At 60.7% G+C, this 114,822-nt stretch carries 103 protein-coding genes, 1 tRNA gene, 1 other RNA gene, 2 pseudogenes and 1 riboswitch (2 of these 108 running past the window's edge); of the genes and pseudogenes, 50 read left to right on the forward strand and 57 right to left on the reverse strand.

The genetic code is table 11. The features are described from left to right. The 17 genes from QA644_RS15390 to QA644_RS15470 form a co-directional block, all read left to right on the forward strand. A protein-coding gene (locus QA644_RS15390) for a hypothetical protein (protein ID WP_074069548.1) crosses the window boundary here: on the forward strand, positions 1 to 302 show its 3' portion. It extends 37 nt beyond the left edge of the window; the window shows 302 of its 339 coding nt (coding positions 38-339); its start codon lies beyond the left edge, outside the window; it ends in the stop codon at positions 300 to 302. A 146-nt stretch (positions 303 to 448) separates the two neighbouring features. After that, the gene (locus QA644_RS15395; protein ID WP_022719384.1) at positions 449 to 655 is read left to right on the forward strand and encodes a hypothetical protein; all 207 of its coding nucleotides are present in this window, start codon (positions 449 to 451) and stop codon (positions 653 to 655) included. Positions 656 to 832: 177 nt separating this feature from the next. Beyond that, positions 833 to 1,639: a pseudouridine synthase gene (locus QA644_RS15400; protein WP_074069549.1), complete on the forward strand. Its 807-nt coding sequence runs from the start codon at positions 833 to 835 to the stop codon at positions 1,637 to 1,639. Positions 1,640 to 1,653: 14 nt separating this feature from the next. Then, positions 1,654 to 2,340: a phosphoribosyltransferase gene (locus QA644_RS15405; RefSeq protein ID WP_283072400.1), complete on the forward strand. Its 687-nt coding sequence runs from the start codon at positions 1,654 to 1,656 to the stop codon at positions 2,338 to 2,340. 102 nt (positions 2,341 to 2,442) lie between these two features. Further along, on the forward strand, positions 2,443 to 4,188 hold the full coding sequence (locus QA644_RS15410; protein WP_283069375.1) for an SLC13 family permease: 1,746 nt from the start codon (positions 2,443 to 2,445) through the stop codon (positions 4,186 to 4,188). Positions 4,189 to 4,262: 74 nt separating this feature from the next. Then, positions 4,263 to 5,207: a phosphoribosylaminoimidazolesuccinocarboxamide synthase gene (locus QA644_RS15415; protein WP_283069377.1), complete on the forward strand. Its 945-nt coding sequence runs from the start codon at positions 4,263 to 4,265 to the stop codon at positions 5,205 to 5,207. Between the two features lie 110 nt (positions 5,208 to 5,317). Further along, positions 5,318 to 5,920, forward strand: coding sequence for a TetR family transcriptional regulator (locus tag QA644_RS15420; protein ID WP_239597149.1), 603 nt, complete (start codon positions 5,318 to 5,320; stop codon positions 5,918 to 5,920). 157 nt (positions 5,921 to 6,077) lie between these two features. After that, the gene (locus tag QA644_RS15425; RefSeq protein WP_283069378.1) at positions 6,078 to 7,295 is read left to right on the forward strand and encodes an efflux RND transporter periplasmic adaptor subunit; all 1,218 of its coding nucleotides are present in this window, start codon (positions 6,078 to 6,080) and stop codon (positions 7,293 to 7,295) included. Positions 7,296 to 7,342: 47 nt separating this feature from the next. Next, positions 7,343 to 10,447 (forward strand): efflux RND transporter permease subunit, encoded by a 3,105-nt coding sequence (locus QA644_RS15430; RefSeq protein WP_283069380.1) that lies wholly within the window; start codon positions 7,343 to 7,345, stop codon positions 10,445 to 10,447. Positions 10,448 to 10,605: 158 nt separating this feature from the next. Next, on the forward strand, positions 10,606 to 12,048 hold the full coding sequence (locus tag QA644_RS15435) for an efflux transporter outer membrane subunit (RefSeq protein ID WP_283069382.1): 1,443 nt from the start codon (positions 10,606 to 10,608) through the stop codon (positions 12,046 to 12,048). Between the two features lie 164 nt (positions 12,049 to 12,212). Continuing rightward, complete coding sequence (locus tag QA644_RS15440; protein WP_283069383.1) at positions 12,213 to 13,256, forward strand: LacI family DNA-binding transcriptional regulator; 1,044 nt, start codon at positions 12,213 to 12,215, stop codon at positions 13,254 to 13,256. 1 nt (position 13,257) lies between these two features. Further along, complete coding sequence (locus tag QA644_RS15445) at positions 13,258 to 14,280, forward strand: polyamine ABC transporter substrate-binding protein (RefSeq protein WP_283069385.1); 1,023 nt, start codon at positions 13,258 to 13,260, stop codon at positions 14,278 to 14,280. A gap of 66 nt (positions 14,281 to 14,346) precedes the next feature. Then, positions 14,347 to 15,174 (forward strand): ABC transporter permease, encoded by an 828-nt coding sequence (locus QA644_RS15450; RefSeq protein ID WP_039845949.1) that lies wholly within the window; start codon positions 14,347 to 14,349, stop codon positions 15,172 to 15,174. Then, positions 15,171 to 15,950: an ABC transporter permease gene (locus QA644_RS15455; protein ID WP_283069389.1), complete on the forward strand. Its 780-nt coding sequence runs from the start codon at positions 15,171 to 15,173 to the stop codon at positions 15,948 to 15,950. The genes QA644_RS15450 and QA644_RS15455 overlap by 4 nt, the downstream gene beginning before the upstream one ends. Further along, entirely contained in the window at positions 15,943 to 16,965 is a 1,023-nt protein-coding gene (locus QA644_RS15460; protein ID WP_283069390.1) for an ABC transporter ATP-binding protein, read from the forward strand. The genes QA644_RS15455 and QA644_RS15460 overlap by 8 nt, the downstream gene beginning before the upstream one ends. A 4-nt stretch (positions 16,966 to 16,969) precedes the next feature. Further along, positions 16,970 to 17,890, forward strand: a complete 921-nt coding sequence (locus QA644_RS15465; protein ID WP_283069391.1) for a nucleoside hydrolase — start codon at positions 16,970 to 16,972, stop codon at positions 17,888 to 17,890. Beyond that, positions 17,887 to 19,674: an adenine deaminase C-terminal domain-containing protein gene (locus QA644_RS15470; RefSeq protein WP_283069392.1), complete on the forward strand. Its 1,788-nt coding sequence runs from the start codon at positions 17,887 to 17,889 to the stop codon at positions 19,672 to 19,674. The genes QA644_RS15465 and QA644_RS15470 overlap by 4 nt, the downstream gene beginning before the upstream one ends. 140 nt (positions 19,675 to 19,814) lie before the next feature. On the opposite strand, the gene QA644_RS15475 is transcribed toward QA644_RS15470, so the two are convergent. From QA644_RS15475 to QA644_RS15500, 6 genes are all read right to left on the reverse strand, one after another. Beyond that, positions 19,815 to 20,990, reverse strand: coding sequence for a M20 aminoacylase family protein (locus QA644_RS15475; protein WP_283069393.1), 1,176 nt, complete (start codon positions 20,988 to 20,990; stop codon positions 19,815 to 19,817). An 85-nt stretch (positions 20,991 to 21,075) separates the two neighbouring features. Further along, the gene (locus tag QA644_RS15480) at positions 21,076 to 22,581 is read right to left on the reverse strand and encodes a tripartite tricarboxylate transporter permease (RefSeq protein WP_283069394.1); all 1,506 of its coding nucleotides are present in this window, start codon (positions 22,579 to 22,581) and stop codon (positions 21,076 to 21,078) included. A gap of 9 nt (positions 22,582 to 22,590) precedes the next feature. Further along, a complete protein-coding gene (locus QA644_RS15485) occupies positions 22,591 to 23,052 on the reverse strand; it encodes a tripartite tricarboxylate transporter TctB family protein (protein WP_283069395.1) in 462 nt (153 codons plus the stop codon). 150 nt (positions 23,053 to 23,202) lie between these two features. Continuing rightward, a complete protein-coding gene (locus QA644_RS15490; RefSeq protein WP_194728112.1) occupies positions 23,203 to 24,186 on the reverse strand; it encodes a tripartite tricarboxylate transporter substrate-binding protein in 984 nt (327 codons plus the stop codon). A 199-nt stretch (positions 24,187 to 24,385) separates the two neighbouring features. Further along, a complete protein-coding gene (locus QA644_RS15495; RefSeq protein WP_283069396.1) occupies positions 24,386 to 25,714 on the reverse strand; it encodes a sigma-54 dependent transcriptional regulator in 1,329 nt (442 codons plus the stop codon). Next, positions 25,711 to 27,462, reverse strand: a complete 1,752-nt coding sequence (locus QA644_RS15500; protein WP_349254119.1) for a sensor histidine kinase — start codon at positions 27,460 to 27,462, stop codon at positions 25,711 to 25,713. Before QA644_RS15500 ends, QA644_RS15495 begins: the two co-directional genes overlap by 4 nt. Positions 27,463 to 27,695: 233 nt before the next feature. Here QA644_RS15500 and QA644_RS15505 point away from each other — a divergent pair, with 233 nt between their 5' ends. Further along, positions 27,696 to 28,358, forward strand: coding sequence for a sulfite oxidase-like oxidoreductase (locus QA644_RS15505; RefSeq protein ID WP_283069398.1), 663 nt, complete (start codon positions 27,696 to 27,698; stop codon positions 28,356 to 28,358). On the opposite strand, the gene QA644_RS15510 is transcribed toward QA644_RS15505, so the two are convergent. The 3 genes from QA644_RS15510 to QA644_RS15520 all read right to left on the reverse strand — a co-directional run bounded on the left by QA644_RS15510 (position 28,343) and on the right by QA644_RS15520 (position 30,006). Continuing rightward, on the reverse strand, positions 28,343 to 28,981 hold the full coding sequence (locus tag QA644_RS15510; RefSeq protein ID WP_283069399.1) for a hypothetical protein: 639 nt from the start codon (positions 28,979 to 28,981) through the stop codon (positions 28,343 to 28,345). The genes QA644_RS15505 and QA644_RS15510 overlap by 16 nt on opposite strands. Before the next feature lie 86 nt (positions 28,982 to 29,067). Further along, positions 29,068 to 29,784: a CbtA family protein gene (locus tag QA644_RS15515; protein WP_239597113.1), complete on the reverse strand. Its 717-nt coding sequence runs from the start codon at positions 29,782 to 29,784 to the stop codon at positions 29,068 to 29,070. A gap of 12 nt (positions 29,785 to 29,796) precedes the next feature. After that, a complete protein-coding gene (locus tag QA644_RS15520; RefSeq protein ID WP_239597110.1) occupies positions 29,797 to 30,006 on the reverse strand; it encodes a CbtB-domain containing protein in 210 nt (69 codons plus the stop codon). Positions 30,007 to 30,055: 49 nt separating this feature from the next. After that, positions 30,056 to 30,125, reverse strand: a riboswitch (cobalamin riboswitch). A 92-nt stretch (positions 30,126 to 30,217) separates the two neighbouring features. On the opposite strand from QA644_RS15520, the gene QA644_RS15525 reads away from it, so the two are divergent. After that, complete coding sequence (locus QA644_RS15525) at positions 30,218 to 30,775, forward strand: histidine phosphatase family protein (RefSeq protein ID WP_283069402.1); 558 nt, start codon at positions 30,218 to 30,220, stop codon at positions 30,773 to 30,775. A gap of 364 nt (positions 30,776 to 31,139) precedes the next feature. Here the strand turns inward: QA644_RS15525 and QA644_RS15530 are convergent, their stop codons facing one another. Next, positions 31,140 to 31,475, reverse strand: a complete 336-nt coding sequence (locus QA644_RS15530; protein ID WP_074069568.1) for a hypothetical protein — start codon at positions 31,473 to 31,475, stop codon at positions 31,140 to 31,142. 986 nt (positions 31,476 to 32,461) lie between these two features. Between QA644_RS15530 and QA644_RS35175 the strand changes: the two genes are divergently transcribed. After that, the gene (locus QA644_RS35175) at positions 32,462 to 32,683 is read left to right on the forward strand and encodes a hypothetical protein (protein WP_349254103.1); all 222 of its coding nucleotides are present in this window, start codon (positions 32,462 to 32,464) and stop codon (positions 32,681 to 32,683) included. 238 nt (positions 32,684 to 32,921) lie between these two features. On the opposite strand, the gene QA644_RS15540 is transcribed toward QA644_RS35175, so the two are convergent. Further along, complete coding sequence (locus QA644_RS15540; RefSeq protein WP_022715719.1) at positions 32,922 to 33,119, reverse strand: hypothetical protein; 198 nt, start codon at positions 33,117 to 33,119, stop codon at positions 32,922 to 32,924. A 277-nt stretch (positions 33,120 to 33,396) separates the two neighbouring features. Here QA644_RS15540 and QA644_RS15545 point away from each other — a divergent pair, with 277 nt between their 5' ends. Further along, a complete protein-coding gene (locus tag QA644_RS15545; RefSeq protein ID WP_283069405.1) occupies positions 33,397 to 34,755 on the forward strand; it encodes an IS5 family transposase in 1,359 nt (452 codons plus the stop codon). 151 nt (positions 34,756 to 34,906) lie between these two features. On the opposite strand, the gene QA644_RS15550 is transcribed toward QA644_RS15545, so the two are convergent. Both QA644_RS15550 and QA644_RS15555 read right to left on the reverse strand, forming a co-directional pair. Further along, entirely contained in the window at positions 34,907 to 35,125 is a 219-nt protein-coding gene (locus QA644_RS15550) for a hypothetical protein (RefSeq protein ID WP_156886475.1), read from the reverse strand. Between the two features lie 507 nt (positions 35,126 to 35,632). Next, positions 35,633 to 35,893, reverse strand: coding sequence for a hypothetical protein (locus QA644_RS15555; protein ID WP_283069407.1), 261 nt, complete (start codon positions 35,891 to 35,893; stop codon positions 35,633 to 35,635). 427 nt (positions 35,894 to 36,320) lie between these two features. On the opposite strand from QA644_RS15555, the gene ligD reads away from it, so the two are divergent. Next, positions 36,321 to 37,364, forward strand: a complete 1,044-nt coding sequence (gene ligD / locus QA644_RS15560; RefSeq protein ID WP_283069409.1) for a non-homologous end-joining DNA ligase — start codon at positions 36,321 to 36,323, stop codon at positions 37,362 to 37,364. A 220-nt stretch (positions 37,365 to 37,584) separates the two neighbouring features. Here the strand turns inward: ligD and QA644_RS15565 are convergent, their stop codons facing one another. From QA644_RS15565 to QA644_RS15610, 10 genes and pseudogenes are all read right to left on the reverse strand, one after another. Then, a complete protein-coding gene (locus tag QA644_RS15565) occupies positions 37,585 to 40,125 on the reverse strand; it encodes an NAD-dependent epimerase/dehydratase family protein (RefSeq protein ID WP_283069411.1) in 2,541 nt (846 codons plus the stop codon). A gap of 352 nt (positions 40,126 to 40,477) precedes the next feature. Then, positions 40,478 to 40,651: pseudogene (locus tag QA644_RS15570) on the reverse strand (ATP-binding protein); the annotation flags it as partial. Between the two features lie 361 nt (positions 40,652 to 41,012). Then, positions 41,013 to 41,231, reverse strand: coding sequence for a hypothetical protein (locus QA644_RS15575; protein WP_246763239.1), 219 nt, complete (start codon positions 41,229 to 41,231; stop codon positions 41,013 to 41,015). 64 nt (positions 41,232 to 41,295) lie between these two features. After that, on the reverse strand, positions 41,296 to 41,625 hold the full coding sequence (locus QA644_RS15580; protein ID WP_283069414.1) for a hypothetical protein: 330 nt from the start codon (positions 41,623 to 41,625) through the stop codon (positions 41,296 to 41,298). Between the two features lie 1,067 nt (positions 41,626 to 42,692). Further along, positions 42,693 to 43,523: a polyphosphate kinase 2 gene (ppk2, locus tag QA644_RS15585; RefSeq protein WP_283069416.1), complete on the reverse strand. Its 831-nt coding sequence runs from the start codon at positions 43,521 to 43,523 to the stop codon at positions 42,693 to 42,695. Between the two features lie 48 nt (positions 43,524 to 43,571). Beyond that, positions 43,572 to 45,293, reverse strand: coding sequence for a SulP family inorganic anion transporter (locus tag QA644_RS15590; protein WP_194728123.1), 1,722 nt, complete (start codon positions 45,291 to 45,293; stop codon positions 43,572 to 43,574). Positions 45,294 to 45,472: 179 nt separating this feature from the next. Next, positions 45,473 to 45,943, reverse strand: coding sequence for a hypothetical protein (locus QA644_RS15595; protein WP_194728124.1), 471 nt, complete (start codon positions 45,941 to 45,943; stop codon positions 45,473 to 45,475). Between the two features lie 410 nt (positions 45,944 to 46,353). Further along, positions 46,354 to 46,430 (reverse strand) — tRNA-Met (locus tag QA644_RS15600). Positions 46,431 to 46,562: 132 nt separating this feature from the next. Further along, on the reverse strand, positions 46,563 to 47,762 hold the full coding sequence (gene mnmA / locus QA644_RS15605; protein ID WP_283069419.1) for a tRNA 2-thiouridine(34) synthase MnmA: 1,200 nt from the start codon (positions 47,760 to 47,762) through the stop codon (positions 46,563 to 46,565). A gap of 161 nt (positions 47,763 to 47,923) precedes the next feature. Continuing rightward, complete coding sequence (locus QA644_RS15610) at positions 47,924 to 49,024, reverse strand: mechanosensitive ion channel family protein (protein WP_283069420.1); 1,101 nt, start codon at positions 49,022 to 49,024, stop codon at positions 47,924 to 47,926. Positions 49,025 to 49,653: 629 nt separating this feature from the next. On the opposite strand from QA644_RS15610, the gene QA644_RS15615 reads away from it, so the two are divergent. Both QA644_RS15615 and QA644_RS15620 read left to right on the forward strand, forming a co-directional pair. Next, entirely contained in the window at positions 49,654 to 50,985 is a 1,332-nt protein-coding gene (locus QA644_RS15615; RefSeq protein WP_283069421.1) for an erythromycin esterase family protein, read from the forward strand. Between the two features lie 2 nt (positions 50,986 to 50,987). Then, positions 50,988 to 51,656: a phosphoribosyltransferase gene (locus tag QA644_RS15620; RefSeq protein WP_239597085.1), complete on the forward strand. Its 669-nt coding sequence runs from the start codon at positions 50,988 to 50,990 to the stop codon at positions 51,654 to 51,656. Positions 51,657 to 51,770: 114 nt separating this feature from the next. Here QA644_RS15620 and QA644_RS15625 read toward each other — a convergent pair whose 3' ends face one another. Further along, on the reverse strand, positions 51,771 to 52,193 hold the full coding sequence (locus QA644_RS15625) for a helix-turn-helix domain-containing protein (protein ID WP_283069423.1): 423 nt from the start codon (positions 52,191 to 52,193) through the stop codon (positions 51,771 to 51,773). A 71-nt stretch (positions 52,194 to 52,264) separates the two neighbouring features. Here QA644_RS15625 and QA644_RS15630 point away from each other — a divergent pair, with 71 nt between their 5' ends. Together QA644_RS15630 and QA644_RS15635 are read left to right on the forward strand one after the other, a co-directional pair. Then, on the forward strand, positions 52,265 to 54,475 hold the full coding sequence (locus QA644_RS15630) for a heavy metal translocating P-type ATPase (RefSeq protein WP_283069425.1): 2,211 nt from the start codon (positions 52,265 to 52,267) through the stop codon (positions 54,473 to 54,475). Positions 54,476 to 54,601: 126 nt separating this feature from the next. Next, on the forward strand, positions 54,602 to 55,117 hold the full coding sequence (locus QA644_RS15635) for a YidB family protein (protein ID WP_283069427.1): 516 nt from the start codon (positions 54,602 to 54,604) through the stop codon (positions 55,115 to 55,117). A 64-nt stretch (positions 55,118 to 55,181) separates the two neighbouring features. On the opposite strand, the gene serA is transcribed toward QA644_RS15635, so the two are convergent. The 19 genes from serA to ybgC form a co-directional block, all read right to left on the reverse strand. After that, positions 55,182 to 56,777: a phosphoglycerate dehydrogenase gene (serA, locus tag QA644_RS15640; protein WP_283069429.1), complete on the reverse strand. Its 1,596-nt coding sequence runs from the start codon at positions 56,775 to 56,777 to the stop codon at positions 55,182 to 55,184. A gap of 82 nt (positions 56,778 to 56,859) precedes the next feature. After that, positions 56,860 to 58,038, reverse strand: coding sequence for a phosphoserine transaminase (locus QA644_RS15645; protein WP_194728129.1), 1,179 nt, complete (start codon positions 58,036 to 58,038; stop codon positions 56,860 to 56,862). Positions 58,039 to 58,406: 368 nt separating this feature from the next. Beyond that, positions 58,407 to 59,243, reverse strand: coding sequence for an outer membrane protein (locus QA644_RS15650; RefSeq protein ID WP_239597078.1), 837 nt, complete (start codon positions 59,241 to 59,243; stop codon positions 58,407 to 58,409). A gap of 218 nt (positions 59,244 to 59,461) precedes the next feature. After that, positions 59,462 to 59,794 carry a cytochrome C oxidase subunit IV family protein gene (locus QA644_RS15655; protein WP_283069432.1) on the reverse strand — a complete coding sequence of 111 codons (333 nt, stop codon included), beginning with the start codon at positions 59,792 to 59,794 and terminating at the stop codon, positions 59,462 to 59,464. 8 nt (positions 59,795 to 59,802) lie between these two features. Next, positions 59,803 to 60,525 carry a heme-copper oxidase subunit III family protein gene (locus QA644_RS15660; RefSeq protein WP_283069434.1) on the reverse strand — a complete coding sequence of 241 codons (723 nt, stop codon included), beginning with the start codon at positions 60,523 to 60,525 and terminating at the stop codon, positions 59,803 to 59,805. A gap of 10 nt (positions 60,526 to 60,535) precedes the next feature. Next, positions 60,536 to 61,243 (reverse strand): cytochrome c oxidase subunit 3, encoded by a 708-nt coding sequence (locus tag QA644_RS15665; RefSeq protein ID WP_239597073.1) that lies wholly within the window; start codon positions 61,241 to 61,243, stop codon positions 60,536 to 60,538. After that, the gene (gene ctaD / locus QA644_RS15670) at positions 61,240 to 63,018 is read right to left on the reverse strand and encodes a cytochrome c oxidase subunit I (protein WP_239597071.1); all 1,779 of its coding nucleotides are present in this window, start codon (positions 63,016 to 63,018) and stop codon (positions 61,240 to 61,242) included. Before ctaD ends, QA644_RS15665 begins: the two co-directional genes overlap by 4 nt. A gap of 32 nt (positions 63,019 to 63,050) precedes the next feature. After that, the gene (locus QA644_RS15675; RefSeq protein WP_283069436.1) at positions 63,051 to 63,875 is read right to left on the reverse strand and encodes a cytochrome c oxidase subunit II; all 825 of its coding nucleotides are present in this window, start codon (positions 63,873 to 63,875) and stop codon (positions 63,051 to 63,053) included. Between the two features lie 145 nt (positions 63,876 to 64,020). Further along, a complete protein-coding gene (locus tag QA644_RS15680) occupies positions 64,021 to 64,407 on the reverse strand; it encodes a cytochrome c family protein (protein ID WP_283069437.1) in 387 nt (128 codons plus the stop codon). A gap of 236 nt (positions 64,408 to 64,643) precedes the next feature. After that, positions 64,644 to 65,996 (reverse strand): phosphoglucosamine mutase, encoded by a 1,353-nt coding sequence (glmM, locus tag QA644_RS15685; protein ID WP_283069439.1) that lies wholly within the window; start codon positions 65,994 to 65,996, stop codon positions 64,644 to 64,646. 242 nt (positions 65,997 to 66,238) lie between these two features. Beyond that, complete coding sequence (ftsH, locus tag QA644_RS15690) at positions 66,239 to 68,170, reverse strand: ATP-dependent zinc metalloprotease FtsH (RefSeq protein WP_283069441.1); 1,932 nt, start codon at positions 68,168 to 68,170, stop codon at positions 66,239 to 66,241. A gap of 98 nt (positions 68,171 to 68,268) precedes the next feature. Then, positions 68,269 to 69,630: a tRNA lysidine(34) synthetase TilS gene (gene tilS, locus QA644_RS15695; protein ID WP_283069443.1), complete on the reverse strand. Its 1,362-nt coding sequence runs from the start codon at positions 69,628 to 69,630 to the stop codon at positions 68,269 to 68,271. Between the two features lie 10 nt (positions 69,631 to 69,640). After that, a complete protein-coding gene (ybgF, locus tag QA644_RS15700; RefSeq protein WP_283069445.1) occupies positions 69,641 to 70,660 on the reverse strand; it encodes a tol-pal system protein YbgF in 1,020 nt (339 codons plus the stop codon). Positions 70,661 to 70,822: 162 nt separating this feature from the next. Further along, positions 70,823 to 71,350, reverse strand: coding sequence for a peptidoglycan-associated lipoprotein Pal (pal, locus tag QA644_RS15705; protein ID WP_074069591.1), 528 nt, complete (start codon positions 71,348 to 71,350; stop codon positions 70,823 to 70,825). A 155-nt stretch (positions 71,351 to 71,505) separates the two neighbouring features. Beyond that, positions 71,506 to 72,816: a Tol-Pal system beta propeller repeat protein TolB gene (tolB, locus tag QA644_RS15710; RefSeq protein WP_028739716.1), complete on the reverse strand. Its 1,311-nt coding sequence runs from the start codon at positions 72,814 to 72,816 to the stop codon at positions 71,506 to 71,508. A 21-nt stretch (positions 72,817 to 72,837) separates the two neighbouring features. Continuing rightward, positions 72,838 to 73,965: a hypothetical protein gene (locus QA644_RS15715; RefSeq protein WP_283069448.1), complete on the reverse strand. Its 1,128-nt coding sequence runs from the start codon at positions 73,963 to 73,965 to the stop codon at positions 72,838 to 72,840. Positions 73,966 to 73,973: 8 nt separating this feature from the next. Further along, positions 73,974 to 74,429, reverse strand: a complete 456-nt coding sequence (gene tolR, locus QA644_RS15720; protein ID WP_022715756.1) for a protein TolR — start codon at positions 74,427 to 74,429, stop codon at positions 73,974 to 73,976. 19 nt (positions 74,430 to 74,448) lie between these two features. Next, a complete protein-coding gene (gene tolQ, locus QA644_RS15725; RefSeq protein ID WP_022715757.1) occupies positions 74,449 to 75,168 on the reverse strand; it encodes a protein TolQ in 720 nt (239 codons plus the stop codon). 392 nt (positions 75,169 to 75,560) lie between these two features. Next, positions 75,561 to 76,016, reverse strand: coding sequence for a tol-pal system-associated acyl-CoA thioesterase (gene ybgC / locus QA644_RS15730; RefSeq protein WP_239597059.1), 456 nt, complete (start codon positions 76,014 to 76,016; stop codon positions 75,561 to 75,563). A gap of 115 nt (positions 76,017 to 76,131) precedes the next feature. On the opposite strand from ybgC, the gene QA644_RS15735 reads away from it, so the two are divergent. The 6 genes from QA644_RS15735 (at position 76,132) to QA644_RS15760 (ending at position 81,538) form a co-directional block, all read left to right on the forward strand. Further along, the gene (locus QA644_RS15735; RefSeq protein ID WP_239597056.1) at positions 76,132 to 77,352 is read left to right on the forward strand and encodes an NAD-dependent epimerase/dehydratase family protein; all 1,221 of its coding nucleotides are present in this window, start codon (positions 76,132 to 76,134) and stop codon (positions 77,350 to 77,352) included. A 2-nt stretch (positions 77,353 to 77,354) separates the two neighbouring features. Beyond that, positions 77,355 to 78,212 (forward strand): glycosyltransferase, encoded by an 858-nt coding sequence (locus tag QA644_RS15740; RefSeq protein ID WP_074070416.1) that lies wholly within the window; start codon positions 77,355 to 77,357, stop codon positions 78,210 to 78,212. Then, positions 78,209 to 79,108 (forward strand): NAD(P)-dependent oxidoreductase, encoded by a 900-nt coding sequence (locus tag QA644_RS15745; protein WP_283069452.1) that lies wholly within the window; start codon positions 78,209 to 78,211, stop codon positions 79,106 to 79,108. The genes QA644_RS15740 and QA644_RS15745 overlap by 4 nt, the downstream gene beginning before the upstream one ends. A 56-nt stretch (positions 79,109 to 79,164) precedes the next feature. After that, positions 79,165 to 79,761, forward strand: coding sequence for a 5-formyltetrahydrofolate cyclo-ligase (locus QA644_RS15750; protein ID WP_074070417.1), 597 nt, complete (start codon positions 79,165 to 79,167; stop codon positions 79,759 to 79,761). Positions 79,762 to 79,764: 3 nt separating this feature from the next. Beyond that, positions 79,765 to 80,589 (forward strand): TIGR00282 family metallophosphoesterase, encoded by an 825-nt coding sequence (locus QA644_RS15755; protein ID WP_074069596.1) that lies wholly within the window; start codon positions 79,765 to 79,767, stop codon positions 80,587 to 80,589. A gap of 109 nt (positions 80,590 to 80,698) precedes the next feature. Further along, positions 80,699 to 81,538: an MBL fold metallo-hydrolase gene (locus QA644_RS15760; protein WP_283069454.1), complete on the forward strand. Its 840-nt coding sequence runs from the start codon at positions 80,699 to 80,701 to the stop codon at positions 81,536 to 81,538. 40 nt (positions 81,539 to 81,578) lie between these two features. On the opposite strand, the gene QA644_RS15765 is transcribed toward QA644_RS15760, so the two are convergent. Next, positions 81,579 to 82,082 carry a pyridoxamine 5'-phosphate oxidase family protein gene (locus tag QA644_RS15765; RefSeq protein ID WP_074069598.1) on the reverse strand — a complete coding sequence of 168 codons (504 nt, stop codon included), beginning with the start codon at positions 82,080 to 82,082 and terminating at the stop codon, positions 81,579 to 81,581. 175 nt (positions 82,083 to 82,257) lie between these two features. Here QA644_RS15765 and QA644_RS15770 point away from each other — a divergent pair, with 175 nt between their 5' ends. Then, a complete protein-coding gene (locus QA644_RS15770) occupies positions 82,258 to 83,004 on the forward strand; it encodes a YebC/PmpR family DNA-binding transcriptional regulator (RefSeq protein ID WP_039846027.1) in 747 nt (248 codons plus the stop codon). A 229-nt stretch (positions 83,005 to 83,233) separates the two neighbouring features. Here the strand turns inward: QA644_RS15770 and QA644_RS15775 are convergent, their stop codons facing one another. Both QA644_RS15775 and QA644_RS15780 read right to left on the reverse strand, forming a co-directional pair. Next, complete coding sequence (locus tag QA644_RS15775) at positions 83,234 to 84,235, reverse strand: LLM class flavin-dependent oxidoreductase (RefSeq protein WP_283072401.1); 1,002 nt, start codon at positions 84,233 to 84,235, stop codon at positions 83,234 to 83,236. 125 nt (positions 84,236 to 84,360) lie between these two features. Next, entirely contained in the window at positions 84,361 to 86,679 is a 2,319-nt protein-coding gene (locus QA644_RS15780) for a methyl-accepting chemotaxis protein (protein WP_283069456.1), read from the reverse strand. A gap of 234 nt (positions 86,680 to 86,913) precedes the next feature. On the opposite strand from QA644_RS15780, the gene ruvC reads away from it, so the two are divergent. From ruvC to QA644_RS15820, 8 genes and pseudogenes are all read left to right on the forward strand, one after another. Beyond that, a complete protein-coding gene (ruvC, locus tag QA644_RS15785; protein WP_283069458.1) occupies positions 86,914 to 87,426 on the forward strand; it encodes a crossover junction endodeoxyribonuclease RuvC in 513 nt (170 codons plus the stop codon). Between the two features lie 57 nt (positions 87,427 to 87,483). Then, entirely contained in the window at positions 87,484 to 87,747 is a 264-nt protein-coding gene (locus QA644_RS15790) for an AbrB/MazE/SpoVT family DNA-binding domain-containing protein (RefSeq protein ID WP_283069459.1), read from the forward strand. Beyond that, complete coding sequence (locus tag QA644_RS15795) at positions 87,725 to 88,144, forward strand: type II toxin-antitoxin system VapC family toxin (RefSeq protein ID WP_074069604.1); 420 nt, start codon at positions 87,725 to 87,727, stop codon at positions 88,142 to 88,144. Before QA644_RS15790 ends, QA644_RS15795 begins: the two co-directional genes overlap by 23 nt. Before the next feature lie 11 nt (positions 88,145 to 88,155). Beyond that, the gene (ruvA, locus tag QA644_RS15800; RefSeq protein ID WP_074069605.1) at positions 88,156 to 88,770 is read left to right on the forward strand and encodes a Holliday junction branch migration protein RuvA; all 615 of its coding nucleotides are present in this window, start codon (positions 88,156 to 88,158) and stop codon (positions 88,768 to 88,770) included. 76 nt (positions 88,771 to 88,846) lie between these two features. Further along, positions 88,847 to 89,887, forward strand: coding sequence for a Holliday junction branch migration DNA helicase RuvB (gene ruvB, locus QA644_RS15805; RefSeq protein ID WP_074069606.1), 1,041 nt, complete (start codon positions 88,847 to 88,849; stop codon positions 89,885 to 89,887). Then, entirely contained in the window at positions 89,888 to 90,790 is a 903-nt protein-coding gene (locus QA644_RS15810) for a metallophosphoesterase (protein WP_283069460.1), read from the forward strand. It abuts the gene before it with no gap. A 23-nt stretch (positions 90,791 to 90,813) separates the two neighbouring features. After that, positions 90,814 to 91,164, forward strand: a pseudogene (locus QA644_RS15815) (DNA mismatch repair protein MutT); the annotation flags it as partial. A gap of 74 nt (positions 91,165 to 91,238) precedes the next feature. Beyond that, positions 91,239 to 91,802 (forward strand): DinB family protein, encoded by a 564-nt coding sequence (locus QA644_RS15820; protein WP_283069462.1) that lies wholly within the window; start codon positions 91,239 to 91,241, stop codon positions 91,800 to 91,802. Here the strand turns inward: QA644_RS15820 and QA644_RS15825 are convergent. The 5 genes from QA644_RS15825 to QA644_RS15845 all read right to left on the reverse strand — a co-directional run bounded on the left by QA644_RS15825 (position 91,799) and on the right by QA644_RS15845 (position 99,935). Next, positions 91,799 to 93,178, reverse strand: coding sequence for an AcvB/VirJ family lysyl-phosphatidylglycerol hydrolase (locus tag QA644_RS15825; RefSeq protein ID WP_283069464.1), 1,380 nt, complete (start codon positions 93,176 to 93,178; stop codon positions 91,799 to 91,801). The genes QA644_RS15820 and QA644_RS15825 overlap by 4 nt on opposite strands. After that, positions 93,175 to 95,778, reverse strand: coding sequence for a bifunctional lysylphosphatidylglycerol flippase/synthetase MprF (gene mprF, locus QA644_RS15830; RefSeq protein ID WP_283072402.1), 2,604 nt, complete (start codon positions 95,776 to 95,778; stop codon positions 93,175 to 93,177). The genes QA644_RS15825 and mprF overlap by 4 nt, the downstream gene beginning before the upstream one ends. Before the next feature lie 251 nt (positions 95,779 to 96,029). Then, a complete protein-coding gene (locus tag QA644_RS15835; protein WP_283069465.1) occupies positions 96,030 to 98,156 on the reverse strand; it encodes a mechanosensitive ion channel family protein in 2,127 nt (708 codons plus the stop codon). 145 nt (positions 98,157 to 98,301) lie between these two features. After that, positions 98,302 to 99,321, reverse strand: a complete 1,020-nt coding sequence (gene gnd / locus QA644_RS15840; RefSeq protein ID WP_283069466.1) for a phosphogluconate dehydrogenase (NAD(+)-dependent, decarboxylating) — start codon at positions 99,319 to 99,321, stop codon at positions 98,302 to 98,304. 119 nt (positions 99,322 to 99,440) lie between these two features. Beyond that, positions 99,441 to 99,935: an SRPBCC domain-containing protein gene (locus tag QA644_RS15845; RefSeq protein WP_283069467.1), complete on the reverse strand. Its 495-nt coding sequence runs from the start codon at positions 99,933 to 99,935 to the stop codon at positions 99,441 to 99,443. A gap of 56 nt (positions 99,936 to 99,991) precedes the next feature. On the opposite strand from QA644_RS15845, the gene QA644_RS15850 reads away from it, so the two are divergent. Further along, positions 99,992 to 100,315, forward strand: a complete 324-nt coding sequence (locus tag QA644_RS15850; RefSeq protein WP_283069468.1) for a helix-turn-helix domain-containing protein — start codon at positions 99,992 to 99,994, stop codon at positions 100,313 to 100,315. Positions 100,316 to 100,362: 47 nt separating this feature from the next. Here the strand turns inward: QA644_RS15850 and QA644_RS15855 are convergent, their stop codons facing one another. From QA644_RS15855 to QA644_RS15875, 5 genes are all read right to left on the reverse strand, one after another. After that, on the reverse strand, positions 100,363 to 101,556 hold the full coding sequence (locus QA644_RS15855) for an MFS transporter (RefSeq protein WP_239597034.1): 1,194 nt from the start codon (positions 101,554 to 101,556) through the stop codon (positions 100,363 to 100,365). A 136-nt stretch (positions 101,557 to 101,692) separates the two neighbouring features. Continuing rightward, positions 101,693 to 102,604, reverse strand: a complete 912-nt coding sequence (locus QA644_RS15860) for a LysR substrate-binding domain-containing protein (RefSeq protein ID WP_283069470.1) — start codon at positions 102,602 to 102,604, stop codon at positions 101,693 to 101,695. 256 nt (positions 102,605 to 102,860) lie between these two features. Further along, positions 102,861 to 103,019, reverse strand: a non-coding RNA gene (gene ssrS, locus QA644_RS15865) — 6S RNA. Between the two features lie 59 nt (positions 103,020 to 103,078). Then, positions 103,079 to 103,456 carry a cell division protein ZapA gene (locus QA644_RS15870; RefSeq protein ID WP_039846043.1) on the reverse strand — a complete coding sequence of 126 codons (378 nt, stop codon included), beginning with the start codon at positions 103,454 to 103,456 and terminating at the stop codon, positions 103,079 to 103,081. A gap of 15 nt (positions 103,457 to 103,471) precedes the next feature. Then, positions 103,472 to 103,747, reverse strand: coding sequence for a DUF4164 domain-containing protein (locus tag QA644_RS15875; RefSeq protein WP_022715786.1), 276 nt, complete (start codon positions 103,745 to 103,747; stop codon positions 103,472 to 103,474). Between the two features lie 339 nt (positions 103,748 to 104,086). On the opposite strand from QA644_RS15875, the gene tkt reads away from it, so the two are divergent. From tkt to QA644_RS15910, 7 genes are all read left to right on the forward strand, one after another. Then, positions 104,087 to 106,060: a transketolase gene (gene tkt / locus QA644_RS15880; RefSeq protein WP_283069473.1), complete on the forward strand. Its 1,974-nt coding sequence runs from the start codon at positions 104,087 to 104,089 to the stop codon at positions 106,058 to 106,060. A gap of 62 nt (positions 106,061 to 106,122) precedes the next feature. Further along, positions 106,123 to 107,133, forward strand: coding sequence for a type I glyceraldehyde-3-phosphate dehydrogenase (gene gap / locus QA644_RS15885; protein WP_194728154.1), 1,011 nt, complete (start codon positions 106,123 to 106,125; stop codon positions 107,131 to 107,133). A gap of 125 nt (positions 107,134 to 107,258) precedes the next feature. Further along, positions 107,259 to 107,777 (forward strand): GNAT family N-acetyltransferase, encoded by a 519-nt coding sequence (locus QA644_RS15890; protein ID WP_283069475.1) that lies wholly within the window; start codon positions 107,259 to 107,261, stop codon positions 107,775 to 107,777. A gap of 283 nt (positions 107,778 to 108,060) precedes the next feature. Further along, positions 108,061 to 109,923 (forward strand): potassium/proton antiporter, encoded by a 1,863-nt coding sequence (locus QA644_RS15895; RefSeq protein ID WP_283069476.1) that lies wholly within the window; start codon positions 108,061 to 108,063, stop codon positions 109,921 to 109,923. Between the two features lie 71 nt (positions 109,924 to 109,994). Next, entirely contained in the window at positions 109,995 to 111,194 is a 1,200-nt protein-coding gene (locus tag QA644_RS15900; RefSeq protein ID WP_074069619.1) for a phosphoglycerate kinase, read from the forward strand. Between the two features lie 223 nt (positions 111,195 to 111,417). Next, a complete protein-coding gene (locus QA644_RS15905) occupies positions 111,418 to 112,443 on the forward strand; it encodes a class I fructose-bisphosphate aldolase (protein ID WP_194728156.1) in 1,026 nt (341 codons plus the stop codon). Between the two features lie 272 nt (positions 112,444 to 112,715). Next, on the forward strand, positions 112,716 to 113,633 hold the full coding sequence (locus QA644_RS15910; protein WP_283069479.1) for a PhzF family phenazine biosynthesis protein: 918 nt from the start codon (positions 112,716 to 112,718) through the stop codon (positions 113,631 to 113,633). On the opposite strand, the gene QA644_RS15915 is transcribed toward QA644_RS15910, so the two are convergent. Next, positions 113,630 to 113,794, reverse strand: a complete 165-nt coding sequence (locus QA644_RS15915) for a hypothetical protein (RefSeq protein ID WP_022715794.1) — start codon at positions 113,792 to 113,794, stop codon at positions 113,630 to 113,632. The two genes, QA644_RS15910 and QA644_RS15915, sit on opposite strands and share 4 nt — an antisense overlap. A gap of 171 nt (positions 113,795 to 113,965) precedes the next feature. On the opposite strand from QA644_RS15915, the gene QA644_RS15920 reads away from it, so the two are divergent. After that, positions 113,966 to 114,822 carry the 5' portion of an MFS transporter gene (locus QA644_RS15920; protein ID WP_074069622.1) on the forward strand. The gene runs 424 nt beyond the window's last position, so 857 of the gene's 1,281 nt are visible here — the first part of the coding sequence; its start codon is at positions 113,966 to 113,968; the stop codon falls past the right edge of the window.

Consider the following 114,822-nt stretch of genomic DNA (forward strand, 5'->3'; position numbering starts at 1 on the left):
GCAAGGACATTGCCGCGCTTCAGCAGGAAGTGTCGCGCCTGCAGAAGATGATTTCCGCTCAGGGCGCCGAAGCCTATTACGAAGTGCGCGACCGCGCCGGCAAGGCCATTGATGAATCGCTCCCTCGCGCCAAGAACGCCGTTGCCCAGATCCGCGCGGAGGGTGTAGCCGCAGCCGGTGCTGCCCGCGAACATGCGGCGGCAACGACAACCGCCCTCGTCCTCGCCGGTGCATTGGGCTTCCTTGCCGGCTACCTGCTAAGTGGTTACCAACAGTCGCAGCCGCAACATTGGTGGCGTTAGGCAGCTTACTACCGCAGCGCACAATAAGAATGATTATTTGGGACCCCGCCGATCGGAAATTCGGTAGGGTCCATAAATACTTATGTCTTAGAAAAACCAATTTTTAATGGCAGGTAGGCGAGCATAATAATGAGGGAGGACAAACCATGGAAAACAAGAAAGCGAATTGCATCGTCGAGGTCAGCGTAGACAGCGCGACCGGCCGCCGTGCAGTTGGCATCATGAATATGCGCCAGGCGCTCGAACTGCCCGAAATGCTGAGCCTGACCTATACCCATCCTGACCCGGTGAAGGCCGCTGCCGGCATCGTCGTCAATCGTCAGGAACTGGCAGGCTTCCTCGCCTGCCACTAAGTCCGGCAGGGTTTTACAATATCAGTAACGGAGCCGCCGGCGGACGATCCTGTTCGGCTGCCATTCAGCGCGCGCTCCCCTGCCCTCATTATTCCTTTGAGTTGTCGCCGCCTTCGCTGGCGTCCGTCTGCCGTTCATGCAAAGAATGCGGCATTGCAACCAGGCAAGGACGGCTGAGTGGGAGAGCGGCGCCAACCGCAGAAATTGCGTGAACGCGAGAAAGCCGGCGCGGATACCGGCGGCAAGCGGGTCACCCTGCCGCGTGCTCTTTCGAAGCTCGGCTATTGTTCCCGCACCCAGGCCGAACGCCTGATCGCCGACGGCCGTGTTGCGGTCGATGGGCGGATCATCCGGAATCTCGACGCCTGGGTCGATCTCCAATCAGCAAAGCTTGCAGTCGACGGCGCAACGATCGCCGCCGAGGCGAAAATCTACCTGATGTTGAATAAGCCGCGCGGGCTGCTGACGACCCGGCACGATCCGGAAGAGCGTCCGACGGTCTATGATTGTCTCAAGGAATTCGACATTCCGCATCTTTCACCGGTCGGCCGGCTCGACAAGGCAAGCGAAGGCCTGCTGCTGTTTACCAACGATACCGAGTTCGCGCAGGCCCTGCTCGATCCGATCACCCATGTGACCAAGACCTATCATGTGCAAGTCAACCGCATCATGGATGCGGAATCGCTGGCCGAAATGACATACGGGATCCGGCACGACGGCGAAGTGCTGACAGCGACGGCTGCACGGCTCCTGCGAAGCGGCGACCGCAACTCCTGGATCGAGGTGGAACTTGACGAGGGCCGTAACCGGCAGATCCGCCGCATGCTCGAAGCCACCGGTGCGGAGTGCCTGCGGCTGGTGCGGGTTGCAATCGGCGGGCTTAAGCTTGGAGAGCTGCCGAAAGGCTCGGTGCGCGCACTGACAGAGGCGGAGCTACGCGACCTGAAGCGGCGGACGGGCATGGAAAGGACCGGGCGGAATTGATGCAGAACGACGATATCGCGCCGCATGACTTCTGGCAGGAGCTCCATCCCCCGGGCAGCTTTCCGGCAGATGGCGATTTTACCTCGTTCTATGTCGCGGAACTGCACGACCGCCGCCAGCTTCGTCTGCCAATCCGGGTGCTTGCCGACAGCGACCACGCTCTCGCCTCGCTGATCGTCAACCAGGCGAGCTTCGCCGTGCTCGATGCGCTTGCCGGGCAACTGGCGGCAACGATCAGGCACTTTGACATCGATATCGTCGCAGGCCTGCCGACGCTCGGGTTGACGCTTGCTGCAGCAGTCGCCCAGAAGCTCGGACACGCGCGCTACGTACCCTTGGGCACCTCCCGGAAATTCTGGTACCGCACCGACCTTTCCGTAGCCCTGTCGTCGATCACGACGCCGGAACAGCAGAAGCGTCTTTATATAGACCCGCGCATGCTGCCGCTGCTTCGGGGCCGCCGTGTCGCGCTGATCGACGATGTCATTTCGAGCGGCAGTTCCATCGTCGCGGGCCTGCAATTGATGATGGCCTGCGATATCGAGCCTGTCGTCGTCGCCGCGGCGATGCTGCAATCCGAACGCTGGAAGGAAAAGCTCGCCGCTGAAGGCGCCCAATGGCCCGACCGCACCGTTGGCGTCTTCGCGACACCGATACTCGAAAGGACGGCAGAAGGCCGTTGGCGCGCGCCCACTGCCTGACCTCGCACAATATGAGGATTGTTCGATCTTTCCGCGCGCCCTCCCTATACAGCCCTGTCCGGATGGCTACATTCCGCTGACGGTTGAAACGCGAGCCCGCCCATGACGTTCGAGCAAGCATCCCTGCTGATCCTTCTCTCGGCAATGCTCGTTCTGTTCTCCCTGAACCGTATCCGCATCGAGGTCGTGGCGATCGGGGGCCTGCTTGCCGGGTATCTCTTCCGACTTTATCCAGCCGATCAGGTCTTTGCCGGCTTCGCGAGTCCCGTCGTCATCACCGTGGTCGAGATTCTACTGATCGTCCAGGTGCTCGCCCGCGCGAAACTCTTTGACAGCCTCGCCGCACGTTTTGCAGCCGCCGGACTGTCCGGCTTCACGGTCATCGCCAGTCTTTCGGCGGTCACCGGGCTCATCTCGATCTTCATGAACAATATCGGCGCCTTCGCGATCATGCTGCCTGCAACGCTGCGCATCAGCAGCGTCATGGATATCCCCCGGCGCCAGCTCGTCATGCCGATTTCCTTCGCGGCACTTCTCGGCGGTCTCGTCTCGCTGATCGGAACGCCGGCCAATCTGCTTGTCAGCGATGCATTGACCAAGGCAACGGGCTCCGGCTTTCATTTTTTCGATTTCGCCTATGTCGGCCTTCCTGTCGCCATCGCCGGAATTCTGCTGATGGCCGCTCTCGTTCCGCACCTATTTCCCGAAACGGACGACGAACCTGCCGCTGCGGCGCCAGCCCGACGGCGCATCGTGACGGAACGGCGCATTCCTGAGGGTTCGCCGCTCGCCGGCGTACGCCTTCTCGATTGCTCCAGCCTCTTTGAAATCCAGCCGCACGCATTGATCCGCAACGGCCGATTCGTCTTTGGCCCGCTCGATCAGTCGACGATCGAGGCAGGCGATAGCTTGCTTGCCGAAGGCGCCGATGCAGTTTTTGCCGGTCTCGCCGCCTCGGCTGCGCTCGTTCCAGAAGCTCATCCGAATGGGCTGCAGGCGGATTTCACCCGCATCGAGGCCGTCGTCATGCCGGAGAGCACGCTGGTCGGCTCGCGAATCCGCTCGTTGGAGGTTTTTAAGAGCCGGAGCGTCAGGGTTGCCGCTCTCTCCATGCGGTCACCACGGATCGAAGGCCGCTTCGAGGATTTGCAGCTCTCGATCGGCGATATCCTCCTGCTCGAAGGCCCACGCGAGGCGGTCGCTGAAGCGCTTGAGGAATGCGAATGCCTGCCGCTCGCCTCCCAGCCTGCAGACGAGGCGACGTCGAATGCGTGGCGGCCCTTCCTGATCTTCGCTGCTGGCGTGACGCTTTCCGCTGTCGGGCCGATCCGCCCGGAGATCGCATTTGCGGCTGTCGTGCTCGTTCTTGCGCTGATGGGCTATCTCAACATCCGCCAGGCCATGGCGGACATAAACTGGCCGATCATCATCATGCTGGCCGCGATGATCCCAATCGGCTCGGCTGTTGCCGCAACAGGCACGGCCCAGCTGGTCGCCGATTGGCTGAGCCTGCTCGTGCCGATAACCATGCCGCTTGCCGGCATCGCACTCCTGCTCTTCATCGCCATGGCGCTTACGCCTTTCGTCAACAACGCGACAGTGGCAATTGTGCTCAGTCCCGTTGCGCTGGAATTCGCGGAAGCGGCACACCAAGCCCCGGCCGCCTATCTGATTGCCGTTGCCGCCGGCGCGTCGCTCGATTTCCTGACGCCGTTCGGCCACCACAACAATACGCTGGCGATGAGCATCGGCAGCTACCGCGTCTCCGACTTCCTGCGCGCCGGCAGTCCGCTGGCGTTTGCTTCCTATTTTCTGACCGTTCTTCTAGTCGCCCTGATCTGGCTTTGAAAGCCATTTGCTTGACATCCCCTGCAATGGAACTAGAGCAAGGTGAAACCCCGCGACAAAGGACTATCGAGCCCGTGCGAATTCTTTCCGAAGCCCATTTCCCCGAACTGCCGAACTATTACCGCGGCAAGGTGCGCGAGAATTACGACCTTCCGGATGGCAGCCGCATCATCATCAGCACCGACCGCCTCAGCGCTTTCGACCGCATCCTGACCTGCATCCCATATAAGGGCCAGGTGCTGACGCAGACGGCACGCTACTGGTTCGAAGCAACCAAGGATATCTGCCCAAACCACGTCATTGTCTATCCGGACCCGAATGTGGTCATCGGCAAGCGGCTCGACATTCTGCCCGTCGAGGTCGTCGTCCGGGGCTATCTCGCCGGCACCACCGGCACGTCGATCCTCACTCTTTATAAGAAGGGCGAGCGCGAAATGTACGGCATGCGCCTGCCGGACGGCATGCGCGACAACCAGCGCCTGCCCGAGCCGGTGATCACGCCGACCAGCAAGGAATTCGACGGCGGCCATGACGAGCCGCTGACGCCTGACGAGATCGTCAGCCGCGGGTTGCTCACAGCGAAACAGTGGGCAACGCTTTCGAGATACGCGCTCGCGCTTTTCGCACGCGGCCAGGAAATGGCTGCAAAACGCGGCCTCATCCTTGTCGACACCAAATACGAATTCGGAACCGACAAGGACGGCAATATTATTCTCGCCGACGAAATCCACACGCCGGACAGCAGCCGTTACTGGCTCGCGGACAGCTATCAGCAGGCCTTCGAAGCCGGCACGCGCCCCGCAAGCTTCGACAAGGACTTCGTCCGTGCCTGGGTCGCCGAGCGTTGCGACCCGTACAAGGACGCGATCCCCGAGATCCCGGTCGAATTGGTCGAGCAGACATCGAAGGTTTACATCAAGGCCTATGAGGCGATTACCGCCCAGTCTTTCGTGCCGGATGACAGCGGCGAAACCCCGGTTGCCCGTGTGCGAAGCAACCTTGCGCGCTATTTCCCTTAAAAATCCGGAACGAACCGCCCGAAAGCCGCCTGTGCGCTTGCGGGATTTCGCCGGAAGGCGTTAGCATGTGCAAGGAAGGGGTGCCGGTCGGAAGGCCGGCTTGGGAACGAATGGCACGAAGGCCGCGGCGCAAGGCCGAGGAAACGCGGGAAGACATTCTGTCGATGGCCGAATTGCTGTTTCGCCAGCGCGGTTTCGTCGCCGTATCGATCGCCGACATCGCCTCCTCCCTCGGCATGTCGCCGGCCAATGTCTTCAAGCATTTTCATTCGAAAGTGGCGCTCGTCGATGCCATTGCCGAACGGCATCTCGGCAATGCCACCGAGCGCTTTGGCTCTTTCGACCGAAACCTCCCGCCGAAAGAGCAACTGCTGCGTTTCGTGCTTCGGCTTCTCGAAAGCCACCTCAAGGACATTCAGGAAAATCCCTACATCTTCGAAATGGTGCTGACGACAGTTCAGGCGAAGCTCGAAGCGGGTAATCGCTACCGCGAGCGAATCGAGCAGCAACTCGAAGAAATCATCCGCGAGGGGGTTAGCGCAGATCATTATAAATGTTCCGATCCGCGCCGCGCCGCTCATACCGTTGCCGATGTCCTTGCATCGGTGCTGCACCCCGTGCTGATCGCCCGTGACGATAAGGATACACTTGTGCACAGGGCTGAGGAGATCGTCTGTTTTGTAGATACTGCACTGCAAAATAGCGCTTGCTAAGTGACGATCATTGAATTACGTCACTTCGTAAATCTTTTCTTAAGTTCGGATCGAAGGGTATTTGAATCCCGCTAATCACGCTCCTTATATGGATGCAGCGCTCCGTCGCCGGGGCTGGTGATCCGATCCGCAAATGCCAACCGCAAGGGAATTCAGCATGATACGGCGTGGCTTCATCATCTCTTCAGCTTTGGTGCTGGGCGGATTGCTTACTGCCTGCAGCGACAGCAACAACCAGGCCGGCGGCGCAGGTGCGCCTGGAGCGGCGGCTCAGCAGCCCGCCCCGGTCGGTGTCGTGGCGCTGAAGAAGGATACGTTCCCGGTCACGACGATCCTTCCGGGCCGGGCCGAGGCCTATCAGACGGCCGATATCCGTCCGCAGGTCAGCGGCATCATCCGTGAAATCGCCTTCAGAGACGGCAGCGAGGTGAAAAAGGGCGACCTCCTCTATCAGATCGAAGACGCGCCTTATGTTGCAACCGTCGAACAGGCTAAGGCGGCAATCGCCAAGGCCGAAGCCAGCGTGCCGAGCGCGCAGAGTAATTTCGACCGCTACCAGCGCCTCGTCGGCAGCGGCGCGACACAGATCGAATTCGAAACGGCAAAGACCACCCTTCTCCAGGCTCACGCTGAGGTCGAATCGGCCAAGGCCACCCTTGCCTCCGCGCAAATCGATCTCGACCACACGAAGATCGTCGCGCCGTTCGACGGCGTCATCGACGAGACGGCCTACAACGTGGGCAACGTGGTGGCCGCCAATCAGACAGCGGCGCTGACGACGATCCGCCAGCTTGACCCGATCTATGTTTCGCTGACCGAATCGAGCACCAATCTCCTCAGGCTCCGTGATGCCTTGGCATCTGGCACCGTTCGGGGTGAAGGCGCCGATGTCGCATTCCGGCTCATCCTGGAAAACGGCAAGGAATACGCCCAGAAGGGCAAGCTGGATATGTCGAAGCAGATCGTCAGCGAGACGACCGGCACCTTCATCATCCGCGTGCTCTTCCCGAATCCGGATCTCGTCATTTTGCCGGGCATGTATGTGCGCGCGACCGTCGAACTTGGCGCCGAGGTCGGCTATGCGCTGCCGCAACTGGCCACCAGCCGCGACGCGACCGGGCGTCTGACGGCGCAGTTCATCTCCGCTGATGGCAAAGTCGAGACACGTGTCTTCGAAAACGCCTCGCCCTCCAACAATTCCTGGCTCGTGACCGACGGCGTGAAGGATGGCGATCAGCTGATCGTCAGCGGTCTGCAGTCGATCGCGCCCGGCATGCCGGTTACGCCCGTCCCCATGAAGATCAATGAAAGCGGTGTGGTCGTGGCTGCCGAGCAGGCAGCGGCCGGTGACGCCCAGAAGCCGGCCGCGCAGTAGGACGCGCCCGCCTCTAACATTGATCCAAGCCGCACAGGAATAATTTGATGGCCAAGTTTTTCATCCGACGCCCGATTTTTGCCTGGGTCATTGCGATTTCCATCATGCTCGCAGGCTTGCTCGGCATCTTCACTCTGTCGATCTCGCAGTATCCGGACATCGCACCCACCACGGTGCGTATCAACGCCACCTATCGCGGCGCGAGCGCTGAAACCGTCGAGAAATCGGTGACGACGATCATCGAAGACGGCATGACCGGCCTTGATGACCTCACCTACATGACTTCGACCTCGTCGACCGGTTCGGCCAGCATCTCGCTGACGTTCGGAACAAGCGTCGACCCGGACATCGCCCAGGTGCAGGTCCAGAACAAGCTGCAGCTCGTTCAATCGCAGCTTCCCGATGACGTCATCGATGCCGGCATCAGCGTCACGCGATCGACCTCCAGTATCCTTTTGGTCGGCTCGCTGGTTTCGACCGACGGCAAGCGGAATTCCGTCGACCTCGGCAACATCCTGTCTAATCAGATCGAAGATCAGATCCAGCGTCTCGAAGGCGTCGGCAGCATCAATATATTCGGTTCGGGTTACGCCATGCGCGTCTGGCTCGATCCCTTCAAGCTGCAGAAGTATCAGCTGACGCCAAGCGACGTAACCTCGGCTATCGAGGCTCAGAACACCCAGGTCTCCGTTGGCTCGCTCGGCGCACAACCGCTCGTCGAAGGCCAGCAGCTGAACGTCACGATCACCGCGCAGAGCCAGCTGACGACGGTCGCGGACTTCGAGCGGATCATTCTGAAAGTGGAAAAGGACGGCTCGACGGTCCGCCTCAGCGATGTCTCGCGCATCGAAATCGGCCAGGAAAGCTACGGCGGCTCTTCGCGCTACAATGGTCAGCCCTCGAGCGGCTTTGCCGTCAACCTCGCGATCGGCGCCAACGCCATCGATACCGCGGAGCGCGTTCGCTCGGCGCTCGACACGATCGGACGCGGCCTGCCGGAAGGCGTGGAGATCACCTATCCTTACGACACGACGCCCTTCGTCGAGCTGTCGATCGAGAAGGTCGTCCATACCCTCATCGAAGCGATCGTTCTCGTCTTCGTGGTTCTTCTTGTCTTCCTGCAGAACCTGCGCGCGACGCTGATCCCGACCATCGCCGTGCCGGTGGTGCTGCTTGGAACCTTCGGCATTCTCGCGGCAACGGGATATTCGATCAACACGCTGACCATGTTCGCCATGGTTCTCGCAATCGGCCTCCTCGTCGACGACGCTATCGTCGTTGTCGAGAACGTCGAGCGCATCATGTCGGAGGAAAAGCTGTCGCCGCTTGAGGCGACCGAGAAGTCGATGGGCGAAATCACCGGCGCCATCGTCGGCATCGCGCTGGTTCTGACCGCCGTCTTCATTCCGATGGCCTTTTTCGGCGGTTCGACCGGCATCATCTACCGTCAGTTCTCGATCACCATCGTTTCGGCCATGCTGCTTTCGGCCCTCGTCGCCATCGTGCTGACGCCGGCACTCTGCGCGAGCATGCTGAAACCGGTCGGCGAACACAGGAAGCACCGCGTCGGCGACTGGTTCAACCGCAACTTCACGCGCTCGACCAATGGCTACGTCCGCACCATCGGCTATCTGTTGAAGCGTCCGATCCGGGTCATGCTGGTGTTCCTGCTCGTCGGCGCCGGTTGCGCCTATCTGTTCACGCGCCTGCCGAGCTCGTTCCTGCCGCAGGAAGATCAGGGCGTTCTGCTGACGATCGTCACCACGCCGCCCGGATCGACCACGCAACAGACCCAGGCCGTCGTCGAGAAGGTCGAAAAATACTATCGCGAAAACGAGAAGGACTCCGTCGAGTCGGTTTTCGGCGCCCTTGGCTTCAGCTTCAACGGCTCCGGCCAGAACAGCGCGATCGTCTTCACCAAGCTCAAGGACTTCTCGCTTCGTACCGATCCCAATCAGCACGCGCAGGCGATCGTGACGCGGGCGCTCAAGACCTTCTTCACCTTCCGCGAAGCGCAGGTCTTCGCATTGCTTCCGCCGGCGATACAGGGTCTCGGCGTGTCCAGCGGCTTCTCGATGTACCTCGTCGATACCGGCGGACACGGCACAGCTGCGCTCGACACCGCCTCCAAGCGGCTGATCCAGATGGCCAATGCCAGCGGCAAGGTGGTCGCCCTCCGCAATAACAACAAGGAGGTCGAGCCGCAGATGCGGATCGTCATCGACCAGGAGAAGATCGGCGCCATGGGCGTCGATATATCTGCGGTCAATGCGATGCTCTCTGTCATCTTCACCGGCCGCGACGTCAATGACTTCACGCTGAACGGCGAGATCAAGCCGGTCTACGTGCAGGGCGATGCGCCCTTCCGAATGCAGCCGACTGACCTCGACCACTGGTATGCCCGCAACTCTTCCGGCGAAATGGTTCCCTTCTCCGCCTTCACCTCGACGGAATGGGTAAAGGGTGCCCCGACGCTCGCCCGCTTCAACGCGGTCAGCGCGATCCCGCTCGACGGCGCTTCGGCACCGGGCGTCAGCTCCGGCGACGCCATGAACGAGATGGAGGCCCTGACTGCACAGCTCGGCGGCGGCTATACGGTCGCCTGGCAGGGCATTTCCTATCAGGAGCGGCTCTCGGGTTCGCAGGCGCCGATGCTTTATGCAATTTCGGTGCTCGTCGTCTTCCTTTGCCTCGCCGCACTCTACGAAAGCTGGTCGATCCCGTTCTCGGTGATCATGGCGGTGCCTGTCGGCGTGCTCGGCGCGCTTATGGCTGCGACCCTCTTCGGACAAGCGAACGACGTCTACTTCAAGGTCGGTCTTCTGACGACGATCGGTCTCGCAGCGAAGAACGCGATTCTGATCGTCGAATTCGCCAAGGACCGGATGGAGACCGGAATGGGGCTCTTCGAGGCGACTCTGGAAGCGGCAAGGCTGCGTTTGCGCCCGATCATCATGACATCACTTGCCTTCATTCTGGGCGTCGTGCCTCTTGCCGTCGCCACCGGCGCGGGCTCCGCAGCCCAGAACGCAATCGGCATCGGTGTCCTCGGCGGCATGCTCGCGGCGACTGCGCTCGGGATTTTCTTCGTGCCGTCCTTCTTCGTCGTCATCCGACGCGTATTCTCCCGCCGCAAGAAAATTGTGGCGTGAGTGTGATAAAAATGCACTGCCAGAATGAATGACTCATTGATACATTGCCCGCGGACTGCTTCGGCATGGTGTACCTCGTTGGGACGAAGCGCGGCCGAAGGCAAAGCATGATGCTTTTGGCAAGAATTTAGACTTGGTCGAGTTACAGGAAGAAATGAATGATATCTCTTCGTTTTGCTACACCGGCACTATTGCTGTTGCTGGCGGGCTGCGTGAGCGGACCGGACCACACGCCTCCGGAGATGCCGCTGCCGGCGAAATTCGATGAGGGCAGCACCAAGAATATCGGTGATGTTGCGACGGTGGCCTGGTGGTCGGCCTATCGCGACAGGCAGCTCGACAGCCTGGTGGCGCGCGGCATCGACCAGAACCTCGACGTGCTGCAGGCGATGGAGCGCATCAATTCGGCGTCCTCGAATGTGACGGTCGCCGGGGCCGGTTCGCTGCCGAGCCTGGTGGTCGGCGCCTCGCACACGGTGTCGGGCCAGATGGGCTCGGAGCGCACCCGGGTGGGTGCTACCAACACCACTGGCGGCGAGGCCAATGTCTCCTGGCTGCTCGATCTCTTCGGCCAGTACCGCCGCTCCAAGGAAAGCGCGCTTGCCTCGCTCGATTCGGCCTATGCCAGCGCCGACGTGGCCCGGCTTGCCTTCCTGCAGGATCTCGTCTCGACCTATATCGACGCCCGCTTCTTCCAGGAGCGCATTGCGCTGTCGAAGGCCAACCTGCAATCGCGCCGGGAGACCTACGACCTCACCAAGTTCCAGCTGGAAGCCGGGGCCGCCTCCAGGCTCGACGTCGTCCAGGCCGAGGGCCTGGTGCAGTCGACGCAGGCCGAAATCCCCGGTCTGGAAACCAACTTCCGCGTCTCGGCGCATCACATCGCCACGCTGCTCGGCCTGCCGGCCTCCTCGCTGATGGCCGAACTGCAGAGGGGCGCCGCCCAGCCGGTCTACCGTGCCGGCATCATCTCCGGCATCCCGGCCGACCTGATCCGCAACCGTCCCGACATCCGCGTGGCCGAGCGCAATCTGGCAGCGGCGACCGCCAATATCGGCGTTGCCCAATCGCAGCTTTATCCGTCGATCGCGCTGTCCGGCTCGATCTCGCCGACCTGGGTCAACCCGGCCAGTGGCCGCGGCGGCGGCCTGACCACCTGGTCCTTCGGCCCGACGCTCAACCTGCCGATCTTCGACGGCGGCCGCCTGCGCGCCAATGTCGACATTGCCAAGTCGGACGCCAAGACCGCCTATCTCGCCTGGAAGGCAGCGGTGCTCAACGCCGTCGAGGAAGTGGAGAACGCGCTGTCGGCGGTGCGCCGCGACGCCCAGACGGTGGAAGCGCTGCGCGCCCAGGTCAAGACGACGCAGGAATCGCTGGAACTGTCGACGGCAAGCTACAAGGACGGCGCCTCCTCGCTGCTCGACGTGCTCGACGCCCAGCGCCAGGTGTCGCTGGCCCAGGCGAGCCTGGCGGCGGCCGTGCAGCAGATGGCCAAGGACTACGTCTCCCTCAACGTCGCCATCGGCGGCGGCTATGCCCCGGGCGGCAAGGTCAACTCTGTCTCCGCCACCGTGGCAAAGGGCCCCACAAAGAGCTGATAGAGCCATTTCTATGAATGACAAAAGCCCCGGCAACGGGGCTTTTTTTATTGCTTCTCGAAAAATCCCGTGTGCAACACGCCCTATCCCACAAAATGGATTCGACAAGCCGGTGCGCTTCAGGTACGCGTGATTAAACGATTAATCAAACGCATTATGAAACCATGGCTCAGCTGCGCCCGGGACCGAACCTCAGCAGGATTGCGACGTCGCTAGGCGTGTCGGTCGCAACGGTGTCGAACGCGCTTTCGGGCAAGGGGCGCGTCTCGGAGCAGCTCGTCGGAAAGATCAGGGAACATGCCGCGGAGCTCGGATATGTTCCAAGCCAGGCGGGTCGGGCGCTTCGCACCGGCCGAAGCGGCGTGCTCGGCCTCGTTCTTCCCGACATCGCAAATCCCCTCTTTCCCAAGATTGCGCAGGCGATCGAATTCGCCGCCGCCTCTGCCGGTTACGGCGTACTGATCGCCGACTCGCGCGGCAATGTCTCGGCGCAGACCGAAGCAATCAACCGGCTGGTCGAACGCGGCGTCGACGGTATGGTGATCGTGCCCCGCCGCGCAACGCGAATATCCGCGGCAAGCTGCCCAGTCGCCGTCATCGACACCGCATCAACCCCCGGCAACACGGTTGCAGCCGATCATTGGCAGGGTGGCGAACTGATTGCCGCTCACCTCGCTGATCTCGGCCACAAGCGAATCCTCATCATCGGCAACAATCCGGAATCGAACGTGCAGAACGATCGGGCGGGTGGCATCCGTTCGGGTCTTTGTGCGGGCATGAGCGCCGAAACGCTCTGGATCGAAAAGCTTGAACATCAGGCCGGCAGCGGCTGCCCGCTCGGACTTGCAAGAAAGGTCGAGGAGGGCTTCAGCGCCTTTGCCGCCCTGTCCGATCTTCAGGCGCTGCGGGTGCTCACGGAGCTGCAGCGCGACGGCATCGATGTGCCTGCAGAGGCCAGCGTCACCGGTTTTGACGACCTCATCTGGTCTGCGGTCGTGACACCCGCACTTACCACGGTGAAGATGGACATGGACGCCATTGCCGAGATCGCCGTATCGGCCTTGCTTAACAGCATAAACACAGGCCGCACGCGGGAGGGCGCACTCGTGACCGCGCAGAATGATCGCGTGCCCATGCAACTGATCGTCCGCCAATCATCCGGGCCGGCGAAGCCGGTTCAAGAAAACCTGCAGATGGAGAACTCATGACATGAAGACATCCCTCATCGCATCGACAGCGCTGCTCGCGCTTATCCCGCTCGGCGCCGTGGCGCAGGATCGCACTCTGACTATTTCCGTCTATGCCTTTGCGCAGGACGACTTCAAGACGCTGGTCTATGATCCCTTCGAAAAGCAATGTGGTTGCAAGCTCGTCGTCGAGACGGGCAACAGCGTCGAACGCCTCGCCAAGATGGAGGCGAACAAGGCAAACCCGGTTGTCGATATGGCTGTCGTCTCGATGGCGGATGCGCTGTCGGCCTCCCGCAAGGGCCTGGTGGAAAAGATCGATCCGTCCAAGCTTACCAACTTCGGCAAGCTCTACGATCTCGCCAAGGACCCGAACGGCGACGGCATGAGCGTCGGCTACACGTTCTATGCCACGTCTATCGCCTACCGCTCGGACAAGATGAAGATCGAGTCCTGGGCCGATCTCCTCAAGCCGGAATATGTCGGCCACGTCGCCTTTCCGAACGTGACCACCAACCAGGGGCCGCCGGCGCTCTATATGCTCGGCCTCGCGCTCGGCAAGGATACGCCCGACCTCAAGGGACCGATCGAAGCCGTCGGCGAAAAGAAGGATGACATCGTCACCTTCTATGAGAAGTCCTCGCAGCTGATACAGCTCATGCAGCAGGAGGAAATCTGGGCCGCCCCGATCGGCCGTTTCTCCTGGGCGGGCTTCACCAAGCTCGACCTTCCGGTCGCCTGGGCGACACCGAAGGAAGGCCAGACCGGCGGTATGAATGTCATGGTCGTCACCAAAGGCTCGAAGAATCAGGATCTGGCGCTGCAGTTCATGGATTTCTGGCTCTCGACCGACATCCAGACGAAACTCGCCGAAAAGCTGATCGATAGTCCCGCAAACAAGGACGTGAAGGTTTCCGAGGCCGCCGCCAACAACCTCACTTACGGCGAGGACACAGCCAAGAGCCTCAAGCTCATTCCGTCCGCAGCAGCGCTCGACAATCGCGACGCATGGCTCAAGGAATGGAACGACAAGGTCGGCCAGTAAAGCGCCCATCACCCGGTTCCGGCTTGCCGGGACCGCCCATTCCGCCGCCGTTCCGAAAGGCGCATCATGTTTCAGAACCGAGCAGAAGCCCTGGCGCTCGCCCTGCCCGCAGCGGTCTTTGCCGCGGTGGTTTTTCTGCTGCCCGTCGCCATCCTGCTTTCGGAAGGCTTTCGCCTGGAAGGCGCCTGGACGCTTTCCGCCTATGGTGACTTCTTCTCCGGGACGCTGAACCGCACCGTCTTCATCCGCACCTTCAAGCTTGGTCTTGAGGTGACGGCCGTTTCGGCGATCATCGGCTATGCCGCAGCTTTCGCCATCGTCAACCTGCCGCCCAAGGGCAAGGGCCGGATGATCGGCCTCGTTACCCTGCCGCTGATGATCTCGCCCGTTGCCCGTACCTATGCCTGGATCGTCATCCTCGGCCGCACCGGCATCGTCAACCAGGCGCTGACCGGCATGGGCCTCAGCGACGGACCACTACGCCTTCTCTTTACTGAAACGGCCGTGTTCATCGGCCTGCTGCAGCTCTTCTTGCCTCTGATGATCCTTTCGCTGATCAGCGCGCTCGAAAATATGCCGAAGGATGCGATCCCGGCGGCCCGCGTCCTCGGCGCCAACTGGTTCCAGGTTTTCTGGAAGGTCATCCTGCCGCTCACCCGCGAAGGCCTCGTCGTCGGCGGCACGCTCGTCTTCACCGGCTCGCTGACGGCCTATATCACGCCCGCCGTGCTTGGCGGTTCCAAGGTGCTGATGCTCGAAACATTGCTCTACCAGCAGGTCTCCGTCGCCAATAACTTCGTTTCCGCAAGCGTCATCGCCTTCATGCTGATCGTTATGAGCTTCGCCGCGAACATTCTGCTGAAGCGCCTGGCAACTGCAAGGAACAAGCGATGACCGCCCGTCTGTTCTCACCGATCGTGCTTTTCCTCGTGCTGGCGTTCCTGATCGGGCCATTTCTGATCATCATCGCCGCATCGCTTTCGGCCGGGGATACGCTCGCCTTTCCGCCGCAAGGCCTCTCGCTTCGCTGGGTGATCAAGGTCTTCACCATCGAGAGCTTCCGCGACAGCTTTTCGACGTCGATGTTCCTTGCAGTCTTCGGAACGCTCGCCGCCCTCGTGCTCGGCATTCCGGCCGCCTACGCTCTGTCGCGCTATTGGCTGCCCTTCGGTGAAACGGTCCGAACCGTTGTCTCGCTGCCGATCATCGTCCCGGGCATCATCGTCGGCCTCGCATTGTTGCGTTACATCGTCGTGCCCTTCGGCTTCAACATCACGCTGGCGCTCTTCTTCGCCCACACGGCGCTCGTCCTGCCCTATGCCGTGCGCGTCGTCTCCGCAAGCCTCAATAATTTGCGCTCAGACATCGAGGAAGCCGCCGTGCTGCTCGGCTCGTCGCGCCTCGGCGCCTTCTTCCGTGTCGTGATGCCGAATATCCGCGGCGGCATTCTTGCCGCCTTCATCCTCGGCTTCGTCACCAGCTTCAACCAGGTGCCGGTCTCGCTTTTCCTGTCCGGCCCCGGCGTCCGCACGCTGCCAATCGATATGCTGGGCTACATGGAAACCACTTACGACCCCTCGATCGCCGCGCTCTCCTCGCTGCTCGCCTTCCTTTCCATCGGCATCGTCTTCCTCGCCGAACGCTTCCTGGGACTGTCTCGTTATGTCTGATACCTATCTTCAACTCGACAAGCTGACGCTGGCCTACGGCGATACGGTCGCCGTGAAGGATCTCGACCTGTCGATCGCCAAGGGCGAACTCGTCGCCCTGCTCGGCCCTTCAGGCTGCGGCAAGACGACGACGATGCGCTCCATTGCAGGTCTGCTCGCACCCGCCTCCGGCCGCATCAATCTCGATGGCGCCGACATCACGCGCGTTTCGGCCAACAAACGCGCCGTCGGCCTCGTCTTCCAGTCCTACGCGCTCTTCCCGCACCTGACGGTCTATGAGAACGTCGCCTTCGGCCTCCGCCTCAAGGGTATCAACGGACAGACGCTCGATACCCGTGTCAACGCCGGCATCAAGTCAGTCGGCCTCTCCAGTTTCGCCTCACGCAAACCCGCAGAACTCTCCGGCGGCCAGCAGCAGCGCGTGGCGCTTGCCCGTTCCATGGTCATGGAGCCGAAGGTGCTGCTGCTTGACGAGCCGCTCTCCAACCTCGACGCGCGCCTGCGCCTCGAAATGCGGGCAGAACTGCAGCGCGTGCAAAAGGAAACCGGCGTTACTATGATCTTCGTCACCCACGACCAGGCGGAGGCCCTGGCCCTTGCCGACCGTATCGTGGTCATGCTGAACGGCGGCATAGAGCAGATCGGCACGCCGGAAGAAATCTACAACAAACCGGTCTCCGCCTTCGTTGCCGATTTCGTCGGCTTCGAGAATGTCTTCAAGCTGCAGAACGGCAGGCTTGTCACGCCGAACGGCGCCATTGAACTTTCCCTTCCCGCTCTGCAGGCAGCAGGGCTGGCCTGGCGGCCCAGCTCGGTCGCGCTTGGTTCCGGTCCTTTCCAGGGCGCCGTGCGCGGCACCTCCTTTGCCGGCAACACGCGCGAATATCTGCTTGATACGCCGCTCGGGCCGATCAAGGCCGAGGTGGATGCAAGCCTGCCACCGCACGAAATCGGCGCGGCACTTTCCTTCGACCTACCGCTTGCGGCGGCTGCAACTCTTACGCGGTTCGGGTGACATCATGGGCGTTTGGATCGATACCGATATGGGCTTTGACGACATCGCCGCCATTCTGGTGGTTGATCAGTCTGAGCTCGAGATTGACGGCGTCTCGCTCGTCTTCGGCAACACGCCGCTGACCCAGGTGCAGGCAAACTCCGCTGGTGCCATGCAAACCTTCGGCTGGACATTCCCCATCCATACCGGCCGCGCCCAACCAGTCCTGGGCAAGTTCGAGACCGCTCAGGCGATCCTCGGCGATACCGGCATCCCGACGATCGGAAGAGGCCTGCCCGCAGCGGCGGCGCTTGCAATGAGCGACGCCTTCACTGCTCTTTGCCGCTGGCTTGAGGCTGACGGTCCGCGCCGTATCCTGGCGCTTGGCCCGCTGACGAATATCGCGGCGGTGGCGCTCGCGCGTCCGGATCTTGCCGCCCGCATCACCGAACTCACCTGGATGGGCGGCAGCGTCACTGCCGGCAATCATACGGCCTCGGCGGAATTCAACGCCTTTGCCGATCCCGAAGCGCTGGCGATCGTCCTCGCCCATGGCATGCCGCTGCGTATGGTCGATCTCGACCTCTGCCGCAAGGTGCTCGCCAGACCGGAAGACGCTGAACCCGTGCGCAGCGCGGGCGGCACGAGGGCCGAACTGCTGGCCGACATGTTTGCCGGTTACATCCGCATCGGCACCAGCCGCGGCCGCCCCGCCATGGCGATCTACGATCCGTGCGCCGCCGTGGCCTTCGTGGCGCCGGATGCTGTGAAGTTTCATCCCGCCCGTATCGATGTCGAGCTGGGGGGCCGGTTGACCCGCGGCCGCACGGTGGTCGAGACGCGCGACACGCATGCCACGTTTAACGCCCAGTTCGCCGCCGATATCGACGCCGAGACGGCGCGCACCATCATCCTCGCAGCCCTGGTCAACGAGGCCCGCACATGAACGCACAGCTTGGGCGGGAACCCGCAGACATCAATGATCCGTCGCTGCGCGCCCGCGCCGTTGCCGCCGCAAGGGGTGCTGCCCCGTTCGACGCGCTGATCACCAGCGGCAAACTGCTCGACGTGGTCACCGGCCGCTTCCGCGATGCGGATATCGGCCTCGTCGGGGCGCTGATCGCCAGCGTGCATGCGCCGGGCACCCGCACCGACGCGACCGAACGCATCGATGCCGGCGGCACGTTCGTCACGCCCGGCCTGATCGATACGCACATGCATATCGAAAGCTCGATGGTGACGCCTGCCGAATATACCGCGGCCGTCCTGCCGCGCGGCGTGACGACGATCCTCTGGGATCCGCACGAATTCGCCAATGTGCACGGCCTTGACGGCGTGCGCTGGGCGATCGAGGCTTCCCACGCTCTGCCTTTGCACATGATCCTGCTCGCCCCGTCTTGCGTTCCTTCGGCACCCGGCCTGGAAATGGCAGGCGCCGACTTTGACGCTTCGGTCATTGCCGGAATGCTGCGCTTGCCGGCGCTCGGCGGCGTTGCCGAAGTCATGAACATGCGCGGCGTCATCGACGGCGATCCGCGCATGAACGCCATCGTTCAAGCGGGGCTCGCCTCGGGCAAGCTCGTCTGCGGCCACGCTCGCGGGCTGGAAGGCGCCGATCTCAACGCCTTCATGGCGGCCGGCGTCACCTCCGATCACGAGCTGACCTCCGGCGCCGACCTTCTCTCGAAGCTTACCGCCGGAATGACGATCGAGCTCCGCGGCTCGCATGATCACCTCCTTGAGGAATTCGTCCAGACGCTGAACGGCATCGGCCATATGCCGCCAACTGTGACGCTTTGCACCGACGACGTCTTTCCGGATGAACTCGAAAGGGATGGTGCCCTCGACGACGTCATCCGGCGTCTGGTCCGCTACGGCATGAAGCCGGAATGGGCACTCCGTGCTGCGACGTTCAACGCCGCCGAACGCCTGAAACGCAACGACCTCGGCCTGATTGCCGCCGGACGACGCGCAGATATCGTCCTCTTCGAAGACCTGCAGGACTTCAAAGCCCGCACGGTCATCGCCAATGGCCACGTGACGGCGCAGAACGGCAAGCTTACGTCGCCGGTCCATTCGCTCGACTCCGCGCCGCTTACCAATTCCGTCAAGCTTTCGCCGCTAACCGAGGACGACTTCAAAGTGCCGTCGAAGGGCAATCGCGTCCGCATCGCCACGATCGACCGGCCGCGCTTTACGCAATGGGGCAAAGCCGATGCCGAGGTTAAGGACGGTTTCGTCGTTCCGCCGCCGGACTGCGCCATGATTGCCGTCGCCCATCGTCACGGCAGGGCGGATGGCCGCCCGCGCACCGGCTTCCTGAAGGGCTGGGGAAAATGGCGCGGCGCTTTCTGCACCACGGTATCGCATGACAGCCATAACCTCACCGTCTTCGGCGGCAATGCACGCGACATGGCGCTCGCTGCGAACGCCGTCATCGCGGCCGGCGGCGGCATGGCCGTTGCCAGGGATGGTCAGATCGAAGCGTTGCTGCCCCTGCCGCTTTCCGGCCTCGTCACCGAAATTTCGCTGAAGGACACCGCCTCCGCCTTCCGCAATATTCGCAAGGCAATGGAAAAGATCGTCGACTGGCAACCGCCCTACCTTGTCTTCAAGGCCTGCTTCGGCGCGACACTCGCCTGCAACACCGGCCCGCATCAGACGGACCGAGGGATTGCGGATGTCGTGACGGGAAAGGTGCTGGAAAGTCCGGTGCTGGAGATTTTGTAGCGGACGGGGGAGCTTGCCGCTTCCCCGTCCGACCTTCGGGCGAAGTTATGCCGCTGACGAGAAGAGGAAGGTTGGGGCATCGCCGCGAGCCCCTTCTCCCTCGGTTCCGGCAGGCGGATGGAGGAGAAGGCCGCGAGCTCTTATGCCGGGGACGTCAACGCCTGCTCCACCAGCTTCACCCAATAAGCCACGCCATAGCCGATCGCCGCATCGTTGAAGTCATAGGCGGTATTATGGTGCAGGGCACCGTCGACGGCAGGGCCATTGCCGAGCCACACGTAGCAGCCCGGCGCATTCTGTGCGAAGAACGCAAAGTCATCGCCGGCCGTCGAAGGCGGAAAACTGGTGCGCACCTTCTCCCCCAACACCGCCCGTGCAGCAGCCAGGGCCTGTTGCGTTGCATTGGCATCGTTGACGACCGGCGGAATGCGCCGCTCGAATTGATAATCCACGGCAATGCCGTACATCGCCGCCGTGCCCTGCGCGAGGCGGCCGATCTCCGCTTCGAGCTGATCGCGCACCTTGGCGCAATAGGCCCGCGCCGTCCCGCCGACCTCGACCGTGTCCGGGATGACGTTGAGCGCCTTCGGGTCACCCGCGTGCAGCGAACAGGCGCTCACGACGGCGGGCTGCAGCGGATCGACGACGCGGCCGACGATCGTCTGCAGCGAGGCTAGGAAGGTGCCCGCGGCGGTGATTGGGTCGCGCCCGAGATGCGGTTTTGCGCCATGCGTGCCCGTCCCGCGAAAGGTTATGCGCCAGCTATCGGAAGAAGCAAGCTGCGGCCCTTCGACCACTGCAATCTCGTCGACGGCAAGTCCCGGCATATTGTGCAGGCCATAGACGGCATCGCAGGGAAAGAGCTCGAAGAGCCCCTCTTCCACCATCCGCTTCGCGCCGCCTCGCCCTTCCTCCGCCGGCTGGAAGATGAAATGCACGGTGCCCGAAAAGCCCTTGACCGCCGCCAGATGACGTGCCGCGCCGAGCAGCATGGCGGTATGACCGTCATGCCCGCAGGCATGCATCTTGCCGGCCACGGTCGATTTGTACGACCGCTCGGCAATCTCCGGCATCGCCAGCGCATCCATATCCGCACGAAGCCCGATCACTCGCGTGCCGCTGCCGGCCTGCAGCGTGCCGACGACGCCCGTGCCGCCAAGCCCGCGATGCACCTTGATGCCCGCCTCCTCGAGCAGCTCCGCCACGATGCCGCTCGTGCGCTCCTCCTCGAAGCCAAGCTCAGGATGGGCGTGCAGGTCACGGCGCAGCGATGTGAGAAAAGCCAGATCGTCCTTGATCCGCACGGGGATGTTCATGGGCCTGGATGTCCTGTCATACGAAGCGGGCGCCAAAACGGCGCCCGCGCCAGGTTATCCTTTGTTCAACAAAGCGCGGCGAACTTCAACCCTCCTCGACGAAGACCTCTTCGCGCTTCTTCTTCACGCTCGGCAGGAAGACGACGATGAGGACTGCCGCGGCGATCGCAAGAAGGATCGCGCTGATCGGCCGGGTGACGAAGGTCGTCGGATCGCCGCGCGAAAGGATCATCGCCCGCCGCAGGTTTTCTTCGAGCAGCGGACCCAGCACGAAACCGAGCAGCAGCGGCGCCGGCTCGCATCTAAGCTTGGCAAGCAAGTAGCCGATAAAGCCGAAGAAGGCGACGGAATAGAGATCGTAGACGTTGGAATTGACGCTGTAGACCCCGATCGAGCAGAAGGCCATGATGATCGGGAAGAGCACGTAATACGGCACTGTCAGCAGCTTCACCCAGAGCCCGATCAGCGGCAGGTTCAGGACGACGAGCATCAGATTGCCGATCCACATCGAGGCGATGATGCCCCAGAAGAGCGCCGGCTGCTCGGTCGCAACGTTTGGCCCTGGCACGATCCCCTGAATGATCATCGCGCCGATCATCAGCGCCATCACCGGATTGGCCGGAATGCCAAGGGTGAGAAGCGGAATGAACGAGGTCTGCGCACCAGCATTGTTCGCCGACTCCGGGCCTGCGACGCCGGCAACGGCACCCTGGCCGAATTCCTTCGGCTTGTTTGAGATACGCTTTTCAACAGTGTAGGAGGCAAAGGACGCGAGGATCGCACCTCCGCCCGGCAGGATGCCGAGAGCCGAGCCGATCGCCGTGCCGCGAAGCACCGGCGCGATCATCTCCTTGAATTCTTCGCGTGACGGCAGCAGGCCGGAGACCTTTGCTATCAGCACCGTCCGGGTCCTTTCCCCTTCCAGGTTGCGCAGAATTTCGGCGATACCGAAGACCCCGACAGCAAGTGCCACGAAATTCAAGCCATCCGCATATTCGCGGATGCCGAGCGTGAAGCGTGGGGTGCCTGTATAGATATCCGTTCCGACGAGGCCAAGCAGCAGCCCGAGCACGACCATCGCCAGCGCCTTGACCACGGAACCATGGGCAAGCGCGATCGACGACACCAGGCCGACGACCATCAGCGAGAAATATTCCGCAGCACCGAAGCGCAGGGCGATATCGGTCAGCGGCGGCGCGAAGATCGCGACGAGGAAGGTCGAGACCGTTCCGGCGAAGAAGGAACCGAGTGCTGCGATCGCAAGCGCCGGCCCTGCCCTGCCGCGCCGCGCCATTTGGTAGCCGTCGATGGCCGTCACCGCCGAAGAGGATTCGCCCGGCATGTTGATCAGGATCGCCGTCGTCGAACCGCCGTACTGCGCGCCGTAGTAGATGCCGGCGAGCATGATGAGCGAAGACACCGGCTCAAGCTGGAAAGTGATCGGCAAAAGCATGGCGATTGTCGCCGTGGCGCCAATGCCGGGCAGCACGCCGATCAGCGTACCGAGCAGAACGCCGATCAGACAGAAGAAAAGGTTGGCAGGCGTTGCTGCCGTCGCGAAACCGAGTGCCAGATTGCTGAAAAGTTCCATCGCGGCCTCCTAGAACCGGACCCAGGGGCCAAAACGCTCGAACGGCAATCCGAGGCCATAGCTGAACACGCCAACCGAAAAGGCCGTCAGCAGAACCGAGAGCAAAATCGCGTGGAGCACCGTCATCCGATGCGAGGCAAAGCATGCAATGAAAGCGGTCAGGAAGATCGAAGGCACAAATCCCAACCCCCGAACCGTCAGCCCAAAAAAGATCGGCGCAGGCAGGATGAACAGCATGCCACGCCAGGCAAGCGGCCCCATCGGCTCGCCCTGCACGCGGATCGCTTGAACAAAGACGACCGCGCCGAGAATGATCAGCACCGCTGAAAGCACAAGCGGGAAGTAACCCGGCCCCATGCGAAGCGTGGTCCCCAGGTCGAGACTGTAGGATTGGATGGCGAAAAATGCGCCGGTCGCGACAAGCAGCGCGCCGCAGATCACATTGGTGGTATCGAAACTAACCGATTTCATGGTGTCTCCGTGAGTTGGAGATGGTTCCTCAGCGCAAGTGGTTTTCCCTCATCCGGCTGCCGCCACGCTCTCCCCGGCGGGGAGATGATGCCAGAATTCCCTCCCCCCAGTGGGGAGAGGGTTAGGGTGAGGGGCCAGAGGCACTACACCTCAATCCGCATATTCGCCGGCAGCGTCGATCACCGGCTTCCAGCGGGCGATTTCGCTTTCAAGCTTCGCCTTCAGGGCAGCAGGCGTAGCGTCGGCCTCCGGCGATGGCGCGGTGCCCAGTTCTGCAAAGCGAGCCGCGACGTTCTGGTCCTTCAGCGCAACTTGCAGCGACTTCGACAGGCGCTCGTTGACCTCTGCCGGAGTGCCCTTCGGCGTGTAGATGCCGTGCCAGATGCCGACTTCAAAACCGGGCAGACCGGCTTCGACCGCCGTCGGGATATCCTTCATGATGTCGAGGCGCTTCGGCGAGGTCACGGCATAAGCCTTGATCGTGCCGCCCTTGATCTGCTTCGTCGTGTTGGTCGTCTGGTCGCACATGACGTCGACCTGACCGCCGAGAAGATCGGTCATCGCCGGGCCGGTGCCCTTGTAGGGAACAGTCGTCAACGGCGTCTGGATAGCGCTCATGAACATCATGCCGCAAAGATGCGAGGCTGCGCCGATACCGGCGTTCGCGACCGTCACGCTGTCCTTGTTGGCCTTCACATATTCAATAAGGCTCTTGAGGTCGGCCGGTTCGAAATCCTTGCGGGCAACGATCGTCATCGGGACTTCGGTGACGAGACCGACATATTCGAAGGCGCCGAGCGTGTCATAGGCGAGCTTGCGGTAAAGCGTGGCGCTGGTGGCCATGCCGATGTGGTGCAGCAGGATGGTGTAGCCATCCGGGCTGGCTGAAGCCACCCGTCCCGCGCCGAGCGTACCGCCCGCACCGCCGACATTTTCGACGACGATCTGCTGGCCGAGGTCCTTCGACATGGATTCGGCAACGAGGCGGGCAACCGTATCGGTCGGGCCGCCGGCCGAGAAAGGAACGACCATGGTGATGGTGCGCTCGGGATAGGTCTGCGCGGATGCGCCGCTTGCGAGAAGCGAAACGGCAACTGCCGCCGTCATGCCAAGCATGGCCTTCAGAATTTTCATCTTTTTCCTCCCTGATGAAAACAAAATACCACCGACGCTTCCCACGCGCCAATGGAGATAGGGCCATTAGCACGCCCCGAACCGGCTACGGCAATCAGCCCCGCTCCGCCCTTTGCCCGAATTCCGCATGGGTGCAGCGCAGCATGGGTCGATTCGGACACAAACGGGTTTAGCGATGTGTGGAAATCCACCCATCGAACTACTCGGAAACGAGCAGTTTCTTATCGAGGCCGTATTTCTGCATCTTTTCGTACAATGTCTTGCGGGAAATCTGCAGCGACTCGTAGACCGGTTTGAGGCTGCCGCCATGTGCAACAAGGGCGCTCGCGATCACGCTGCGCTCGAACTCCGCAACCCGATCGGCAAGGCCGCTCACCTCGCCAAGCTGCCGCTCGCCGTCGAGGCCGAGCACGAAGCGGTCCGCTGCATTGCGCAATTCGCGCACATTGCCAGGCCAATCCCGCTGGGCGATGTCGGAAATCACCTCGGGCGGCACTGCCATCTCGTCGCGGCCGTAGCGTGCCGCTGCCTCGCGGACGAGCTGGAGGAACAGCAGCGGGACATCCGGCCGCCGCTGCGCCAACGCCGGTACGTGCAGTGTTGCGACATTCAGCCTGTAGAGGAGATCGGCGCGGAAACGTCCCGCAGCGACTTCGGCTTCGAGATCGACCTTGCTGGTCGCAATGAAGCGCACGTCGAGCGGCACGACCTCGTTCGAGCCGAGGCGGGAAATGACCCGCTCCTGCAGCACTCGAAGAAACTTTGCTTGGAGGTCAAACGGCATCGATCCGATTTCATCGAGCAGGATCGTGCCGCCGCGCCCGTGCTCGAACTTGCCGTAACGCGGCCGCACCGCACCGGGAAAAGCACCTGCCTCATGGCCGAAGAGCTCGCTCTCGATGAGGTTCGCAGGCAGCGCCGCGCAGTTGATCGCGATGAACGGCCGGCTCGCACGGGCACTGATGTCATGCAGCGCCCGGGCAACGACCTCCTTGCCCGCGCCGGTCTCGCCAACAATCAGTGTGTCGGCGTCGCTCGCCCCGATTGCCCGGATACGGTAGCGTAATTCCACCATCACCTGCGTGCGGCCCGGCAAACGCGCCTCGATATCGTCGCGCTTTCCGGCGACGGCCTTGAGCAGCCGGTTTTCCAGCACCAGGCTACGGCGTTCTATGGCCCGCCTTATCACTCCGGCCAGCATCTGCGGCGTGAACGGCTTTTCGATGAAATCATAGGCGCCTTCGCGCATCGCCTTCACTGCCAGCTGCACGTCGCCATGGCCCGTAACGAGGATGACAGGCACTTCCGCATCGATCTCGCGGATCTTCTGCATCAAAGTCATGCCATCGGTGCCCGGCATGCGGATATCGCTGACGACGACCCCGGCGAAGCTATAGCCGATCAACTCCAGCACATGGTCGGCATGGGAAAACGTCTCGACGTTGAAACCCGAAAGCTCCAGCGCCTGCGCCGTCGACCGGCGCAGCTCTTCCTCATCGTCCACCAGCAGGATCTTCTGTTCGCTCACTCGGCCGCCTCCGGCATTATGCCCGTCGCCGATTGCAGATCGATGCGGAACACGGCGCCTCCCTCCGGATGATTGGAGGCCGCCAGGCTGCCGCCGAAATCCTTGATGATGTTGTAGGAGATCGAAAGCCCGAGCCCCAGTCCCTTGCCGACGCCCTTGGTCGTGAAGAAGGGATCGAAGATGCGCTCGGCAATCGCCGCCGGCACGCCCGGTCCATGATCGCGTACCGTCAGCACCACCTTGCCCTTTTCTTCGCAGGCCGTCACCTCAATCCGCCGGTCCTCGATCCCTTCGACGGCATCGGCCGCGTTCGAAATCACGTTGACCAGCACCTGCTGCAAGCGGACGGACCCGGCGCGGACGACGGGCGGGCGGATGCCAAGATCGACCCGCAGGTCGGCATCCGCCGCCTTCAGCCGCCAGGCGATGATCTCCAGCGTATCGCGGATCGCCTCGTCGAGCGGCACCGGGCCGAGCTTCTCGTTCGGCTTGCGCGCGAAGTTGCGCAGATGCTTGCTGATGGATGCCATGCGGTCGATAAGCCCGCCGATGCGCTGGATATTGTCCTGCGCTTCTGCAGTCCGCCCGCGGTCCAGGAGCACGGCGGCGCTGTCCGTATAGGTCTTTGCGGCGGCAAGCGGCTGGTTGAACTCGTGGGACAGTGCCGCCGACATCTGGCCGAGACCGGCAAGCTTGCCTGCCTGGATGAGATCGGCCTGCGTCTGGCGAAGCTGTTGTTCGGTCAGCCGCCGCTCGGCGATTTCCTCTTCGATGCGGCTGTTGACGCGGGCAAGGTCGGCCGTGCGCTCCTCGACGCGCCGCTCCAGCTCGTTGCGCGCTTCCGCCTGCAGATGCATGCGCTCGTTGAGGCGCATCCGCCGCTGCCGGAGAATCGCGATCGCCAGCCCGGCGATGCAGAGAATGAGGAAGACGGCGCCAAGCGCGGTGCGCGCCTGCGTGCGAATGGAACCGGTGTCCATCAGCACGTTCACGGTCCAATCCTCGGCCGGCATATAGTGCGAGAGCACCAGATATTCCTTTTGCACACCTTCTTCGGCAAGCGACATCAACTCATGCTCGTCGAAATGGCTGCGCGTGATCGGCAGCGCGGTCAGCCTCGCATTCGCGTAGCGGCGGGACGCTCCGGTACGCGCGATGCGGTCTGAGGTCAGGGGCAGAATGCCGTTATAGAGCCAATCCGGCTTGCCCGACATGAAGATGATGCCCTCGGGGTCCGATACGAAGATGCGGTATTCCCCGCCGCTCCACGAAGCCTCGATCATGTCGATATCGACCTTGAAGACGATGACGCCGCGGATTTCCTCGCCTGCATAGATCGGCGAGGCAAAATAATATCCGCGTTTCAGCGAGGTGGTTCCGAGCGCGTAGAACCGGGACTGGCGCCCGGCAACGGCATCCTGGAAATAGGGGCGATAACTGAAATTCTCGCCGACGAAGCTGCCCGGAAGGTCGAAATTGCTTGCCGCAATCGTCTCGCCATCCGGCTTGATCACATAGATATCGGAGGATTTCAGAAGCCCGTTGATTTCCTTGAGATAGAGATTCGCCGCATCGCGCAGCGCCTGGTCCTGCGGGCGGCTGACCAGTTCCTTGATGTTGTCGTGATCGGCAATCAGCGCCGGCAGCGCCTCGTAGCGGTTCAGGTGGCCACTGAGCGCGGAAACCGCGAGCCGCAGCGCAGTCCCCGCCTGCGATGACGCCTCGCTCATATAGGCGCGTGTTGCCATCGCCCCGCCATAATAGAAGAACGCGAAGACGACGAACGGCACCGAAAACAGTGCGGCTATCAGCCTGTATCTGGACGACAGGTCCGCCTCCTCCCCTTCCTGCCTCCTCTCCTGGGAGGCATACCCGACGCTACAAGTCTAATGACCGGATAACGGATTTCCAAGAGGCGCCTTGCCTTGACTCCCCCTGAGCCCGGATGTCCTATTGCGCCAACGCGATGAAGACACCCCGCATGAGCGACGAGCAAACCCCCGCCGACAGCAAACTCACCACGTCGAAGCGCCGCTGGGCCGCCGAAGGCAAGTTCCTGACAGGTCGCATCAGCCGTCCGGAAACCGAGCGCCTGCCGCCCGGCCAGCATCTCGTCAAGAACTGGCCCGTCCTCGATCTCGGCCAGCAGCCGGTCATCTCGCTGGACACATGGCGTCTGGAAGTGCGCGGTCTCGTCGAGACACCGTTGGACCTCACCTGGACGGCCTTTCAGGCGCAGGAGCAGAGCACCAAGGTTAGCGACATTCACTGCGTCACCACATGGTCGCGCTATAACAACAAATGGAAAGGCGTTTCGACACGCGATCTTCTCGATCTCGTAATGCCGAAGCCGGAAGCCAATTACGTCATGCTGACGAGCTATGACGGCTATACGACCAACCTGCCGCTTTCCGATTTCGCGGCCGAGGATGCGATCCTCGCGACATCATGGGAAGGCCTGCCGCTGACGCGCGATCACGGTGGCCCCATGCGCCTGGTCGTGCCGCATCTCTACTTCTGGAAAAGCGCCAAGTGGCTTCGCCGCATCGACCTCATCCCGGCCGACGAGGCCGGCTTCTGGGAAAAGAACGGCTACCACATGTACGGCGACCCATGGCGCGAGCAGCGCTATACGGATGACTGACCGCGAAGCAGGCGCATGGCCGCGAAGTACACGCCGAAGAGAATGCCCACAAGCGCCGATAGCGACGCCATGCTTGCCGCGTGGATCGGGATTTCGCTCCAGCGCGGGCGCACGATATCCGCCGTGTTGAACGCCTCGCCGCTGAAACGGCAGGTGATCAGCGAAAGCCCGCGCCGCACCATCTCGGCATCGGCATCCGCAATGATCGCCGATGCGGCCTCCGCTTCCTGCGGCATGGCGCGCATGGCGATCAGCACGGCCTTGGCCGCCGCCAGATAAGCATGGGCGCATTCGTTGAACGGGCTCCGCTCATCGGTGACGCTGCCGGGCATCAGCCCCCAGAAGCAGTAGGAATACTGGATCTGCGCATAGTTCAGCACGCGCCTGAACGGTTCGTTTGTATCAGTCGCCTGCGAGGCGAGATCGATGATCCGGTTCCGATAGCCGGCGATGACCGCCATCTCGCCAAGCGAAATTTCGGGGATGGGGATGCCGGCATGGCTGCCAGCGGAACTGCTGCTGTGCGCTGAAGCGTTTCCGGCGGCGGAAAAAAGAAGTGCTGCCAGACCTAGTTTCGCCAGCCCTCGCTTCGCGCAATTTCGATAATGAGATTGCCTAAACATTGCCAAGCTTTCCCTCATCCCTGTGACACACGGGAATGAGGAGTTCTCTTTTAACGAGCCACGACGAGGCAACGACCAAGCCCGGATTACCGGAATGCCGGACGCAGTCGCTTTTCCGCCAGCACGCCGAAGACAATCCCAAGCGCCGCCCACAGAATGACATGCATGCCGAGCGAGGCCGTGCGAAAACGCCAGAGCACCATGGCCGAATAATTTTCCGGCACCTCGTTGATCGGCGGCAGCAGGTACTGAACCAGGCCGATGAAGACGAGATAGGCGGCACCTGCGAGGATCGCCGCATTCCAAATGCCGAAGCGGGCAGAGAGATTGCGCGCCAGCGCCACTGCGGCAATCAGCGAGGCAACGGAAACGACGATCATCAGGAAGAACACCTCGGTGCGCACGCCGATCGTATCGGGATTGCCGACCGCAGGCGGGTTGGCGGGGTACTTGATCGCCGGAACGAGAACGATCGCAACAAAGGCGGCAAGCGCGATCACTGCGGCCGTGCCGCGAGCGTCGAGCCGGCTGAAACGCCCATGAACGAAGGCGAAGGCAAGAGCAAAGAGGCCGCCAACCGCAATCGCATAGGTCATGACGCCGGTGAAGAGGCCGAGACCGGCCTGTGTGGCGCGACTGACGAGTTCCGGTTCAGCCGTTTCACCTGCGGCCTGGGCAGCGGCTTCTTCGAAGGCAATCGCCTGATCGACCAGCGGCTCACCGAATGTATAGGCAAAGACAAAAACCAGGATGCCAGCGATCACCCCCGCGAGCATGCCACGGAGCAAAAGATTTCCAACCATGTCTGTCGTCCTTTAGTGGCAGGGGAAGCCGAGAAGGTGGCGGCCGTCATGCACGAATTCGTGGACGTAGCCGCCGGAAAACAGCGCCGTGGCGCCCTCTTCCGTGCCGACGAAATAGATGGCGATGATCATCAGCAAGCCCCCGAAGATCGCCCAGGGCAGGATTTCTCCTACCGGGATCGGCGCGGGTGCTGCGATGGGCTGAAGAGCGGTGTCAGACATGTTTTCCTCCTGGAAGACGCGTTCAGTCGAAAGAGCGTTGTACGGTAGGGTCTGACTTCCAGCCTGCTTTCGCATCCTGGTCACAGTGGCGCGACCGCGCCGGATTTTCACCGGCTTCCAAACCCGCAACATGATCGTTATATCTGCGCGCGGAGAACTGTCAACGAGACTTGATCTCGCTCCCCATCGCATTTCCGGAGATCGAAGGAACGTGCATACCCGGCTCACCTGGATCTGCCACGGCCCGACAAGCGCTGGTCGCAATGGTCGCTTCCCTCTCGATGAACCGCTTGAAGAAAGCGCCGTCGCGGAGACGCGGGCAATTGCCGGTCGGCTGCAGCGCGCCGATCGAGTCCTGACGAGTCCGGCGCTGCGCGCGCGCCAGACTGCCGAAGCGCTCTCGCTCGGCTCTCTTCCCGATCCGCTGCTTGCCGATTGCGATTACGGCAGGTGGGGTGGGATGGCGATCGCCGATCTGCAAATGCAGGAGCCTGAAAATCTGCTCGCCTGGATGAGCGATCCGGAATCGGCCCCGCATGGCGGCGAAAATATTAGGCAGCTCGCAGGGCGGGCAGCCCAATCGATGGACACGCAATCGGTGCTCGGCGGCCACGTCATCGCCGTCAGTCACGCCGCGCTCATCCGCGCTGCGATCCTGAACGTGCTTCAGGCGCCGCTTTCCTCTTTCTGGCTCGCGGATATCGAACCGTTATCCATCATCCGCATGACCCATAACGGCCGCCGCTGGGCGCTTCGCTTCGGCGGCTGAAGCCGCTATATCGCTAATTTTTCAAGGAATAAATTAGATCAGCCTTACGCAAGCAAGTTGCGTCATAGCTATTGAACCCGGTTTACCGGGCGCTAAGTCCTTGCCCCGAGGAGACCGGCCATGACCTATGATTGGAGTGGGGAGCGTACACGGCGCATGCGTCTTTTGCGGATCGCGACCGCCGTTATTCTCGTCGCCCTGGTTGTCAGCATTCCGTTGCTGATGACATAGGCGAAAAAGGCGAGCAGCCGTCAAACTGCTCGCCTTTCTTTAACTCTGTCGAACGGGAACGCGCACAGCACTCTGCGATCAAGCGATGATCGCCAGGATTTTCTGTCGGGACATTCCTTTTCGTGCTTGCCCTTTAGTGCTTGATAGTCGTCCCGGTCACCGACACTGGATCGCTGGCCGGAAACGTATCCTCGAGCCCCTCGTCAAGCTGCTCCTCGAGGGTCAATCGATCATGGGACGCGCGCGCGCTCAGCCTGACGCTCATCGTTTCGCCCTCCGGGGCCTTGGAAGACGCGATTTGGCTCATCAGCTCCTTTGCCTTTTCTATGGCATTCTGCCGATTGAGCGAGCGTTCAGCGTCGTTCTTCAACTGGACGGAAACGATCTCGCCGCCGTCGCCGACGAATTCGACCGTAAAGCCGGCCTTCCCGCCGCCAATGGGGGTAACCTGTGTTCCAACGACCTGCATTGGGGATTTCCTCTCTTTGAACGCCAAAAGGAAAACGAAGATACCGCCCGCTTGGTTCCAAGCATTGAGGATTCAGCGCGGCTACAGCATTGGAGCGCCCGACCTGAGCGATAGATGAAGTTTTGTACCGAAATCAGGAACGTCTACGATTTGTCGCATGCCTCGTGAAAGGCGAAGGCTGAGCTCGACACCCGTCGCGGTCACTTCCAGATCACTTTTGACCGTGTAGTCGCTCATTTGCCCATACCTCTCGCTCGGGTATTCTGGCAGCCGCCGGGCGCTAGAGCGTTTTGTTCCGATCCTTTAAGCCATTAAGCTTTGATGGCGGAAGGGGCTGGAAGAATTATTTCTCGGCGCCATTTACTGAATTCTAATAAAGGCAATGGAGTTTAGGAGCATGGCTCGGTGAGGTCCCACGTTTTATCAGCCCGAGAGACGTCGAAATCGAAGGCAACGGCGATATCGACACGCTGAGAAAGCCGAAGACCTCGCCGGTCATGCTCCTAAGCAGCAAGTGGCCGAGTGCCCCTATGACTTCCGTGGCGTGGCACACGAGACATATTGCTTGTCCTGACACGCGATGCGTGTGATGACGCATTGGGAAAAGAAGCCCCGCAAGGGGACGGGGCTCAAGATATGATGAGCAGCGCCCTAGAGCGGGCGACGTCGGAAAGTACGCTTCATAGCTCGCATCTTCAAGATGCAGAACTTCAGGCTCAAAGCTGCGTCTATGGCCAAGTCTCCTCGTTCGAAGCCTCTCCTTTCCACCGAAGGGCCCCTCCGGCGGCGTGCATCGACCGCAAACGATCGCCTGCGCCTGCTGGTTAAGATGATTGTGGCCGTGCGGCATGTCGTCTACGCGGAGCCTTTCGTGGGCATGGGCGGCGTGTTTTTCAGGCGAGTGCCGCGTGGCGAGGTGATTAACGACCGCAACGGCGAGGTGGTAAACCTCTTCCTGATTCCTGCAGCGGCACTGCCCGCAGTTCATGGACACCCTGAAATTCCAGATCACCAGCCGGCGGGAATTCGAACGCCTCAAAAGCTGCGATTCCGCCACTTTGACAGACCTCGAACGCGCGGATCGCTTCGTCTATCTGCGGAAACCCGCCTTCGGTGGAAAGGTCGAGGGGCAGAATTTCGGTGTCGATACGACCGGCCGGGCACGCTTTAATCTCACCAGGCTGGCACGGCCTGGAAGACGTCCATGAACGCCTCGCAGGTGTCGCAATTGAGAACTTGGATTGGCTTTACCTCGATCCGCCGTATTTCGGCAGCGAAGGCGACTACGGGAAAACGCTGTTTGGCCGGGAGCGGTTCGAAGTCATTGCGGAGCCTCGGTCGCGTCAAAGGCAACTCCATTTGTCCAGCAACGACGTTCCGCAGATCCGCGATGTATTCAGCCTTACCTTCGCAGAAGCGGAATTGAGGCCATAGTCGCGCGAAGGGCTAGTCTTCTGACCTTCCGAAGTGCCCGCCATGGGCTTCATCGTAACGGTGGAGCGCATTCAGATAACCTGAAAGCGCTTCTGCTAGCGGACGCGACAAGCCTGTCTGGAGATGGCTCTTCCAGGTGGCTATCTCGTCGGTGTCACTGTCGACAACACGGTATTTGGCGTTGCCCTCTGCCTCAATCCGATACTTCATGACCCAGTCACCCAGCAGGTTTTGATGATGAACTAGACATCGCCAGAACGGTTTCAACCGCCCTTGTCAAACAGTTCGAGCGGCGAAGCAGATTAATTAGTCGGCCGTGAAGAACTCGGAAGCCGCTGATTTGACGTAAGAATTGAATGATCTGCAGATCTTATAGTTGCAGGAAACAGCCGCCGAACAGGCTGTTTCCTTGCAAAATCAGTTTGAGGTTTCCCTGGCTGGCGAAGCGTGATTCACTGGGTTATCGCGGTGAATCGGAGAGCCAGGCATGGGCAAACCACGTGAACGGCGCGAAACGGGTGAACAGGATCTATTCCGATCCCGGCTCGACCAGATCATCAACATGAAGCACGAACTGGTGCGTCTGGCGCAGGCCATTGACTGGTCAGTGCTGGAAGCCCGTTTTGGTGATGTCTATTCGGACGGAGCGGGCATGCCGCCATTGCCGACGCGGCTCATGGCGGGGCTGGCCATTCTCAAGCACACGTTCAACCTGTCGGACGAGGCCCTGTGCGAGCGCTGGGTGGAGAACCCCTATTTTCAGTACCTGTGCGGCGAGGAGTTCTTCCGGCACGAACTATCGTTCGACCGCTCCTCGATGACGCGCTGGCGGCAGCGCATGGGCGAGGAGCGGATCGCCGCGCTCTTGCAGGAGAGCCTGGCAGTGGCAGTCAAGACAGGCGCGATGAAGCCACAGGATACGCGGCAAGTGATCGTGGACACGACCGTTCAACCGAAGAACGTCATGTTCCCGACGGATGCCAAGCTTATTCACCGGGCGCGCGAACGGCTGGTGCGGCTGGCGAAGAAAATGGGGCTCGACCTGCGCCAGACCTATGTTCGGCTCGGTAAATTCGCCCTGATCCAGCATCAGCGCTATGCTCATGCGAAGCAATTCAAACGGGCTGGCAAGGCGCTGCGCAAGTTGAAGACCTATCTCGGTCGGACCGTTCGCGACATCGAGCGTCAGATCGCGGGCGACGTACAACTCGACGCGATCTTCAAATGGCCGGTCTATCAGGCAAAAACGGTCATGGAACAGCGGCAACGTCAGCATGGCCGCAAGATCTACAGCCTGCATGCCGACGAGGTCGAGTGCATTGGTAAAGGCAAGGCGCACAAGCCCTATGAGTTCGGGGTGAAGGTGTCCGTGGCCACAACACTGAACCGTTCAAAGGGCGGGCAGTTCGCGCTGCACGCGACGGCGCTGCCCGGCAATCCCTACGACGGCCACACGCTCGCGACCGTCATTCCGGATATGGAAAAGATGATCGGCAACGAGCTCTCCCGCATTCTGGCCGATGCTGGATACCGCGGCCATAATGCTCCCGAAAGTCACAAGCTGAGGGTCTTCACCAGCGGCCAGAAGCGCCGCCTCACGCCCGCCATCAAACGCCAGATGCGGCGACGATCGGCGGTCGAGCCCGTCATCGGACACCTCAAGAGCGAACACAGAATGGAGCGGAATTATTTCGCTGGCGAACAGGGTGATGCCGTCAATGCCGTTCTGGCGGCCGCCGGATACAACTTCTCCCTCCTGCTGCGATGGTTCAGGCAGCTTTTGTGTCTGTTAGCCGCACTACTCTTCCCGTTCCAGAGCCGACCAAAGCGGTATCTCCCTGCCTGAAAACGAGTTCTTCACGATCGACTAATTAATCCGGCCTACTTGGTTCCAACATCTTGTCTCGAAAGGAGGCGAGCCACGCGCTTAGGGGCGCTCACCGCTTCTGCCAGCAGAATGACAGACGATCAAAAGGGAGCAAATTAGCTAAAACGGCTTAGGCCCTCGTGCCTTCGGCGGAGGCGCCGGGTTCTCCGGAAGCCGAATGCCTCTTTCTCAGGGCATCGATAATCTCCATGGCGGTCAATTCATCAAGACGTCTTAGCGGCAGAGTTTCAGCAATGACAGCGACCTTGTGCGTCTGCGTATCGACAATCGACCAGCTGCCATCCCCGTCGCGTCTGGCGTAATACTGCGGGCGTATTCGCATATTCACGTCGGCCTCTGCCTCTCGGTCATGCTCACGACTAGCTGTTGCAAGCTATCTTCGATAGTGACGCCGTGCTGATAGAAATAAATGATCTGGCTTGCGAGTTCGACGCGCTCATAATCGCTCGTTATGTGCCCGGTAGCGCAGATATCATCGAAGACTCTCTTGCAGATCTCAATATCTTCGGTAGCGAAATAGCCTCTGCTCATGCTCGGTTCCCTAAACTCCTAAGAATTCTAAGAGAAAAGCCCCGCCGGAAGCGGGGGTAAAGCGGCCTTCACGAAAACATATCGTGGCAAGGGCTCGTCTAAGAGAGGGCAAAGCGAGCCCAAGCCACTGGCTCAGTACTTAGGGGATCATCCCGCAGCACTTGAGATCACGCAGCTTCAGCGACTGGTGGGAAGATGAAACGCGTGATCGCAATAAACCGGCAGGGGAAGGAAAAGTTCCCGAGTGATCGGCCCCGCCTCTAAATGAGGCATCGGGCGACCGCCGAGCATTCAATTACCGATATTATCCGTAGACGGGTCGAGCACCGCGCTTGCACTTGATCTCTTCTTTGTACTCTCCGTCGCCCCATTTCCGCTTAATCTTACATCCTCCGCGACGATACTCTTCCTTGTATGCTCTTCGTTCGTATCGGGGTTCACCATAGTAGCGATCGGAATGCCACCGCCCATGGCCGCTTTCGTCCTTCCAAGGATCGGCCGATGCGTCGCCAGCACACATGGTGAGTGCCACGCCCGCTGCGGCAGCGATGGTCAGCATCTTCATGGCTCGCACTCCTGCTTCCCGGTCCTAGATCAAAGCTGTACTTGATGGCTTCGTTTCGACGATCGATCCTGAACGCCGGATGAAGAGTAAATCGGTTACCGTCCATACAGCTCGTTGATCTTCTCCTATGGCTCTTCGACCTTTCTCGATGCCTCTCGCGCCGTGGGTGCCCAGCCGTTGGTGCGGCAGGATGCTTTGCCTCTGCCAATGGATGGTGTTGATGGTCCATCGTCACTGGCGGGCGCGCGATCGGCTGGTTAGGTCGAGATAAATGCGCCCGAACTGCAAATCTCCATCCAAAGAAACAATGTCCTGGTGGCCCTCGCCGAGCCATGTCTCTCGCCATTTGTATTTCGGCTGATATTCTTCCGTCGTCATTGTCTCAAATTTCGTTTTCTTTTTAAGCATTCCCTGATGTAATCATCAGATGGCCAAGTCTCCAGCTTCAAAGCCGCTGCTCGCATCCGATAAGCCGGTTCGATCGCGGCCGCGCAAGCCACGCGATCCAGCGCAGCCGAACCTTCCCCTCGATCCCATGCCGGACCGCATCGAGCCGTGCCTGGCGCTTCTTAAGCCGAAGCCGCCGAAGGGCGAGCAGTGGGTTTACGAAATCAAATGGGACGGGTATCGCCTGGCGGTGCATATCGAGCCTCAGCGCGTGCGCATCATCACGCGCGGCGGCCATGACTGGACGCATCGTTTCCCCGCGATCGAGCGGGCCGCCAAGCAGCTCGGCGTGGCGACAGCGATCCTCGATGGCGAGGCAATCGTGGTGGATGAGCGTGGCCGGTCCGATTTCGGGCTGCTGCAGCAATCGCTCGGCGGCCGGGGTGGCAAGCGGACTTCCGGCGAAGCGCTCTTCGTGGCGTTCGATCTGCTCTATTTCGACGGGCATGATCTGCGGCAACTGGAGCTTTTTTCGCGACGCCATCTGCTCGAAGGGCTGATCATCGATCGGGAGGGCGTCATTCGGCTGTCGGAGGAGTTCCAGGCGGACGGCGACAGGCTGCTGGAGCTTTCCTGCGAGCATGGGCTCGAAGGCATCATCGCGAAGGATCGCCGTAGCGAGTACCGCTCCGGCCGCCTCGGCGACTGGGTGAAAATCAAGTGCCTGCAGAGCGACGGCTTCGTGATCGTTGGCTATGAACTTTCCACGGTCGCGCGGGCCGGCATCGGCTCGTTGCTGCTGGCAGCGCGCAAGGGTGACGGCCTGGTTTATGTCGGCAATGTCGGGACCGGCTTCAACGAACGCACGGCGCAGGAGCTGCGCGAAAAGCTCGATCGGCTGGAGGTCACGAAACCGCCGGTCACATATGACGGAAGGCGCAAGGGGCTGGTCTGGGTGCGGCCGACGCTGATTGCCGAGATAGAGTATCGCGCGTGGACGCACGATGGGAAGCTGAGACATGCCTCTTACAAAGGTCTGCGGGATGAAGAGGACGACGCCACGATTTATGTGCTGGACAAGTAGTCCTGACCCTAGCCGGCCCTTTGGGTAATGGTGCGCCGAAACGTAAAGTTTTTTCAGTCCCGTAAACTCCCGATTGGAACTTGAACCGTATATGACCTCCTCGCAGAGGGGGAACGTCTTCCCACCGGCGAGCGGTTTCACGGAAAACTGAGCTTTCATCGCGGCCGGCGGCGCCCTTACATTGGCGCGCGACACGCTGCAAATGCAGCATCTCACATTCTTACACGATCAGCCGGTCCCAACTGCCGTAGTGCTCTTCGCTGCGCTTGCCGCGCGGCAGGCTGAGCCCGATCAGAAACAGGCCGGCGGCGACGTCGCCCGCGGTTCCGAGACTCGTTGCGCCCTGGAGCACGAACGGCGATGCGGCGATCCAGGCGCCGAGCAGCACGTTCAGGAAACGCGCCGGGCGGGCGACTTCGGCCATGGCGGTGACGGCGACCAGGATCACCAGACAACCGAGGATATGGTCGTTGAAGTAGAGCGGCGGCGCGGTGCCGAAGACAAGCGGCGAAAACATCAGGAATGCGCCGATGGCGGTGCTGGCGACGAGCGTCCAGGGGAAGTTGACGCCGCCGGTAACGAACTCGCGCAGGATGGCCGAGGCGGGACGGTCGAGATCAGGTTTGGGCGTCTGGTCCTCCGACAAGGACGGACCACCACGCCAGAAGGTCCGCCAGAATAGCTCTCCCGCGCGTTTTGCGCCATAGAGGTATTGGCAGCTCGCCAGCACCTCATCGATCGAATAGGGCACGAGTACGACGGTGACCGCCGCCTGGACGATACACAGCGTACACAACGCGCCGATCAGGGGCGGCTGGATGATGATGAAACTGACGCTGACCACTCCCAGCGGGATGATCAGCAAACCGAAAAGCAGTACCATCCACGGCATGGTGCGCCAGCGGCGGCGATCGCCGATCGCGCCCGCCAAAATATCGAGGACGTAAGCGAACGCGCCCAATCCCGCATCCGCTATAGGGAATCCTTTCGACACCCATGAGGTCACCACCGCTTCGCTGCCATTCTCCATCGGAGACGCGCCTGGCCCAAAAAAAGGATCCCATAAACCATCGATATGGCCGAGCTGAAAGGCGGCGAGATAGCGCGACACGAAAAGCCCGACAAAAGCCAGCGCAATGATCGGGAGGCGCTGGGTAAAGGTTGACGGCGAATAGTTCCACCCCAGCGGCAGGTCGTCGTCGGCCGCCAGGGCCCGCCGGCTGATTCCCGGCGTCGGCGGAACCATGACGGCAAAGGCGACGATCAGCATGCCGATCAAGGTATCGACCCCATACGCCGCGGCGCTCGTCGTCCAGAAGGCGAGCGGCGCAAACAGCACCCAGACGCCCACCGCGGCCGTCAGCCACTGAGCCCAACGCCAGCGCCGATACATTCCCCAGAGAGCGAACGCTATGATGAGAAGCCCCGAAACGATCTCGCTTACGCCCATCCACGCGTCGCGAATTTCGGGCGCAGCGATTTCGTGACCGAGTGCCGGAGGAACCGGCGCGGCGCCGGGATCGAACAGGCCGTAGGCAAACGGCGAAACGATCAGCCAAAGCCCGAGAACCGCGTTGGTGAGCGGCGCCCACAGCGTGAACGACCGATGCCGCTCCAGAGCCGTGTCGACCTCCTCTTTGCTGCGTTCCAGCGGGCCGCGAAGCCGCTTCTCCGCCGCTTCAAGTTCGGGTTCCGAGGCGGCAACAGCCGATGGCTCAAGCTTGTTCCTGGCATACCAGGCGGTCGGATCTGCCTTTAACCTGCCTATCATCTCAGGCAAGGTGCCGGTCAAACTATGGCGCGACTTCCAGCCGAGCAATGTCCGCGCGCGCGAAATGTCGAGCTCGTAATGATCATCAGAATTCTCGATCATCCATGAACGGATATCGGCGTCTGCACCCAACACCTCGTCCTGAACCCAAGTGCCGAGCTTGACGATCCCTTTCGGCAGCGAGAGCGTGCGCCAGGTCTCGCCATGGACCAGTTTGCCGATACGCTCCTGCAACTCCTGATAGGAGGCAGTCTCCTCCTCACCAATCAAAAAGGCCGTTTCGTCGGGGAGGTCCGCACGGCGGTCCACGACCCGGACGACCACGTCGACGAGATCGTCGAGGTGCAGATAAGGCTGTCCATGAGTGCTATCACCGGTGAACAGATATGCGGTCGGCAGGCGTTCGAAGATGCGGGCGATCTGCTGTGCTATGAATACCGCCCGGCAGTCCTCGTCGTAGACGCCGGCCAGCCGCAGTATCACCGTCTTGATGGGCCCCCGCCGTTTTGCGATCAGCGCTTCCGTCTCGGCCTTCGATCTGGGATAGGCCCAGGGCGGGTCGAGCGGCCAATCCTCGTTGATCTTGACGCCCTTTTCCGGGCTTGGGGCGTGCACTAGCAAAGTACTGGAGAAGACGAACTGGTCGGTTTCGAACGTCCTCAAGGCATCGAGCAGCCGCCGCGTGCCCTGTACGGTCACCGCGTCGTATTTCGGATTCTCTTCCCCCGTTGTGTCGTAGTAAGCGGCGAGATGGATCACCGATGCAATGCGGTCGCCGGCACACTCGCGGATCTTCTCCATTGTCTGGGCGACGCCGTCGTCGGAGGTGAGGTCGATTTCGAGCGTGTCGATCCCCTCGCTCGGACTCTTCGGCTGCGCGACATCGAGGCCGATGACGCGATAGCGACCAAGCAGGCCGCGCGCGATCGCCTGCCCAAGAAAGCCGCTGCTGCCGGTAATGAGAACGGTCGGAAGACTTCTGGTCCGCATCGACGCCCTTTAGGGTTGGTTCCCTTCTGCAAACTCCTGCTGGCGCGACAAGGTTCCTGATTGGCGAGAACTAAACGGAGCAAAAAGCGGACCCACGGATGCCCCATGCTGGCGCCAGAACCCCAGTGCACGAGAATGCTGGCGGCGCGACTCGACTTTTCGCATCGCCTTCAAAGCGAAACGAGAGGCGTTCGCAGCGCGCAGACCACCCGGCAAAAACATCCTCCAGCAGCAGGCCCGCTTCGATGCGGATTTCAGATTGATGGGACACTGAATCCGCTAAATCGCGGACGCCCGTGTCGCTAATTCCCGGACAGTTGGCCGGGATCGAGCTTGGCTCACCTGGTTGGTGTTAGGGGTTATTGATTTCAACGTTCTGTGCGTCGGTCAAGAAAGGCTTGCTCTTTTGCCTTCGCATACTATCGCCCTCGAGGTTGAACCGATGCGCGTTATGGATGATGCGGTCGAGAATGGCGTCGGCGATGGTGGGTTCGCCGATCATATCATGCCACTGCGCGACAGGCAGAGGGACAGCTTCCCGCTCTTAACACGGATCTCGGCAAGCGCATTCACGCGCTCATGTCTGCCTCGGTGTTGGATGGTCTTTCCATTGGCTTCCGGCCGAAGCGCACCCGCACCGGCAGCGGCGGAGTGAGCCGCTATTTGCTCGAGGTCGATCTGCGAGAGCTATCGATCGTCGAACGATCTTGCGCGCATCGCCTCCTTGTCACCTTCCGACGCGGCTTTTGGCCGGCTTCGGGATGCGCTCCAGAACGTGAAGAGTTCGTCGCTTCAGACTGATGATGCTGCGTTCGAAAAACTTAAAGCCGTCATGCTCGACCTGGCGTGACGAGGCCGCCCCTTCGATGTCTGCAGCATCCATTATTTCACATAGGCCGCTTCCGCTTATTAGCGCTGGCCTTGTCCTTCACGACCTTATCAAGTTGCTCTCTGTTCAAGAGAACATCAGTCTCTCCTGGCTTGCCGTCGGGATGGCTGAATTTCATTCCCTCCTCTGCCGGCATATCGAGTGCCTGTTGGGCATTCATAATGCCAAGCGGGACGCGTTTACCGTCGACCTTTACCGTCGCCTCGACGATCTTCATATCTCGAACTCCTTCTCTAAGGCAAACGCTGGAAGGAGTGCGATCGTTCCGATAGCGCCAGCGACTATTCCGCGGGCTCTTCGTCTTCTGACACGCGGTCAGTCTTCTTCAGCAAAACAAGCTCATCAGATTTCGTCTGATTGTCCGTCGTGACGGTCGCTGTGGTCATTTTTTTGTCGACGGCCGCGTTGTTCTTGGCGTGGTAGGCGCAGTCGGCAAACGCCATTGGAGCGGATAGGCCAATGGCCGCCGCCATTATTAGAAGCATCTTCATGGTCTTCTCCTTCTGGCTCGCGGCAAATCCTAACCTACAATCCACTGCGCTCGAAATCACAATCCTGTTCCGGGCGCAGCTGCCGACTCGTCCACTATAAACACCAATGAAACGGGTCATCGGCTCCCCTATTTTTGTCACCAGGACACCAATCCTCCATCCGAGCGGTGTTTGCTCGCACAATGACCGGCGAGCCGGACATTCCACTGGTGGTAGCCGTGTCAACGAGAAAAAGCGGAAGCTCGTCAACCCATAAGTCCGGTTCCGAAGCAATCGTGCCTCGCTTCCAGAGCGGAGTTCCGACGACCACCACAGCGCCAGAAAAACCGCTGCGACTCACCACCGGGAAGCGGTTTTCATTCGTGTGGCATACGCGAAAGAAAGACCGCCTCAACCTGGCCAGTCGAGACGGTCAAGACGGATGCGTTATCCGTCGGCCACGGTGCGTGGACGCCGAAGCCACCGAGGCGCTGCTGCTCGCCTCATCGGGGGGTGGGGGGAATAATGAGGCGATGAAGGGAACCTATCAGCAGACGGCACCTTGCGAAATTATACAGAGGTTGTCCGAATCTTGGGCGCAGGTATGCGGCGTCCAAACGGGTTGCATCCGTGTTGCAAGTAATAAACTGCAACACATTGAAAAGCCCGGAAATGCGCTGTGTTCCTTGTCGGCGCATTCTGGAATTTGTGGGAATTTCCGGTAATAAGTGGGAAATAGCGCAAACGCCTGAGAGGGCAAGGATTTGAGGCAGTCACGCCGGTGGGTTTACCCGGCTACAGTGCTGTTAGTGCGGCACAGCAAAACCGATGAGTTAGCGGACACCGACAGGTCCCCAAGCGCTTGGCTCAATTCAACCACTAAAAATTCTCCAGCGGACTTTGAAGGCCTTTAAATCATTGAAAGATAAGACTTCATACCCTTGCCCTTGGCAGCCGCGCGCACGTGCTCAATTCACGCTGATGGCTGAGCGCCTTGGCCGGTTAAGAGGCCGCTTCATTCTGTCGATCAACGACGTACCTGAGATCCGAGAAATTTTTGCCAAGTTTGCCTTTGCTGAAGCTGAATTGACATACACAATATCGGTCGCCGAGAGGACAGCAGCGCGAGAACTGATTATTACGCGATAAGGCCTGGACTAGTTGGAAGCGGGAGGCGCCGTTGCTCCATGGCGCCCCTTGTCCTTCCCTCACGTAACTCCGGCGACCACATCGGGCACCACGTTGCGGACGCTTTCGTCCTCGACGTAGTCACTGGGCCGCTTCTGACGCTTGCCGAGTTCCGGCTCGTGAAACTTTATCTTTTCGTACGGAATCGAGTTTAGGATGTGCGAGATGCAGTTGATGCGCGCCCGTTTTTTATCATCCGATTGCACGATCCACCATGGGGCGTGCCGGCTATCCGTCGCCCGGATCATCTCGTCGTAGGCTCGCGAGTAGTCCCACCACCGGCGGTATGACTCGACGTCCATTGGGCTGAGTTTCCACTGTCGCAGCGGGTCTTCGATCCGCCGTCTGAAGCGCCGATCCTGTTCTTCCTCGCCTACGGTCAGGAAGTACTTCAGGAGCGTGATGCCGCTTTCCACGATCGCCGCCTCAAAACGAGGAGCCACCTCGAGAAAGCGCCGCGCCTGCTTATCCGAACAGAATCCCATGACGCGGTCCACGCCAGGCCGATTATACCAACTGCGATCGAAGATGACGATCTCGCCTGCGGCCGGCAGATGCGCCATGTAGCGTTGCATGTAGATTTGCGACTTTTCGCGATCAGTCGGGGCCGGCAGCGCAATTACGCGAAAGACCCGTGAACTGACGCGCTCGGTAATTCGCTTGATCATCCCGCCTTTGCCGGCAGCGTCCCGGCCCTCGAAGATGATCACGATGCGAGCTCCTGATTTCTTCACCCAAGCCTGCAGGTGCGCAAGCTCGACTTGAAGTCTCGCGATTTCCTTGTCGTAGTTCCAGGACTTCTTGTTTTTCTGTTTTTCGCCAATTTCCGTGTCGTCGTGACTCTTGTTCATGACTTCCTCCTCGCCCTTTTACGGTGCCTTCACTTCATCACCCATCACTTAGTGACCCTCGACCAGTGGCCGATCGCTTCCCTCTTCGAGGCGAGCCGCGCGCAGGGCGTCTTCCGTGTCATCGAAGAATTTTTCTGCTCCGATGCCGTCGACGACGCCGGCGCGTTCCAGCAGCGCTGTGGCCTCGGCGTTTAAGTGAGCCACGCCAAAGGCGATGCCCCGCCCGGAGAGGTTCGCGTGCGCGGCATCAAGCGCGGCAGCTCCGGTGCTGTCGATATGCGCAATTGCGCTGGCATCCAGGATAAACCAACGCGTTTCGGTCGGCAGGCCCTCAGCGATGGCGCGCAGCCGCATGCGGACATAATCCGCGTTGTAGAACAGCAGATTGCCCTGGATGAGACATATGGCGATGCCTGGAACGCCCAGAGCTTCTGGAAAGCGCTGCATATCGTAGAAACCATCGCGTCCCGCAATGCGACCCAGAAGTGCGTCGCGTGGAAACATCGTCTTGCGCAGAAGATAGATCAACGTTGCGGCTATCGCGATGATGACGCCGTTCAGTACTCCGAAGCTGATGGCTCCCCCCATGGCGATCAAGGCGAAGACGAACTCCATCCGGCTGATGCGCCATATCTTTCTGAGTTCGCTGACGTCGATCAGGCTAATTGCGGCTGCCGCGAGGATCGCCGCCAGAGCCGGAATTGGCAGGATGCGCAGGGCATCATTCAAGAAAACCAACGCAGCCATCAGCGTCGCGGCGGAAATGAGACCCGCCGCTTGCGATCTGCCACCGGCCGAAAGATTGATCGCGGTTCGCGAATCGGAGACGCTGACGGGAAATGCGCCAAACAGGCCGGGAGCGATGTTCGCCGCGCCCAAGCCGATCAGTTCCTGGTTCGCATCCACCTCCTCTCCAGTGCGCGCGCCGAAGCTCCGGGCGGCGACTATACCCGCGCCAAAACTGACCAGAAACACAGCAGCCGATCCGAGCACGATCCTGTCCAAGGGCATTTGAGAGACTGCGTGAAGAGAAAATGACGGCAATCCGGTGGGGATGTCACCAACGACGCCGATGCCTGCCGCTTCAAAGTTGAAAATGGCAGAAAGAACCACGGAGAGGACGACGACAAGTACAGGTCCTGGTATCGGTATCGGCAGCCGCGCGGCTTTTACAATCCACAACAGTGCGAACATGGCGAGGCCAAGCAGCAGCGATGGCCAGTGGATCAAAGCACTTTTGCGAACGATCTCGGCAAGCGGTGCTAGGAGCCCGTCCGACTCGATACGCACTCCGGTAAAGCGGCCGATCTGCCCAATAAGGATGGAGAGCGACACGCCAGCAAAGAAGCCGACAAGGATTGGACGAGATAGAAAGTTTGCCAGGACGCCCAGCCGAAGCAGCCGTGCCGCAAAATAGAAGCCTCCAACGCCCAAAGCGATGGCGGAAGCGATCAACACGGGATCGATGGGCGTACCTGCGGGCTGCGCGGCGATCACCACGCCCATGGCGGCCGCAAGAACCGCCATGGTCGCGGCATCCGGCCCGACCACCAATAGCTTAGACGGCCCGAACAGCGCGTATGCAACGGGCGCGACGATGCTTGCGTATATCCCTGTCTCTGGGGGGAGGCCCGCGATGGCAGGGTAAGCGATTGCACTAGGCAGACCGACAGCCGCGATGGACAATCCAGCAGCAATATCGCTTCGCAGCCAATCCACGCGGAACCCCGCAAGCCCCCTGAGTATTGGCACATGAAAGCTTCTAGTCATGCCACCCCCCAGAAATCTATCCGCGTGCGGAGCCACGTTACGCTGTCAGTCCAGGCTTGATGTCCGATCGCTCTGCCCTGCGCCGTGATCGAGATGCTCTGCCAATAGTCTTCAGGAGTTCGAAGCGCGACATGCCGGCCGAAGCAAACTTGACGACCCTTGGATGGGTGCACAGCAGTCTACGCGACTGGTGCCTCCCAACACAGGAAAAAGCCTATGTCGCCCGGCATGCCACCTGGAAAACTAATAACCATTGCTTTTAACTGGTAGCCCTGAGGCCGGGCGACCTCGACGAAAAGGTCGTACAATTGCTTGGCTTTTCCTTGAAGCGTCTCGGGCCAGTCTGGTCGGGCACTGTTAATCGCCCGACCGCTGTCCGTGCAGAAGCTCGAAGGGAAGCTGTAGACCAAAGCTTCGAATTTGCCGTCGGCGGCGGCCTTCATGACGACGCGCCTGATAACGTCACGCTCCTTGTCGCCGACATGCTCGCGGAAGAAATCGTCAACGAACTCCGCGTGTTTTTTTGCTTCCCGCGCTCTGAGTTTTTCGTCGCGCTGCATTTCCACAAGTTGCAGTTCAAGAGCCTTCGCTCTCAACTCTTCCGCGGTAATCGGTGAAGGACGGGGATCTGACTTTTCATTTGCGGCCATGACGTTTCCCTCCCAGTAATCGACGGCCAAGCAGAGGATTATAGAGCAAATCCATCAAACGCGGTAGCATTCATAATGCAGTAGGTTCGGGTACCAGTCGGCTCGATAGCGGCGTATCCGTCGTTTCTAAAAAGGCCCCCTTTACTGCAAAACTCGGTGACAAAAGTGCAAAGTTTCGCGACCGGCTACAGCCGAGCAAGGGGTGATCTCCCCCGGCGCAGGAGCCATGCTCCGGGCCGGGGTAACGTGGAAATAGCCCCGGCCGCATCACTTGCTTATTGAAGCGGCCAAACCACGCGAACACGAAATCTGAAAATTCCGGATCCAAGTGACAAAATTCCGGAATTTCGCGACCGGCTACAGCGCTCAAGCTACCGTTTCAAATAAGTCAACAAAATCAGGAAGTTGACTGGTAGCGGAGGAGGGATTTGAACCCCCGACACAAGGATTATGATTCCTCTGCTCTGACCTACTGAGCTACTCCGCCACTGGTCAACGATGCCGTTCGCGAAGCGACGGCTCGTGGGATGAGCGGCTTATAAGGTGCGGTCCGGCTTGGTGTCAAGCAGGTGACATCAAGAAAACGGCGAGCTTTGTTGCACGCCGTTTCGCGTCCGGTTCAGGCGGCGACGGGTCTGGAAAGCAGGGCCTTCAGCGAGGCTTCGGCCGCCGGCTCGCGCTCTGAACGCTCGACAAAGCCGCCGCCAAAGACGCGGGCGTTATCGCCCGGCGCCGAATAGAGCGCGCAGGCCTGGCCGGGCGCCACGCCGGCTTCGCCGACGGTCAGGTCGACATAGATGCCGCGCGCATCGGCACGGAGAATGGCCGGTGCCGGCGCCCGGGTAGAGCGAACCTTCGCGTAGCAGGCAAAACCTTCGCCGGACGCAGCTTCGGAAAGCGGTTCGTCGCCGAGCCAGTTGAGGTCGCGAAGATAGACGCGGTGTGTCTCCAGCGCTTCCTTGGGACCGACAATGACACGGCGGGAGCGCGCATCGAGAAAGACGACATAGAGCGGCTCGCCGGTCGCAACGCCGATGCCGCGGCGCTGGCCGATCGTATAATGAAGGATACCGTCATGGCTGCCGAGCACGCGGCCGTCGAGATGCACGATCTCGCCCGCCAGCGCCGAGTTTGGCTTCAGCTTGGTGATGATATCGGAATATTTGCCCTGCGGCACGAAACAGATGTCCTGGCTGTCGGCCTTCTTGGCAACGACGAGCCCCATCTCTTCGGCAAGCCTGCGGGTCTCGGCCTTCGGCAACCCGCCGAGCGGGAAGCGAAGATAGTCGATCTGCTCCTGGGTGGTTGCAAACAGGAAATAGCTCTGGTCACGATCGGCATCGGCCGGGCGGTAAAGCGCGCGGCGGCTGGGGTTGCCGGATGCCGGATTCGGGCGCGAACGGATGTAATGGCCGGTCGCCAGCGCATCGGCGCCGAGTTCCTTGGCGGTCGCCAGAAGATCAGCGAACTTGACGGTCTGATTGCAGGACACGCAAGGGATCGGCGTTTCGCCGGCGACATAGCTTTCCATGAAGGGATTGATGACGGTGTCGCGGAAGCGCTTCTCGTAATCGAGCACGTAATGCGGAATGCCGAGCGTTTCGCAGACGCGGCGCGCATCGTCGATGTCCTGCCCGGCACAGCAGGAGCCGGCGCGGTGAACGGCCGCGCCATGGTCATAAAGCTGCAGCGTGATACCGAGCACATCGTAGCCCTGGCGCTTCAAGATGCCGGCAACGACGGAACTGTCGACGCCGCCCGACATGGCGACGACAACGCGCGTATCTTCCGGCTTCTTGTCAAAATCCAGTGTGTTCACGGGTGCTGCCAGTTCAGTGCTTGTTTCGCCCCGCCGTTTGCCCTGCAAATGCGGCGGATTTCCTGCTCTTCCGGCAGGCTGGTCCGCCGGGCTTTCGTGGCCGTGGATATAGAAAGGATTGCGGCTTCGCGCAAGAGGCGGGGATTTGCAGCCACGCCGCGCTATTCCGCTGCCGCCTTGCGCCCTCTCTCCTCCCGGCCCTCCAGCATCGCTCTGAGCTGCGGCAAGGCCTGCGGATATTCGCGTTGGATGAAATCGATCAGCTTTTCGCGGATTTCGCAGCGCAGATCGAAGGTTCGCCCCGAATTCGAGGCTGAGGCGAGGATGCGGATTTCCATGACGCTCTCCCTGAAATCGGTGACGGCGACGTTGACCACCCTCCGATCCCAGAGCTTGGAGCCAGCCAGTATCTCCTCCGCCTTGGCGCGGATCGCGGAAACCGGCACGCTGTAGTCAAGATAGATCATGACCGTGCCAATCAGCGATGCGCTCTCGCGCGTCCAGTTCTGGAACGGGTTCTCGATAAAATAGCTGAGCGGCAGGACGAGGCGGCGCCAGTCCCATATTTTCACGACGACGTAAGTCGAGGTGATCTCTTCGACATTGCCCCATTCGCCCTCGACCAGAAGCGCATCGTCGATGCGGATCGGCTGCGTGATCGCAAGCTGAATTCCGGCGAAGAGATTTTTCAGGACCGGCTGCAAAGCCAGACCGACGACGATGCCGGCAACGCCGGCGGATGCGAGCAGACTCACGCCATATTGCTTGACCGCGTCGAAAGTCATCATGCAGGCCGAAATCGTCACGACGACGATGATCATGTCTGCGATCCGCTCGATGATCCGCGACTGCGTGACATGCTTGCGCGCGAGCAGATTGTCCTCGGCGTCCAGCTTGAACCGCCGCAGATAGACCGTCATCCAGATATGCTTGGCGGTCTTCGCCATCCAGGCAACGAGGATGATGAAGGCGATCAGCAGCACGTGACGCAGCGTCGAGGCCTGATATTCCGTGAGCGGTGAAATCGTGGCGGCAAAGCCCAGCGCCGCAGCTAGGATTGCCAGCCGCGCCATGCCCTCGAGCCGGGAGACAAGCGACCGCCAGAAGAGATCGTGTGAGGCGACGAGGCGTGTGAGGAGCCGGAAAGCCACGCGATGGAAGAAAAGCGAGAACGCCACCACGATAGCGAAGGTGCCAATGCTTGCCACCCAATCAGGCAGCCAGATGCCTTGGCCGCGAATATCGTTCACAAGGTCGGACATCAGCCGGCACTTAGGGTGCATTGCAATATGGAAAAGGGTAAAAATTCATGCGACCGCTTGCAGCGCAGCAAGGCCGCGGAGCCTTTCGATGCGAGATCTGAGCCGTTGACGGCGAGCGCAGCTTTTAAGGGCGTGCCGTATATCAATTCTTCGGTCTGCGCCGTGGCATGGTCCTGCCGAGCAGATAGCTCTGGATTTCCCCGAAACCTCCTTCCTGAGCCTCTTGAGCTACTCTTTTGTTTCGACACCTTCGGCAGGCGTCGCGCATTGAAGCCCGGACCGATGCCGACTGCGCGGATGATGGCGAGAATGCCGGCATCGCTCTCGATACCGGCCAGAAGCTGCGATCGAGCTTAATCTTGTCGAAGGCGAAGGCGAAGGCGAAGGCGCGAAGATAGCTGGAAACATCCGGCTGGTTATAGAGGAAAAATAAATAAAATCAGTATCATAGATCGCCTGAACTTTAGGCGGAAGAATGTTGATTAGGCAATTGGAAGCCGTTTGATGCCGCAGGAACAATCCCTGCGGCAATTTGTTTCTAGTGAGACGATACGGAGCCAACGAAGGCGTCGAACCGCCCTTACGAACAACGCACAAATAACCGATCACATTTCGAAAAGGAGGCTCATGTGACTCTCCTGGAACTTAAACCGAACCAGGCGGACGGCATCGCGCATGCAATTCGCCATGCATGCGAACTGCTGCCTGATCCCGCTCATATGATCGAATTCGGCGTCTTCTTCGATCCATATATCAACGGCTCGAGGGTCGTCCTCCTCGGCGAGGCGTCGCACGGCACCGCCGAGTTCTACCAGGCGCGCGCGGCAATCACCCGAAACCTTATCGAAAATCACGGTTTCAACATTATCGCCGTCGAAGCCGATTGGCCCGACGCCGAAAGGATCGACCGGCATGTGCGCCACCGGAACGTGCGAACCTACGACGCAGAGTCGTTTATACGTTTTCCCGATTGGATGTGGCGGAACGCCGAGTTCGAGCAGTTCGTCTCATGGCTGCGCAGCTACAATGAGAGCCTCGCGCCGGATCGGGGCGTCGAATTCCGCGGCTTGGATATCTACTCACTGAATAGCTCGCTCAAAGCCGTGCTCGATTACCTCCAGCGTATCGATCCCCAGGAGGCGATAGAAGCCCGCCGCCGTTATGCCTGCCTGACGCCATGGCAGGAGCGGCCCGCGGGCTATGCCCATGCCATCCTTTCCGGCGTTCAGGAGGAATGCGAACCGGCCGTCGTCGCACAGTTGCAGGAACTGCTCGCCCGCGAGCTCGATTATGCCGCCGCTGACGGCGAGGACTTTCTCGATGCAGCTCAAAATGCGCGTATCGTCGCAACCGCCGAACACTATTATCGGGCGATGTACCGGAGCGGCAACGATTCCTGGAACCTGCGCGACAAGCACATGTTCGAAACGCTCCAGAAGCTGATGGAGTATCGGCCAGATGCAAAGGCTGTCGTATGGGCCCACAATTCGCACATCGGCAATGCGGCTGCCACCGCCATGGGCTGGGACGGCCAGTTCAACATCGGTGAGCTTGCCCGGATCGCCTATGGCGAGGAGGCCCTTCTCGTGGGCTTCGGGACGGACCGCGGTACTGTGGCGGCCGCCGACGACTGGGATCAGCCGGTAAAAGTCAAGACCGTCAATCCTTCGCGTCCGGACTCTTACGAGCGTGTTTTCCGGCAGACCGCGATACCGAGATCGCTGACCGACCTGCGCGGAACCCGCGATCGGGCAGTGCGCGAGATATTGTCGGAACGACGACTTGAACGCGCCATCGGCGTTGTCTACCGGCCGGAAAGCGAATTCTACAGCCACTATTTCGAAGCGGTGCTTCCGGAACAGTTCGACTGCTACCTTTGGTTCGAAGAAACGAAAGCCGTCAATCCGCTCGCTGCCGTGCGCCCGCACGGTGTGCCCGAAACCTATCCGTTCGGATTGTGACGATGCAGAGCGCTCTCCGCTTTCACGATCGTGCCGACGCGGGCAGAAGGCTCGCCGAGGCCATTGGCGCACGAAGCGATGACCCGGTCGTGCTCGGTCTGCCGCGCGGCGGCGTGCCTGTGGCATTCGAACTCGCGCGCTGCCTGCACGCGCCGCTCGATATCCTCCTCGTCCGCAAGATCGGGGCGCCTGGCTATCCGGAATATGCCATCGGCGCTGTCGTCGACGGCAAAAATCCACAACGTGTGATGAACGAAGACGTCCTTGCCTATTGCGGCGCGTCCCTCGATTATTTCGAGAAAGAGGCAGCCCGCCAGCTCGAAGAGATAGAGAGGCGCCGAAAGGTTTACCTCGGCGATCGCCCACCGACTGATCTTGCGAACCGGAGCGTCATTCTCGTCGACGACGGCATTGCCACCGGCGCATCGGTAAAGGCTGGATTGAAGGCGCTCCGCCAGGCGGGTGCGGCCCATATCACGCTTGCAGTTCCGGTTGCGCCGCGGATGGTAATCGAGGAACTGAGGGCGCAAGTCGACGAAGTCTTCTGTCTATCCGCGCCTGAAGACCTCCAGGCGGTCAGCCTTCACTATGACGATTTCAATCAGACCAGCGATGGTGAGGTCACCGAGTTGCTTGCAAGAACTGCCTACGGCGACCTCCCGAAGGGCTGAGGCGATTAAGGGTTCAGCACCACTTCTTCACGTTCTTGCCATTCCAGTAGTGAGGGCGATCGGTATGGACCTTGATCATGCGATCCCACGAGAAACGATCTGCGCCGTTTAAGTTCAGTGTTGCGGATGCATGCACTGGCCGTGATCGGCAAGGACTTCGATGACCCGGCACTGATCCACACGGCCGTGGCCGCAGCCTTCGACCATGATCTCCAGCTCGGCTTTCAATGCCATGAGGCTGCGGATACGCTGTTCGACCTCGATGAGCCGCGCTTTGGCGATCGCATCGGCTGAAGCGCAGGATTGATCGGGATCATCCTGCAGCGCCAGCAAGGTTCGGATGGAACCGACCTCGAAGCCGAGTTCGCGGGCATGGCGGATGAAGGCAAGGCGGCGGATATCGGCAGGTTCATAGGAGCGCTGGTTGCCCTCGCTGCGGCTGGGCGCCGCCAGCAGCCCTATGCTCTCATAGTAGCGGATCGTCGGAACCTTCACCCCGCTCTGGCGGGCTGCATCGCCGATGGTGATCTTTTTCATGATTTTCCTCTTGCACCTCTAGTCGCTAGAGCATGTAGGAAGAATGCTGCTGAAGAACAAGGAAATCCGAAATGGCTGAAGCGGCTCGGGCGAAATACAAAGTTGGCGGCATGGACTGCGCATCCTGCGCGGCGAAGATAGACACGGCAGTCCGCCGCATCGCCGGCGTCGAGGAGGTTTCCGTTTCCGTGACCGCCGGCACGATGACCATCAGCCATGACGGTACCAGTGATCTGAAAGCGATCGAGAAGAAGGTGACCGGTCTCGGCTATTCGGTCGTGGCGATGCCGGCGAAGGCGCCGGATCACGATCACGCTGCGCAAGGCCATAGTCATGGTCATACCGATCATGATCACCATGGACATACTCATTCTGAAAAGGACATCACAGGGCTGCATGGCCACGACCATGGGCAGATGGGCGGCCTCTGGTGGCAAAGCAGGAAAGGGCGGCTGACGATCGCAGCCGGTGCGGCTCTTGCCGCGGCTTATGCTGCCGGGCATCTCATGCCGGCGATCGCATCCTACGCCTTTGTTGCCGCCGTGCTGATCGGTCTTGTACCGATCGCCCGCCGCGCGATCACGGCGGCACTTTCCGGAACCCCGTTTTCGATCGAGATGCTGATGACGATCGCGGCCGTCGGCGCCGTTATCATCGACGCCGGAGAGGAGGCCGCAGCCGTCGTCTTCCTCTTTCTGGTCGGCGAGTTGCTGGAAGGGGTTGCCGCCGGACGTGCTCGGGCGAGCATTCAATCGCTGACGGCGCTCGTGCCGAAGAACGCCTTGCTGGAGGAAAACGGCCAAACGCGCGAAGTGCCGGCGGAAACGCTCGCTGTTGGCTCCACCATCCTCGTCCGCCCGGGCGACCGGATTTCCGCTGACGGCGTCATCGTCTCGGGCGAAAGCGCGATCGACGAGGCGCCTGTGACGGGGGAAAGCGTTCCGGTGCGCAAAGGTACCGATGACACGGTCTTTGCCGGAACGGTGAACGGTGATGCCGCGCTCCGTATCAAGGTAACTGCGGCAAGTGCCGACAACACGATCGCCCGCGTCATCAAACTCGTCGAGGAAGCGCAAGAATCGAAGGCGCCCACCGAGCGTTTCATCGACCGCTTCTCGCGCTACTATACGCCAGGCGTCGTCGCGGCCGCGGCATTGGTCGCGATCATCCCGCCGCTCCTTTTTGATGGCGCCTGGGACGAATGGATCTACAAGGGGCTTGCGATCCTGCTGATCGGCTGCCCCTGCGCTCTGGTGATCTCGACGCCCGCTGCAATCGCCGCTTCTCTGTCGGCAGGCGCGCGGCGCGGATTGCTGATGAAGGGTGGTGCCGTGCTGGAAACGCTCGGCAAGGTCACCGCCGTCGCGCTCGATAAAACCGGTACGCTGACCGAAGGTAAGCCGAGGGTGACCGACATCGTGCCTTTCGAATTGACGGGGGCTCAAGTGCTTTCGCGCACGGCCGTCCTGGAAAGAAACTCCAGCCACCCTCTCGCACTGGCGATCCTCGATCGCGCAAAGAGCGACAAGGTACCCGTACCGCCGGCCTTTGAGGTGGAAGCCATTCCCGGCAAGGGCATGACCGGCCGCGTCGGCGGTGAAAGGCTCGATCTTCTCTCTCCTTCTGCCGCTCGCGCGACGGGCGCCCTGACGGCCGAACAGGACGAGCGCATCGCTGCATTGAACGAACAGGGCAAAAGCGTATCGGTTCTCCTCGTCGACGGCAAAGCCGCCGGTTTCATCGCCATGCGCGACGAGCCGCGCGGGGACGCAAAAGCCGGCCTCAAGATGCTGACCGATGCCGGGGTCCGGATCGTCATGCTGACCGGCGACAACGAGAGCACAGCAAAGGCGATCGGTGAACAGCTTGGTATCGATGTCCGAGCCGAACTCATGCCCGGAGACAAGCAGCGTATTGTCGGCGAACTGAAGCGCGAAGGCTTCATTGTCGCCAAAGTCGGCGACGGCATCAACGACGCCCCTGCCCTGGCGGCCGCAGATGTCGGCATCGCCATGGGAGGCGGCACGGACGTAGCGCTGGAGACCGCGGATGCGGCGGTCTTGCACGGCCGCGTCGGCGACGTGGCGGCGATGATCGAGCTTTCCAAGCGGACGATGCGTAACATCTTCGAAAACATCGCCATCGCGCTTGGCCTGAAGGCGGTCTTCCTCGTCACGACCGTCATCGGCCTCACCGGCCTCTGGCCCGCAATCCTCGCCGATACGGGCGCAACAGTGCTGGTGACACTCAATGCGCTGCGGCTGCTACGTCCAGTGCGATAGCGAGCCAACCATAGCTTGTGATGAATTTTCGATGACACGGGAACCATGTTGCCGTCCGCGCATTCCCGCATTCGGGCTGTATTCGTCGAATGCGGCGCCCGGGCAAATCTCGATGGGGAGGATATCATGGATCGCAGAAATCTTACGGCATTGCTCGGCATACTTGCCGTCGCCGGCTACCAGAACCGCGACAAAATCGCCGCAGCACTCCGCGAACTCACGCAAGGCGGCGCACAGCCGCAAACTGCCGGCACGGAGCCCGGCGGAGTGCCCTCGCAATCTTCTGGAGGAGGCTTGGGCGGACTTCTCGGCGGCCTTGCAGGCGGTGGTCTTGGTGACCTCGTCAAGGGCGGCTCCGCCGGCGGTATCCTGAGTGGCGGCCTTGGCGGCCTACTCGATCAGTTCACCAAGAACGGCTATGGCGAAACGGCGGATTCATGGGTATCGCCCGGCGCGAACAAGCCGATCGACGACCGGCAGCTCTCGCAAGCGCTCGGCGCGGACGTTCTCGAAGAACTTTCTGCAAAGACGGGCTTGCGTGAGGATGAAATCCTCAAACGCCTTTCAAAAGACCTACCGAAGGCCGTCGATGACCTGACACCACAAGGTCAGATTCCGAACAGCGCCAACTTTTCGATCTGATTGAAAGCTTTGCCCGGCGCAGTCCCCCGCGCCGGGCATTCGCATTCTTCCTTGGGAGGAAATCTTAATCGACCGCGAAGACCAAGGGCTTGGCCTGGCGGATTGCCCGGTGGGCCGTCAGCTTCGCGAGAACGTCGTCGCCGATCGGACCATCGACATAGAGGAGCGCGATCGCATCACCACCCTGCTTGTCGCGGCCGAGCTGGAAGTTGGCGATGTTCACACCGGCTTCCCCGAGCGTCGTGCCAATGAAGCCGATCATGCCGGGAACGTCGGTGTTGGCAATATAGACCATGTGGCTGCCGACATCGGCATCGAGGTTGATGCCCTTGATCTGGATGAAGCGCGGCTTGCCGTCGGAGAAGACGGTACCGGCGATCGAGCGCGTCATGTTTTCGGTCGTCACCGTGAGCTTGATGTAGCCGTCGAAGACGCCGGTCTTGTCGCGCTTGACCTCGGAGAGCACGATGCCCTTTTCCTTGATCATGATCGGGGCCGAAACCATGTTGACGTCGGCAACCTGCGTGCGGATCAGACCGGCAAGCAGCGCGCTCGTCAGCGCCCGGGTATTCATGTTCGCCGTGGCGCCGTCGTAGAGGATCTCGATTTCCTTAATCGGCTCCTCGGTGACCTGGCCGACGAAGGCGCCGAGAACGTCGGCGAGCCTGATGAACGGCTTCAGGATCGGCGCTTCTTCAGCCGTGATCGACGGCATGTTGATAGCGTTGGAAACGGCACCCTTGACCAGGTAGTCCGCCATCTGCTCGGCAACCTGCAGGGCGACGTTTTCCTGCGCTTCCGTGGTCGACGCACCGAGATGCGGCGTGCAGACGACGTTTGGCAGACCGAAGAGCGGGCTTTCTTTGGCGGGCTCGACCTCGAAAACATCGAAGGCAGCACCGGCGACATGGCCGGACTTGATCGCGTCTGCAAGCGCAGCCTCATCGACGAGACCGCCGCGGGCGCAGTTGATGATGCGCACACCCGGCTTCGTCTTCGCCAGTGCGTCCCTGTTGAGGATGCCGCGCGTCTTGTCCGTCATCGGCACATGCAGCGTGATGAAGTCAGCCTTGGCAAGCAGTTCGTCGAGCTCGACCTTGACAACGCCCATTTCCTCAGCGCGCTCCTTGGACAGGAACGGGTCGTAGGCGAGAACGTGCATCTTGAGACCAATGGCGCGAGCGCAGACGATCGAGCCAATGTTGCCGGCACCGATAACGCCAAGCGTCTTGCCGGTGATTTCGACACCCATGAACTTCGACTTCTCCCACTTGCCGGCCTGCGTCGAGGCATCAGCCTGCGGTAGCTGGCGGGCAACGGCGAACATCAGTGCGATTGCGTGTTCGGCGGTCGTGATGGAGTTGCCGAAGGGCGTGTTCATGACGATGATGCCGCGGCGCGAGGCAGCCGGGATATCGACATTGTCGACACCGATGCCGGCGCGCCCAATGACCTTGAGGTTGGTCGCGGCTGCAATCAGCTTTTCCGTCGCCTTTGTGGCGGAGCGGATGGCAAGACCGTCATAGTTGCCGATGATTTCGGCGAGCTTGTCCTTGTCCTTGCCGAGTTGCGGCTGGAAATCGACTTCGACGCCGCGGTCGCGGAAGATCTGGACGGCGGTTTCCGACAATTCGTCGGATACGAGAACGCGAGGTGCCATTGGGGGCTTCCTTCAAAAGTGTTCAGCGATGATAAATGAATGCGGAGGCCCCGCTCAGTGAGCGGAGCCGGATGCGATCACGTCAGGCAGCAGCCTGGGAAAGCGTCGCCTTCTGCGTCTCGAAGGCCCAGGAGATCCAGGGCATCAGCTTCTGCATGTCGGCGGTTTCGATCGTGGCGCCTGCCCAGATACGGAGGCCCGAGGGCGCGTCGCGATAATGGCCGATGTCGTAGGCGACACCTTCCTTCTCGAGCAGCGAGACGATGCCCTTGGCAAAATTCGCCTGGCCGTCGGCGTCGAGTGCCGCAACATCCTTGTCGACGATCTTCAGGCAGACCGACGTGTTAGACGCGGTCTCCGGCTTCACCGCCAGGTTGGCGATCCAGTCGTTGGCCGCAACGAAATCGGCTATGACCTTGGCATTCGCATCGGCACGCGCCATCAGCGCCCTGAGACCGCCGAGCTGCTTTGCCCAAAAAAGTGCATCGAGATAGTCCTCGACGCAGAGCATCGAAGGCGTGTTGATCGTCTCGCCCTGAAAAATGCCTTCGGAGAGCTTTCCGCCGGAAGTCATGCGGAAGATCTTCGGCAGCGGCCAGGCCGGCGTATAGGTCAGCAGGCGCTCAACCGCGCGCGGTGAAAGGATGATGACACCATGCGCGCCCTCGCCGCCGAGAACCTTCTGCCAGGAAAAGGTGACGACATCGAGCTTGGCGAAATCGAGGTTCTGCGCAAAAGCGGCAGACGTCGCGTCGCAGATCGTCAGTCCCTTGCGGTCGGCCGGGATGAAATCACCGTTCGGAACGCGAACGCCCGAGGTGGTACCGTTCCAGGTGAAGACCACGTCGCGGTCGAAATCGACGGAGGCAAGGTCTGGCAGCTCGCCGTAACCGGCTTCGAGCTTGCGGACGTCCTTGAGCTTCAGTTGCTTGACGACATCGGTGACCCAGCCGGCGCCGAAGCTTTCCCAGGCGAGCATGTCGACGCCGCGCTCACCGAGCAGCGACCAGAGCGCCATTTCAACGGCGCCGGTATCGGAAGCCGGAACGATGCCGATGCGGTAATCCGCCGGCACTTCCAGGACTTCGCGGGTAAGATCGATGGCTTGCTTCAGCTTTGCCTTGCCGACTTTCGCGCGGTGCGAACGGCCGAGAGCCGCGTCAGAAAGGGCATCGAGCGTCCAACCGGGGCGCTTTGAGCAGGGGCCAGAAGAGAAATGAGTATTTTGCGGACGTACGTCCGGCTTTGCGGTCTTCGCCATGTGCTATCCTTCCAGATAGATAGCTCCTCGTTGGGGAGGAGTGTCCCGCCGCCGTGGATATAGATGACGCGCATTATAGTCAACGTGGAAGTGTCGCATCCGGAGGATTTTTTGACGCAGGCGCGATCAAGACCGCTTCATCCATACGGGGGCCGACAGGGGGAGAACGACCCGAAGAAGGCTGTCCTATGCTATGTGCGATAAGATATCGGCAGTCCCAGCTTTCGACCTGAAGACCCGCGTAGGCGCACTTGATGCGCAGACAATGGCACACCTCGAAAGTAGACTTCTGAACGTACTCGATCTGCACCCATGACGAAAAAAGCCGCCCCAACGGGCGGCTTTCGATCAGTAGCTGAGACTGCGGATCACTTGTAGACCGACGGCTGCAGCGGAATTTCCGGCGGCGGCTCGTAGCTTGCCTGCTGGCAACCGCCGAAGAGGTAACGGGCGCCGACGCGGGCTTCATGAACATTGAAGCCCTTGTCCCGGCCAGGACCACCATTGCTCGCGTAACCGAACATGCTGCCGCCGTCGACATGCAGGAAGCGATAGCCGACATCCGCCTTGACATTACAAGTGACGTCGATCGAGGCGCCGGCCATCAGCGCGTAGCTGAAGCGCCAGTTGCCGCGGCCGCCATGGATCACTTCGTCATCGCAACCGCCGCCATCATCCTGGCAGGAGACGTTACGAAGGTTTTTCCATTTGACATAGGTACCGCCGATACCACCGCCGACATAAGGCGTGAAGACGCCGTAAGTGCCGAGGTCGACATAGGCATTCGCCATCAGCGTCCAGGCCGTGAGCGACGAGACGTCGCGAGACGTGCAGGCCTCGAGTGGGGCGCCGCACAGGCCGGTCGTTGAGCCGCGGAAATCAGCCTTGGTCAGGTAGTCGAGCGTGAGGTCGGTGCGGAAGTAATTGTTGATCTGATAACCAACGCCGCCGCCGACCGTCCAGGAGTCGCGTAGCTCGGCGTTGTCGAAATCGACCTCATTGGCGTTGCTTCCCTGGAAGTAGCGGGCCCCGCGCATGTCGGTGAAGCCGTAGCCGACATCGCCGCGCAGATACCAGCCGGTCGATTCAGTCACCGTGACTTCCGGCGGCATTTCCGGCGCGGGCTCGATAGGAGCGAGATCGGCGGCGAAAGCATTTGATGTGACAAGCAATGCGGCAAAGATGCCGGACAAGCTTCTTTTCATGATCCACTCCAAAATCCAGTTGCATCGGCAGAGCGGCCCCCCTGCCAATCTGATAGGCTTTGCATGGATAATGAATTGGAAACGTTAAAAGCTGCTTAACTGTAAAAATTAACTACGTTTTTTGCCAAGCAACATGGCTGAGCAACCCGTTGAATTTAACGGAAACATGTCGGAGCCAAACAATTCTTCGATCTTCTAAAGTTCGACAAGTGATCGCGTCAGAGGCCCACACTGGAGAAGGTCAGCCGCGTGAAGATCGTATAGTTCGATTCCGAGACCATCATCGCGACGAAGACAAGCACCAGAACCGGCGGCACCAGGATTGCATAGACAAGTGCCAGCCGCTCCCAAGCCATGTGCATGAAGATGGCGACGATCAGTCCTGCCTTCAGCACCATGAAGAACAGGATCAGGAACCACCGCGCATAGCCCTGGATGCCGAAATAGTCGACCAGGTACGAGAAGGTGCTGAGGACGAAGAGCAACCCCCAGACCAGGAGATAGAGCTTGACGGGGTGTTGTTGTCCGGAATGCGTTTGCGCATGTGCCATGGCAGTCCTCACCACAAATAGAAGAATGCGAAGATGAACACCCAGACGAGATCGACGAAGTGCCAGTAGAGACCCATGATCTCGACGATCTCGTAATCACCCTTGCGGCTGGTAAAAAAGCCCCGCCGCTCCGTCTCGAAATCACCGCGCCAGACCTTGCGGGCGACGATCAGAAGGAAGATCACGCCGAAAGTGACATGGGTGCCGTGGAATCCGGTGATCATGAAGAACGACGAACCGAATTGCGCCGCACCCCAGGGATTCTCCCAGGGCCGTACGCCTTCCGAGATAAGTTTCGTCCATTCGAACGCCTGCATACCGACGAATGTCGCGCCGAGAACCGCTGTCAACAGCATCAGGGCGGCCGTCCGGCCGCGTTCGCGGCGATATCCAAAATTGACAGCCATCGCCATCGTGCCGGAACTGCTGATGAGGACGAAGGTCATGATGGCGATCAGGATCAGCGGCAATTCCTGCCCACCGATATTAAGTGCGAAGACCTCGCTGGGATTCGGCCAATCGACAGGCGTAGACATGCGCGCAGTCATATAGGCAAGCAGAAAGCAGCCGAAGACGAAGGTGTCGCTGAGGAGGAAGATCCACATCATGGCCTTCCCCCACGAGACGTTCTTGAACGCCCGCTGGTCGGAAGAGAGATCGGCCGCGATCCCACGCAGGCCTTCGGGCCGCTGGAGTGTTCCGCCGGTTTGCGCTTGCGTATATTCAGCCATCCTTCATCCCTCACGAAATCAGCTGGCGGCAGAGATCGACGAAATCATTCGCCCAGCCGGCAAAGAGTGCGAAGAGAACCACCCAGACGAAAAGCATGAAATGCCAGTAGACGGCGCAGAGCTCGAGGCTGAGGTGCAGCCTGCGGGCAGGGAAACGACTGTCGAAGGCCCTGCCCGTCGTGCGGCCGAGCACCGCCAGACCGCCCAGAATGTGCAGGCCGTGCAGGCCGGTCAGCATGTAGAAGAAGCTGTTGGCAGGATTGTCGGCAAGCACGTAACCGGCCGCCGCCAGCTCCCGCCACGCCATCACCTGTCCACCGAGAAAGAGGAATGCCGTCGCCAACCCCAAAAGGAGCGCAACCCGCATGATGTCGCTACGACCGCGGCGTGCCTCGACCTTTGCCCATTCGAGCGCGACGCTGCTGAGCGCAAGCGCGGCGGTGTTGACCCAGAGCAGTCGGGGAATGGGCGTCGCCCACCAGTCGGCTGCCGCCATGCGCATGAAGTAGGCGCTAATCAGAAGCGCAAAGAGCGCGCCAACTACGGCGAGGAAAATGCCGAGGCCGACCCTTGCGGGCGCGATCGGCAACCGCTTTTCGCCAGCCGACTCGATCACCAGTCCCGCTTCCAGCCACGGCTTGGATGTAAGCCGGTGCTGGGTCATCCACCAGAGGACGATGACGGCGATGACCGCCAGGAAGATCATCATGACGCTCATGAAGCTGCTCCCGCCGCCGTCCGGGCGGTGCCCGGATCATTCTGCGCAATGAAGTCCTGGCTATTGCCCGGCACGCTGTAATCATACGCCCAACGGTAGACCACCGGCAGTTCCTTGCCCCAGTTGCCATGCACCGGCGGGGTCTGCGGCGTCTGCCATTCCAGCGTTGTCGCACGCCACGGATTGCCGCCGGCTTCCCGGCCCCTGAAAAGGCTCCAGACCAGATTGAACAGGAAGACGATCTGCGCTGCCCCGACAATCAGCGCGGCAGCGGTGATGAATACGTTCAGCGTATCGGCGGACGGCGGAACGAAAGCCGTCTCGCCCATCTCGTAATAGCGGCGCGGCACGCCCACCAGGCCGAGATAGTGCATGGGAAAGAAGATCGCATAGGTGCCGATGAACGTGGTCCAGAAATGGATGTGCCCCAGCGTCTCGTCCAGCATGCGTCCGGTCACCTTCGGATACCAATGATAGATCGCGCCGAAAATGACCAGGATCGGTGCCACGCCCATCACCATGTGGAAATGCGCCACGACGAACATCGTATCGGACAGCGGCACGTCGACGACCACATTGCCGAGGAACAGCCCCGTCAGGCCGCCATTGACGAAAGTCAGAATGAAGGCGAGCGCAAAAAGCATCGGCAGCGTCAGGTGGATATCGCCGCGCCAGAGCGTCAGCACCCAGTTATAGACCTTGATGGCGGTCGGCACCGCAATGATGAGCGTCGTGACGGCAAAGAAGAACCCGAAATTCGGGTTCATGCCGCTGACATACATGTGATGCGCCCAGACGATGAAGCTGAGCGCCCCGATGATCAAGATCGCCCAGACCATCATGCGGTAGCCGAAGATATTCTTTCGCGCATGCGTGCTAATGAGATCGGAGACGATCCCGAAGGCGGGAAGCGCCACGATATAGACCTCGGGATGACCGAAGAACCAGAAGAGATGCTGGAAAAGGATCGGACTGCCGCCACCCTGCTGCAGCTGCGTGCCCATCTCCACGATGGCAGGCATGAAGAAGCTTGTCCCGAGCAGCCGGTCGAACAGCATCATCACGGCGGCAACGAAAAGTGCGGGAAAGGCAAGCAGCGCCATGACCGTCGCGGTGAAAATTCCCCAGACCGTCAGCGGCATGCGCATCAGCGTCATGCCGCGCGCGCGTCCCTGCAGCACGGTCACGACATAATTCAGGCCGCCCATCGTGAAGCCGATGATGAACAGGATCAGCGACGACAGCATGAGAATGATGCCCCAGTCCTGCCCCCCCGGCGTGCCCGAAAGAATGGATTGCGGCGGATAGAGCGTCCAGCCGGCCCCGGTTGGTCCGCCGGGCGCGAAAAATCCGGCGACGAGCACCAGCACGGCGAGCAAATAAATCCAGTAACTCAGCATGTTGGCATAGGGAAACACCATGTCCCTGGCGCCGAGCATCAGGGGAATGAGGTAGTTGCCGAATCCGCCGAGAAACAGTGCGGTGAGAAGATAGATCACCATGATCATGCCATGCATGGTGATGAATTGGTAATAGTGCTCCGCGTCGATGAAAGCGAAGTAACCGGGAAAGGCAAGCTGCAGGCGCATCAACCAGGACAGGACGAGCGCCACGAAACCGATCGCCATCGCCGTCACCGAGTATTGGACGGCAATAATCTTGGCATCCTGGCTGAAGACATATTTCGTCCACCAGCTCTTCGGATGGTAAAGTTCCACATCTTCGACTTCTGCAGGCGGGATGACCTCCCCGGCGCCCGATCGAATATCGACCATGATATGTCCGTCCTCCCTGTTCCTCCGATAGGCTATTGCGCCTGTTCTGCCGACTGCGCTTCCCCCGATGCCAGCATCTGCGTGAATGTCGTCTGGTCCGCCAGCCAGGCCTGGTAGGCGACCTCCTCATCGACCATGACCGTCCCGCGCATTTGCGGATGCCCGACGCCGCACAGCTCGGCGCAAAGGATTTCGAACGTTCCCGTGCGCGTCGGCGTAAACCAGAAATAGGTCACCATGCCGGGGATCATATCCATCTTTGCCCGGAACTCAGGCACGTAGAAATCGTGAACGACGTCGATCGAACGAAGCAGGACCTTGACCGGTTTGCCGATCGGCAGGTGCAATTCACCTCCCTCAACGATCACGTCATCGAGCCCTGCGGTGTCGTTCTTGTTCAGGCCAAGGGGATTTTCCGGATTGATCTCACGGGTATCGGATTTTCCCAGCCGTCCGTCTGCGCCCGGCATCCGGAAACTCCACTGCCACTGCTGAGCGACGACCTCGATCTGGTGCGCATCGGCGGGCACGGTGATGAACTGGTTCCACACGACGAGCCCGGGCGCGAGCATCGCGGCAACCCCGACGGCGGTCACCACCGCAAGCCATATCTCCAGCCGCCTGTTTTCCGGCTCGTAGGCGGCCTGGTTTCCGGGTTTGTGCCGGAACCGGAACACGCAATAGGCCATGAAGGAACCCACCGCCACGAACACCAGACCGGTGATCGCAAAGGTGATCATCAGGGTGTTGTCGATGTAGCTCCAGTTGGAGGCGATCGGCGTCCACCACCATGGGCTCAGCAAATGGAACACGACGGATCCCACGACCAGCAGAACCAGAACCAGCACGATAGCCATTGCCTGCTCCTTGAACCGTGACTTGCCACAGGGCGAAATCCGCAATCCGTCGGTGTATTTTTAGCATTATCTCACGAACAAGTCGTGTGGACAATGACGACGGCGAAAGCGACGCTGCGGTGACCGTCAGGGATTCGCATCACATCTATTGGGAAAACTGCTTCAGGTAAGCGATGAGATTGTTGATCTCGCTGTCGTCCTTCAGCCCGGCGAACACCATCTTCGTTCCCTTTACCTTTCCCTTGGGATCGTGGAGATAGTCGCGCAGTGTTGCCTCGTCCCAAACGAGCCCGCCCTCGCCTGCTTTCTTCATTGCCGGAGAATAGCTGAAATTCGGATGCGTCGCCGCCTTCCTGCCAAGGATCCGGTTCAGCGACGGACCGACCTTGTTCTTGTCCGTCTCGGCCACATGACATACGGCGCATTTTTTGAAAACAGTAGCGCCCGCCGTGGCATCGCCCTCCTGGGCATTCACGCCAAAAGCAGGAAGCATGGCAACACATAAGCCGGCTAAAAGAACGCGATACCGCATGACAACCCAATCCTCCCAGGTTGCCTGAAACGACGGCCGGCGCCATCTTTCTATCGCAATATGGCTTGCCGTGTTGTCGCCGCTGCAGGCGGGTGACACTTGTGCGATCAAGAAAAAGCTATGCCTCCACGCCGATAAGTCAATTCATCCAATAAGATTGTGCTGAAGCGAATGACGCGGGCATAAAAAAAAGCCGGCGCATTGGCGCCGGCTGTGATCGATCATCGAAGGCAGAACTAAGCGGCGGTACGGACGCCCGAGATCGTGCCGATCAGCTCGTTGACAATGCGCTCGATCTGCGCCCGGTCGTCGCCTTCCGCCATGACGCGGATCAGCGGTTCGGTGCCGGAGGGGCGGATGACGAGGCGGCCGTTCTTGGAAAGCTCGGCTTCCGCATCGGCGATTGCCTGCTGCACCTGTGGGTCTTCCAGCGGCTTGCCGCCGGAAATGCGGACATTGCGCAGAAGCTGCGGCACCGGCTCGAAGCGGCGGCAGACTTCGCTGACGGTCTTGCCAGTGCGCTTGACGGCAGCAAGAATCTGCAGCGCGGCAACAAGGCCATCGCCGGTCGTGCCGTAGTCCGAGAGCACGATATGCCCGGACTGTTCGCCGCCGACGTTGAAATTGTGCTGGCGCATGTGCTCGACGACATAGCGGTCGCCGACCTTGGTGCGGGCAAGACCCATCCCCTTGCCTTCGAGAAAGCGTTCGAGGCCGAGGTTCGACATCACGGTCGCAACGATGCCGTTGCCGCGAAGCTGCTGGTTCTCCGCCCAGGTTTCGGCGATCACCGCCATGAGCTGGTCGCCGTCGATCATCGTGCCGTTTTCATCCACGATGATGACCCGATCGGCGTCGCCATCGAGCGCGATACCGATATCGGCCCGCACTTCGTCGACCTTCTTCTGCAGAGCGACGGGGCTGGTGGAACCGCAGTTGAGATTGATGTTGATGCCGTTCGGCTCGTTGCCGATCGTAACGACATCGGCGCCGAGTTCCCAAAGCACGGCCGGTGCCACTTTATAGGCGGCACCATTGGCGCAGTCGATCGCAATCCTCAGGCCCTGCAGCGTGACATCGCGCGGCAGCGTGCGCTTCGCATGCTCGATGTAGCGGTCATGCACGCCATCGATGCGCTTGGCACGGCCGATGTCGTCAGATTTGGCAAGTTGCGTGTGGAGATCCTTCTCCATCAAGTCTTCGATCTGTATTTCGATATCGTCGGAAAGCTTGTAGCCGTCGGGGCCGAAGAGCTTGATGCCATTGTCCTCGTATGGATTGTGCGAGGCGGAAATCATGACGCCGATATCGGCACGCAGCGAACGTGTCAGCATGGCGACGGCGGGCGTCGGAATCGGGCCAAGAACGAATGCATCGAGACCTGCGGCCGTGAAGCCCGCCACCATGGCATTTTCCAGCATATAGCCGGAGAGACGCGTGTCTTTGCCGATGACCACGCGATGGCGGTGATTGCCGCGGCGGAAGATCGTACCGACTGCAATGCCGACCCGCATCGCCAGATCCGGCGTCATCGGGAAGATATTCGACTGCCCGCGAATGCCGTCTGTGCCGAAGTAACGTCTTTTCATATGCTCCCCTATGCTTTCAGCGCGCCAAGAAGGCAGCGAGTTGCGCCAAGCAATTCAAGCCGCAGAGACGATTCGCCCCAATACAAAGCCTCATTGCGGCCTCTTCATGATAGCGGCATGCCACAAATCCTAGGCGCCATCACGTAAATTACCAAGAAAATTTATTATATCCCGTTACCGACGGAAAAAAGGCCGGATCTTCTGCTGGAAAATCCGGCCTTGTTCGTTCGAGTTGCTTTCCGTCAATGCGGCTGGGGTTCGAGCCCTGCTTCCGGCTCGTCGCCCTTGGAAGCCGGGCGTGCGCCGGCTTTCGGCACGGCCGAGCCGCGGCTCGGCGGCGAATCGTCGCCAAGGTCGCGAGCGGGCTTTTCACCGCGCAGCAGCGCCTTGATTTCCTCGCCGGTCAGCGTTTCGTACTCAAGCAAGCCTTCGGCAAGCGCGACGAAATCGTCGTGCTTTTCGGTGAGGATATCGCGCGCCTGCGTGTATGCCTCGTCAATAAGCCGACGCACTTCGTTGTCGATCTTTTGAGCCGTGGCCTCCGAAACGTTCTTCGATTGCGATACGGAATGGCCGAGGAAGACCTCCTGCTGGTTTTCGCCATAGGCAACCTGACCGAGCTGGTCGGAAAAGCCCCACTGCGTGACCATGGCGCGAGCAAGCTTGGTGGCCTGCTCGATATCCGAAGACGCACCGGAGGTGATGTTCTCCTTGCCGAAGGTGAGTTCTTCAGCAACGCGGCCGCCCATCATGATGCAGAGCCGCGAGACCATCCACTTATAGCTCATCGAGTAGCGGTCGCCTTCGGGCAGCTGCATGACCATGCCGAGAGAACGGCCGCGCGGAATGATCGTTGCCTTGTGCAGCGGATCGGCGACGGCGACGTTGAGCGCCGTGATCGCATGGCCGGCTTCGTGATAGGCCGTGAGCTTCTTTTCCGCTTCGGTCATCGCCGAAGAGCGGCGCTCGGCGCCCATCATGATCTTGTCCTTGGCGTCTTCGAACTCCTGCATGGTGACGACGCGCTTGTTGCGGCGTGCGGCCATCAGGGCGGCTTCGTTGACGAGGTTCATCAGGTCAGCACCGGAGAAGCCGGGCGTACCGCGGGCTAAAACCTTGAGGTCGACATTCGGCGCCAGCGGAACGTTGCGGGCATGTACCTTGAGGATGCGCTCGCGGCCGACGATATCGGGGTTCGGAACGACAACCTGACGGTCGAAACGGCCCGGACGCAGCAGTGCGGGGTCGAGAACGTCAGGGCGGTTGGTCGCGGCGATCAGGATGATGCCTTCATTGGCCTCGAAGCCGTCCATCTCGACCAGCAACTGGTTGAGCGTCTGTTCGCGTTCGTCGTTACCACCGCCGAGACCGGCGCCACGATGGCGGCCGACGGCGTCGATTTCGTCGATGAAGATGATGCAGGGCGCATTCTTCTTCGCCTGCTCGAACATGTCGCGGACGCGACTTGCGCCGACGCCGACGAACATTTCGACGAAGTCGGAACCCGAGATGGTGAAGAACGGAACGTTGGCTTCGCCGGCAACGGAGCGGGCGAGCAGCGTCTTACCGGTACCCGGAGGGCCGACAAGCAGCACGCCGCGCGGGATCTTGCCGCCGAGGCGCTGGAACTTCTGCGGATCGCGCAGGAATTCGACGATTTCTTCCAAGTCCTGCTTGGCTTCGTCGACGCCTGCGACGTCATCGAAAGTGACGCGGCCATGCGCCTCCGTGAGCAACTTGGCCTTCGATTTGCCGAAGCCCATCGCGCCGCGCGAGCCGCCTTGCATCTGCCGCATGAAGAACAGCCAGACGCCGAGAATGAGCAGCATCGGCAGCAGCGTGCCGAGATAGCTCAGGAAGCCTGACGAACCATCGGTTTCAGGCCGGGCCGAAACCAGGACGTTCTTCGACTGCAGGCGCTCGAGCAGGTTGTCATCTATGACAGGAGAATAGGTCTGGAAGCTGGTGCCGTTTTCAACATAGCTTCCCGACACACGGTTACCCGTGACGACGACTTCCTTGACGCGGCCCGCATCGACCTCACGCAGGAACTGCGAATAGGGTATGTCGCGCGAGCCGGTCTGCGCCGGCGTCGTCTGGAACATGCTAAAAAGGGCAATCAGCAGAAGCGCTATGATTGCCCACAAGGCGAAATTACGTAAGTTAGGGTTCATTGAACTCCCCAGCACTGCAACAACCGCCTCATGGCAGCCGTCTTATTTGACTTCTAACATAGGGTTGCGCTGTGCCGTTGCCAAGGCGATACACTCTGTCAGATGGCTTTTCCGTCAATAAGACCTAAAGGCGGGCTTGGATAGGGGCGCATTCCAAAAGCCGCCGCGAGGCTTTCAGCAAAGATGAGATCAAATCGTGTCAAAAAGCGGTCGAACAGCGCAAAATACCGCGTGAGAGTGACATCCGGATGAGAATTCATGCACGAGTTCGCGTCAGCGGCGACGGAAATGCGTGGCTGAGCTGCCAAGGCCCGCTTGAGCGCAGCTTTGGGCAAATGCGCCACCCGCCGTGGCTGGATTGCCGTGCCAAGCACGGGAATGAGGGAGGGGTTGGCGGGCCGTGCGATAACCGTCAGATCGAACGATGAGCTATTCTCGACAACAAACCGGCCATCCCAAATGCCGCGCTGTCCGGGAGCAACGAGCAGTGGCAAGATGCCGCGGCTTTCGCGGGCAAGGTAAAGGCCGTCGCGTCTTAGATCGAAAACCACTCGGCTTGCGGTCATGCGTCCGGGCGTGCCGGCGGTTGCGAAACCGAGAATGCGATCCATCTGCATGCGGCCTGGCGCAAAGCGCTGTCCGCCGAAAACGGCCGCAAGACGGCCGAGCGCATAACCGAGCACGTCCAGGGGCGCCTCAAGTCCATCTCTCTCCACGCAGCCCAGCCCTTCGCACGCAAGGGTAAAATGACGGCCGAGCCATAGGGCCGCCTGCCGTGAAAGCTCCAAGCGGACGTCGGCGCCGTAAGCTTCTGCCTCCGGGGCGCCCTCACCGGCCAATGCCGCGCGCGTCCGCACGCGCTCATATTTAAGATCCTCATTGCTTGGATCATCGAGCCAAGGCACGGCGCGGGCCGAGAGAAATGCGCGGATATCGGCGCGCAGGCACGAAAGAAACGGCCGGGCGATCCAGACCCGGCGCTCAAAGAGAACGGCATCGGCGATGCCGGTGGAGGGGTTGTCGCTGCGCGCGCCGCGCATCGCTCGCGTCTCCCGCTGATCGTCCAGCGTATGCGCCGTCACGATGAGATTAGCGCCAAGTTCCGCCGCGGCATCTGCGAGCAGTTCGTAACGTGCCTCGCGGGCGGCCGCCATGATGCCGGTTTTTGGTTTGGGATCGCGCCAGACACGGATCACGTGGGCAATGCCGAACGATTTGCATAAGGCTGCGACATGGCGCGCCTCATCTGCCGATTCTGCGCGCAGATCGTGGTCGATCGTGGCGGCGCATAGGGAAATTTGGGAATTGGGTTCGGCCTTTAGCGCTTCCAAAAGTGCACGAAGCAGACCGGTCGAATCGCTGCCGCCGGAGATCGCGACGAGAATACGCGTCGGGCTGGCAAGCGAACGGAGAAAGCGGCGGGCCGCTGCCTCGGGCGAAAGCACGGTTTCCGGAGACAAACCGGAAGCCTCAGCAGGAGAGGCGCTTCTGTTCGCTCGCGACCTTGCTTATGACAGCGCGCGAAGCCTTCGGGTAACGCTTGGTGACTTCCTTGAGCGTCGCACAGGCGGTGTCGTTATTGTCGAGTGCTGCCAGCGACATGCCGAGCTTCAGCAGCATTTCGGGCGCCTTTTCGGACGAGCCGTATTTCTTGTGGGCATTCAGGAAGGTCTTGGCGGCCTCATTGAACTTGCCCTGGGAATAGAGCGCTTCGCCCAGCCAGAAGTTGGCATCGGCAGCCCGAGCGCTTCCCGGATACTGCGCGATATACTGGGTAAACTGCTCTTCAGCAATCGCGTAATCGCCGGAAAGGACGTGACCGTAAGCGGCCTTGTATTGATCGGTCTCGCTGCCGAGAGATGCGGTCTGCTGCGGCGACGTCCCGGCATTCACGTCGGGAAGCGGCGCTGAACCGACCTCCGCGTTCTCATTCACGCTGCCGCCGATCGGATTGCCGTTCTGATCGAACTGGATCGAGCCCAGCTTCTGCGGCGGCCGACCGAAACCGCTGTCCGACGGAACGTCGTTGGAGGGAGCCCTTTCGGCTCCCTGTGGTGTTTCGATGATCGTCGCGACATCGTCGTTCTGGCGCTGGGGAAGTGCATCGGCCTGCCCGGAAGCTGGAGGCTGCAGATCGGCCTCGCTCTTCTTCGTGTTGCCCTTCGATCCAGCGGCACCGCCGCTCTTTTCCAGATCCTGGAAGCGGAATTCGTTGTCTTCCTGCGTCTTGCGCAGCGATTCCTGCATCTGCAGGATCTGGAAGCTCATTTCCTCGATGCGGCCGTTCAGCTGGCGCAGCTGCTCTTCGAGTTGCTGCACGCGCATTTCCGCGCTGCTGCTCTGCACGTTGACGGCCGGCGGCGTCTGCGTCTGGCTCTGCGCAGGCTTGCCGCCAAAGTTCATGCCGAGAAACGAAGCGGAATAAGCCGCTCGCTCGGTTCCGGTAACGGCCGCGAGGCAGAGCAAGCCTGCCACGACAAGTTTCTTCATAGGTTTCGTCCTGTCCCAGTGATTCTTCGCGCCTGGATGGCACGAACAGGAGATTTTTCCAATTACCTTCAAAAAGCAACGGAGTCTGGCCAAAGTGTGTTCAAAAAGAAAAGGCGGCCCGCGAAGGAGCCGCCTTTTCGCAACACAATATATTTGAGAGGATTACATACCGGCGCCGCCGAGAACAGTGACTGCACGGCGGTTCTGCGACCAGCAGGAAATATCGTCGCAGACGGCGACCGGACGTTCCTTGCCGTAGGAGATCGTCTTCATGCGCTGAGCCGGAACGCCGCGCGAAGAAAGGTAATCCTTGGTGGCGGCAGCACGGCGGGCGCCGAGAGCGAGGTTGTATTCGCGCGTGCCGCGCTCGTCGGCATGGCCTTCGACGGTGATCGCATAGTTCGGGTAGCGAGCCAGCCACTGTGCCTGACGGTCGAGTGTCTGGGCAGCGTCGGCACGGATCGAGGTCGAGTCAGTGTCGAAGAAGATGCGGTCGCCGACGTTGACGGTGAAGTCCTGAGCCGAACCCGGCGTTGCGGCACCTGCACCGAGGCCGAGCTCGCCAGCGCTGTTCGGCGTCTTCTTGTTGGCGCAGCCAGCAAGCGCCAGACCGGCAACGAGTGCGATCATGACAGGGTTGCGGGCGAAATTCTGCATGCGGCTCATTGCCGGGGTGTGAATTCGGCTCATGGCCGGGTCTCCTTGCGATTTATCAGGGTTGCCGGACTGTAACCGTACTGGGTTAATCGGCGCTCAAGAAGTATGGTTAATAATTTGTTGATTGTCCCTGCATCGGCCAATTCCAGCACTTTGCGGCGACAAGAAGGCGAAATCCGGCTCATCCACTACTCAAGCAGCGGCGACCAGGCCGGGTCGGATGCGTAGGTCGGCGTCTTGATGACCTGCTCGTTGTAACCCGTCAGATCGATCGAATAGAGCTGCGGGCCGCCTGCACCGGCGGGCTGGCGGAAGAACATCAGCACACGCCCGTTCGGCGCCCAGGTCGGGCCTTCGTTGTGGAAACCCGTCGTCAGGATGCGCTCGCCCGAACCGTCCGGCTTCATCACGCCGATCGAGAATTTCCCGCCCGATTGCTTGGTGAAGGCGATCAGGTCGCCGCGTGGCGACCAGACCGGCGTCGAATAGTTGCCGTCGCCGAAGGAGATACGCGTCTGGCCGGAGCCGTCGGCATTCATCACGTAAATCTGCTGCTTGCCGCCGCGGTCGCTTTCGAAAACGATCCGGCCGCCATCCGGCGAATAGGATGGCGAGGTATCGATCGCGGCCGTCGACGTCAGGCGCGTCGTCGTGCGCGACCGCAGATCCATCGTGTAGATATTGGCGTTACCTTCCTGCTGAAGGCTCATCACCACTTTTTGGCCATCCGGCGAAAAGCGCGGCGAAAAGGTCATGCCCGGGAAGTTGCCGACAACTTCACGCTGTCCGGTTTCGAGCTGCAGCAGATAGACGCGCGGCTGCTGGTTGGCGAAGGACATGTAGGTCACTTCCTGCCGGTTCGGCGAGAAGCGCGGCGTCAGAACGAGGTCGCTGCCATCCGTCAGCGTGCGCACGTTGAAGCCGTCCTGGTCCATGATCGCGAGTTGGCGTTTGCGCTGCTGCTTCGTGCCAGACTCGGAGACAAAGACGACGCGGGTATCGAAATAGCCCTCTTCGCCGGTGATCTGCTTATAGATCGCGTCGGCAATGATGTGGGCAACGCGGCGCCAGTTTTCCGGCTGCGTGTAGAATTGCTGGCCGGTCATCTGCTGACCGGCGAAGGAATCCCAGAGACGGAACTCGGCGCGAAGTCGGCCATCGCCTTCCTGCGTGACGCGGCCGGTGACGAGCGCCTGCGCGTTGATGACCTTCCAGTCCTCGAAACGCGGAGCGGCATCGGGGTTGGAAATCTTCTCGATGAAGGCGTTCTTGTTGATCGGCGCAAAGAGGCCGGAGCGCTGCAGATCGGCGGCGATCACCTGAGAGACCTGCGCGCCCATGTCGCCCTGCAGGAAATCGGTAATGGCGATCGGCAGCGGCTCGACGTTACCCTTGTTGATGTTGATCTCGACAAGCGCGTGCGCAGGCGTCGCGATAGCCGCCGTCACAGCCATGCCGAGAGCCACCATGAAGGCGCGGATGAGGGAACACTTGGTCATGAGGAGCAAGCCTTTCAGCATTTAAAGGGCCATCTGACTGGGATCGAAGTTCACGATGACTTCGCTCCACGCGTCATATTTGTCTTTCGGAAGGTTGGTGAACGGCGCAGATCGTTTGACGGCACGATAGGCACCGCCTGCAAGTGCACGGCGTGTGGATTCGTTGCCGCCGGTCGCTTCGACCTCGGGATCTCCGATGATCTCGCCATTCTCGTCCAGCTTCATATGGACGGTGATACGGACCTGGTCCATGTCCGCAAGGCCGGGAATGATCTGCCAGTTGCCGGCAATCGCATTACGCAGCGCATCCATCTCGCTCATGCTGAGCTTGGCGCCGGTGTTATTCGACTTCTTGGCACCCAGAGAAGCGACTTCGGTCGAGCGCTTGGCGCCGCCGTTGGAAGGCTCCTGCTTGTTCAGCAGTGCTGCGATGTCGTCGGCGTTGAAATCGCTCTGCTTCGAGGACGAGGCCTTCGCCTTTTCCTGGGCCTTGTCGGCTTTCTTCTTGTCCGGCTGCTTGTCAGCCGTCTTCTGCTGGTCCTGCTTTTTTTCCGGCGGCTTTTCAGCGGGTTTCTGCTCGGGCGGCTTCACCTGCGGCTTGGCCACCGGCGTCGGAACATTGTCCGGCAGCGCTTCGGCTTCCGGCTTCGGCGGCTCGGCCTGTTCGGCAGGCATTTCTTCCGGCTTCGGCGGCGTCGGCGCAATTTCCGGCTTGGTTTCTGGAATCGATGCGACTTCCTTCGGCTCATCGACCACCGTGTCCTCCTTCATGATCTCCTTCACCTCGTTGGGGACGGGATCATTCTGGGGAAGCGGCTTCTCGGCGGCTTTCGGCGCGGCAGTGCTTTCGTTGTTGTTGGGCTTGGCGTTCGGGATCGGCGGCGTCTTCAGATCGATCTTGTTGTCGCCGAGGTTTTCGGCGTCTGCAACATCAGCGGGTTTTGACGTCGGCTTCGGCGCCGGCTTGTCGTTGGGCTTTGCCGTCTTGTCACCCTGCTGCATCTGGGTGATGGATTCGACCGGCACCAGATCGACCGGCATCGCTTCGAAATCATCGACCTTGAACGATTCCGGCGAACCAATGGTCACCAGAGCCGCGGCGAGCACCAAGCCGTGCAGAACAGCAGATGTGACGACACTGGTCTTCATCTTGCTTTCTACTGGTCCTTCTTCTGCTGCGTGACGAGACCGATATTCTTGAAGCCCGCGCCCTGGATGCGCGCCATGACGTCGGCGATCACGCCGTAGGGCGCCGTCGCATCACCACGCACAAAGATGCGTTCATTGTAGCCGGTGGTCGCGATCGCTTCGAGCTTGGCGGCGATCTCTTCGGCCGGGATCGGCGTTTCCTGCAGGAACACCGCACCGTCGTTCTTGACGGAAATGGTGATCGGCTGCGTTTCGGAATTGAGCGCCTTGGCCTGCGTTTCCGGCAGGTCGATCGGCACGCCGACGGTCATCATCGGGGCCGCCACCATGAAGATGATGAGCAGCACGAGCATGACGTCGACGAGCGGCGTCACGTTGATCTCGGAAATAACACCCTTGTTCCGGCCACCACGGCGGCGGCGTCCTCCGCCTCCGCCGTTATTGCCTCCAACAGCCATACCCATGATCGTGTACTCCGTTGGTTTACTGTGCGGCCTGACGCGGCTGCAGCTTCTCGTCGATCTGGCGCGAAAGTATGGCGGAGAATTCGTCCGCAAAGCCTTCCATGCGGCCAGAGAGTTTGCCGGCATCCGCGGAGAACTTGTTGTAGGCGATAACCGCCGGGATAGCGGCAACGAGGCCGATCGCAGTGGCGAGAAGCGCCTCGGCGATACCGGGTGCAACGACCGCGAGATTGGTCGACTTCGATCCGGCGATTGCCTGGAACGAAGTCATGATACCGACGACCGTACCGAAGAGACCGATGAACGGACCAGCCGAACCGATCGTCGCGAGCGACCCGAGGCGGGCGGAAAGATATTCGGTTTCACGGGCGAGCGTCACATCCATTGCCCGGTCGATACGCATCTGCAGGCCGATCGGCGAGCGTGCGCCGCGCTCGAAGGACTTCTTCCACTCGCGCATGGCTGCAACGAAGATCGAAGCAAGCCCGGTATTGTTACGTTCGGAAAGTGTCCTGTAGAGCTCTTCCAGCGACTGACCCGACCAGAAAACCTGTTCGAACTTGTCGAACTGGCGCCGGGCGCGCCCATAGGCCAGATATTTGTCGATGACGATTGCCCAGGTCCAGACGGAGGCTGCGATCAGCCCGAGCATGACCAGCTTGACGACGATGCCTGCCTGCATGAACAGCGACCAGAGGCTGACGTCGGCCGTTGCTGCTGCCAATCCTACTTGTTCCATTTATCAAAATCCCCGAATCCAAACGCCCGGTGCTTGACCGGGCGGCACAGAAAGTGATCTCGCAAGAATTGCCTGGCGACCGCCGCCCAAAGCCCTGGTCAAGCTTAAAGCTCTTCTTCGCCTTCCTTGCCGTCAAATTTGGTCAAAGGAAGGCGTGCACCGCACAATCTCTGACTTTCAGAGTAAGACACTATTATGGTTAATAGATCGTTAGTGCCAGAGTATGACGGCAAAGCTTTACCAGCTGAATTTTTCTTCCCGGCTTGGCACGAAGAGACCGAAGTTCGACGACGGAGTACCGCGCAATCCTTTGCAGCGCCGAATTCCTTCACATAAAAGTCATGTTTTTGCAAGGCTTGCGTTTGGTCATTTGGCATGTCTGGGATGCACTTTCAGCCCTCCTGCGTCTCGATTTGCATCTGCTTTGCCAGCGCCTCGGGCAACCGCCGCGGTCTTCCCTTCGCGTTGATGACGGCAATGATGACCTTGGCGGCGATAAGCGGCGTTTCGCCACGGCGGATGTCCTGTTGCAGCACCATCTTCGCGCCGCCTGCCTTCTCGGTGCGCGTGACGATGGTGAGAACATCATCCATGCGCGCCGGATTTTTGAAGTCGATCTCCATGCGGTGAACGACGAAAACGAGCCCTTCCTCGTCGGCGGTGATCAGCTCGCGCTGCTCGACGCCCAGGCAGCGAAGATAGTCGGTGCGGCCGCGCTCAAGGAAATGCAGATAGCGCGCGTGATAGACGAGACCGGAGAAATCGGTGTCTTCGTAATAGACGCGCTGGATCAGTTGGTGCCCCGTCTGCGTCAGCGCGCCAGAAATCGAAAAGCCGTTATCCGCCATAATTTTCTCCAAACTCGCATGCCTGTTGGCGAGGCGCAGCAATGCCCTAGCTTTGAACAATCGTCACAGTACTTGAGTATTCCCGATAGTGGATGAACATGCAGGAGGCAATGCGATGAAGATTGCGGTGATGGGCGGAGATGGGTTCATTGGCTGGCCGACATCGCTGCATCTCTCAGACGCGGGGCACGACGTCCACATTCTCGACAATCTCTCGCGGCGCTGGATCGACACCGAACTCGGCGTGCAATCGCTGACGCCGATGGATTCCATTCAGGAGCGAACCCGCATCTGGCATGCCGAAACCGGGCGGCGCATCCATTTCAATCTGATCGACCTCGCCAAGGATTACGAGCTTCTCAAGAATTGGCTTGCCGAAAACCGGCCGGACGCCATCGTCCATTTCGCCGAGCAGCGCGCGGCACCCTATTCGATGAAGAGTGACCGGCACAAGAACTACACCGTCAACAACAATGTCAGTGCTACGCATAACCTTTTGAATGCGCTCGTCGAATTACAGCTCGACGCTCATCTGATCCACCTCGGCACGATGGGCGTCTACGGCTATTCGACCGTCGGCGCGGCGATCCCCGAGGGCTACCTGACCGTCGGCGTCGAAACGGCGGATGGCGACATGGCGCAACAGGAAATCCTCTATCCGTCCAATCCCGGCTCGATCTACCATATGACCAAGTGCCTGGATCAACTGCTCCTGCAGTTCTATGCGAAAAACGATGCGCTGCGCATCACCGACCTGCACCAGGGCATCGTATGGGGCACACATACGGAGCAGACCTGCCGCCATCCCCAACTGATCAACCGTTTCGACTATGACGGCGACTACGGCACCGTACTGAACCGCTTTCTCATCCAGGCCGCGATCGGCTACCCGCTGACCGTGCACGGCACAGGCGGCCAGACGCGCGCCTTCATCCATATCCAGGATTCGGTTCGCTGCATCGAGCTTGCGCTGAAGAACCCGCCTGCGCGCGGCTCCCGTGTCGAGATCTTCAACCAGATGACCGAGACGCATCGGGTGCGCGATCTTGCCGAGATGATCGCCAGGATGAGCGGCGCGAAGATCGCCTGGCTTCCCAACCCGCGCAAGGAAGCGCCGGAAAACGATCTGATCGTCAGGAACGAGAAATTCCGCGATCTGGGGCTCGATCCGATCACGCTCGAGGCGGGCTTGCTCAGCGAGATCGTCGACGTCGCCAGGAAATTCGCTTACCGCGTCGACCGCTCCCGCGTTCCCGCCGTCTCCGCCTGGACGAAGGACATCGCCGCCACGATCGACCGCGACCCGGAAGGCAAGCGGCTGAAATCGGTGTCATGAGCATGGATGTGACGGAGACCGGAGCGGCCATCTCACTAGCAGAGTCGCCTCAGCGTTACGCCTACATCACCCTCGTCACGAATGCCGACTATGCCAAGGGTGCGACCGCGCTTGTGCGCTCCCTTCGGCTTACGAAAACGGCGGCCAATATCGTCGTGCTGCATACCGGCGGCGTGGATGGAATCGCGCTTGCCCCGCTTGCCGATCTTGGCTGCCGCCTCATCGCAGTCGCGCACCTGCCGCTTTCCGGCGCCTTCAACGAGCGTCATGCCCGCGGCCAGCTTCATTCCGCCGCCCCCTTCACTAAGGGCCGCAAGCCTGATTTTCATTCGCCGCTCGACAATTTCTGCAAGCTTCGCCTCTGGCAGCTGACCGAATACGAGCGCACCGTCTTCATCGATGCCGATGCTATCGTCTTGAAGAATATCGACAAACTCTTCGGCTACCCCGAATTTTCCGCAGCACCGAATGTCTATGAAACGCTTGCCGACTTCCGCCGCATGAATTCCGGCGTCTTCGTCGCAAGACCTTCCGAGGAAACCTTTGGCCGGATGCTTGCCATGCTCGACCAGCCGGATGCCTTCTGGCGACGGACAGACCAGACCTTCCTCGAAGCCTTCTTCCCGGATTGGCACGGCCTCCCCGTCTATTTCAACATGCTGCAATATGTATGGTTCACCATGCCCGCGCTTTGGGACTGGAAGAGCATTTCGGTCCTGCATTACCAATATGAAAAGCCATGGGAGAAGGATCATCCGAAGGCGGCCAGGCTCAAGCCGCTGATCGATCTCTGGCACTCCGTCCATGCCGGCAACGACCTGCCGGACCTTGCGTCCATGATGAACCCGGAGGCGAAATGAAGGTACTGGTATCCGGCGGGACGGGCTTGGTGGGTCGCTATATCGTCGAGGAGCTGCTTGCCGCCGGATATTCGGTCATCATTGGCGGACGCCGCGCGCCATTGCCACGCCTCTTTTCCCGTCCCGTCGAATTCGCACCGCTTTCGCTCGATCCCGACAAGGACCATATCGAGGCCTTCGACGATGCCTATTTCTTCGTGCATGCCGCGCTCAGCCACCTACCCGGTCAATATCGTGGCGGCGAAGGCGATGATCCGGGCGGCTTCCGTCGCCTAAACCTCGACGGCACTGTGAAGCTCTTCGACACCGCCAGGCGCGCCGGTACCCGCCGCTGCATCTTCATCTCCAGCCGCGCCGCCTATCAGGATGCAGCGCCCGGCACTGTTCTCACCGAAGACATGCTGCCGGAGCCCGATACGCTTTACGGAGAGGCGAAGCTCGCCGGCGAGCGAGCGCTCGCCCATCTGGCCGGACCGGGCTTTGCAGCGGCCAGCTTGCGCGCCACGGGGGTCTACGGCGACTTGCTCCCGAACAAATGGACGGGTCTCATCGAGGATTACCTGAGCGGTAGGTCGGCGCCCGTTCGAGCCGGAACGGAAGTTCACGGCCGCGACCTCGGCCGCGCCGTGCGGCTGATGCTGGAGACGGAAAGCGCCCGCATATCCGGCGAGGTCTTCAATGTTTCCGATCTTCTCGCCGATACCCGCGATATCTTGTCGGTCGTGCAACAGCAAACCGGCTGTCCCAATCCTCTGCCTGCCTCGGCAGACAAGTCTGCCATCAATCGGATGAGCACCGAAAAGTTGCAAGCGCTCGGCTGGCTTCCGGGCGGCAAGGCCCTGTTCGAACAGACGGTCCGGCAACTGGTGGCCCCATTGCAGCACTTGCGACAGTAAACTCCAGCTGCTTTCACGGGATTGCAATGGCCCGCCAGCCGTTTATGGTTCGCATTATGCAGCAGACGATATCCAAAGAACTGAAAGCCCAGATGCGCGCCGAACGGCTTGCGCTGCGCGACGCAATCCCGCCAGAGACGCGGATCGAAAAAAGCCTGGCAATGGCGGAGCACGCCGGCGAGGCCGTGGCTTTCGATCCCGGCACGATCATTTCGGGCTTCATGCCCATCCGCTCGGAGGCCGATATCCGGCCGTTGATGGCGCGCTTTGAGGCACGCGGCGCCCGCCTCTGCGTTCCCGCCATCCTCGACAGGCAGACGATCGTCTTCCGTGAACTCCTGCGCAGCGCGCCGCTGGTTGCAACGGGCTTCGGCACTGCCGGACCGGGACAAGAGGCCACCGTTCTCGATCCGGAAATCATGCTCGTGCCGCTGTCGGCCTTCGACGATCGCGGCCATCGCATCGGCTATGGCGCCGGCCACTACGACCGCGCGATCGGCCGTTTGCGGCAAAAAGGCATGCATCCGAAGCTGATGGGCATTGCATTCGACTGCCAGGAAGTGGCACATGTGCCCGACGAGCCGCATGACATAAGCCTGGATGCCATCCTGACAGAAAGCGGCCTTCGCTTTTTTGCTTCTTGGATCGGATAAGGAATGCGTCTGCTTTTTCTGGGTGACATGGTCGGCAAGACGGGGCGCACGGCTGTATGGGATCGCCTGCCCGGCTTGGTTTCAGACCTGAAACTCGACTTCGTGATCGTCAACGGCGAAAATGCTGCCGGCGGTTTCGGCATCACGGAGGACATCTTCCTCGAGACGATCAACGCCGGCGCCGACGTCGTCACAACCGGAAACCACGTCTGGGACCAGAAGGAAGCGGTCGCCTTCGCGGGCCGCCACGACCAGTTCCTGCGCCCGGCGAACTATCCGCAGGGAACGCCCGGCCGCGGCTCAGGGCTCTTTTATGCGCGAAGCGGAGCACGCGTGCTCGTGGCAAACATCATGGGCCGCGTCTTCATGCATCCCGAGCTCGACGATCCCTTCAAATCCGCCGAAGCGATCCTCGATGCCTGCCCGCTGAAGGAACAAGCCGATGCGATCATCTTCGATTTCCATGCGGAGGCCACCAGCGAGAAGCAGTGCTTTGGCCATTTCGTCGATGGACGCGCCAGCTTCGTCATCGGCACGCATACCCATGTGCCGACCGCCGACCACCAGATCCTCAACGGAGGCACGGCCTATATGTCGGATGCCGGCATGTGCGGCGACTACGACTCCTCGCTTGGCATGGACAAGGAAGAGCCGCTAAACCGCTTCATATCCAAGATGCCGAAGGGACGTATGGAAGCCGCCACTGGACCTGCCACGATCTGCGGTGTTGGCGTGGAGATTTCCGACTCCACGGGGCTTGCCGAAAAGATCGCGCCGCTGCGGATTGGCCCGCGGCTTTCCGAAACCATCCCGGATTTCTGGCGCTGAGAACACCCGCCGGCAACACGCAATTGTGAGCGGCCCTGCCTGATTTCGGCTGGACCGATGCGTCCCCTTGTCGCATCCTCGCCGCACCGTGAAAGCGCCGGAGGGTGGCATGAAGCCGCAATTGCTTATCCTCGCTATCGCATGCCTTGTGCCTCTTGCCCTGCCCCGTGCAGCCGCCGCACAAGAGGAACGGAAGCCCGTTAGCCAATGCCAGGCGATCGCACAGGCAATCCCCAAGGCCAAATTCGCAAGCTTTTCCGGTGAGATGCCCATCGTGACCGCGGTTTCGGAAGGCGAGGATGTCAAGCTGACCTTCCTAGGACATTCCACCTTCGAAATCGAAACGCCGGGCGGCATCGTCATCGCAACGGATTTCAACGGCTGGTACCGGCCGGTCGTGACACCCGACGTGGTGACGATGAACCGGGCGCACTCCACGCACTACACGCTGACCCCGGATCCGGCGATCAAGCACGTGCTGCACGGCTGGAGCGATGTGCCCGGAGAAAAGGCCGACATCGACCTGATGGTCGGCGACACCTATATCCGCAACGTCACGACGGATATCCGAGGCGGCTACGGCGCTGCGCAGCAGGATGGAAATTCGATCTTCGTCTTCGAGAGCGCCGGGCTCTGCATCGGCCATCTCGGCCATCTGCACTATGAGCTGACCGATGCCCAATACACTGAGATCGGCCGCCTGGACATCGTCATGGTGCCGGTCGATGGCGGCCTGACCATGGGCGCCGACAGCATGAGCCGCATCATCAAGCGGCTTCGCTCGTCGCTGATACTGCCGATGCACCGCCGCGGTCCGCCGGTCGCGCGCTTCGTGTCGATGTTCGGCAAAGATTTCGATATCAGCTACGCGCCCGACGACACGATTACCGTTTCCATGCGCTCCCTCCCCAAGAAGCCGCTCATTTATGTGATGAAGGGCGCTCAATAGAGAAGACCCGAAAGTCTGAGACCTCCGGGTTCTGCCCGTATCAGGCAAATTGCAGATGCCGCTTGATGCCCACTTCCGGCATCTTGTCATCGCTGAGATTGGCCTTCGCGATCTCCCAGCCGAACTTCAGCTTGCTGCCGGTCGAAACCCAGATTTCGGCGTCGTCCACATGCATGACAAGCATCGTCAGGTTCGGATCTTTCTTGCCCTCCTCGTACCAGGCAGCAACCACCGAATTCCAATATTGCTCGATCCTCGAAGGATCCGGCCGGACCTCGATCTTGCCTGCTAGGCACGCGTGGTAGTCGTGATCCTTGCCGACGACGCAGAAATGCGCCCGCATTCCCGGTTTGACGGCGCGTACGATGTCGGCATCCGATTTGGTATAGAACCAGATGGTATTGGTCTTCGGATCGGCATGCGGAGCCATCGGCTGCATGTGCATGTCGGCACCATCGATGCCGAGCATCCCTGCGGAAACATCGTTCACCTGATCCCAAAGCTGCCGTGCCGGATGATCGCGCGCTTCACTAAAGCTTGCCATGGCCTTCCCCTTCCGTTCGGGCTTTTCAAGCCTTCAAACGTCACGTCTGCCGCTTTGTTCCGTAGCTTTTCGCCTTCCTCGGGACACAGAGACAAGCTGCTTTCTTCTTGAATGCAGCCCGCTTCGCTCTTATAAGGCCGTCCATTCCGAACAATGAGACGTGAACAGGGGTGCCATGGCTGGCCATTCACAGTTTAAAAACATCATGCATCGCAAAGGCCGTCAGGATGCCGTGCGGTCGAAAATGTTCTCCAAGCTTGCGCGCGAAATCACCGTTGCCGCCAAGGCCGGCTTGCCCGACCCGACGATGAACGCCCGCCTGCGCCTGGCAATCCAGAACGCCAAGGCACAGTCCATGCCGAGGGACAACATCGACCGCGCCATCAAGAAGGCCGCAGGCGCCGATAGCGAGAATTACGACGAAGTCCGCTACGAGGGTTACGGTCCGGGAGGCACGGCGATCATCGTCGAAGCGCTGACCGACAACCGCAACCGCACCGCATCCAACGTCCGCTCGATCTTCACGAAGGCCGGCGGCGCGCTCGGCGAAACCGGCTCGGTTTCCTTCTCCTTCGACCACGTCGGTGAGATCACCTACAAGCCATCCGCCGGCGATGCCGACACGGTCATGGAAGCCGCGATCGAAGCCGGCGCCGATGACGTCGAGACCGACGAGGAAGGCCACACCATCACCTGCGCCTTCGAATCCCTCGGCGAGGTCGCCAAGGCCCTGGAAGGCGCGCTTGGCGAAGCTGAAACCGTCAAGGCCGTCTGGCGCTCCCAGAACAACGTGCCGGTGGACGAGGAAAGGGCCCAGTCGCTGATGAAGCTTATCGACAGCCTGGAAGACGATGACGACGTGCAGAACGTCTATTCGAACTTCGAGGTTTCCGAGGAAGTGCTCGCCAAGCTTTCGGCCTGAGCATTCGAACGAACGAAGAAAAGACCCGGCTGCGGAAACGCTACCGGGTCTTTTGTTTTCAGGAGTGATGTTGGGCGCAGAGCGAGCAGCCTATATGCGAACCACCCGCTACCTCTTGGGCTCCCTCACTCCTGTGCTTGTCACAGGGGGTCCAGCACGCCCACGTCCTTGGTCGCTCATTCACAGCAATGAGGGAAGAAGCCGCGGAGCGCTTCGCAGCTCCAGGACCTTAAGCCGCAACACGCATGAAATTCCCCAGTCCCGCAAACAGCTCGACCGACTTCAGCCGCGCCTCGATGTCGTGGATCGGCATCGAGATGATGAGTTCGTCGGCCCCGGTCTCCTTCAGGAATTCAGTGAGCTTCGCCTCTGACGTCTTCGGCGAGCCCACGACCGCATAGCGCAGCGTGTGCTCGACATTCAGTTTCTCCATCGGTGACCAGAAGCCCTCCATGTCCTCGACTGGCCGCGGGAACGGGCCACGGACGTTACGGCGCAGATTGACGAACTGCTGCTGGGCAGAGGTGAAATGATATTGCGCCTCCTCGTCCGTCTGCGCGACGGAACCCATGACGCCGGCCATGACGTAGGGCTGGTCGAGCGAGGCCGAGGGTTGGAACTTGCTGCGGTAGATATCGATCGCATCGAGCAGCGAATCCGGCGCGAAATGCGAGGCGAAGGCATAGGGAAGGCCGAGCATCGCCGCGAGCTGGGCGCTATAAAGACTGGAGCCGAGAAGCCAGATCGGCACATGCGAATTGTGGCCCGGAACGGCAAGGATCGCCTGGTTCTCGACCGGCGCGCCTAATAGCTGCTGCAGCTCGACGATATCGTTCGGGAAGTTGTGGGCGCCTGTCTCCAGATTGCGGCGGAGCGCCTGTGCTGTGCGCATATCCGTACCCGGCGCGCGGCCAAGCCCGAGGTCGACCCGGCCCGGGAAAAGCGCCGCCAATGTGCCGAACTGCTCGGCGATCACCAGCGGCGAGTGATTGGGCAGCATGATTCCGCCCGAGCCGATGCGAATTCGTTTCGTTGCGGCACCGACATGGCCGATGACCACCGCAGTCGCGGCACTTGCAACCCCCGGCATGCCGTGATGCTCCGCCAGCCAGAAGCGCTTGTAGCCGCACTCTTCCGCCTTCTGCGCCATGCGCGCCGAGCCTTCGAAGGATTGCTGGATCGTCGTGCCTTCGGCAACGGGCGAAAGATCGAGAATGGAAAAGGGAACCATAGGAAAACCTGCCGGTGATTGGAAGGACAGGTCTATGTAGGTTCTGGAATCGCTCATTCCAAATCCCGCGGACGAAGAAAAGGGCCGGTTTCCCGACCCCGATCTCTTCGCTTCGTTTGCTCCGTTTATCGGCGTTGCCTCAGAACATGAACCTCGGCGCTGTGATGGTAATGGTCGTGAGGCAGCGTGAAATTGCCGAGCTGACGGTCCATCTCCACAGCCTCGGCCGCAAGGCGGTGGATCGCGGCTGTCGTTTCCTCGACCATGGCGGCATTCTGCTGCGTCATCGAATCGAGCTCGGAAACGGACGTGTTGATCTGGCGGAGCGTATCCGCCTCTTCGCGGGTCGATTCCATGATCTCGTTGATTTGGCCGTTGATCGCTTCCACATGGCTGCCTATGCCGGTCAGAGCCACCCCTGCCCGCTCGACAAGCGCCACGCCGGTCTCGACTTCGCGGGTCGACTTCTGCAGCAGGCTCGCGATTTCCTTGGCTGCGCTCGATGAGCGCTGCGCCAGCTCGCGCACTTCCATTGCCACAACCGCAAACCCCTTGCCGGATTCCCCGGCGCGGGCGGCTTCGACGCCGGCATTAAGCGCCAGCAGGTTGGTCTGGAAGGCGATGTCGTCGATGACGGAGATGATCGTATTGATCTGCCGCGAGGAGGATTGGATTGCTTCCATCGCTGCGATTGTCTCGCGCATGATCTGGCTGGAGCCGGTGGTCTCCTTCTTCGCGTCACGGGCAATGCGCTCCGCCTGTTCGGCGCGTTGGATCTGGACGCGAACGGACTGGGTGATCGCGTCGATCGCATTGGCCGTTTCGGTGATCGAAGCAGCCTGGCGCTCGGTACGTCCGGCAAGATCGTCGGCTCCGGTCCGCATCTCTTCCGAGCCCGACCGTACAGCCATAGAGTTGCCGCCGATCGCCGTCATCGTTTCGCTGAGCGTGGCGAGCGCCTCGTTGAAGTTGACGCGCAGGCTTTCAAGTTCGTTGGGGAAGCGCGTTTCGATCTGATAGGCAAGATCGCCGTTCGCCAGATGGTCCAGACCCTCGTCCAGTGCCTGGACGACATCCTGCAAGGTTCTCGCTTCCGCTTCGCGCAGAGCAAGGTTTTCCTGACGGTCGCGCTCGGCGCGGGCGCGGGTTTCGGCGCTTGCCGCTTCCAGCTCGCGGCTTTCGATCAGTGATTGCCTGAAGCGGGCGAGCGCCTTGGCCATCGTGCCGATTTCGTCCTGGCGGGTCTGGCTGCCGATCTCGACATCCAGCTTGCCGTCGGCCACATCGCGGGTATTTCCAGCGAGGCGGGCGAGCGGCGAGAAGAGCACCTTGGTGATGAGGCCGGTGGCGATCGCCATGACGACAAGCGCTGCAAGGCCGATCATGGTCAGCAGCGTCGCGATCTCGATCGAACCAGCATTGAGCTCGCTGACGAGCACGCTTTCGACGACGAGGAACCGCTCGCCCTGATAGGTGATAGAGCGGACATAGGCCCGGGCGGTGCCGTCGGGGCGCGCAAAGTCGTCGACCGTCATGCCGTTGCTGCTTGCAAGCGCATCCTTCATGAAGGTGAACGGCGCCGTGTCGAGCGTCGCAAGCCGGCCTTCGGCATTGAGCCCCACGGCAGAACCGTCACTGGAAATGATGGCCGCCTGAGCCGTGCTGCCGGAAACGATCCCCTTTGCCAGGATGCTGGTGATGATATCGTCGCGAACCTTGAAGAGGATGATGCCCTTCGGCTGTCCGAGCTTGATGATCGGCACTGCGTAGAAGATCGCCGACTTGCCGTTGGAGGCATCAACGCGCAGGCCCGAAAATGCGGTCGGCGCGGAATCGTCCGTCGCCTTGGCCGTGTTCTCTATCGCCTTTGCAAACGCAATACCCGCACCTGTCGCCTTCCATGCATCAGCCTTCAGGTTTTCGGCAAAATTGTCTTCCTTCTTGTAGGAATAGAGAACCGAGCCATCGAGATCGGCGATCAGCAGGTCGCTGAAGGCGGTGTTCTCCAGGTCGCGTGCAACTTCGCCCTGCGTCTTTTCGTGGTTGGAGTAGTAGAAGCCGCTCGGTCCTTCCGGCTTCATCAGCTTTTCACGCTGATCGGCCGGGTTCGGATTGTTGGTGATGAACACCTTCTTGAGTTCGCCGCGCGCGTCGCCCGACGATTTTTCGATCGTCTTCCAGCCGCTCTTCAGGCTGGTGATCGACATCTGCAGCGCCTCGATGCGCGCAATGGAACTCGCCTGATTTTCGAGCTGTCCCAGTTGATCCTGCAGCATGTCGCCGCGGAAGATGAGAACGCTTTCCTTGGCCTTCAGCGCCTGCGCATCTGAAATGCGGCTGCTGGTGAAGTAGCCAAGAACACTGATCGTGCTCACAGCCAGTGCCGTGAGCAGGATAAATGTCGCGATAACCTTAAAGGACAGGGACTGAAATCTCTGAGCCATGACAACGAACCCTTCCGGAGCGGCTTGCCGGCAGCAAAACCTGCCATCTTGACCGAAAACAGAACACGGGGAGCCTTAACCTTTTGCAAAAAGGCAGCTCCTCTCACATTTGAAGGGGTAGCTTTCAGGCATTGGATTTAATTCGTGGTAAACGGCGCCTTATAAAGGGACGTAATGTTTTTGTTTTGTTCACATATCGGTGGCAGTTATTTTGCAACCGCAATAAGGTGAGCCATGCAAAATACGATTCGCATCATCGGCATCGACCCGGGCCTTCGCCGCACCGGCTGGGGAATTATCGACACACTCGGCAATTCGCTGCGCTTCGTGGCCTCCGGAACGGTGACCTCGGACGGCGAGATGGACCTCGCCTCTCGCCTCTGCCAGCTGCATGACGGGCTTACCGAAATCGTGCATGGCTACAAGCCGGATGAGGCAGCGGTCGAGCAGACCTTCGTCAACAAGGATGCGGTTGCGACGCTGAAGCTCGGTCAGGCCCGCGGCATCGCGATGCTCGTGCCGGCACGCGCCGGGCTCCAGGTATCGGAGTATGCACCCAACGCCGTCAAGAAAGCCGTCATCGGCGTCGGCCACGGCGAGAAGCAGCAAATCCACTTGATGCTGAAAATCCTGATGCCGAAAGTCGAATTCAAGGGCAACGACGCCGCTGACGCGCTCGCAATCGCCATCTGCCACGCCCATAACCGCGGCAGCAGCCGGATGCGCCAGGCAGCACTGGCCGGCTGACATGCGTTCTTGACTTGTTCTCTTTCTGCAGCTAGGTAATACAAAGGAGGTATTACCATGCGTGTCACCGAAAAGGGCCAAGTGACGATCCCGAAGGAGATTCGCGACCGACTGGGGATCGGCCCTGGATCGGAAGTGGATTTCATCGCCTCCGGAGCGGGCGCCGTACTCGTCAAGATCGAGAAGAGCGGAGCTGATCCGATTCGCCATTTCGATGATTGGGCGCGCCGCGTCCAAGGAACGGTTGATCTCGGCGGAATGACGACGGATGAGTATATCGAATGGTTGAGGGGCCCACGTGACGATCTCGACCCTCGTTGACACCAATATCTTTATCGACATCCTGGGGCCTGATACCGCTGAACGGCAATGGTCGCTGAAGTCCCTGAAGCAATGCGTGATTGACGGTGATCTGGTAACGAACGTCGTTATCTGGTCGGAACTCGCCGCCTCGCCTCTGTCCGAGGAGCAGTTGACGTCTGCTTTGTCCTGGCTCGATGTGAAGCGTGAAGCCGTACCTTTCGAGGCGGCCTTTCGTGCCGGCAAAGCACACCGCCTATATCGGCGAGCCGGCGGTCAGCGCGAAAGGATACTTCCCGATTTTCTGGTCGGGGCCCATGCCGATTGGCGCCGGCATCGGCTGCTGACGCGTGACGCTGTCCGCTATCGTTCCTATTTCCCATCGCTCGATCTCATCACCCCCGAAACCCATCCCTGACGGACCTCTTCATGATCGGCAAGCTCAAAGGCACCATCGACGAAATCGGCGACGACCATGTGCTCGTCGACGTGCACGGCGTCTGCTACGCCGCCTATTGCTCCGGCCGTACGCTGTCGAGACTCGGCTCGCCGGGAGAAGCCTGCGTGCTCTTCATCGAGACCTATGTGCGCGAAGACCAGCTGAAGCTCTTCGGCTTCATGACCGCGCTGGAGCGCGAGTGGTTCAACCTGCTGCAAAGCGTCCAGGGTGTCGGCGCGAAGGTCGCGCTCGCCGTTCTCTCCATCCTGACGCCAAGCGAACTGGCCAATGCGATCGCACTGCAGGACAAAACGGCCGTCTCCCGCGCACAGGGGGTCGGCCCGAAGGTTGCGGTCCGTATCGTCACCGAATTGAAGAACAAGGCACCCGCCTTTGCCGGCGAGGCGATCAATATCGGCCTCAAGCAGGAACTCGGTGAAGGTGTTGCTTCGGCCCCGGTCTCCGATGCCGTCTCGGCGCTGACGAACCTCGGCTATTCACGTGATCAGGCCGCCAACGCCGTCGCTGCGGCCATGAAGACGGCAGGCGAAGGTGCTGACAGTGCCAAGCTGATCAGGTTGGGTCTCAAGGAGCTCGCGCGTTAAATCCGCCGCGATTTGATGCAAAAGCGGACTGCGTCATGTATGGGTTGAATCCCTATCAAACTGGAAGATTGCCAAGATGAGTGAACCCGCGCGCCTGATATCGCCGGAAAAGCGGGGCGAAGACCTGGATGTGACGCTACGCCCGCAGTCGCTGGACGAGTTCACCGGCCAGGCGGAGGCGCGTGCGAACCTGAAGGTCTTCATCGAGGCCGCCAAGAACCGCGGCGAGGCGCTGGACCATGTCCTCTTCGTAGGGCCGCCAGGCCTCGGCAAGACGACGCTCGCGCAAATCATGGCCAAGGAGCTCGGCGTCAACTTCCGCTCCACCTCGGGTCCGGTCATCGCCAAGGCAGGTGACCTTGCCGCGCTGCTGACGAATCTCGAAGAGCGCGACGTCCTCTTCATCGATGAAATCCACCGCCTGAATCCGGCCGTCGAGGAAATCCTCTATCCGGCGATGGAAGACTTCCAGCTGGATCTCATCATCGGCGAAGGCCCGGCCGCCCGCTCGGTGAAGATCGATCTCTCGAAATTCACCCTCGTCGCCGCGACCACGCGTCTAGGCCTATTGACCACGCCGCTCCGCGACCGCTTCGGCATTCCGGTGCGGCTGAGTTTCTATACGGTGGAAGAACTGGAACTGATCGTGCGCCGCGGCGCCCGTCTCATGAACCTGCCGATCGTCGACGACGGCGCCCGCGAAATTGCGCGGCGCGCCCGCGGCACGCCGCGCATCGCCGGCCGCCTGCTTCGCCGCGTGCGCGATTTCGCCGAAGTCGCCAAGGCCGAAGCCGTTACCCGCGAGATAGCCGACGAAGCGCTCACCCGCCTGCTTGTCGACAGTGTCGGCCTCGACCAGCTCGACAAGCGCTATCTCAACATGATCGCCGTCAATTTCGGCGGCGGCCCCGTCGGCATCGAGACGATCGCCGCGGGCCTTTCCGAACCGCGCGACGCGATCGAGGACATCATCGAGCCCTACATGATCCAGCAGGGCTTCATCCAGCGCACGCCGCGTGGCCGCGTGCTGACGGCAACCGCCTGGAAGCATCTCGGCCTGCAGCCACCGAAGGACCTGGAAGCCGCGCAGTTCCGGCTGTTTCAGGAAGAGGATTGAGTGATCACGCGAGGCGGATTTCTGAAGATTCTCGGCGGCAGTGTCGCGGGCGTCGTGGCGCTTGGTGGTTATGCCTTCGCCTATGAGCCTCTCGCGCGGCTGAACATCACCCGTTATGCACTGACGCCGCCAGGGTGGACGCCGGGCTTGAAACTCAGGGTCGTCGCGCTTGCCGATTTGCATGCCTGCGAACCGTGGATGTCCGCCAGCCGTATTGCCGCGATCTGCGCTACGGCGAATGCACTCAGCGGAGACGTGACGGTCATGCTCGGCGATTATGCCTCCGGCATGAACATGGTGACCCGTTACCTGCATTCGAGCGAGTGGTCGGAGGCACTCGCCACCTTGCGCGCTCCGCTCGGCGTTCACGCGATCATGGGCAATCACGACTGGTGGGAAGACAAGGACGCTCAGGAGAACGACGGCAGGGAACCGTTCGGACATCGCGCCTTGGCCGATGTCGGAATTCCGGTTTACAGCAACCGTGCCGTCCGGCTCGAAAAAGATGGCTATGGCTTCTGGTTGGCGGGCCTGGAAGACCAATTGGCGCTTTTGCCCGGCAAGAGGTGGGGCCGCACGCACATGCTCGGCCTGGACGATCTGGACGGCACGCTGGCTCAGGTTTCCGACGATGCGCCTATCATCCTGCTTGCCCATGAGCCTGATCTTTTTCCGCGGGTACCGCAGCGTGTATCGCTGACGCTTTCGGGTCATACACACGGCGGGCAGATCCGTCTTTTTGGCCGCTCGCCGGTCGTTCCCTCCCGTTTCGGCAATCGTTACGCTTATGGCCACGTTGTCGAGGAGGGACGAAATATTATTATCTCCGGCGGCCTTGGCTGTTCGATTGCGCCAATCCGCTTCGGCGTCCCGCCGGAGATTGTCGTGGTCGATCTTGGATAGACAGGGAATGTCCGAGCAACCCCTCATCCGAGACGCTGAAGCGCGAGATGATCGAGGAACTCGGCGTCGAGTTGAAAATTCAGCGTCTTCTCTGGAGCGTCGAGAACTTCTTTGTCTGCGGTAAACGCGCCTGGCACGAGCTGGGCATTTGTGACCTGATGGAAATCCCGCCCGAGTTCCCGTTCAAGTCCGGCGAGATCATCCACCGGATCGAGGATGGCGGCAATTAGCTCGAGTTCAAATGGGTGCCTGCGACACGCCGCCCTGTCCGCGCTGGATATTCCGCCTATTTCATCGCTGAAGAAATCGAGACCTTGCCAGCCTCGCTGCGCCATCCTGCCTGGCGCGATGGGAACCTAGCTGGCAACGATTAGGCCGACCGCAAAACATTGACGCCACGTAGATCGGCGCCTTAGCTACGCCCCATTCGCAATGAGGAGGATGCGCCATGCCAAGTTTCGATCCGTGCCGGGTGTTCCGCAAGCTTTCCTATAACAACGCGCTTGCGAACCATCGCCTACTGGCTGCCTGCGCGTCCCTGCATCCGGGGGAGTTCGAGGCGAAGCGCGTGAGCTTCTTTCCCTCGATCAAGTCGACGCTCAACCACATCATCACCGTTGACTGGTTCTATGTCGACGCGCTCAAGGGTGGCACGCTTGGTGCGAAAGCCTGGGAGGTCGAAGAGCCCTTCGATACGGTCGCCTCGCTTGCTGTCGAGCAGCGCAAGGTCGATCAGCGCCTCGTGGCGTTTTGCGAAGCCCTGAGCCCGGAAGGGCTTGCAGCGGTGATCGATCTCCAGCGCGCTGGCCGCCTCCAGAAAGAGCGGGTGGACGACGTGCTGAGCCACCTCTTCCAGCATCAGACGCATCATCGCGGCCAGGTGCATGCGATGCTCGCTGGAACCTGCGTAAAGCCGCCGCAGCTCGACGAGTTTATCGTCGATGACGACGCGAAGTTCCGCAGTGTTGAGATTGCCGCCCTCGGCTGGAGCGAAGAGACGCTGATGCGTTAATCGGCAACCTGCGCCTTCAGCCGGTCGACGATCGTCTTCGTCAGCAGATCGTAGTTCTCGTCGAAATGGTGATCGCCTGGCAGCTCGACGACGTCGGCGGCACTATTCTTCAATGCGGGGCAGGCAACCTCGTCGTCGTCGTCCTTGCCGTAGATGCATTGCACAAGCTTGGGGTCGATGGCTCTCAGATCATCGACCGGGTCGCCGGCAGCACCCTCCGTCTTCTGGCCGAGCCAGCCCATGACGGAAATCACATAGTCCACCTCGTGGGAAAGCGAGAGCAGCGACACCTGGGCGATCGCCGCTTTGTCCGCGGCTTTGAGCCTGTTGTAGGTGGCGGGCACGATATCGGCACCGAAAGAGTACCCGATCAGAAGAACGTGCTTCACTTTCCATTGCTTGCGATAGAATTCGATAATCTTCGCCAGGTCGTCGGCCGTCTCCTGGGGCTGGCGCTCTGACCAGAAATAGTGAAGTGAGTCGACACCGATGACGGGAATGCCCTCTTTCTGCAGCGCCGCACCGACTTCCTTGTCGATATCGCGCCAGCCGCCGTCGCCGGAATAGATGATGGCCATGGTGTTCATGGACGGCTTGGCCTCGAGCACGGCAAGCGGCAATCCGAGCGGATTGTCCGCGCTTCCAGAAGCGGCGATCAGGTCGTCCAGAGTGTCAGAAAGCGCCGTTTCGGCATCATCCCCGACATCGCGGATCTCAATTTCCGGATGATCCTTCTTCAGCGCCTCGGCATGCGCACGCCCATCTTTCGTTGCAGCGGACGTGAAGGCAGCAGTGATGGGGTTCGGAAGGCTGCCTTCGGCGAGGCCGTAGACCATCCGGTCACCCACCGTCTTTTTCGATGCCGGTGTGCAGAGCTGTTGGGTCAGCGGAATGCCGGCAACCGGATCTACGACCAGCGTTTGGCCGATCGTCGCATCCGGCGTCTGCGCAGCAATCGCCAGCGCCAATGCGCCGCCCTCGCTGATACCGGCGATGATCGGCAGATGATAGGCGCTGTTGCCGGCAGCCCGTTGCACCTGCTGGCTGAGCGACTCGATGTCGGAAACCAGATAGATGCAGCCGTCATTCTCGCTGACGTCATATTTGCGCAGGGCATCCATATAGGTCGGGAAGTCGACACCGATTACGACGGCTCCCTCCTGCACCAATCTGTCGGCCTCCGCCTTTTCCTTGTCGCCCCAGCCAGCGCCATCCGAAATCAGCATCACCGCGCCCTTGACATCGCCGTCCGGCAAAAAGATGTGGGGTGAAGGAATAAGCCCGGATTCAAAGCGTTGCGTGGTTTCCTCGGCAGCGACGGCCGGGGCCGTCAGCGCGAAAGCGCACACGGCCGAGAGGAGATATCTTCTGATCATTTCCTGACAACTCCCTTCAATCCGCCGCCGATGAGAAGCGTAGCGTCCATCAACGCGATCATCGGATTGCCCCCTCCTGAAACCGCAAGATAGCGCGGCTGCCAGTGCGGATGAAACTTTGATTTGAATGCCCGAAGGCCTTTGAAATTGTAAAAGCGCTCGCCGTGTTCGAAGACGGTGCTGCCGATCCGGTCCCAGACAGGTGCCGTCTCGCGCTTGGACATGCCGGAAAGCGGCGCCATGCCAAGGTTGAAGTGCGTATAGCCTTCGCCTCGCAGATATTCCATGATCCGCACGAAGAGGAAGTCCATCGATCCCTTGGGCGCCTCCGGCGAAAAGCGCATGAGGTCAATCGTAGCTTCCGACTTCGTTTCGGTGACGAGGATATTGGCAAAGGCAACGATCCTACCGTCCTTCTTCAAAACGCCGACAGGCTGGACGCTGACGTAATCCGCCTCGAAGGCGCCGAGCGAGAAGCCTTTCTCCTTGGCGTTGTGATGTTCGAGCCAGGCGTTGGAAACCGCAGAGAGCTCGTCGATGACACCCGTTACCTCTTCGGGCGGGATGACTTCGAATTCCAGCCCGTCGCGCTGCGCGCGCGCCGCCGTCTGCCGCAGGTTTGCCCATTTGCCACCCTTCATTTCGAAATCCGTCAGATCGGCAACGGCCAGTTCGCCGAGCTTGAACGCACGCAGGCCCGCATCTGCGCAGTGGGAGAGAAGTGCTGGAGAAATCTGATAGAACACGGCCCGGCAACCGGCAGCGCGCGCCGCCTCGACGAAGCGCCACACGAGTTCCGGCCTCGCGTGCTTTGCCCCGATGGGATCAAAGAGTGCGATCCAGGATCGCCCCTGCCGGCCATACATGATGAAGGCATCGCCCTCCTCGGAAAACATGATGCTCTTGTCGCCCATGCGCACGAGATTGGCATCGGCATCATTCTGCGTCCTGACGATCTCGACCGCGCGCCGGAGCGCCTCCTCCGTCGCAGGCTCCGGCTTGAACGCGGCGGGGCGCAGCAGGCTGAAGATCGCGATTGCCGACGAAATGATCGTGAGGCCGAGAACGGCACGCAGCCCGCGCGGCGCCTCGCCGGCGAATTCGAACTGCCACCAGAGCTCGTTGCTGTATTCCACATCGCGGTAGACGAAGAGCAGGATGACGACCGCGCCCACGCAGATCACTGCAATCGCCGTCATCCATGATGCCGTCAGCGTTTGGTTAAGCAGTGAGGCATGACGGGTGAAGAGCCGGCGGCTGACAAAGAGGCTGGAGATAAGGAAGGCAAGGAACACCGCTTCGACAAGCGCTACGGCCTTGAGCAGCGAAAGCGCTAGCGCAGCAACAGCAGCGATAACCGCCACCAGCCAGGCGCCATCGAGCCGCTGGCCAAGACCGCGCGCGGCAACGAGTAGCGCCAGACCCATCAGGCTGGAGAGGAAATGCGCTCCTTCAACGATCGGCAGCGGCAGATAGCTGGCGAGGAATTCCAGGTTCTGGTCGGGCGTCGGCGTGACGCTCGAAAAGATCAGCATGACGCCGAGCAGCAGCGTCAGCGCCGAAAGCAGCTGCGGCGTCAGCCGTGCGCCGATGCGCCGGATGCTAGAAGCCGCCGGATGATCGACGAAGCGCCGAAATTCGGTTGCCGACACTGCGAGCACGGCGATCAGAAGCGGCAGCACATGATAGATCAGCCGGTAAAGGACCAGCGAGCCGAGAACCGCGTCGATATTCACCGCGCTGCCGAGCGAAGCAATGATGACCGTCTCGAAAACACCGAGACCCGCCGGAACATGGCTCAGCACCCCGAGCCCGACAGCAATCGCATAGACGGCAAGGAACACCGGCCAAGCGATCGCCGTTTGCGGCAGCAGAACATAAAGAACCGTGGCTGAAGCCGCGATGTCGAAGGCGGTCACCAGGAACTGGCGCGACCATGTGCGCGAATCCGGCAGGCGGATTGCGATCGGACCGATGTGCATCGCCCGACCGTCGCGTCCAAGCACGAGAAGCGCGCCAAGAGCCGCGATGATCACGCCCGCGGCCAGCCGGAGCAGCAATGCGCTCGTTCCCACCAGAGGTGCGATTTCATTCGCGATGATCATCAGTGCGATCGATGCGACCCCTGCCAGGCCAAGCCCGAAGGACAGCGTGACGAACGCAATGACGCGGCCGATATCTTCCGGCGTCAGGCCGAGACGCGAATAGGCGCGATAGCGGATCGCCCCGCCGCTCAACGCGCCGAAGCCCGCCGTATTGCCGACCGCATAAGCGCTGAAAGCCGTCAGGGCTACATGCGGAAATGGCAGCCTCTTGCCGATGTAGTCGATGGCATTGAGATCGTAAACGATGAGCGCCAGGAAGCTCAATCCGGTAAAGAGAAGCGCAAGCAGGATGGCGCTGGGGCGCGTATTGGAGAGCGCTTCGACGACGTCCTCGTAGCGCACCTCATCGGTTAGCTGGACGACGGCATATCCGACGATGCAGAAAACAAGAAGCGTGGCGAGCGCCACCAGGTGGGGCCGATAGCGCCGCAGGAACCCGCGCGCACCCCGGCTCTCCGCGACTTCGATCTCTTCCAAGCTGCCGTCACTCGCCATCTCTACCTGCCGCTTTGCCGTCTGGCGGATCATTCCGGTAGACGAAGCATGCGCGGCATTCAAGCTCTGCGAGCTCATACCGGACGATACCCCACCGCCGTCATTTGCGTCTCACTCGGCTTGAATTGGGGCAGAATTAGCGCCGTCAAACGCAATGGAACATTGCATTTTCGTAAGGTTTGACAATCCAAGAACAAGATCAGCCAAGGCCTGCGTTCGTGCGGCACTGTCCGACACAAGCCTCGGAATTTTCAGCTCGCGGCCTCGCTCGCCGTATCCGGCTTTTGTGTCACATGGCGCGCCGCCGCCGCACGCGCCTCGGCCTCGCGCCCCTCGCCGGCGACCTGTACGGTAGGCACCGCGAATTCAATGCCGTTCTCCTTGAAGGCATTGCGGATCATCGCCAGTGCGTTGCGGCGGATGACGAATTGCTCGCCTGGCTTGGTCATCATCGACAGCCGGAGCTCAATCGCGAATTCGCCGAATTGCTCGACGCCCTTCATCTTCAGCGTCTCGATGATATGCGGCCCGAATTCGGGATTCTCGAGCAATTGCTGTCCGATCTGCTTGATTACCTTCTTCGCTTTCACGAGGTCAGTATCGTAGGTCACGTTGAGACTGATCTTGTCGATCGTCCAGTCGCGGTTGAGGTTCTTGACTGCGCCGAGCTCGCCGAAGGGCACGGTCGTCAGTGGTCCGCGGTGATGGCGGAGTTTCACTGAGCGCAGGCTGAAGGCCTCGACCACGCCCTTGTGGCTGCCGCTCTCGATATATTCGCCGACGCGGAAGGCATCGTCCCACAGATAGAACATGCCACTGATGACATCCTTGACGATCGCTTGCGCTCCAAAACCCACCGCAACGCCGACGACGCCGGCACCGGCGATCAAGGGCGCGATCTGGATGCTGAGACCGGCGAGCACCATCAAGACGGCGATAACGGCGATAACGACAGCAAGGATGTTACGAAAAATCGGCAGCAGCGTCTGCAACCGCGCGCGCCTCGCCTTTTCCTCATCCGTGGCGCCATCGGCAAGCGGGGCATCGGCAAGCTTGCTGTTGATAAAGGCCTTCACGAGATGCCAGAGCAGATCGGCTGCAAGCAGAATGACGACACCGCCGATGACGCCGCGAGCGATGCGATCCACCATCGTCTCCCCGGCGGCCATCGTATCGGCTCCGACGCCAATCATGCGCCCCAGCCAGACAGCTGCCAACGCGATGATGACCGCCCTGACGCCGCGGTCAAGCAACACTGCTGCCATGCTGCGCTTTGCAAGGAAACCCGCTTCAGCCTGATGCAGCGCACGGACAGAAATCGTGGCGATGGCGAGCACTTTCGGCAATATCAGCGCGTAGATGCCGAGCCAAAGCAACCCGGCGAAGCCGGTGACCCACAGCACCCAAAGCAACACGAAATAAAGCGTCAACGCCCAGGATGTCGTAGGACTGCGGCGTGCACCGTCTGCCGGTCGCGACCAAACAGCCTCGGTGGCAATCAGAAACAATCCGATACCAAGAACATAGGCAACGAAATAGCGCGATGCACTGGAAAAGCCGAGCGGCGCCAATACCTGGATGATGGCCCATCCGAAGGCGAAATAGATGACGAAAACCGCCGAGCGCCGGAACCAGAAAAGCGCTTCGGCGCGAGAGACCTCGCGTTCACCATCGGCCCTTGGAAGCGTCACCAAAGCAACCAGCAGCCGTCCAAGCGAAATAACAAAGCGTGCGGCCACCAGCGCAATCGTCACGGCGATCGCCATCGACTGACTGACCGGCGGCCAGTTCAACACAAGAAGCGCTATGAGAGTTGCAATCATGAAGACGATAGCAGGTACGAGGCGATAGAACAGATTGACCCCTGCCTGATAAAGCCCCGCCGGCTCCTCGGCATCCACGCGCCGAATGCGCGGGCGCGGCGCAACCGCACGGAAAAGCAATTCAGCCAGGGGACCTGCAAGGAAAAGAGCCAGCGTCTGAACCAGAATCCGGCCGACGCCTACGGGCTCCACCTCCCGGTCGACAATATCGGATGCGCTTGAGACCTCGTCCGGCAGGGCCATTGGGGCTTGCGACACCATCTCGACATGACGGCGTACGTGCCCGAGCAAATCCGAAAGCACGGACATCTGCTCTTCAGGCGCGGCGGCGGCTGGAGCAGATGGTGCCGCGTTCGTCTGCGCCGACATCCATTTCTGGACTTCGGGGGCCTGCATCAGTTCCATTATCTGGCGCACTTTGTCCGGCGGCGGCCCGGCCGGATCCGCAGCAGGTGCTGGCGTTTGCCCACTCGTCGCGCCGGAAAGGGCCGTCAAAATCGCCAAAGAGAGAAGAAACGCCCAAAGACCGCGCCCCACGAACCTTGAACCCGACATGATGCCGCCCCTTTGGTGTGATCCCGCATCAACCATATCGCGTGCACGGCCATAGGCAATGGCCCATGAAAAAGCCCGCAACCGGTGAACTTTATGGGGTCAGTTCACCGGGGATGCGGGCTTGTAACGCTTGAGGCTTGGGGCCTCAGGCTTTCGGCTTTTCCACATGGCCGCCGAAGCCGGCGCGCATGGCGGAAAGCACCTTGTTGGCGAACTCATCATTGTCGCGCGAGGAAAAACGGCCATAGAGCGCAGCGCTCAGCACCGGCGTCGGCACGCTTTCGTCGATAGCTGCCATGATCGTCCAGCGGCCTTCGCCGGAGTCTGAAACGCGGCCCGCAAATTTCATCAGCGCCGGATCGGCATGCAGCGCGTCCGAGGTCAAATCAAGCAGCCACGAGGTGATGACGCTGCCGCGCCGCCATACTTCGGCGACATCCTGCAGGTTGAAATCGTAGCGGTAGTGTTCCGGGTGGGAGAGAGGCGCGGTTTCGGCGTTCGATTCTTGCGCCGCCGCACCGATATTCGCGCGCTTGAGGATGTTCAGCCCCTCTGCATAAGCGGCCATCAGGCCGTATTCGATGCCGTTGTGAACCATCTTGACGAAATGGCCCGCGCCGTGAGCACCGCAATGCAGATAGCCCTGCTCCGCCGTGCTGTTCGGGTCAGGCTCGCGGTTTGCCGACGGCGGCGTGGTGCCGGCGCCAGGGGCCAGCGAGGCGAAGATCGGCGAAAGGCTCTGCACGATGCCCTTTTCGCCGCCGATCATCAGGCAATAGCCGCGCTCCAGACCGAAGACGCCGCCGCTGGTGCCCACATCGACATAGTGGATGCCCTTGGTGATCAGCTCGGCGCCGCGGCGGATATCGTCGTGATAATAAGAATTGCCGCCATCGATGATGATATCGTCGTCGTGCAGCAGCGGCACGAGCTGCGCAATCACCTTGTCGGTGATGGCCGCCGGCAGCATCAGCCAGACGGCGCGCGGGCGGGAAAGCTTCGAGACGAACTCCTCGAGAGAGGCGCTGCCGACCGCGCCTTTTGCGACGAGATCGGCGACGCTCTCCGGCTTCGTGTCATAGACGACGCATTCATGACCGTCGCGCATCAAGCGCTGGACCATATAATTGCCCATACGGCCCAAACCCACCATGCCAAGCTGCATCTGAAATCTCCTGGAATGTACTCAATACAATAAGTCCGGAAACTAGCACCCACAGCGCAGCAGGCAAGCGAAGTCTCATCACATTAAGGCGAAGGCGGCTCCCATGATGGCTGGTATTGTCATTTGAGCGCCTCGTAGTCTGGAGCCTCCGCAGGCTCGCCGCGCATCTCGCTGAGGAACATGCCCTCGCGAAGATTGATGCCGTATTCGACGAAGGCCTTCATGCAGCAGAGCATGTTGGCCCAGCCCTCGCAGTTGAGGTAGGTGCCGCGCCGGCCGGCCTCGTCTTCCTGCCAGCCATTCTCGGAGATCGTCACCATCGTTCCGCCGTCCTCCAGCGGATCGAATTTCATCTCGACCGTCGTTTTGTAGCGAACCTTGTACTCGTCCGTGCCACCATCCCAGCGCAGCAAGATCAGGCGCTCCGGAACGAGATCGACCACTTCGACCGGCGATTCCTTCCACCAGGTTACCGTCGTACCCTTGACGAGCGGTGCGCTCGCCCCGCCGATGGTCGTGAAATAGCTCGAGAGCTTCTTCGGATTGACCACCGCATCGAAAACTTCTGCGACCGGACGTCCGATCCGTCCGCCGACACGAATACTGAGGGACATTGCACTTCCTCCTCTTTTCGATTGTGATAAGCGCCATTATGTTATAAAAACATAACATGTCAAGCGAATCGGATAACGACCCTGTTTTCAAGGCACTGGCCCACTTTCGGCGCCGTGAAATTCTCGACATTCTGAAAGACGGTCCGCGCACCACCGGCATGCTCTGCGAAACCTTCGCAGACATGGATCGCTGCACAGTCATGCAGCATCTGAAGGTTCTCCAAGAAGCCGACCTCGTTGTCCCGAAGAAGGAGGGCCGCGAGCGCTGGAACCACCTCAACAGCCTGCCGATCAAGCATATCTACGACCGCTGGATCAGTACTTATGCGGGGCATGCGCTATCGATACTCGACAGACTGAAGGGCGATCTGGAGGGATAAACTCAAAACGAACGGGCGCCGAAGCGCCCGTTTTGTTAAGGACCAGTTCAAGCGGCCTTGCGCAAAGGCGCGGCAAGCGGCGCAGAGCGGCGGTCGAGCGCACCGCTCGTGAGGGTGAGGACAAGAGCGGCGGCAACGAGGATCGCGCCGACCCAAGGCGTGGCGGCGAGCCCGAGCGAGGATTCGACGACCAACCCGCCGATCCAGGCGCCCGCCGCGATCCCGAGGTTGAAGGCAGCAATGTTGAGCGCCGAAGCAACATCGACGGCGGCCGGACGGACCTGCCTTGCCAGTTGCACGACATAGAGCTGCAGGCCCGGCACGTTTGCAAAGGAGAGAAAACCGAGCGCAGCCAGCGTCGGGATCGCAAGCCATGGCGAAACAGCCGTGAAGCTGAAGAGAACAAGCACGATCGCCTGGGCGATGAAGAGCCCGGTCAGCGCCCTCACCGGATCACGATTGGCAATCCGCCCGCCGATGATGTTGCCGATGGCGATCGCGATACCGTAAAGCACGAGGATCAGGCTGACGGCAGACGCTGAAAAGCCGGTGATCTCCTGCAGGATCGACGCAAGAAAGGTGAAGGCGACGAACGTGCCGCCATAACCGAGCGCGGTGGTGGCAAAGACGATCAGCAACCGGCCGCTGCCAAGCACGCGAACCTGATCCTTGATGCTCGCGGGCGGCGCTTTCGCGAGGTTGGAAGGAAGCAGGAGCGCGATACCGGCAAAGGCCACGACGCCGAGCCCCGCGACGGCGGCAAAGGTCGCCCGCCAGCCGAATGTCTGGCCGATGAAAGTGCCAAGCGGCACGCCGGTCACGATCGCGACAGTCAGTCCCATGAACATCATGGCAATGGCCGAGGCGCGGCGGTTCTCCGGCACGAGATCGGCGGCGATCGTCGAACCGACGGAGAAAAATACGCCATGCGCGAAAGCCGAGAGCACGCGCGCAACCAAGAGCGGTGTGTAACCGGGGCTGAACGCCGCCATGGCATTGCCGATGATGAAGAGCGTCATGAGCCCGAGCAGCAGCGGTTTTCGGGCGATCCGGCCGGTCAGCGCCGTCAGGATCGGCGCGCCGAAAGTCACGCCAAGCGCATAGACGCTGACAATGAGACCTGCGAGCGGCAAAGTGATGTGGAGATCATTGGCAACGGTCGGCAGCAGGCCGACGATGACGAATTCCGTGGTACCGATCGCATAGGCGGCGATCGTCAAGGCAAAAAGAGCAAGTGGCATGAGATGACCCGTGATGATGTGCCCAAAGTTCGGGCGCAGGTTATTGTTCGGGTCAAAATATGGATGCGCGGCACCGCGTCGATAATCCGGTGGAGCGGCCCAGCACTTGTGAATTGAATTCAAGATACGCGGCTACTTAAGAACGTTCCGTCTCGCTGACAAGCCATTTCCGAAAGAGCGCCAACGACGACCTTTCCAGGGCGCCGGGGGGATAAAGCATCGCGTAGTTCAGGGCTGCAGGCTGGCGTTCGACGAAACAGCGCACAAGCCTTCCGGCGGCAATATGCTCGGCAACCAGCGAACTGCGCACCAGCGCAAAACCCTGTCCCGTGCCGCAAGCTTGCAGCATCTTCTCGAAGGAATCGAAGACCGGCGCTTCATCGACCGCTCTTGCGATGTCGAAGTCGGCAAACGGAGCGTCTCGGACAGTCACCTGTTCGTACCATCGCTGCCAGTCGAGCACAGTGTGCCGCATGCCGCGATAGATCAACAACGGCGCGGCGCGAATGGCACCACGGCTTGGAAGCCTGCTTGAGAGAGTCGGCGCGCAGACGACGAATTCCTCGTCGAGCAGAAGCGGCTCCGTCACAAGGTCCGGGCCGCCATGACCAAGCCAGATCGCCAAATCGACACTCGAAAAATCCGGTCGCTGATAGCCGACGGCGGTGCGGACTTCGATTTTCGGATAGCGGCGGCAGAAAGCCTCGAGACGCGGAGCAAGCCATTGGCTTGAAAATTCAGGTGTCGTCGCGATCGTCAGCGACGGACTGGCGCTTGCCTCCCGTGCCTGATGCAAAGCACTTTCAAGTAAAGCAAGCGCGCTCGCAATCTCGGGATGAAGCCTGAGACCAAGCGGTGAAAGCCGGGCGCCGTGCCGCCCGCGATCGAAGAGCCGGCCGCCCATCCAGCCTTCCAGTTGTGCAATCTGATGGCTGACGGCTGTCTGTGTCAGCCCCAGCCGCCCCGCGGCACGCCCAAAGCCTCCTGTCTCCGCAATAGCGCAGAAGGCCTGCAGGGTCGAAAGCGGCGGCAACGGACGATCTGTCATGAAAATCTCTCATGATAAGAACAGTCGAGTTTCATTATACCGCGGGGCAAAGCAAGAATAAATTGACCACATGGGAGATAGGCCATGAGGATTTCGATAAAAATTCTGAATGCATTGCTGCCGTTTAGCGGCCTCGCCGCTCCAGCGCAGCGGCAAAGATCCACAGCCCCGCCGCAGCCGGCAACCGCACTGAACGCGCATATGCAGAGAGATATCGGAATAGACGAGGGGCGGAACCCTGCCGCCGAAAAATGAAGTGCGATCCGCGGCAGCCGATGGAGATTTACGATCCTGGGCGCCTACAAACGTAGGTGGGCACCGTGTGTCCAGGCCCACGAGCCTGGTCAGGGACAGCTCCCTTTGGATCGAGTATGGCCCCAGGGATTGTGGTTCCTGTCGAGAGGCGCAGATCGCAGCACGATATATAAGGCCGTTCACGAAGCTGCGCCAGAGGGACATGCATGCTGCGAAAATTTAATTGAGCTCGGCAGGCGCCCGGCCGTTGAGCTTGTCGGTGAGGCCGCGAATGCGGCTCGTCACCTCTCCGAGCACTTCGGCGAGGCTTTCCTCCGTCCGCGCGGTCGCAGCGAGAACGGTGTCTCGATTGCCGCGCAGCGTTTCGAGCTCGGCTTCCAGCTCACCCACGCGGCGGCTCAGCTCGGAAATTTCGTCCATCACCATGATCCCGGCCATGACGGTGATCCTCAGATCGCCGATTTCGCCGAACTGACCCTTGAGATGGCCGACATAGCGGTCGAAGCGGTTGGCGAGGTCGGTCAGATGGTCTTCTTGTCCTTCCTCGCAGGCCATTCGATAGGCCTTCCCGTCAATCGTTACCGTCACCTGTGCCATGTCACTGTCTTTCCATTAGCGGTCCAGAACCGCGCGGATCGTCTCCATCGCCGTTACCAGCCGCCGCGAAACCTCGCGGTTGACCTCTTCCAGCCGGTTGGCACGGAATTCTGCCTGGTCGAGTTCCTGCGCGAGTTTGGAGCGATCGGCATGCACGCGGCGAACCTCGCCCTCGATGTCGCCCTGCTCGCGCTGGCGTTCGATTCGCATATCCACGGCGTTTTCCAAGCCGGAAATCGCCTGCTTCAGCTCGTTGAGGGCCGCTTCCATGGATTTGCCTGTGGGCGTCATGTCGCTGTCCGGTTCTCCCGCGCAAGACCTCTCGAATCGGCAGGCCTTGCCGGTCCAGTGATTTCAACAGGATATGCAGCTAGCCGACGGCGCGTCAATAAAAGCCGTACCGGCGCATAGGCCCTATTCTGTGGATGACTGAAATACACGCACCTTAAGCAGCGGATTCGTCTTTTGCACAACTCAACGATCAAATGTCAAAAATCGCCGCACCCGGCCCGGATATGGCCCGCAATTTATTGACTTGGCCGTTCCAACTGCTATGTCTCACCCGCTTTCATCGATGGCCTTCAGAAGGCTCGAGGCCATCTCCCGACACCGGAACCCCGTGGAAAAGCCATGACCTCTCCCGAACAACATGACCGGATGGCGAATGCGATCCGTTTTCTCTCCATGGATGCCGTCGAAAAGGCAAATTCGGGCCATCCGGGCCTGCCGATGGGCATGGCGGATGTCGCCACCGTTCTCTTTACGAAATACCTGAACTTCGATCCCAAGCAGCCGCACTGGCCGAACCGCGACCGCTTCGTGCTGTCGGCCGGTCATGGCTCCATGCTGCTTTATTCGCTGCTTTATCTGACCGGTTATCCGGACATGTCGATCGAGGACATCAAGAATTTCCGCCAGCTCGGCTATAAGACAGCCGGCCATCCGGAATACGGCCATGCGACCGGTATCGAAACCACCACCGGCCCGCTCGGCCAGGGTATCGCGAATTCGGTCGGCATGGCGATCGCCGAGCGCAAGCTGCGCGAGGAGTTCGGCCCCGACCTGCTCGACCACTACACCTATGTGATCGCCGGCGACGGCTGCCTCATGGAAGGCGTCAGCCAGGAAGCCATCGCACTCGCCGGCCACCTGAAGCTCAACAAGCTCATCGTCTTCTGGGACAACAATTCGATCACCATCGACGGCGCCGTATCGCTGTCGGATTCGACCGACCAGGTCGCGCGCTTTAAGGCAGCGCACTGGAACACGATCGAAGTCGATGGTCACGACCAGGCTGCCGTTGCCGCCGCTATCGAAGCCGCGCAGAAATCCGACCGTCCGACACTGATCGCCTGCAAGACGATCATCGGCTTCGGCGCGCCGAACAAGCAGGGCACCCACAAGGTGCACGGCAACCCGCTCGGCGCAGATGAAATCGCTGCTACCCGCGAGGCGCTGAACTGGGACGCCGAAGCCTTCACCGTCCCGGCCGACATTCTGGAAGCCTGGCGCAAGGCGGGCACCCGTTCTGCCGAAACCATCACGGCCTGGGAGGGCCGCCTCGCTGCCTCCGACAAGAAGGCCGAGTTCACCCGCCGCTTTGCCGGCGAATTGCCGCCCGGCTTCGATGCAGCGATCAGCGAATACAAGAAGAAGCTTGCCGAAACCAAGCCGACGGTCGCGACCCGCAAGGCTTCGGAAGATGCGCTCGAAGTTATCAACGGCTTCCTGCCAGAAACGCTCGGCGGCTCCGCCGACCTGACGCCCTCGAACAACACCAAGACCAGCCAGATGAAGTCGATTACCCCGACCGACTTCTCCGGCCGCTACATGCATTACGGCATCCGCGAACACGGCATGGCGGCCGCCATGAACGGCATCTCTCTGCACGGCGGCCTGATCCCCTACGGCGGCGGCTTCCTGATCTTCTCGGATTATTGCCGCCCGCCGATCCGCCTCGCCTCGCTGATGGGCATCCGCGTCATCCACGTGCTGACGCATGACTCGATCGGCCTCGGGGAAGATGGCCCGACGCACCAGCCGGTCGAACAGCTCGCCGCACTGCGCGCCGTTCCGAACCTGATGATCTTCCGCCCTGCTGATGCCACCGAAACCGCCGAATGCTGGCAGATCGCCATCACGACGCCAAACCGTCCGTCGGGCCTGGCGCTCACCCGCCAGAACCTTTCGGCCGTGCGCACCGAATACAGCGAGAAGAACCTCTCGGCTAAGGGCGCCTACACGCTCGCCGGCTCCGATGATGCCAAGGTCACGATCTTCGCATCGGGCTCCGAGGTCGAGATCGCCATCGCCGCTCGCACCACGCTGGAAGGCAAGGGCATTTCCACCCGCGTCGTCTCCGTTCCCTGCACCGAACTCTTCTTCGAGCAGCCGGAAGCCTACCGCCATGCGGTCCTCGGCAAGTCGCCGGTCAAGATCGCCGTCGAAGCCGCCGTCCGCGAAGGCTGGGACGCCTTTATCGGCCCGGAAGGCACCTTTATCGGCATGAAGAGCTTCGGCGCCTCCGGCCCATACAAGGAACTCTACAAGCATTTCGGCATCACGGCGGAAGCCGTCGTCGCCGCAGCAGAAGCCAAGCTCTAAAGGGGGAGCGTTCCGGCGCTCTCCACTCATCCGCAAGCCCCATATCTAGGGAGTGAATGCAAATGACTGTAAAGGTTGCCATCAATGGCTTTGGCCGCATCGGCCGCAATGTTCTCCGCGCGATCGTCGAATCTGGCCGCACTGACATCGAGGTGGTCGCAATCAACGACCTCGGCCCTGTCGAAACCAATGCCCACCTGCTGCGCTATGACTCGATCCACGGCCGCTTCCCCGCAGCCGTCAAGGTCGAAGGCGACACGATCATCGTCGCCAATGGCAAGCCGATCAAGGTGACGGCGATCAAGGACCCGGCGACGCTGCCGCACCGGGAACTCGGCGTCGACATCGCGATGGAATGCACCGGCATCTTCACCGCGCGCGACAAGGCCGCGGCCCACCTCACCGCCGGCGCCAAGCGCGTCCTCATCTCGGCCCCTGCCGACGGCGCTGACCTCACCGTCGTCTACGGCGTCAACCACGACCAGCTCACCAAGGAGCACATGGTCATCTCCAACGCATCCTGCACGACGAACTGCCTGGTTCCGGTCGTCAAGGTGCTGAACGACGCCGTCGGCATCGATCACGGCTTCATGACGACCATCCACTCCTACACCAACGACCAGCCGTCGCTCGACCAGATGCACAAGGATCTGTACCGCGCCCGCGCTGCCGCACTCTCGATGATCCCGACCTCGACCGGTGCGGCAAAAGCCGTCGGCCTCGTCCTGCCGGAACTGAAGGGTAAACTCGACGGCACGTCGATCCGCGTCCCGACCCCGAACGTCTCCGTCGTCGACTTCAAGTTCGTCGCCAAGAAGGCAACCACGGTTCAGGAAATCAACGAAGCCATCAAGACTGCCGCCAACGGCAAGCTGAAGGGCGTTCTCGGCTACACCGAGGAGCCGCTGGTTTCCCGCGACTTCAACCACGACAGCCAATCCTCGATCTTGGCAATCGACCAGACCAAGGTCATGGAAGGCAATTTCGTCCGAATCCTCACTTGGTACGACAACGAGTGGGGCTTCTCCAACCGCATGGCCGACACGGCCGTTGCGTTTGCGAAACTCATCTAAGTTTTGCGAAGCGGATTAGGAAGGCGGCCTGCGAAAGCGGGCCGCTTTTGTTTTGAGCACTGCCCGAGCTATCAAGTCCCTTGCGGCAAAAACGGCATGCATCTGCCCATGCCGGCAGAACGAGGATGAAGATCGTGGAATATCTCGATATTCGAAAGGCAAGCGCAGACGACGCAGAGGAGCTCTGTGTGCTCCTCAACGAGATAATCGAAGTTGGCGGCACCACTGCTCTTGAGGAGCCACTCTCAGTAAAGGAGCTGACCGACTGGTTCATCACTGGCAAGTCCGCACTGACATGCCACGTCGCACGGGCCGGGCCTGGCATTGCAGGATTTCAGTTCCTGAGCCTTTACGAAAACCTACCGAAAGGGTGGGCCGACATCGGAACCTTTGCTCGCCTGAGCCCGAAGATACCCGGCGTCGGTACCAAGCTCTTCGCCGCGACCTTGTCCGCCGCCGAAGAGCGCGGCGTCGCGTTCATCAATGCAACCATCCGCGCCGATAACACTGGCGGACTCGCTTACTATGAGAAGATGGGCTTCCGGACATATAGGACGATTGACAAGATGCCGCTCCGGGATGGCACGCTCGTGGATAGAATCCAGAAGTGCTTCGCGGTGAAGAAAAATTTGAGCGGCGTCTAACGACCTTTCGAAAAACAAAAAATTGCAGTCCTCTTCTCCTTGCCCTGCTCTTGCCTGATTTACCTATAAGTTCTTCATAGAGAATCTCTCCCGTAGCATCCCCACCGGCCAGCCGTCCGGCGCGCCGTTCAGCAGCATGAAGCCGCAGGCAAGCGAGGTTAAGCCACAAGGCCTACCCTTCCGATCTGTTTTGCCGTTTACTGATGCAGGCGGAATGAAGCGTGGAGGGCGGAAATAGCGGCATGCCGGGGCGGGTTGCGGCGGGCAATGAAAGGGGTTGGACGTGGAAGCATTCTACATCGTCGTACTGGTATCGACGGCGCTTGTGCTTCTTGCGGCCTTCTCAAGCCTGCTCGCCTTCCGCTTTGGCGCTCCCCTGCTTTTGCTTTTCCTGGCAATCGGCCTGATTGCCGGTGTAGACGGGCTCGGCATCGAGTTCAGCAACAATTACCTCGCCTATATCCTCGGCTCGATCGCACTTGCCATCATTCTCTTCGATTCCGGCTTCGGCACGCCGATTCAAGCCTTCAAGCTCGCGGCTATACCTTCGCTGACGCTTGCCTCCGTTGGCGTGCTGATGACCGCCGGCCTCTTTGCCGTTGTCGCCATGTGGCTGCTGAACTTCACCTGGCTCGAAGGCCTGCTGCTCGGCTCGATCGTCGCCTCCACGGATGCGGCCGCCGTCTTCTTCCTGCTGCGCATCGGTGGCATCAACATCCGCGACAAGGTGCGCTCGACGCTCGAAGTGGAATCCGGCACGAATGATCCGATGGCGATCTTCCTCACCATCGCCCTCGTCGAACTGCTTGCCAGCGGCGAAGGCTATGCCGGCATCGATATCGGCATGCTCGCGGTGTTCATTCAGGAAATGGGCCTTGGCGTCATCCTCGGGCTGCTCGGCGGCATGATGATCGCGCAGGTCGTCGGCCGTCTGGACACTGACCGCGGCCTCACGCCGATCTTCGTGCTCGGCCTTGCCATGCTGGTGTTTTCCTTCGCAGGCGCCGTCGGCGGCAGCGGTTTCCTGGCCGTCTATGTCGCCGGCATCTATGCCGGAAACCGCAAGCTTCCGGCGCTGGGATCGATCAAACGTTTTCAAGACGGCATGACCTGGCTCGCGCAGATCATCATGTTCCTCGTGCTCGGCCTGCTCGCGACGCCCTCGCAGTTTCCGGCGATCATCCTCCCAGCGGTTGCACTGGCGCTGTTCCTGATCTTCGTTGCCCGTCCGCTCGCCATCTGGCTTTCGCTCCTGCCTTTCGACTATACGCAGCAGGAGATCGGCTTCGTCGCCTGGGTCGGGCTTCGCGGCGCAGTTTCGATCCTGCTCGCGATCATGCCGATCCTCGGCGGGCTGCCGAACGGGCAGATCTATTTCAACACCGCCTTCATCATCGTGCTGGTCTCGCTGCTGATTCAGGGCTGGACGATCAAGCCGGTGGCCAAGAAGCTCGGCCTCATCATTCCCCCGCGCATGGGTGCCGTCGACAAGGTCGAGGTCGACCTGCCGGGTGCGGCAAACCACGAGCTACTTTCCTATCGCGTCATCAAGGACAGCCCGATCCTTCGCGGCGAGCGCATCCCGCGCTGGGCAACGCCTTCGCTCGTCATTCGCGACGGCAAGTCGATGCGTTATCAATATGCCGGGCGGCTGCGCGAGAACGATCTCGTCTATCTGTTCATCGTGCCGAGCCACTCGCGTCTGCTTGACCGGCTTTTCGCCAGTCGCGCGCCGGTGGATGCGGACGATGCTGAGTTCTTTGGTGCCTTCGCGCTCTCCCCTGCCCGCCCCGCAGCCGATCTCGATGCCGCCTACGGCCCGGGCCTGCTGAATGAATCCGAGAAGGGGCTGACGATCGCCGAACTGATGAAGCAGCGCCTTGGCGGCAAGGCGGACTATGCAGATCGCGTCCGTCTCGGCTCGATCATCCTGATCGTCCGCGACCTCGACGACCAGGCCCATATCACCTCGGTCGGCATGTCGCTCGAGGCTGTCGAGCCTGCCATCACGCTGCCGATCTTCATCAATCTGCATGACATCGTCCAGCGTATCCGCGACCGCCTCAAGGGTCGCAAAAACCCTGAAGCCGCAACGGCCAAGGGCGTGCCGGACCGTGACGAAAACGCGCGTGAAAACCACGGTTGAACGCCTTGCGTCTTGAGGCATCCTTGCTATGGTCGGCCACCTTCCAAGGCAAATAACGAACGGATAGTCCCATGCCAGCTTTCAAGACTCTCGACGACCTCAGCGGCATCGCCGGAAAGCGTGTTCTCGTCCGCGTCGACCTCAACGTGCCCGTGAAAGACGGCAAGGTGACCGACACGACGCGCATTGAACGCGTTGCGCCGACGATCCTCGAACTGTCGAAGAAGGGGGCCAAGGTTGTTCTGCTTGCGCATTTCGGCCGCCCGAAAGAGGGCCCCTCGCCGGACCTCTCGCTCTCGCTGATCGCGCCGGACGTTTCAAAGGTGCTCGGCAAGCCGGTTGCCACGGCATCGGACTCGATCGGCGAAGCCGCTGCTTCGGCCGTCGCCGGAATGAAGGATGGCGATATCCTGCTTCTCGAAAACACCCGCTTCCACAAAGGTGAGGAAAAGAACGACGCGGAGTTCACCAAAGCGCTCGCTGCCAATGGCGACATCTATGTGAACGACGCTTTCTCCGCCGCGCATCGCGCCCATGCGTCCACCGAGGGCCTTGCCCACCTCATTCCTGCCTATGCCGGCCGCACCATGCAGCAGGAGCTCGAAGCGCTCGAAAAAGGCCTCGGCAGTCCGGCCCGCCCGGTCGTTGCCATCGTCGGCGGCGCCAAGGTTTCCACCAAGATCGATCTGCTCATGAACCTCGTGAAGAAGGTCGATGCCCTGGTGATCGGCGGCGGCATGGCCAATACCTTCCTCGCCGCCCGCGGCACCAATGTCGGCAAGTCGCTCTGCGAGCATGACCTTGGCGAAACCGCAAAGCAGATCATGATCGAAGCCGCGACAGCCGGCTGCGCGATCATTCTGCCGGAAGACGGCGTTGTCGCACGCGAGTTCAAGGCAGGTGCCGCCAACCAGACCGTCGACATCAACGCCATTCCCGAAGATGCTATGGTCCTCGACGTCGGTCCGAAGTCGGTCGAGGTGGTCAAGGCCTGGATCGAGCGCGCCCAGACGCTGGTCTGGAACGGGCCGCTCGGCGCCTTCGAAATCGAGCCTTTCGATAAGGCGACGGTCGCAGCGGCCAAATACGCTGCCGAACGCACCAAGGCTGGCAAGCTCACCTCCGTCGCAGGCGGCGGCGATACCGTTTCGGCACTGAACCATGCCGGTGCTGCTGATGACTTCAGCTATGTTTCGACCGCAGGCGGCGCCTTCCTCGAATGGATGGAAGGCAAGGTCCTACCGGGCGTTGCCGTTCTTTCCGGCAAGTAACCGCCCGGCTGATTTGGCAATCTTTACATGTGGATAGACCGCGGAAGCGTTTAGGATTCGGCGGTCTTTTGCTCAGGCCGCGAAAAAAATCTCAAAGTTTCAAACGATTGAAATGATTTCAATCGTTTCAATGACTTAGCGCTCCATTCTCCTGCCTATAAACTTCTGTTATCGCCGACCTATATGCATGGTTGCCGATTTTCTTGTCGTGGAGAGAGTAAAAATGAGCGAACGCCTGGAAGACATTGCAGCAAAGATGGTAGCGGGTGGCCGGGGGCTGCTTGCCGCCGATGAATCGACCGGTACGATTGGAAAGCGGTTCGATACGATCGGCCTGGAATCCACTGAAACGAGCCGCCGCGATTATCGCGAAATGCTCTTCCGCTCCGAAGAGGCTATGAAGAAGTATATCTCGGGCGTGATCCTCTATGAAGAGACGCTTTATCAGAAGGCGGCCGACGGCACGCCCTTCGTCGACATCATCAAGGCTGCAGACAGCATTCCCGGCATCAAGGTCGATACCGGCGCCAAGCCGATGGCGAAGTATCCGGGCGAAACGATCACCGAAGGCCTCGACGGCCTCGCCGACCGCCTTGCCAAATATTATGAAGCCGGAGCCCGCTTCGCCAAGTGGCGCGGCGTGATCGCCATCTCCTCCTCGCTGCCGACCTGGGGTTCGATGAAAGCGAACGCTCATGCGCTCGCCCGCTACGCCGTGCTCTGCCAGCAAGCCGGTATCGTGCCGATCGTCGAGCCGGAATGCCTGATGGACGGCAAGCCGGGCGACCACAATATCGACCGCTGCGCCGAAGTCACCGAATGGACGCTGCGCACCGTCTTTGAAGAACTTGCCGATGCACGCGTCAGCCTGGAAGGCATGATCCTGAAGCCAAACATGGTCATTGACGGCAAGAACGCCCGCAAGGCATCCGTCGCGGAAGTCGCCGAACGCACTGTCCAGGTTTTGAAGCGCACTGTTCCGTCCGCCGTTCCCGGAATTGCCTTCCTTTCCGGCGGTCAATCCACCGAAGAGGCGACAGCTCACCTCTCGGCGATCAATTCCGGATTCGAATTGCCTTGGAAGGTCACCTTCTCCTATGGCCGCGCGCTGCAGGATACGGCCCTGAAGGCGTGGGGCGGAAAACAGGAAAACGTCGCCGCCGGCCAGCGCGCCTTCAGCCACCGCGCCGAAATGAACAGCCTTGCGGCCAAGGGCAGCTGGAAACAGGAACTCGAAAAGGCGGCGTAGCCGCCAATTAGCGCCTTTGCGACGCGGCCCCGTGAGCTTGTCACGGGGTCCAGCCGCGCCATGTCCATGGACGATGACTCGAAATGAATGATGAAGAGAACCATTCACGGCGCGGACGCTGCGTGGTTTCATTCCTGTGACAAGCACAGGAATGCAGGAGGGCAGCGCAAGCTCGCCAAGCTCAATTCTTGCATTGTCACGGCGACAAGATTGCGCTTTCGCGATCGAAGGACGTGACTCATTGTTGCGGCTTCCAAAATATCGGAGCCGCAATGACTGTCCTTTCTTATACGACCGTCGACGTTTTCACTTCTAACCGTTTTGAAGGCAATCCGCTCGCGGTCGTCACCGGCGCGAAGCAGCTCAGCTCCAAGACGATGCAGAAGATCGCAGCGGAATTCAAATATTCCGAAATCACCTTCGTCCTGCCGCCCAAGGATCCCGCCAACACGGCGAATGTCCGAATCTTCACGCCGACGATGGAGGTGCCTTTCGCAGGTCATCCGAATGTCGGTACAGCTTATGTTCTCGGCCAGCAGCAGGAGATCTTCGGCAGGCCGATCGGCGACACGCTGCGTTTCGAAGAAAAGGCCGGTCTGGTTGAAGTGGCGCTTCGGCGTATTGAAGGTCGGGTAACTGCTGCAACGATCCGTGCACCTCGGCCTCTGGATATCGGGGCTGCCGTCTGCGAAGAAACCATTGCGCGCTGCATCGGCATCGACCGCAGCGCAATCGTCAAATCGACCCACCAGCCGGTTTTCGTCTCCGTCGGCCTTACCTTTGCGGTTGCCGAACTCGACGGTCTGGCATCGCTTGGCGCCGCCCGACCGAATCTCACGCATTTCCAAGAGGCTGCCGGCCCGAACGCTGAAAGCAATCACGATTTCTCGCTCTTCGTCTATGTCCGTTCGCCGGACGAGCCTTGGACGATCCGCGCCCGCATGTTCGCGCCACTAGACAACGTTCCCGAGGATCCGGCGACAGGCAGCGCTTCGGCGGCACTCTCCGCCCATCTCGTCTCACTCGCACCGGAGCAAACCGTGACCCGGCGTGTGACGATCGAGCAAGGTGTCGAGATGGGCCGGCGCAGCATCATCGAAGTCGATGTCGTCAAGAAGGATGGCGTCGTGACGGACGTCGCGATTTCCGGCAGTTGCGTGCCGGTCATGCGCGGTGAGATCATCGTCTAGGCGATCAGGTCGCGGCCAAGAAGCGCGACCGCCCAAACGGCAAACGCAATCAGCGCAATCTTCCAGAAGTCCATCCGTTGCCGCAAACCGGGCAACCCCAGCGGCTTGATGATCTGTATAACCATGGCAAGGACGAGCAACAGCGCCAGAAGCTTTGTCATGGCATTATTTTTCCAATATTTCAGAATGTCACAGGACGGACATTATTCCGCGCGAACACAGCACTTCTTCATGCCGTAACGGCATTCCGAACCATAATCAACACCATTGGGACAGGGCGGGCAGCGTCTTGTCTTATGACTTATTAAATCGAACTTGCCGAGAATTTGGAAATGAGAAGAAATCTGCTGTCCGTCGCCGCGCTGCTTTTCGGAACGCTTTTCCTCTTCATGGGCAATGGCCTGCAGGGCATCCTGCTACCCGTCCGCGGCAACCTCGAAGGTTATGCCACGACCACGCTCGGCCTGCTCGGCACGTCCTGGGCGGCGGGCTTTGTCGTCGGCTGCCTCGTCGCCCCCAAACTGGTGCGGCGCGTCGGACATGTGCGCGCCTTCTCCGGCTTCATCTCGATCATCGCCATCATCGCCCTTGTGAGCGGCATCATCATCGATCCGATCTGGTGGATCGCGCTGCGCGCCGTCACCGGCTTTTCGACCGCCGGCACCTCGATGATCATCGAAAGCTGGCTGAACGAGCGCGCCACGAACGAAAGCCGCGGTGCAATCTTCTCGCTCTATATCGGCATCACCCTTCTCGGCGTCGTCGGCGGCCAGATGATGATCCCGCTCGAAGACGTGCGAACGCCGTTGCTCTTCATGGTCTGCGGCATCTTCTACTGCATCGCCATGCTGCCCACGACGCTCTCGACCGCAGCCTCGCCGCAGCCGCTGAAGGCCGTGAAGCTCGACCTGCCTGCGCTCTACCGCAACTCGCCTGTCTCCTGCCTCGGCATCCTGATGGTCGGCATCGCCAACGGTGCCTACGGCACGCTCGGCGCGGTTTTCGGGGCAGGTGCGGGACTTTCCGATGCCAGCATCGCAATCATGATGAGCGCCACCATTTTCGCCGGTGCGCTGATGCAGCTTCCAGCCGGCCGCCTTTCCGATCGCGTCGACCGCCGGTATGTTCTGGCAGTCATGTCGGCGATTGCCGCGGTCGCGGGCCTTCTGATCGTGGTGTTGCATCCCTC

The organism is Rhizobium sp. CC1099, assembly GCF_029714385.1.
GTDB lineage: Bacteria > Pseudomonadota > Alphaproteobacteria > Rhizobiales > Rhizobiaceae > Rhizobium.

What these genes read in the sequence shown, in the direction of transcription:
- QA644_RS15680 (WP_283069437.1), bottom strand. Translation starts at nt 64,407, where the DNA reads ATGCGGTATCGCGTTCTTTTAGCCGGCTTATGTGTTGCCATGCTTCCT.
- tolB (WP_028739716.1), bottom strand. Translation starts at nt 72,816, where the DNA reads ATGACCAAGTGTTCCCTCATCCGCGCCTTCATGGTGGCTCTCGGCATG.
- QA644_RS15395 (WP_022719384.1), top strand. Translation starts at nt 449, where the DNA reads ATGGAAAACAAGAAAGCGAATTGCATCGTCGAGGTCAGCGTAGACAGC.
- QA644_RS15780 (WP_283069456.1), bottom strand. Translation starts at nt 86,679, where the DNA reads ATGGCTCAGAGATTTCAGTCCCTGTCCTTTAAGGTTATCGCGACATTT.
- QA644_RS15595 (WP_194728124.1), bottom strand. Translation starts at nt 45,943, where the DNA reads ATGGCCGCAAATGAAAAGTCAGATCCCCGTCCTTCACCGATTACCGCG.
- QA644_RS15630 (WP_283069425.1), top strand. Translation starts at nt 52,265, where the DNA reads ATGGCTGAAGCGGCTCGGGCGAAATACAAAGTTGGCGGCATGGACTGC.
- QA644_RS15505 (WP_283069398.1), top strand. Translation starts at nt 27,696, where the DNA reads ATGAGCGACGAGCAAACCCCCGCCGACAGCAAACTCACCACGTCGAAG.
- QA644_RS15545 (WP_283069405.1), top strand. Translation starts at nt 33,397, where the DNA reads ATGGGCAAACCACGTGAACGGCGCGAAACGGGTGAACAGGATCTATTC.
- QA644_RS15900 (WP_074069619.1), top strand. Translation starts at nt 109,995, where the DNA reads ATGCCAGCTTTCAAGACTCTCGACGACCTCAGCGGCATCGCCGGAAAG.
- QA644_RS15440 (WP_283069383.1), top strand. Translation starts at nt 12,213, where the DNA reads ATGGCTCAGCTGCGCCCGGGACCGAACCTCAGCAGGATTGCGACGTCG.
- mprF (WP_283072402.1), bottom strand. Translation starts at nt 95,778, where the DNA reads ATGGCGAGTGACGGCAGCTTGGAAGAGATCGAAGTCGCGGAGAGCCGG.
- tkt (WP_283069473.1), top strand. Translation starts at nt 104,087, where the DNA reads ATGACCTCTCCCGAACAACATGACCGGATGGCGAATGCGATCCGTTTT.
- ligD (WP_283069409.1), top strand. Translation starts at nt 36,321, where the DNA reads ATGGCCAAGTCTCCAGCTTCAAAGCCGCTGCTCGCATCCGATAAGCCG.
- QA644_RS15510 (WP_283069399.1), bottom strand. Translation starts at nt 28,981, where the DNA reads ATGTTTAGGCAATCTCATTATCGAAATTGCGCGAAGCGAGGGCTGGCG.
- QA644_RS15675 (WP_283069436.1), bottom strand. Translation starts at nt 63,875, where the DNA reads ATGGCTATCGTGCTGGTTCTGGTTCTGCTGGTCGTGGGATCCGTCGTG.
- QA644_RS15750 (WP_074070417.1), top strand. Translation starts at nt 79,165, where the DNA reads ATGCAGCAGACGATATCCAAAGAACTGAAAGCCCAGATGCGCGCCGAA.
- QA644_RS15445 (WP_283069385.1), top strand. Translation starts at nt 13,258, where the DNA reads ATGAAGACATCCCTCATCGCATCGACAGCGCTGCTCGCGCTTATCCCG.
- QA644_RS15540 (WP_022715719.1), bottom strand. Translation starts at nt 33,119, where the DNA reads ATGAAGTATCGGATTGAGGCAGAGGGCAACGCCAAATACCGTGTTGTC.
- QA644_RS15870 (WP_039846043.1), bottom strand. Translation starts at nt 103,456, where the DNA reads ATGGCACAGGTGACGGTAACGATTGACGGGAAGGCCTATCGAATGGCC.
- QA644_RS15660 (WP_283069434.1), bottom strand. Translation starts at nt 60,525, where the DNA reads ATGGCTGAATATACGCAAGCGCAAACCGGCGGAACACTCCAGCGGCCC.
- QA644_RS15790 (WP_283069459.1), top strand. Translation starts at nt 87,484, where the DNA reads ATGCGTGTCACCGAAAAGGGCCAAGTGACGATCCCGAAGGAGATTCGC.
- ruvB (WP_074069606.1), top strand. Translation starts at nt 88,847, where the DNA reads ATGAGTGAACCCGCGCGCCTGATATCGCCGGAAAAGCGGGGCGAAGAC.
- QA644_RS15410 (WP_283069375.1), top strand. Translation starts at nt 2,443, where the DNA reads ATGACGTTCGAGCAAGCATCCCTGCTGATCCTTCTCTCGGCAATGCTC.
- QA644_RS15645 (WP_194728129.1), bottom strand. Translation starts at nt 58,038, where the DNA reads ATGGCGAAGACCGCAAAGCCGGACGTACGTCCGCAAAATACTCATTTC.
- QA644_RS15625 (WP_283069423.1), bottom strand. Translation starts at nt 52,193, where the DNA reads ATGAAAAAGATCACCATCGGCGATGCAGCCCGCCAGAGCGGGGTGAAG.
- QA644_RS15905 (WP_194728156.1), top strand. Translation starts at nt 111,418, where the DNA reads ATGAGCGAACGCCTGGAAGACATTGCAGCAAAGATGGTAGCGGGTGGC.
- QA644_RS15850 (WP_283069468.1), top strand. Translation starts at nt 99,992, where the DNA reads ATGTCAAGCGAATCGGATAACGACCCTGTTTTCAAGGCACTGGCCCAC.
- QA644_RS15430 (WP_283069380.1), top strand. Translation starts at nt 7,343, where the DNA reads ATGGCCAAGTTTTTCATCCGACGCCCGATTTTTGCCTGGGTCATTGCG.
- QA644_RS15575 (WP_246763239.1), bottom strand. Translation starts at nt 41,231, where the DNA reads ATGAAGATCGTCGAGGCGACGGTAAAGGTCGACGGTAAACGCGTCCCG.
- QA644_RS15515 (WP_239597113.1), bottom strand. Translation starts at nt 29,784, where the DNA reads ATGGTTGGAAATCTTTTGCTCCGTGGCATGCTCGCGGGGGTGATCGCT.
- QA644_RS15635 (WP_283069427.1), top strand. Translation starts at nt 54,602, where the DNA reads ATGGATCGCAGAAATCTTACGGCATTGCTCGGCATACTTGCCGTCGCC.
- QA644_RS15860 (WP_283069470.1), bottom strand. Translation starts at nt 102,604, where the DNA reads ATGACAGATCGTCCGTTGCCGCCGCTTTCGACCCTGCAGGCCTTCTGC.
- glmM (WP_283069439.1), bottom strand. Translation starts at nt 65,996, where the DNA reads ATGAAAAGACGTTACTTCGGCACAGACGGCATTCGCGGGCAGTCGAAT.
- QA644_RS15855 (WP_239597034.1), bottom strand. Translation starts at nt 101,556, where the DNA reads ATGCCACTTGCTCTTTTTGCCTTGACGATCGCCGCCTATGCGATCGGT.
- QA644_RS15650 (WP_239597078.1), bottom strand. Translation starts at nt 59,243, where the DNA reads ATGAAAAGAAGCTTGTCCGGCATCTTTGCCGCATTGCTTGTCACATCA.
- gap (WP_194728154.1), top strand. Translation starts at nt 106,123, where the DNA reads ATGACTGTAAAGGTTGCCATCAATGGCTTTGGCCGCATCGGCCGCAAT.
- tolR (WP_022715756.1), bottom strand. Translation starts at nt 74,429, where the DNA reads ATGGGTATGGCTGTTGGAGGCAATAACGGCGGAGGCGGAGGACGCCGC.
- QA644_RS15875 (WP_022715786.1), bottom strand. Translation starts at nt 103,747, where the DNA reads ATGACGCCCACAGGCAAATCCATGGAAGCGGCCCTCAACGAGCTGAAG.
- tolQ (WP_022715757.1), bottom strand. Translation starts at nt 75,168, where the DNA reads ATGGAACAAGTAGGATTGGCAGCAGCAACGGCCGACGTCAGCCTCTGG.
- QA644_RS15450 (WP_039845949.1), top strand. Translation starts at nt 14,347, where the DNA reads ATGTTTCAGAACCGAGCAGAAGCCCTGGCGCTCGCCCTGCCCGCAGCG.
- QA644_RS15735 (WP_239597056.1), top strand. Translation starts at nt 76,132, where the DNA reads ATGAAGATTGCGGTGATGGGCGGAGATGGGTTCATTGGCTGGCCGACA.
- QA644_RS15740 (WP_074070416.1), top strand. Translation starts at nt 77,355, where the DNA reads ATGGATGTGACGGAGACCGGAGCGGCCATCTCACTAGCAGAGTCGCCT.
- QA644_RS15665 (WP_239597073.1), bottom strand. Translation starts at nt 61,243, where the DNA reads ATGAGCGTCATGATGATCTTCCTGGCGGTCATCGCCGTCATCGTCCTC.
- gnd (WP_283069466.1), bottom strand. Translation starts at nt 99,321, where the DNA reads ATGCAGCTTGGCATGGTGGGTTTGGGCCGTATGGGCAATTATATGGTC.
- QA644_RS15465 (WP_283069391.1), top strand. Translation starts at nt 16,970, where the DNA reads ATGGGCGTTTGGATCGATACCGATATGGGCTTTGACGACATCGCCGCC.
- QA644_RS15655 (WP_283069432.1), bottom strand. Translation starts at nt 59,794, where the DNA reads ATGGCACATGCGCAAACGCATTCCGGACAACAACACCCCGTCAAGCTC.
- QA644_RS15485 (WP_283069395.1), bottom strand. Translation starts at nt 23,052, where the DNA reads ATGAAATCGGTTAGTTTCGATACCACCAATGTGATCTGCGGCGCGCTG.
- ruvA (WP_074069605.1), top strand. Translation starts at nt 88,156, where the DNA reads ATGATCGGCAAGCTCAAAGGCACCATCGACGAAATCGGCGACGACCAT.
- ftsH (WP_283069441.1), bottom strand. Translation starts at nt 68,170, where the DNA reads ATGAACCCTAACTTACGTAATTTCGCCTTGTGGGCAATCATAGCGCTT.
- serA (WP_283069429.1), bottom strand. Translation starts at nt 56,777, where the DNA reads ATGGCACCTCGCGTTCTCGTATCCGACGAATTGTCGGAAACCGCCGTC.
- QA644_RS15890 (WP_283069475.1), top strand. Translation starts at nt 107,259, where the DNA reads ATGAAGATCGTGGAATATCTCGATATTCGAAAGGCAAGCGCAGACGAC.
- QA644_RS15755 (WP_074069596.1), top strand. Translation starts at nt 79,765, where the DNA reads ATGCGTCTGCTTTTTCTGGGTGACATGGTCGGCAAGACGGGGCGCACG.
- QA644_RS15470 (WP_283069392.1), top strand. Translation starts at nt 17,887, where the DNA reads ATGAACGCACAGCTTGGGCGGGAACCCGCAGACATCAATGATCCGTCG.
- QA644_RS15435 (WP_283069382.1), top strand. Translation starts at nt 10,606, where the DNA reads ATGATATCTCTTCGTTTTGCTACACCGGCACTATTGCTGTTGCTGGCG.
- QA644_RS15530 (WP_074069568.1), bottom strand. Translation starts at nt 31,475, where the DNA reads ATGCAGGTCGTTGGAACACAGGTTACCCCCATTGGCGGCGGGAAGGCC.
- ruvC (WP_283069458.1), top strand. Translation starts at nt 86,914, where the DNA reads ATGCAAAATACGATTCGCATCATCGGCATCGACCCGGGCCTTCGCCGC.
- QA644_RS15480 (WP_283069394.1), bottom strand. Translation starts at nt 22,581, where the DNA reads ATGGAACTTTTCAGCAATCTGGCACTCGGTTTCGCGACGGCAGCAACG.
- pal (WP_074069591.1), bottom strand. Translation starts at nt 71,350, where the DNA reads ATGAGCCGAATTCACACCCCGGCAATGAGCCGCATGCAGAATTTCGCC.
- QA644_RS15715 (WP_283069448.1), bottom strand. Translation starts at nt 73,965, where the DNA reads ATGAAGACCAGTGTCGTCACATCTGCTGTTCTGCACGGCTTGGTGCTC.
- QA644_RS15825 (WP_283069464.1), bottom strand. Translation starts at nt 93,178, where the DNA reads ATGATCAGAAGATATCTCCTCTCGGCCGTGTGCGCTTTCGCGCTGACG.
- QA644_RS15500 (WP_349254119.1), bottom strand. Translation starts at nt 27,462, where the DNA reads ATGGCAACACGCGCCTATATGAGCGAGGCGTCATCGCAGGCGGGGACT.
- QA644_RS15555 (WP_283069407.1), bottom strand. Translation starts at nt 35,893, where the DNA reads ATGAAGATGCTGACCATCGCTGCCGCAGCGGGCGTGGCACTCACCATG.
- QA644_RS15915 (WP_022715794.1), bottom strand. Translation starts at nt 113,794, where the DNA reads ATGACAAAGCTTCTGGCGCTGTTGCTCGTCCTTGCCATGGTTATACAG.
- QA644_RS15590 (WP_194728123.1), bottom strand. Translation starts at nt 45,293, where the DNA reads ATGACTAGAAGCTTTCATGTGCCAATACTCAGGGGGCTTGCGGGGTTC.
- QA644_RS15455 (WP_283069389.1), top strand. Translation starts at nt 15,171, where the DNA reads ATGACCGCCCGTCTGTTCTCACCGATCGTGCTTTTCCTCGTGCTGGCG.
- QA644_RS35175 (WP_349254103.1), top strand. Translation starts at nt 32,462, where the DNA reads ATGGACACCCTGAAATTCCAGATCACCAGCCGGCGGGAATTCGAACGC.
- ctaD (WP_239597071.1), bottom strand. Translation starts at nt 63,018, where the DNA reads ATGGTCGATATTCGATCGGGCGCCGGGGAGGTCATCCCGCCTGCAGAA.
- QA644_RS15425 (WP_283069378.1), top strand. Translation starts at nt 6,078, where the DNA reads ATGATACGGCGTGGCTTCATCATCTCTTCAGCTTTGGTGCTGGGCGGA.
- QA644_RS15775 (WP_283072401.1), bottom strand. Translation starts at nt 84,235, where the DNA reads ATGGTTCCCTTTTCCATTCTCGATCTTTCGCCCGTTGCCGAAGGCACG.
- ybgC (WP_239597059.1), bottom strand. Translation starts at nt 76,016, where the DNA reads ATGGCGGATAACGGCTTTTCGATTTCTGGCGCGCTGACGCAGACGGGG.
- QA644_RS15835 (WP_283069465.1), bottom strand. Translation starts at nt 98,156, where the DNA reads ATGTCGGGTTCAAGGTTCGTGGGGCGCGGTCTTTGGGCGTTTCTTCTC.
- ybgF (WP_283069445.1), bottom strand. Translation starts at nt 70,660, where the DNA reads ATGAAGAAACTTGTCGTGGCAGGCTTGCTCTGCCTCGCGGCCGTTACC.
- QA644_RS15770 (WP_039846027.1), top strand. Translation starts at nt 82,258, where the DNA reads ATGGCTGGCCATTCACAGTTTAAAAACATCATGCATCGCAAAGGCCGT.
- QA644_RS15820 (WP_283069462.1), top strand. Translation starts at nt 91,239, where the DNA reads ATGCCAAGTTTCGATCCGTGCCGGGTGTTCCGCAAGCTTTCCTATAAC.
- ppk2 (WP_283069416.1), bottom strand. Translation starts at nt 43,523, where the DNA reads ATGAACAAGAGTCACGACGACACGGAAATTGGCGAAAAACAGAAAAAC.
- QA644_RS15565 (WP_283069411.1), bottom strand. Translation starts at nt 40,125, where the DNA reads ATGCGGACCAGAAGTCTTCCGACCGTTCTCATTACCGGCAGCAGCGGC.
- QA644_RS15620 (WP_239597085.1), top strand. Translation starts at nt 50,988, where the DNA reads ATGCAGAGCGCTCTCCGCTTTCACGATCGTGCCGACGCGGGCAGAAGG.
- QA644_RS15745 (WP_283069452.1), top strand. Translation starts at nt 78,209, where the DNA reads ATGAAGGTACTGGTATCCGGCGGGACGGGCTTGGTGGGTCGCTATATC.
- QA644_RS15460 (WP_283069390.1), top strand. Translation starts at nt 15,943, where the DNA reads ATGTCTGATACCTATCTTCAACTCGACAAGCTGACGCTGGCCTACGGC.
- QA644_RS15610 (WP_283069420.1), bottom strand. Translation starts at nt 49,024, where the DNA reads ATGTCCGACCTTGTGAACGATATTCGCGGCCAAGGCATCTGGCTGCCT.
- QA644_RS15420 (WP_239597149.1), top strand. Translation starts at nt 5,318, where the DNA reads ATGGCACGAAGGCCGCGGCGCAAGGCCGAGGAAACGCGGGAAGACATT.
- QA644_RS15490 (WP_194728112.1), bottom strand. Translation starts at nt 24,186, where the DNA reads ATGAAAATTCTGAAGGCCATGCTTGGCATGACGGCGGCAGTTGCCGTT.
- QA644_RS15760 (WP_283069454.1), top strand. Translation starts at nt 80,699, where the DNA reads ATGAAGCCGCAATTGCTTATCCTCGCTATCGCATGCCTTGTGCCTCTT.
- QA644_RS15765 (WP_074069598.1), bottom strand. Translation starts at nt 82,082, where the DNA reads ATGGCAAGCTTTAGTGAAGCGCGCGATCATCCGGCACGGCAGCTTTGG.
- QA644_RS15475 (WP_283069393.1), bottom strand. Translation starts at nt 20,990, where the DNA reads ATGAACATCCCCGTGCGGATCAAGGACGATCTGGCTTTTCTCACATCG.
- QA644_RS15910 (WP_283069479.1), top strand. Translation starts at nt 112,716, where the DNA reads ATGACTGTCCTTTCTTATACGACCGTCGACGTTTTCACTTCTAACCGT.
- QA644_RS15580 (WP_283069414.1), bottom strand. Translation starts at nt 41,625, where the DNA reads ATGACCCGTTTCATTGGTGTTTATAGTGGACGAGTCGGCAGCTGCGCC.
- QA644_RS15520 (WP_239597110.1), bottom strand. Translation starts at nt 30,006, where the DNA reads ATGTCTGACACCGCTCTTCAGCCCATCGCAGCACCCGCGCCGATCCCG.
- QA644_RS15845 (WP_283069467.1), bottom strand. Translation starts at nt 99,935, where the DNA reads ATGTCCCTCAGTATTCGTGTCGGCGGACGGATCGGACGTCCGGTCGCA.